Here is a 115,343-nt window from a genome sequence, read left to right on the forward strand (position 1 = left end):
TTCGCAAGTGCAGCTGCATTGGCCGTTGGCTGACCGTTTAATGTGTCAAGCGGGATTCGGTTCGCTTCAGCTTCATATGGTGTGAAATCTGGCTTATTCGTAAAAATTTCGCTCATCGGCTGTGCGGCTGCATCATTTTGGTTCATGGCAGGAAGTCCCAGGATTTGTTCAATACTGCGAACCATATTGATCACCGTCCAGTAACGGCTATTCGTTACTTCTTTTTTCACCCATGGACTGATCACATAGGCGGGTTCGCGGTGCCCGTCCACATGGTCCAAACCATTTTGAGCGTCATCTTCGGTAATAAAAATGACAGAGTCTTTCCAGTAAGGACTATGGGAGATTAAATCCACAATTTTACCTACAGCAAGGTCATTGTCCACAACCATGGCCTGAGGAGTTGGATTTCCTGAAGCCGTTCCGGCCGTATGGTCATTGGTTACCCACAACGTATTTAATTGCGGCAAGTCTTTATTCTTTACATGCTTTTCAAACTGCCTTTTAAAAATCTCATATCGGTATTGATCCGGTATGTTCATATCAAATGTAGGATACGGTTTGTGCGTAATCGGCCCAAGAGACGGAATGTCATAGGTTGCCTGATAATGACCCACCGGAACGTGAAGATCACCTTTTTGTTTTCCGGACAGTTTCAAGTAATCATTGTACCAGTCTGTCCAAGTGCCGAATTCCTCAGGACCTGTAAATCCAGTCGTATCTTCTCCGAAGTTTTCCACAGAAACATCGTATTTGAGGGCTTGGTCCCAAAGATGTCCCGTTGGGGCATAAGCCATCGGGTGGACGTTCCAAGAACAATCGCTTCATTTAACATAAGACCCTCGGCTCGTTTTCTCTCGATCTTATCAACAAGAACAATGCCATTTGTAACTACAATGCCTGTGAGCATTAATAAACCTACCAAGGCTGCTAGATTCCATTCCAATCGAAAGATAAACATAGTAGCCACTAATCCAGAATACAGACGAGTACGGATATCGGTGCTTTCCAGCCTCGGAAAAGTTTTTTCTCCTGAACCGGTGAGGACAATTGCCCCGATACTATCATTAAGGGTGGTTTTCCTTAATACGGATACGGACTGGTATTATCAGTTTATAAAATCGGCAAACTACCGATCTTATAGTGATAGATATACCTATGCACCGTTTGATAAAGTAATACAGCAAAGCGGCGGTACGCTTTGCTGCGAACTTTTCCAACGGTTTGGCTACACCGACAGAATCAATAAAAGGTTGTTTTTGAGACTCGAGCAGTCTCGACAATTTCAAGAACTGAGGTTTCCTTGAACCCTTTCGATGTAAAAAGATGAAGTGCAGCGTAAAGCATCATGTCCCGAGCTTTTGCCGAACAAGAAGCTCATCGTTTAGAAGGCAGCAAAACAGATAAGCTGTCTGAAGCTTTTCAATTTACCAGATCGATTTATGTGGCTCGTTCAGAGCTCTATCAAGTGCCCTATTCCGAAATGGATAGGTTTATTATTTTTAATTCCATAGATACTTTTTAATATAGATAGTAAAATCAAGTAAAAGGAATTTCTAAGAGAAAAGGATATTAATTTTTATATTCACATATAAATCGTTCTAGACCTGGTACCCTCTCTCCCTTTCATTTTTATCTTGAAACTATAATTTATAAAATTCTACTGGTTAAATTTCAAATACATAAGGAGCATAATATGACGATTTTTGATAAACTAAAACTTAAAAAATATCAAAAGATGGCCGTTGTCAATCAACCAAGTGAGTATCATATCTTTACAGATGAACCGACTACTGTTTCTAAAGATCATGATGCGATTTTTATTTTTGTGGAAACATTGGATGAGATGGTGATGCATATTCAATCCATTGTGAAAAATGAGCAGCTTTTGCTAGAGAACGGATATCTCTTTATTGCGTATCCGAAAAAAGGAAATAAACGATTTAAAACCTTTATCCATAGAGATGAAATGTTTCCTGCATTGAATGTGGGAGAGGATGGATATGTGGGCGATAGTGATATCAAATTTGCGCGCATGGTGAGTATGGATGATGTTTTTACTGTTGTTGGGTTAAAACGCGAGAAAAAGAAAATCAATAAATCTTCTTTAGCAGCAAGCCAGTGTGTTGCGGATTATGAAGATCATATCAAAGACGTTGAACGGTTACTAGCTAACCATCCAAATGAAAAGATATTCTATCAAAAGTTAACACCAGGCTATCAAAAAGACTGGGCACGATATATTTACTCAGCTAAACAACAGCAGACACGCGATAAGCGTTATCTGCAGATGGTGGATATTCTTTCGCAAGGATATAAATCGATGGACTTATTCCGCCAGAAAAAGAAATAATCAACATGTAACATGTCCTGTAACCAATCTTTATTATTTGTTAAGTTTCTGTTGATTTCATTTTTCCATCAAAATTATGAGATAGAATGGTAGTGAAATTAAGTGGGGAGGAAAAATAATTATGAAAAAATTGAGATTAATGATGTCTCTAGCCGTTACAGCAGTTACGATGTCCATTTCAACAATATCAGTTTTCGCAGAACCTGAGCCAAATGATTCAAATACTGTACCGCTTGCTAGAGCCCATGCGCACAACGACTATGAACATGAAAGACCGCTTTACGACGCACTCGACCATGGCTTTACTAGTGTTGAAGCTGATGTGTGGCTGGAAGATGGAAAATTGCTTGTTGCCCATGATGAGGTTGATGTAAAACCAGATCGAACGTTAAAGTCTTTATATTTAGAACCACTTAAACGTAAAATTACCCAGAACCAAGGGTCGGTTTACAAAGATTCGGATCAGGATTTCTTGCTATGGATTGATGTTAAATCAAAAGATGTAGCCACTTATAAAAAAATTCACGAGCAGCTCGCTGACTATCAAAAGATGTTGACGAAATTTTCAAAAGTTGGAGTAGACCAAAGATCTGTAACCGTTATTATTTCAGGAAATCGCCCTAGAGAATTGATGGAGAACCAAGTTGTTCGTTATGCAGCTTATGATGGCAGAATGAGTGATTTGGAAACAAATGCTCCAAATGATTTCATGCCGGTAATCAGCGATAACTGGACGAAACAGTTTACATGGCAAGGTATTGGTGAAATGCCTTCAGAAGAACGAGAAAAGCTGAAGTATATCGTAAAAACTGCACACAACAACGGACAGATGGTCCGATTTTGGGCTACACCTGATCTCGCAGCTCCTAATCGTAAAGCTGTTTGGGATGAACTTATGAAGGCAGATGTAGACTTAATTAACACAGATGATCTTCCAGGACTACAGAAGTATCTACTCGAAAACGACCCAAATCCGACCCAACAGCATATAAAATGGTAAACAAATAAAAACACTTTCTAGAGTTTCGAGAAAGGCTTTTATCCAACCAGAGGATGCCTGATGCATCCTTTTTTAGTTTGTATCGCTATAAATACGAGGGATTTAATAGTTATTGTAACTAGTAAATCCTATACTGGAAGCCTTTTTTTAAGAAAAATAAAAGGGGGGCATCTCTTGTTTAAGAAACGCCGCCTGGGCATACCCGTTATTTTTTTATCTGATTCACTTTGTTACTATACTTCTCATGCCACGTTTCCCATTCACCTTTTGGAAAGTCTATGTTATGACCATGAAGTAAGGTACATAACAAATCGAGGCATACATGCCATCCTGCCAAATCCTTCGAGGATGCTCCTGAAACTGCAATCGCAGATTTCGAAACTCGCACCCTACCCAATTCGAATAAGTAAAATACCTGTTTTAGTTCTACGTGTTCGATAATCTAGTAACACATAATACAATTATGTAAACAAAGTTTCGTAAAAATTGAATTTTACGCATAGATTTCATTAAGAAAGAGTTTTGACATTGGCTAATACAAGAGAATCCTTAAACGTTAATAGTGAAGTATTTGTCTTGTAAACTCTTTAAAATCACCAAGGTGTTTCTCTACAATTTCTTTTAAGATCTCAATGTTTAAAGACTGATAATCGTGAATAGCTATGTTTCTAAAGCCCACCATCGCTACAAGCCTTGGCTTCGTCAAAATCATCGAATTCCTTTTAGCCTTTTTTATTTAAGTAGAACTCTCCTTTTTGCAAAATAAAAAAGACCGGCGTATGCCAGTCTTATTTTTGTTTTTCTTTTTCTTTTTCTTCCAACTTTTGAACAAGATCCTCAATAAAGTCATGAAACTTTTCAACCGTAACCCAATTTTGCCTTGCATCATATGTAGATGGTTTTTCCCATCTACCAAACCAAATACTTGAGTTTTTTCGAAAGAAGCTGCTATTTCATTCGATAGACTACCAAAGGCTATCACCACTTCATTTGACTGATCGTCCTTATTTTCTGTAACCAATTTATTAGTGATCACCTACTAGTTTAATAATATATTAATTTGATGATGACTTTCCCATTTTTGTCGATGAACCCTGCTTTTCCGTTCTTTTTTACATAGAGCAGGCCTTCATGGAAGTCACCTAATTCGTCGTATTGAGGAGAAATCACGACCTTTCCCGTTTTATCGATGAATCCATATTTCCCTTTGTAGTCGATATAGAAATAATCATATTGATTGGAAAAGGAGTTAATTTCACTATATTTGGGTTCGACTAGCATTTTCCCTGTTTCGGTTACGATTCCGTATTTTGAACCCATCCTCACTCTTATTAACCCTTTACCTTCCATTGGATCAATCCGGTCATATTTAGGTGTGATGATCACTTTTCCTTTGCTGTTTATAGCACCTTCTTTGTTTTTTTGCTTAAAAATCAAATAATCACGATTTATTAAGCCTTCGCCATAGGTTGCCATCCTTAAATAGTCATAGGTTGGCTCAACTATCACTTTGCCTGTTTCGTTAATAAAACCGTATTTATTATTCTGCCGGATAATAGCTAACCCAATCTGGTTAAAGTAACTAATTGAATCATAGTTGAAATCGAGAACGACTTCGCCTTTTCGATTAATGACCCCATACTTGCCGTCCTTTGAGGCCACCGCTGCATCTTTGCGAAATACATAAAGTGCGGTTTCATCACCGTCTTCTGCTTTCTCAAACTGTGGTTTAATCACCATCGATCCAGTTGTATCGATGAATCCAATCTTTCCATCAATAACAACGGAAGCCAGGCCTTCTGAGAAATGACTCGTTTCGTCAGAAATTGGCTCAACAATTACTTTTCCTTTTGAACTAACGAAACCGTACTTTCCACCCAATTTTGTTTGAGCAAATCCCTTGTTAAATGGCCAAATCTGATCATATTTAGGTTCAACCATGATTTTCCCACTTAAGCTCATCAGTCCATATTTTCCTGCGTTTCGAATCTTTGCCAAGCCATTTTGAATTGAACCGATGCTATCAAAAGTTGGGGCAACGATGACGTTTCCTTGCTTATCGATAAGGCCGAACTTTTTGTTAAGAATGGCAGTGAATACACCATTTGTGTTCATTGTAATTTCATCATATGTGGGGACTAAAACGATTTTTCCGCTTGTGTTTATAAGTCCGTATTTTCCCTTACTCTTGTAAAATGCAACTCCGTTGTGAAAATCATCGATTTTTTCATACTTGGGTGACACGATTGTTTTTCCACTTGTATTGATAAGCCCGTACTTTCCCTTACTCTTGTAAAAAGCGACTCCGTTGTGAAAATCACCGATTTTTTCATACTTGGGTGAAACAATTGTTTTTCCGCATGTATTGATGAGTCCGTATTTGTTGTCCTTTTCTACTAGAATTGGGCTCTTATAACCATCCGCTGCATACTGGTATTTAGGTGACACAATTACTATGCCCTTTTGGTTGATGAACCCATATTTATTATTCTGTTTGACTCTCAATAAGTTAGTTCGCTTTGATTGGGTAATCTCTTCATACAGCGGCTTAATGACAACTCTTCCTTTTTTGTCCATCATTCCATATTTCCCATTTTGCACGAATGAAACGAGGCCATTTGTAAATTGAGTACCTAGAACTCTTTTACTTGTTGCTGCATGTGTTGTGGACTGAGTTGTACCTAGTAACAAGCTCATTAATAAAAACATGAATACCCAAATCTTCAAATGATTCTTCATAAAATCTCCCTCCTTGTTCTTGAATGATGACATTTTTTCACAATCTGAATTATCGCTTGAACTTCTTTACTTTTTCATTATTTCCTACACCATTCCTCCTTTATAATTTAGACGAAATGTATATTAGGAAGTTACAAACTTATGTCTAAAGGGGGTCCATATTTTCATCTTGTCGGTCAGCATGTCCACTGGCTGCAATGATTGATGTATCCGAAATAAATAAATAACAAAGACCGTTCAGTTTCATACTGAACGGTCTTCTACAAGCTTCACTCTAAACTATTAATCATTGTCTGCCGGCGATGGAGCCTTGCTTTCCGGCTGCTGGGCAACTTCATTTGGTGAGAGCGGCTTTTTGTCACCTGGATACGGTGTATCAAAACCTTTTGTTGCGTACCAAACCGCGTGATTCAGCATGTTTGCATTAACTTCGTCAGGTGATGCATTTTTACCCGAGATGAATGGCTTGTTTTTGTTGGACCATTCCGTCCATTGCTGTACCAAAGCCTTAGACTCTGAGGTATTCTCTTGTGTATTCGCAAGTGCAGCTGCATTGGCCGTTGGCTGACCGTTTAATGTGTCAAGCGGGATTCGGTTCGCTTCAGCTTCATATGGTGTGAAATCTGGCTTATTCGTAAAAATTTCGCTCATCGGCTGTGCGGCTGCATCATTTTGGTTCATGGCAGGAAGTCCCAGGATTTGTTCAATACTGCGAACCATATTGATCACCGTCCAGTAACGGCTATTCGTTACTTCTTTTTTCACCCATGGACTGATCACATAGGCGGGTTCGCGGTGCCCGTCCACATGGTCCAAACCATTTTGAGCGTCATCTTCGGTAATAAAAATGACAGAGTCTTTCCAGTAAGGACTATGGGAGATTAAATCCACAATTTTACCTACAGCAAGGTCATTGTCCACAACCATGGCCTGAGGAGTTGGATTTCCTGAAGCCGTTCCGGCCGTATGGTCATTGGTTACCCACAACGTATTTAATTGCGGCAAGTCTTTATTCTTTACATGCTTTTCAAACTGCCTTTTAAAAATCTCATATCGGTATTGATCCGGTATGTTCATATCGAAGGTAGGATACGGTTTGTGCGTAATCGGCCCAAGAGACGGAATGTCATAGGTTGCCTGATAATGACCCACCGGAACGTGAAGATCACCTTCTTGTTGTCCGGACAGTTTCAAGTAATCATTGTACCAGTCCGTCCAAGTGCCGAATTCCTCAGGACCTGTAAATCCAGTCGTATCTTCTCCGAAGTTTTCCACAGAAACATCGTATTTGAGGGCTTGGTCCCAAAGATGTCCAGTTGGGGCATAAGCCATCGGATCTCCGGCTCCTCCTGGATAGCTTCGGACGTTGGCTGTGTTTGTTTCTTTATCTTCATAATCTGTATTGGTCCCTTGCATGACCCATTGGTGGCCGCTTGCAGATTGGATCCCTGAAACATAGAAATTATCCAACAGCGGGTAGGCATTGGCAAGCTTATGGAAGTTTGGTGTTACCTCTTTACCAAATTGTGTGATAGCCGGTTCGCCATTTCCTTTGCCTAAATCGCCAAGAACTTGGTCATAGGTTCTGTTCTCTTTAATGATATAGAAAACATGTTTGATGGTTGATGGCTCGCCAACCCGCTCTGGCATGGCAACCGGCTTTATGTCGCGTCGAGGATCCGCATTCTGGTCCTTTAGGCCAAACCAGTTATTATTGGCGTAAACCTTTTTTGTTCCTTCCATTAAATCATTTGCCGATGGAAAAGGAATCATAGACAAAGATCCAACTTGCGCATAAGAGGAATGTCCAGAAACAGTCACTCCTTGAATGGTTGATGTACGTGCAGGTCCAAGTGAGCCTACACCATCAGCATTTGCCACAAGCAAGCGTTTATTTTCGGCATCCATAGCCATGTCTACAGGAAACCATGCTGTTGGCATCAGTCCTAATAGTTCTGGTGTCTTGTTCGGACCTTGCCAGTCATATACTGCTACTGCGTTAACTCGTCCTAAACTGACTAGCAATCGATGATTGTCCAGCATCCTGACCGCATTGGGTGCTGCACCTTTTTTCGACTTCGAATATGGTTTAATGTCGATGGTTTGGACTACTTTATCTGTTTCAGAATCAATAACAGAAACCGTATCACTGTTTGTGTTCGCAACAAAAATATTCCGGCCTGATTGAGTCATTCGTTCTGGCTGGACACCAACTGGGATCGTTTTTGTCACCTTATTAGTTTTAAGGTCTACCACAGAGACCGTTCCAGTCGAAGTGGCACCAGTCTTCGGATTAACAACCACCTGCGTACCGGAAGAATCAACGGTTGTGTCTCCGGGCTTCGGTTTTCTGCCGCCTTGGTTGGTGACATATGCTTTATCTCCATCCACTAACACACTGGTTGGGGCATTTTCAACTGGAATCTTGCTCGATACAGTACCCGTCTTCGGATCGATGACGGCAAGGCTGTTATCCCTGTTCAGTGCGACGAGCAACTGCCCTTGAGGCCCGACTTTAATATCCAGCGGGTTGATGTTTCCTCCAACACTCGCTTCTGGGAGGTCATATGTCGTTTTGACGGTTGGCGTGCCGTCGTCGGCAATCGTCATTACAACTACCTTTCCAGTTTTACCTGCCGATCCTGTAGCATACAATTCTTTGCCGTCCTGTGAATAAGCAACGCCCCACATATGTGAGAGTTTTAATTTAAAGCTTGTTGCCATTAATTTTCCGGTTGTGAGATCGACGATGTTTAGACCGTTTCCGCCATAATCTGTTCTTCCATTCAACACGGCCGCTGTTTTACCATTTGGGTGAACCGCAATGGAAATAGGATTGCCCCCAAACTCAATTTGTTTACCGGCTGGAGTGACGAGCTGATTTACAGGCGTTAACACCGAACCGTCTTGCTGGCGGCCCACAAACTTGGTGCCAAAGGGATCATCAATGGATGCGTATACACTTGCCGAACCAAGAAGCGCTGTACTAATTGCAATACCAGCAATCAGTTTCTTCTTGTGAATGATCTTTTTCACTTTCCTCTCTCCATTCTAATTGGTATGTTTTACTAGATTAGGATACTGCTATATTTTTAACGTTTGTTTACATCAAGGTAAAGTTAATTGTTTAACTATGTAAAATATTCAATCTCTTCTCTTCACAATTAGTATCTTAATAAAAAGAAAAAGCAGCCTTTGCCCAGGCTGCTCACGATGGTTTGGGTATTATGCATATATTTTTTCTTCAGGGATATTTTTTTGAGAAATGTTTGGTGAACCTTTATGCAACCATTTATAGACAATGGGAATGACAATCAAACTGATAAACGTTGAACTGATCAAACCGCCTATTACGACAATGCCAAGAGTTTGTGAGATTACAGAATCGGTGCGGGAGGATAGAGCTAACGGAAGTACGGTTAAAACAGTCGTTAAAGCTGTCGTTAATATCGGACGCACTCGAGTGGACGTTCCAAGAACAATCGCTTCATTTAACATAAGACCCTCGGCTCGTTTTCTCTCGATCTTATCAACAAGAACAATGCCATTTGTAACTACAATGCCTGTGAGCATTAATAGACCGACCAGGGCTGCTAGATTCCATTCCAATCGAAAGATAAACATAGCCGCCACTGATCCAATAAACGCTAAAGGGATACAGATGAAAACTGATAAAGGTGCTTTCCAACCTCTAAAGACTGTACCTATGATGAAGAGAACGAGCAATAAAGAGAAAGAAAAAGCAATTGCAATCTCATAAATCATTTCATTTACTTGTTCTGGTATTCCAGCAAAGGAGTAGCTGATATTCTGCGGCAACGGAAGTTTCTCTAAAATCGATTTTACTTGTTTAGTCACCCCGCCAATATCTGATGAAGTGATATTGGCCGTAACCTCGGCGAATGGCTGTCCGTCCTTTTCCTGAATTTCTGATGAATCGGCATCGGCTTCCAGTGTGGCAAGCTCATCTAATCTTACATTCTGTCCCTGGTCATTCTTAAATGTTTCTGACCCCAGGGCAGAAAAAACATCTGGAGGATTGTCTTTGCTTTTCAACACGACCGGAAAAACATGTTGATTAATGGATATTAGCCCCTTTGTACCTTCCGCTGTATAAAATTGAATCCGATTTAAAAGGTCCTCCACTTTAATACCATTTCTTTCAATGGCTTTTTGATCAAGATGGATATGATACTTTTTCGTACCGGCCTCATCGTCAGCTATATCCTCTACTGCCAGCCCGGGAACTCTCGTAAGCTTTTGCCCAATTGTATATGCCATGGATTCCAGCGTTTCATGATCCGATCCAGTGAAGTTAATCTTTAATTGGGAGTCATCTCCCGCAATCCGCTGATCCGTAACCGTGTATATGGCTTGTCCCTTTATGGAATCAAGCTGTTTTTGAAAATTTTCTATAAAAGAAGCAAGGTTTGTATCTGGGTTAACCGCAACAAATAAGTTGGCAACATTCGGTTTTTGAATCCAACCGCCGCCTGCATCAAAAACATCATCCGATTGAGCAGTAAAAGACGACCCAAGGACTGAAGAATATGTACCCACATGTTGATCCTTTTTAATAAGCCCTTCTACTCTTTTAACTTCTGCATCCATTTCTCTTAACGATGCAGACTGAGGAAGTTCGATCCGAACACCTGCTTGTCCTTTTTTATAACTTATGGGTAAAAAGTTCACTGGTAAAAATGCTGCTCCAATGCCCGTCATTAGAAACAATAGAAGAGTTAGGGCGATAATTTTTTTCTCCTTGTGCAACATCCGCTTAAAAGCTTTATGCATGAGAGGTTCTAACGGATCATGAATACTTAGGGGTTTTCCCTTCCAAAACAGGTTGTAGAGAGTCGGCACCACCAGCATGGCAACCAATAAGGAAACGAAAAGCGCAATAACTACCGACCAGGCAAACCCTGAGAAAGCAGAACTTACGATGCCGCCGATCAGGGCAATGGGAACATACACCGCAATCGTCGTTGCTGTTGAAGAAACAATGGCAGGGATCATTTCTAAGACCGCGTGTGATAACTGATGAAGTGTTATTTTCCCCTCCCTTTCCTGCACTTTCCGGTTTAAATTATCCAAAATAACAATGGAGTCATCGACCACTCGTCCCATGGCCACAATCAAACCTGAAACCGTCAGTATGTTCAAGCTGATTCCCAACGTTTTAAGTACACCGATGGTTGCTAAAAGACATATGGGAAGCGACAGAACAATCAATAAGGTGGAACGAACTTGACGGAAAAACAAGAACACACAGATCATGGCGAAAAGACACCCTAACAACCCTTCTTTAACTAGTCCTTTTAAAGATGAATTCACTTGTTCACTTTGATCAAACAGAATGGACGATTTCACATCATTATTTTTTAGCGCAGGTATGGTTTTCAGCTTGCTTCTTATTTTTTCTCCTACATCTGTAATATTTGAAGTGGATGTTTTTAACACATCAAGCCGAACACTCGGCAGCCCATCGGTCCGGGAGATCGTTTGAAGATTGACCACTGAATTTGAAATGTCAGCTACCTTAGAGAGAGGAATGGATCGGCCATCCTGCCTTTGAACAGGCAAGTTTAATAACTCCTGCTTATTTAATGACCAACCGGAGACCTGGACAGGAATAGAAGCTTGATTACTTGAGACATTGCCCTGCAGTTCTGTTGTATATTTTTTCCCCATTGAATTTTGAAGATCGTTTACGGTTAATCCAGCCTTTTTTAGTTTTTCCTTATCAATGGTCAAAGCATATCCAGCCGTTCCACCACCCGTTACATTGATTTCCTTTACCCCTGGAACAGTTTTCAACCCACTTACGATATCTTCTTGGACCATCGTTCGTAAGGTGTTCTCGGTTACATTTGGAGAGGCACTGGTTAAATTGATGCTCATAATCGGAAACGAATTTGTACTAAGGCGTGTCACAACAGGCTTTTTCACACTAGCTGGCAGGGAAATCGTATCAATGGCATGGTTGACCTCCGCCTCAGCTTTTTCCATATCGTAGCTCATAGGAAAGTTGAGACGTACAAGAGTGCTGCCATTTGAGGAACTGGTTTCGATACCTTGAAGACCATCCACTACCCGAACGGCTTGTTCAATCGGTTTTGTAACGTTCAGTTTCATTTGATCTGCTTGGTAATTTTCAGACTGTGCAGACACAGTAAGAGTTGAATTATTGATTTCAGGCAAATAATCTCGTTGAATTTGCCGGGCAGCCATCGCCCCCCAAGCAATAATCAGTACCATCAGAGTGATAATAAGAACACACCGCTTCATCGATCCATCAATGAGTGATTTCATCATGTTTCTTTTACGCCCCCAAACTTTTTATACAAACTGTTCTTCAAACAAGATGATTATTTTAATATAATGGACAGTTGTAAAAATTCGATTAACGAAGCGTAAAAGAATTATAGAATTGTAGATAATTTACATAACCGGATTTATATTATTCATTTAAAGTAAATAAATACGGTACATGAAATTTAATTGCGACACCTTCTTCTGCTCTCAGTGGGCGTATCAAATTCGTTTACATTCATTTTCATTAAAAAAAGGCCATTATCTTTGGCATTAAGGATCGGAAGGACTCATTTCGGCTAGTTGGAGCCTCTGGTATGACTAACGAGTAAAACAACCGATACTCGATTAGCAGATAGATACAGGTTATAAGAGCAATGCTCCCCAAAAAACGGACATTCCATTTTCGTTTTACGATTGCGTGATGAAGCCAAAGAAGCCCCATTGAAGTAAGAAAAAAGAAAAAACCGAGAACGAAACTGGAATACAAGGGCAAAAGTATGATTGTCAGCCATTCTTTCCATGAATCACTTCTTTCCCTGATCGTCAAAAATGCCCAAAGCGCAAGCGGCATCCCTAGCGTACTAAGCATACCCGATGGCCAAAAGGGTGTAAGTACAAATGCAAGAGAGACCCAAACCCGTATAGGGTATGCAGCTTTATCTTTTACAAAATGTCTCCTTAACAGTAAATACATTCCCGCAAATGCAAATATCCGGGTGATGGTTTGGCCTATTGCATAGGCCAGCATGGGCGGAAAACTATTATTAAGCCATTCTATCCCGCTAAATTCTGTACCAAGCGCATTTCTTGGCAATCCATTTATTATTTGCGGAACCGTTGAATTTATAGGACCGAATAATTCACCGCTGTTATGAAGCACTTTATACCAGGCAAAATTAGAATCCATATTATCATGAACTCTTATATGAGCATTTTCTCCCGGAATATAAAGAGGTGAAATAAATATAAGGATCAGCATTGACGCTATCCATAGATGTTTTTTCCTGACTCAATTTTTTTCCAATAATAATAATTATGCATTGTAAAGCCCCTGTTTCTAAATATGTTTCGTCATCTATTAAAAATTGATACACAAGTTAAGGACGAGGTTTTATGTTTATTACGTCCAACATGTGCTGTAAGTGCCGTATTAACGGTTCTCTCAAGTTCTCTTTTTTTAGAGCGAACTCAATTGGTGTAGTGATAAATCCTAGTTTTTCTCCCACATCGAATCGATCCCCATCGAATTCATAGGCAAAACACTTTGTTCCTTGCTAAGCCTCTGTATAGCATCGGTAAGTTGAACTTCTCCCCCAGCCCCTGTTTCTTGAGTCTCTAAATAGTTAAATATTTCAGGTGTTAAAATATAACGTCCCATAATGGCAAGATTAGAAGGTGCAGTTCCAGATAACGTTTTTTCAACCAAATTTTGAACCTCGTATAACTTCCCATTTTGATAGATAGGATCTATAATTCCATATCTGTTCGTTTCATCTTCATTTACTGGTTTAACTCCAATAATGGAAGAACCTGTTAACTCATATTGATCCATCAGCTGCTTAATTCACATTAAATTTAATGATAATTGAGAAACGGAAACGTTTTTATCCTATCATTACCGTAAACTTATAAATGTAAAAAGCTAAGGATACTAGTCCTTAGCTTTTTTTACGAAATAGGAATTTCAATGTGCACTTCTGTACCTTTTCTTTCTCTTCTCCTAATTTTAGTAATTCCCCATGCTGGGCCGTAGCCGTGTTTCAGCCGTTTGTTTACGTTCTCCAACCCAATCCCCGTCGTTTGGACAAGCTTTTTTGACGGTAAAGATAGATTTTCTTCCCTAATCCCGATTCCATCATCAAATATAGTGATCATCATTTTATTTCCTTCTTGATAGGCATGAAGTGATATATGAATGGGCTCACCTGATGGCTCAAAGCCATGGACAATAGAATTTTCTATAATCGGCTGGATGCAAAAAATAGGGATTTGTTTGAGATGCAAGTCTTGCTCAACCTCCAGCTGAAAATTTATCTTATGGCGAAACCGCGTCTGCTGAATTAAAAGATAGTTTCTAACATGCTCAATTTCTTCTTCAAGCGTGACATATTGTTCGTTGTTTTTAAGGCTGTACCTGAGAATTTTAGCCAGAAGATACGTGACTTGCTGCGTTTCCTGGGCATTTTCCATATAAGCAATCCGGGAGATGGTATTTAAGGTGTTAAATAAAAAGTGGGGATTGATCTGAGATTGCAAGAATTTAAGTTCTGTTTCTTTTAGGTCCTTTTCCAGCCGGGACCGCCTTTGAAGTTCTTTGATGAGTTTTTCGCTCTTTTTGGAAAGCTCTTTTTTGGTCAAATAGGCATCACAAATTTTAACAATATGATTAGCCGTTACAAAAAGAAGTTCGGCAATGGCTTCTATCTGTTTTTTTTTCTTAAAAGATAGCTGTTTAAAATAGTTTTCCAGTTCCTCTGTATCCAAGCTTAATTCTGTGATATCCATCTGCATGTCTACAATACTGCTTAACTCCTCATCGGTCATCAAAATTTGACCGCATAGAATCGCTCCTATATAACGGCCACGCAGAATGATAGGTGCAGCAAAATCGACCAAACCTGCATGGCAGCGGTGAAGAACAGGACGTTGCTGGCCTGCCGCCAGCTTTCCGACGTTTTCGTCTGAAAGGATACAGCGGCGTAAGCCTTCAACCGAGGACCGGACATATGTACAAAAGCTCGTAAAGTTGCTTGCTTTGGTGATTGGAACCCCTGTCTCATCACAGATCAGCACGGCAACACAGGTAGCATCCGCAAACTTGTTCTGTATCTCCTGCAACACGCTGACATCAACCAAATCTAGCAGTTTTTTCATTGAAATCACCTTCTTTATTTTTCTAATATTCTGTCTTTTTTCTAAATCATTTTATTAAAGTAAGGTTGATTAAGCTTTTCTTTTCTTAAGTCTTCCTGATAGTCTCTGTATTTTTTAGGAGGAACGCCCTCCATCTTACTGAACACCCGGGAAAAATAGTTGATATCTGTAAAACCGCATTGCTGGCTTATATCTGTGATCGACGTCTTGGAATTCACCAAAAGTTCCTTTGATTTCTCAATTCTTTTTAAGGTAATGTACTCCGTTATTGTTCTTCCTGTTTCTTGTTTAAACAAGCGGCTTAAATATTGGGGATGAAAATAAACTCTTTCTGCTAGCTGTTTTAACGTGAGCTTGTCCTGCAGATGATGCTGAATAAACCTTGTTACCGAAAGAATCGTTTCGTTCGAATTTTCTTCTTTATGTTCATTCAAAGAAGAAACATCCATTGTTTTTATCGCTTTTTGCAATGATGCAAGAAATTCTTCAGGACTGACCGGCTTTAACAAAAAATCTTCTACCCCTATCTTTATGGTTTTAAGCGCATAGTCAAAATCGTTATATGCCGTTAAAATGATAATTTTCACTTGAGGAAACTGGTCTTTAATGAGGGAAGCAGCATGAATACCGTTCATCACCGGCATCTTTAAGTCCATGACGACAATATCAATCCACTCATGATGCAGGTGTTCCAATGCTTCAGATCCGTTTTCTGCTTCTAGGCAGCGGTAGAACTCGATAGAACTTTTCGAAAGCACATCAAGCAAGACTTCTCTTTCAAGAGGTTCATCATCAACAATCATGACATTCAATCCTTCACACCTCCGCATTCTTTTAATGTTTTCAGTATGTATGAAAGCGGATTCAAACACAAGTAAGGATAGCGCGAAAAAACCTTCCTCATGAAGGAGGAAGGTTTTAGGGGATGTTGCCCTTTATGCCATGATCAATGCGTCAACCACTGCCTCAGCCACCTCAATGTCTTGATTTACTGATCCCCCGCTGACACCGACAGCTCCAACGATATCACCATCTACAACAAGTGGGATGCCTCCCCCAAAAATGACAACCCGGCCATTGTTTGTCGTATTTATTCCATAAAGTTCTCCCCCGGATGCTCCAATTTCAGCGAGTTGTGAGGTTGGCAGTTTAAAAGCAACCGACGTCCAAGCTTTATTTAAAGAAATGTCCACACTAACCAGCAAAGCATCGTCCATCCGGTGTGCTGCTATTAAATTCCCTCCATTGTCCACCACTGTAATTACCATGGGTACCCCAATCTCCTGGGCTTTTCTTTCACCATGATCAACCATTAATTTGACTAACGACAGATTTAACTTTTGCATAACCATCCTCCTTGACCGTTTTTATTCCCTGGAGACAAGTGGTAGCCCCTTAACCATCCTTGCCGCGTTTTTACCGGCCCGTCGTTCATGGCCTCTTTTTTCGTTAAGATAGGCTTGTTTATTTGGCAGCTTATCGTGGTAAAGTAAAATGTCCTCTCCGTCAATCACAATTTTGATCTGGAGTGAAGTAGACCATTCTTGAATTGTATCCACCACTTTATAGGGAACGCCTTCTTCTTCCAAACCTGCACAAATTTCTTTTAAAGAAACACAATGTGAAGCTTCACTGCAAATGACCGGAACAAAAACCTCCTTTTTATCCATTCATGACTCCATCTTTCACTTGTGAAGAAAGAATTAATCCAGTTGCCACAGCATTTCTGGGCCCTTCACTTCCCCTCGTATTTGCAAAACCGGCCACTATAGTATATTTGGCAAGTTCTTCGCTGATCATCTGAGGAATCTCAAAGTCTAACGCCGATCCACCTAACATCACGACAAAAGAGAGGTGTCTAAGATTTCGAGTGGGAGAAACCATTTCCAGGGCTCGCAACGCATTCGTAACAAAAACCTTCCGCTTGGCATCACGGCGAACCGAACGGACTTTTTCCATTGTGGCCCGGATAGGAAGGGGTGTCAGATCGCTTTCCTCACGAATGACCACCTTACCAAACGTATCCGAGGCATATGGAGTATCGGTAAACGAAATCGTTCCATCTTCCAATTGCATATGAAATAAACTGATGACTTTACCTAAAGGAAATTTCTTAATCTTTTCAGCCAATTCAATATCTTCAAGTGCGAGTTCGGACTGAATGATTAAAGTCACCATATCTCCCGCTCCAGCAAGATGAGTACTGGTGATATTACCTTTTAGATCGATGGCGGCAGCATCCGTAGAACCGCCTCCGATATCCAAAATGACGATCGGCTTTTCAGTTCCTGGAGTAGTTAAGGCTCCTCTCATCGCCATCTCTGCTTCAATTCCTCCAACCTCTACCGCAATGTTTAACTCTTTTTGCAGTATGTCGGAAACCTTATGGATGGACAGTTTTTCTGTTTTTACCATGGAAGCAAGCGCCACGCCTTGTTCCATCGCGATCTCTCCAGCCATGGCACCGCTTATTGAAGTTGGAATACCGGCATTGACGGCCAACATATCTGTAATATGGATCTCATCCGAAGTCTGGCCGGTTAAATTGGCGAGATCTTGCCGTAAGCCATTCAGCATGCCGCCCACATTAGTTCCCATCTCACCTTGAACATCCTTTAGATTTCCGATCTTTTGATACGCATCCATAATGGCTTCTGCTCCATCATTAATACTGACTGAAACAGAATCTTTTTCTCCAATCAACGTAATTCTACCAGCTTCAATCTTTCGCTCTACGATTTCACCTTGAGGTGTCCGGATCACCACCGCAGATCGAATGCCTACGAGAGATTTGGCTACAGGAGCAATTTGTCTGGTCTCGCTCGAGGATAGCTGGAACACCGTCGCTAAGCCATATGGATTGCTCAGCATACGGATGACGTGGCCAGACAGTGCTACTTCTACAGCTGCCAACTTCTGCAAAGGCACTTTTTCAATGTAGGCGACCTCATCCACAATGGGAATCTTCTGTTCCAATCGATTATGAACAAGGACGCCATCATCTTTTTGAATGATAGCTCCTTTCACGGAGATTCCTTTTTTCACACTCTGATTGATCACATGAGCTACCCATTCATAATCAAAGATCTTTGGGACGACAGCGATATAATCTTTGTTAACGCCTTGTTGATCCAGCTGATCTATCATGATAGTTTCACCGACGCCGATTCCGCCTCCTCCTGGAGTGTCTGGGTTATGGCCGATCATTGAGGATTCTGTAATAATGGTCTCACTGATCAGATCCATCGCAAGGTCACCAATGACAGGGACGGCGTCATTCAATCTTATTCGATGGATATCAGATAAATTAATTCCCGCTTTCTCAACCGCTCTTTCCAAACAGGCCACGATTCCTTTTATATTATCAACGGTACCTTTCACACCTGTAGTAGCTACGAGGTGTTGTGCTAAAAATTTCGGTTCTTTGCCGCTCATGTCGGCAATCGCGATTTCTGTTGTCGAGTTACCAATATCAATTCCGGCAAGTATCATGTTTTCCATGATCACTCACCTTCTTGCCGCAGGATTCCCCGTCTTTCATATACTTCTGCAGCTTCAAGCACTAGCTTTGCATTTTCACCCGCCTGATATTGGTTCTCCAATTCGTCTGCAATCTGATGCAGTTCTTTTTTCGTCGAACGGTTGGGCCTTAATGCATTATAGATTTCCAGAATCCGTTTATCCGAAATGTTGATCAGTTCAGCTGCCCGCCGGAAATTTTGGGCCAGCTGGTCCCGCTGTAAACTATCCGCGATCTCTGCATGCATGGATAACGTATTAGGGCTGATCCTCATGTCATTGCTGGAGATTTCTCCTTTTAATGCGGCTTCAAGGGTTAACTGATCAAACCTTTTTTGTGATGGTGTATGAATCAAATCCGTTCTTTTTTGGCCTAAAGGGTAGTCTTCTTTTGTTAAAGTACCCATTACCTCGCCTCCTCTTTGATCGAAAAGTTCCATTCTACTTCCACCGGCTTTTTATTTTTTATCACCTGTTCTGCTTCCCGTAAATGGAGAATGGCTGCAATCGCTTGATACCTTGGCCGTGCCATCTGATCATTCACTGATGGTACAGGATCAACACTCTCCCCCAGCGCATAGAGTGCTGCATTTTTCCCGATGGCCCGGTAGGTTTCCAACGTCATCGAAGGAGATTGAGGAAACAGTTCCAGGTTGCTTAGAGGATCCAAATCTTTCTGATGAATAACCGTGGTTCCTCTGGATTGCAGTCCAATCCCAATACCTGATCCGCTCAGCTTTGCGCCTTGATGGCCCATAAACGCCAGATCTGCTGTATGGTAACATCGGATGATCCGTGGAAATGCGCCTTGCTCTTCTATTCCGGAAATGATCTCCCTAAGCACCTGACCATGCTCCACTTTGACAATAGTTTTGCTAAGATCTTTACCAAAGCCCGGAGAGATGGCAATCACCACCTCATTGGCGTTCGTTCCCTTTTGTGCCGTTTCCCCGTCCGCTAAGCTCATGAAAATTTCAATGGTACCAATCATGTTCTTCCCTCCTCAATAATCGCTAGGACTGATTGCCTGCCGAATATTCTTTATTTCCTCCCACCGCTTGCCGCCGAGACGATAACCTGTACCTGGTCCTTTGTAATCGTTTTCATCATTCACCGCACTGAGGACTACATTTTTGGCATTAATGATTGCAGAAGTATGCAAATAATCACCCGCCACTTTTTGCTTTAGCATATCAAAAATCCTTTCAGCCGTTTCTCTATAGCCCCTTCTTGCTAGAATAACAGCAATATTAAAGCCAGTGATCCCTTCTTTTAATATCCGCTCAGCCGCTTTTAAATCTTCCACTACATTCCGCTTGGGCATATCCTCGCTGCTATTGGCGTATGTAGCCGCCTCAATTTCTTCCTCAGTGATTTGCGGAAAACCAAGCTCTTCGAATATTGCTTGCATTGCTTTAGCAGCTTTATAACGAACATTAATAACTTCAGATTCCTCAACAGGTTTCAATCCGCCATCAACCATCATGTCGCGCTGAATAATTAAGTAATCATCCATATCCGAGGAATCCATATTGGAACCAGCGAACATGTCATCGCTGTTAGGAACAGCACTAAAACCAGAGAATATAAAATCAGTACCCGGCAGCATCTGACACAGCATTTTGGCACTGCGCCGAATTTCCGAGTGTGAAAAGGTTTGATCATTACCGGAAGCAACCTCAAGATCGAACATTGTGGTCGCTAAATTTTCTGCAAGAACGGCTCGCAGCCCGCTTGGAACCGAGGCAGGAATTCCAATACAGCTAATTGAACCATTTTGCAGCCCTTGAACGCCTGCTCCCTTTGCCATCATGACACATCTAACTTCCAGATAAAGCATGGATTTGCCTTCTGCTCCGGCCATCTGAACTTCTGACCCCGTACCTGATGTAAAACGCATCTTTGCACCTCGTGAAGCATAGGCAGAGGCAAGGAAAGATTTGGACCATGGAGTATCATCTCCGTCCTTAAAAACAGATTCGGTGCCATAGATAGAAATGGTTTCAGCATAGGTTGTAAGTCCTAACATCGCAAGACGCAGTTCTGTGGCTTCTTCAAGAGCATCTTGGGTCAAAATCCCGCCTCTTGCTGTTTGGGAACCTACAAGAAGAGCAAGGGCATTAAAAGGGGCATAACGCACAATACCAACTGTAGTCTCCTGCTCGTCAAAGCCCAGAATACCCGCTTCCGCTGCATCTGCTGCCATTAGAACAGGATTGTCCCTTACATTGGTAACATGACATTGATTAGCTGGTGTTTTTCTAGCTCTCATTTTTTGAAGAGCCATCATCATTTCTACCACATTTAACTGATTGAGTACGTCTACAACCTTAGCAGGTGTCATTCCCTTAACGATACGGAGCATCTCTGAACGGGACACATGAATGTCGACTAATTTCCTTGCAATGTCCACACTGTCCATCTTCATTACGGCTTCGGCAGTGGCCACATCGATTGTGTAATCTGCAATAAATTGATCAAGCATATCAAAGTCTTCGCGGCGTCTCCCATCTAATTCTATGATTTTTCCATCTTCAATTTTAATAGAAGGGGCAGGATCATGAGGACTGGACATCGCAACAAACCCTTGCTCGGGCCACTCCTGAACAAAACCGTCTTTGTTAACCGGACGGTCTTCAAGCACTTTAAAGCGTTTGGAACGTTTTGCCGTAACAGTACGATTCACAATAACAACTCCCTTAAGAATGTTTTTTGAATTTTCTGTTTCTAATTTTAAACTTATTCTTTACTTCGGTCTTTGAAGAAAATCTACTTGATTCTGGATTATTACAACCTTCAAGTGGTTTTTTAGGAGAATTCTAACTTTCTAGCGTTAAATGTTTAAAAAAATAGCCTGATGACTGATTTTCCAGTCATCAGGCTGGTGAGGAGATCCTCTCCCATTACAAAGAGGATGAACGATTTGGCACACACATACCTCCTTCGCTTCCAATCAAAACTAATGATAAATACATAAAAAGAGGGGTCTATAACTTAATCAGCAACGCACAAACGGCCTTCCTTATAACGTTGAGCGTTTCTATCGGGTGGACAAGGCAAACAAAGGAAGTACATTTCCTATTAATCTTCCTCTTGCCCATATAAAAAGCATGTAGACGAAAGTTCTGTCTACATGCTTTTTATCAAGATTAGCAGGCATAAATATCTATTGAGAAATCAAGTCTGCACCGTAGGAATTATCGATGGAACAAAGCCATTCGTCCTTGGAATTTTTCTTGAACACATAGGTTGCCCTTCGTTCCATAGAATATTGAGAATCTTTTTTATCTGCAGAAAGCACGTTTGTGAAATAACTAGCGCCGTATCTCCAGCTTCTAATATCACCATTTCTCATTGTGTTGGTACGATACTGTTGTTGAAGTATGCTGCAATTTTAATGAAGGCTTTCTTTATCTCCTCTTTCCCCTTCGCAATCATTCCTTGCTTTACAACGAGAATGGTATCATCTGTATAGTAGTTCAGCAGCGTATCAAATTCCTCCTGTTTGATTGCCAGGTCACACTTTTTGATTATTTCATTTAATTCGTGTTCCATCCTATTTCCCTTCAAACTGAATTTTAACAAACATCAATAAATTCTTAATTCCATTAAATAAACCCGCTATATATTTTATTTCAATTTCCAATAAATACAATATACTTCACAAGATAAAAGAGCATGCAGGCAAACCTTTCGACTGTATGCTTTTTTATGCATAAGAGGCACTTCGAAATATTTAGTAATTTTTTAACCTGTTCAAATGAATCAACATTAACGAATCAACAAAAATAATCAGAATAATTAAAAATTAACTATTGAAAGCCTTTCCACTTGATGGTATTATTCAATCAACCAGTAAAATATTTAGTAATTTATAGTAAATTTTATAAAATATATAACTAAAAGTTGAGAGGTTTTTCATGATGGCAACCATTAAGGATATAGCAAAAAAATCTAATGTCTCAACAGCAACTGTATCACGAGTGCTCAATAACGACGACTCCATAACCGTCTTAGAAGAAACACGCCAGCGCATACTTCTAGCTGCAAAAGAGCTAGGTTATCAAACCATCCACGAGAGACGAAAGCAGCAATCAGAATCCCAAAAAAATAATCCTAGCATTGGTATTATTTCATGTCAGACGGTGGAGGAAGAATTAAATGATCCCTACTTCATATCAATACGTCAAGGAATTGAAGAAGAACTTAATAAACAAGGGATTAATAAGGTTGGGAGCTACCGCTTGAATGACATGCTGACGGTCCCCCATGACCTCCTCAAAATGGACGGTCTTCTGATCATTGGCCGCTTGGGTGAAGACGTTTTAAAACAAGTAACCAAACACATTATGAATATCGTCTATATCAATTATGTTCCTGATGAGGAGCTTTACGATTCAGTGACGATTGATTTTGAAAAATCCACAAAAAAAGCCCTACAGCATTTCATTGGTTTGGGTTATAAACGAATCGGTTACATCGGAGGGGTTGAACGAGAACATCTTAAGCAACAGAAAGTGATTTCAGAAGATAAACGGCTTACAACATTTGAAAACATGATAAAAAATGGAGAGTTTGAAGGTTCAGAGGATATATACATTGGTGAATATACGATGTCTCATGGCTATGAACTAATGAAGAAAGCTATCAAGAAGAAGAATGTTCCAAAAGCATTTTTTGTTGCGAGTGATCCCATGGCAATAGGGGCTTTACGTGCTTTACAGGAAGCTGGACTGTCCGTTCCCTCAGATGTTGCCCTTGTCGCGTTTGACGACATTGAAGCTGCAAGATTTAGCAGTCCCCCCCTTTCGACGGTGAAAGTTTATACCAAGGAGATGGGACAAACCGGGGTCAAGCTATTAATGGATCGAATGAATGGAAGGAAGCTCCCTGTTAAGGTTACGATTCCAACCTCTTTGGTCATTCGCCAAAGCTGCGGATCATCTATAACAAAGCAACCTTTCAAGGAGGTGATTCAATAGATTAAGAGGAGATTTAAAATAAAAAAGGCTTATTCGCCCAGAAACCTACCAATCTAGCCCATTGGTATGAGTGACTGCCAATCACTAGTTTCTAGCGAATAACCCAGAACTCCCATTTACCAAGGAGCAACTATAAATTATATAGGAGCCCCGGTCATTGTGCAAACATTCTTAGGATCGTTTGTTTTGGTTTTAAAACCATTAATTACTAGGGGGAATTACGTTGAAAAAGCTAGGTAAAACATTACTAATAACATCAGCCATTGCTTTAGCTTTGACGGGCTGTAATAAACAGTCCAGTTCTGGAAGCGGAGGCACCGTACAATTAACCTTATTCTCTACCGTAACCAACGAATCGGACAAGGCTGCTTTAGCTGATGCCATTAAAGAATTTGAAAAGAAAAATCCAAAGATTGATATTAAAGAAAACTTTCCCGCTGATAAATATGAAGGAATGCTTCGGGTAAAAATGGCAGCTAATGATATGCCCGACTTGTTTGACACCCACGGTTGGTCAAAAGACCGATACGGTGAATATGTTGAAAATTTACAAAAAATGAATTGGGTAAAAGACTTGGATCCTGCGATGAATGACATTCTTAAAGACAAAGCAGGCAAAGTTTATGCTTACCCTTTAAATCAGGCGAAAGACGGTATTACATATAACGCTACCCTATTAAAAAAATACGGAATCCAACCGCCTGCTACGTTTGATGAATGGATGAGCGCCATGGAAACCATTAAAAAGAAGAGCAAAGGTGAGGTCACTCCTCTTTGGTTTGCAGGATCAGATAAAAGCTCCTTTGGACAATATTTTGATCAGTTCGCCACTCCTTTACTTGTAACCGATACCAAACATGACTTTAAAAAAGAGCTCTTATCTGGAACGTTTGACTGGTCGAAATTTACCTTCCTTCCTGAAAAACTGCAAGAAATGCAGAAGAAAGGATACCTGAACAAAGACATATTAACAGCACAAAACCAGCAAATGACGGACTTGATGGCACAAAACAAAATAGGGTTCATTATTGGCGGAGGGTTGCTTGGCCCAGCTGTAAAGGAACTAAATCCCAAGGTCCAATTAGGCGTTATTCCGATGCCTGTCATCCATAAAGGCGACCAGCCAAGCTGGATTGGCGGAGAACGTCACACGCTTGCCGTCTGGAAGGATTCAGAACATAAAAAAGAAGCGAAAAAGTTTATTGATTTTATTTCACAGCCCGAAATGGTTAAAAAGATTGCTGAAGCAACTTCTTTGCCTGCTGGTCTAACCAACACTGAAGCTGATAACTACTTCGCTAAAGACTATGAAAAATACAAAGATGTGAAGGTCGAACCTTACTTTGATCGTGTCTACCTCCCTAGCGGAATGTGGGATGTTCTCGGTGCCTCTGGCCAGGAACTACTGTCCAAATCCATGACACCAGAACGAGTGTCCAAGAAAATGGGAGCAGAATATAAACGCCTTTATAAGCCTAAAAAATAAAGCACGCTTGTTTAATCCATGAATCCATAACCGCAAAGGAGTTGAAATTCATGAATACCATGATTGGTGTTAAAAATGAAAAAGCGGTGCTTGCTAAAGAAAGAAAACCTCCGAAACATTCCACTCAGTCCTCACTATGGTGGATGTATTTACCCGCACTAGCCGCTGTCTGCTTTTTCATTTTATACCCGTTTCTCAACGGCTTGAAAATCTCACTTACGAACTGGAATGGTTTTTCTCAAATCTATGATTATATTGGCTTTCATCAATATAGCCGCTTACTAAAAGATCCTGACACATGGCTTGTTGTTAAAAATACGTTGCTTTACGGACTGGGAAGTACGTTGTTTCAAAATATTATCGGCTTGCTGTATGCTCTGCTGCTGAATCAAAGTATTAAAGTTCGGGGCCTTACACGGACGATCATCTACTTGCCTGTCATCATCAGCCCCCTCATCATGGGTTACATTTGGTATTTTTTCTTTGCTTACCAAGGCGGTGCACTGAATGATGTATTGATTCTTATGGGATTTGATAAGATCAATGCATTGGCCAACCCAAGTATGAATACCTGGATTATTGTTTTTGTAAACACCTATCAGTTCGTTGGAATTGCCATGATCATTTATCTCGCCGGACTTCAAAGCATCTCAAAAGATTATTATGAGGCTGCTCAGCTCGATGGAGCCTCCCCTTTTAATCAGTTTAAAAATATAACGCTGCCTCTTTTGATGCCCTCCATTACCATCAACATTGTCTTGAATGTCATCGGCGGCCTAAAACTGTTTGATGTGATTGTCTCATTAACAGGAGGCGGACCTGGAAATGCTTCTCAATCCATGTCCACTTTCATGTATGACTTATATTTTAATCGGCAAGATGCCGGATATGCCGCCACGGAAGGTGTGTTAATGGCCGTCATTATACTCATAATCAGTCTTTCTGCCCTGCTTTTCTTTAAACGCAAGGAGGTAGAAGCGTGATGGGAATCTTGAATCGAAAACATAAAACGCTGCTGACGATTGTTGCTTTGTTGATAGCGCTCTATCATCTGGTTCCCTTTTATATCTTGCTTACCACTGCTTTCAAAGCGAAGGGCGACTTCAGTTCGAAATGGATCTTCCCCCATCAATTTTCATTGGATAATTTTAGAGAAGCCTGGGAAATGGCGAACTTAGGACAATCCTTATTGAATACGGTGATTATCACGTTCTTTTCAGCTCTGCTTCTCATCTTTTTTGGTTCGCTGGCCGCTTACCCACTGGCAAGAAGAGATACCAGATTGAACAAGTTTGTGTATGTCTTTTTTATTGCGATTATGGTCATTCCCCCATTGACCGCTCTGGTACCTTTATATCAGTTGGTCGTGGATATCGGAATGATGAATACCCGTACCATTGCCGTTTTAAATAACGTAGCAGCTTATATGCCGCTTACTATCTTTTTGTATGCAGGATTTATCCGTTCCACCATCCCAAAGGAATTGGAAGAAGCAGCTAAAATGGATGGAGCCAGCACACTTTCAATCTTTTTTAAAGTCGTGTTTCCGCTTTTAAAACCGGTTACCGCATCCATCCTTATCATTTCTTGTGTGTATATTTGGAATGATTATCAATTTGCGATCTTCTTCCTGCAAGCTGAAGAAGTAAAAACCATTACTGTTGCACTGTCCAGCTTCTTTGGACAAAATACGAACAATTTGAACCTCGTAGCGGCAGCGGCCATCATGGCAGTAGCTCCTATGGTCATTTTATTCTTGTTCTTGCAAAAGCACTTTATAGAAGGTCTGGCTTCAGGTTCTGTAAAAGGATAAAAAAAACAAGTGGAGGGTTAACGATGAAGGTTACAATTATTGGAGCAGGAAGTGTAGTTTTTGCCAAGCGTTTAATTACAGACATTTTAAGTTTTCCAGAGTTGCGGGATACTACCTTTTCTTTAACCGATATTCATGCGGTACGGCTGCAAACCGCAGAAAAAATGACAAAATCTATCATCGCTCAGTTCGGAAACAATGCTCAGGTAGAAGCGCACATCGATCGAAAGCAGGCATTGACCAATGCTGATTATGTACTTAACTTAATCCAAGTGGGAATGCATGAAGCAACTTTAGTTGATTTTGAAATTCCAAAACGGTATGGGTTAAAACAAACCATTGCCGACACACTAGGTGTTGGAGGCGTATTCCGTGCATTACGGACCATACCGGTTCTCCTCGACATCTGCAGAGATATGGAAGAAGTTTGTCCAGAGGCGTATTTCCTTAATTATACAAATCCGATGGCCATGCTCATGCTGGCCATTCAGAAAGCATCTTCTATAAAATCAGTCGGATTGTGCCATAGTGTTCAAAACACTGCGGATGAATTGTCCTCTTACTTAAACATTCCCGTGGAAGAACTGGAGTACAAAGTTGCGGGGATCAATCATATGGCCTGGTTCTTGGAGTTAAAAAGAAATGGTCAGGATCTTTATCCTTCTCTCTTAAAAGCTATGAAAGACCCAAACATTTATGCCAAAGATAAAGTTCGGTTTGAAATGATGAAAAGATTGAATTTCTTTATCACAGAATCCAGTGAACATATGTCCGAATACACACCGTATTTTATTAAACGGGATCAGTTAATTCAGGACTTTGATATTCCAATTGATGAATATGTGAGAAGAAGCGAAGACAATTTAAAGCAATTTGCCGAAACACAAAAGATGATAGACCAAGGGAAGGCCTTTCCAATGGAAAAAAGCCATGAATTTGGAGCCCCTATCATTCATTCTCTAGAAACGGGGATCAACCGAGAGATTTGGGGAAATGTGTTAAATACACAACTTATTACGAACCTGCCGAATAATTCCTGCGTGGAAGTTCCTTGCCTGGTCAATAAACGAGGGATTCAGCCTATCCATGTAGGCGATCTCCCACCTCATTTGGCTGCGATGAACATGACCAATATCAATGTTCAGCAACTGGTGGTAGAAGCCGTACTTACAAGCAATGTGGATTATGTGTATCAGGCGGTCATGCTCGACCCCCATACGTCTTCCGTTCTATCACTGGACGAAATGTGGAACATGACGAAGGAACTATTGGATGCTCATGCAGATTACTTGCCTGCATTTACTAAAGGGAGGCACTTAACCTATCAGGGCAAAGCAGTAACCTTATAAATGTAAAAAGCTAAGGATCCTCGTCCTTAGCTTTTTTTTTAAATCATATTACTTAATTTGCCGGATAATTGATAAGTAGTAAACTCGTTGGAACAAGGCTGGCCATTTGTAATTTGTACTATACTCAGAGAATTCTACTACACTATAAAAAGGAAAATAGTACTGCGTAATTGAATAATAAGCTATATCAATTAAAGGAGGAATTGTGAATGAAACACATCTCCAGATGACTTTACCGCTGAAACTCCTTCACTCGAAGAATTGAAGCCGTTACTTAAAGAACAAATTGCTAATATTAAGGGAACATATGGTGATCGATTAGAAGAAGTATTTGAACCAACGCAGGGGATGGATACCCTTGAGCAAGTCCTTCTTTGGACGACTTTTCACGAGGGCATGCATCTGCAAACCATCTTGGATATAAAAAAAGTGTATGAATGCTTAATAGAAAATTAGGTGAGGACCAATAGTAAATGATCTTCCTTATATAAGCCCCTCCATTCTTCCCAATTGTCCCCTCTCAGGCAGTTTATTCCCTATTTACTCTTCCTTCCCTTCATCAGCAAATTATCACTTTTTGTTGCAATTAATAGCTGATTTTGGACATATTTGGTGAACACTTTTCATGGAATTAAATGGATTGGACCATTAAAATAGGTTCAGTAGGAAAGTCTTATTTTAAGGGGAGATGCTGGTGAAAAGGAAGGGTTTGTATTCATTGCTTTGTGCAAGTATCATTGCCTCAACTTGTGCTGCACAAACGGCCTATGCTGCACCCATTCAGTTTGAAAAGGCGACCAAGGTGATTAAACAGGAGTACAATCTTAACTCGTTGTATGATAAAAACTTTAACAAATATTCCATTCAAAGAAGCCCATTGGAGCAAAGACTAAAGGATATACCCCTTCACCCGGAGAGTTTCGGCAATCTAAAGACTACTAATGATGAAGATCCTTTATATGAGATGGAATACAATGATGATTTTGATGCAGCCAATACAGCAAAATTTGAAAAAGCCATGGTCGGCCAATTGCTGCCTCTATATGATGTTGATATGTTTAAACTGACAGTTCCCGATAAAGGTGTCGTTTTAATCGGCGGCACAACCAACTCTACTGCCATACAGCTGTTGTTCGGGCTGTTTCAGAAGGATTATGCAGAAAACAACAACCTGGTTTATTTAGGGTACGATGATTCTGATCCGGAGGTTTTTGTAGAGGCATTTCGAGTGAACAAACCCGGCACTTATTACATAAATGCCATTGACTATGACAATCAAGACGACATTGATAACAATACAGAAGATGACCTTTACGCGGTAATCCCTGTATTTGTTGATGATGTAGCTCCATCAAAACCTGTCATTAATAAAGTAGATAACAATGATAAGGCAGTAACAGGAAAGGCAGAAGCCAATTCTACGATTTCGATCAAAAATGGTTCAAAAACGTTGGGTACCGGAAAAACAACGTCAAAAGGGACTTTCTCAGTCAAAATAAGTGTTCAAAAAGCGAATACCAAATTAACAGTCACAGCAAAAGATAAAAGCGGGAATATCAGTTCACCAGCCACCGTTATCGTAGCTGATGTCATCCCGCCGACTAAGCCTACCATTAATAAGATTGATGACAATGATAAAGTGGTAAAAGGAAAAGCTGAAGCCAACTCTACCGTAACAGTACGCGCAAACAGCAAAACACTGGGGTCCAAAAAAGCGGACAGTAAAGGTAATTACAGTGTCATCATTAAACCGCAAAAAGCGGGTACAAATGTTTATGTTTACGCTACAGATAAAGCAGGCAACAAAAGTTCCAATGCGGTCAAAAAAGTAGTTAAGCATTAGTCTATAAATCTGTAAAGGGACTGGCAATAAATTTTGTCAGTTCCTTTTGATTTCATTTTATTTATTCATCATTCTTCTCATCTTTCAACCTTAGGATTTAGTATTGTTTAAAAGAGAATCGTGGTGTATTTAGGTAAAAAACAGGTTTTTCAACAGGTTGAATCAGTTCCTTCTCACCAGTTTGCTGAGCTTTTAAACAGGCGTCCGAGGTTATAGCAGCAATGTAACCATCCCATGATGAAGGACCGTTGGGTTTTCCTGTTATTCTGATAGAATCCATAAAGTCTTGAAGCTCTTTATCATACGCATCTTGAAAACGAAGTTTCCAATCTACTAATATTTCTGTGCTTCTTTTACCTTCTTTTCGTGTAACAACACTCGATACGTCCGGAAGATATGCGACTCCGTCTTCCCCAATTACTTCACACTGAATATCGTAACCATAATTGCAATTTACAAAAACCTCTGCCTGAATGACAATTCCAGCTTTAGTTTCCAGTATAAAAATCTGTGGGTCAATTAAATGCCCTAAAGCATGTTTGGTCTTTTTGGGAAAGAACACTTGAACCGATTGATATTCATCATTGACCAGCCAGTGAAGAACATCTATTTCATGGATGAGAGTGTCTGATACTGCCATATCTGAGGTGTAATTTTCATTTGAACTTGCATTACGATGCACACAGCGAATCATTAATGGCTCCCCAATATCATGGCTGTCCAGTACACGCTTTAATTGTACGTACCCTGAATCATAACGGCGCATAAAGCCTACTTGAACCAATCGTTTCCCTTGTTTCATTTCTGCTTCTATAATTCTACGACACCCTTCGGCTGTCGTAGCTAATGGCTTTTCACAAAAGACGTACTTTCCTGCCTCAATAGCCGCCAGTACACTTTGCTCATGAGCCGGTCCCCAGCTTGTTACAAGCACTGCATCTACATTAGGATCCTTGATCAATGAATGATCATCTGGAAAGATGGCGGCATCCAATTGAAACTCGTCTATAACACTTTTTACGGCTTCCGAATTCACATCAGTTACTGCCACAATCTTACCGCCAGATAATGTATTGGTGATTCGATTGATATGTTCCCTGCCAATTGCACCGGTCCCAATTACGCCAAATTTCAACGTCATGATTAACCCTCCTTGAATCCAAGTTCATTTAGAATCTTGTTATACCTTTTAGGTTCATACCATCTTTTCTTCCTTTTTGAATAGAAGCTTTTCATCAATGTACTTACGACTTATTAAGGCATACTCCAATGGATGAGCAATGGAAGGGTCTTGTTCAGCCTCAATGACAATCCACCCTTGATAACCATGTTCTACTAGCGTCTGATAGGGTTCTGTAAAATCAATGCATCCATCGCCAGGTACCGTAAACAGACCATGTAAAAACGACTGTTGGAATGACTTCCCTCGTTCCTTGCATTCCTGTAAAGTATCTTTCCTTACATCTTTAAAATGAACATGTTTTATCCGGTCAATATGTTTGTGAAGCAATGTGAGGTAATCTCCATCGGAAACAAAGATATGGCCGGAGTCGTATAGTAAATGTACAAAATGTGGATCTGTATGTTCTAAAAGTCGGTCAATATCAGCTAAAGTTTGTACTCCGGTACCCATGTGATGATGGTAAGCCAGGCGTAATCCATACGTTGTCGCTATCTCCCCTAGAATATTAAGTCCCTCACATAATACGTTCCATTCTTGATCCGTAAAAGCTGGCTTATTCAAAAAGATATTTGTATCTTCTCCTTGAACGCTGTAGGTTTGCTCCGATACAACCGCCACATCCGCATGAACCTCCTGCAGATATTGGCAGTGAATACGAAATGCTGCAACGACACTAGAAAGTCCATTACGGATGATATAACTACTAAACCACTTCCCTGCTATCTTTAAATTACGAAGTGCAAGTTCTTTATTTAATACTTCGGGTTCAGGAAAAAAACCTCCGACCTCTGTTCCTTCAAATCCTGCTACAACAATGTCGCTCAGCAGGTGCTGCAAGGTGTTTTCTGCACCAATTTCCGGCAGATCATCATTCCGCCAGCCTATAGGGGCAATCCCCCAAAAGATACCTTGATTCTCCATCTTGGGTCTCCTTTTTTAGTATTGTTTTGCCTCCTGGAGTTTCTTCTGTTTTGCATCATAGACTTGTTGCACACTTTCTTTATTGGATACCTCAGCAACTCCTACATTCCACCAGGCCTCATATCCAGCAGTCATGGTTTTCGGCAATACTTTAATTTCAATCAGCGTCGAACAGGTTTGCTGCTTTGCATCTTCAAGGGCATGGATTAGATCCTCTTTATTGTTCACCTGATAGGCTCTCGCACCATATCCTTCCGCGACTTTCGCGTAATTAATGTTTAAGATCTGGTTGTCTGACGTTCTAAATTCGCAAAAGTAACTTCCGCCCCCGTTTTCCATCTGTAGATTGTTAATACAGCCAAACCCAGAGTTATCAAAGAGAAGCAGATTAATTTTTTGATTGTATTGAATAGCTGTAATTAATTCAGAGTGGAGCATTAAAAAACTCCCATCCCCAACCATGGCATAGACTTCTTGATCGGGATGTGCCAACTTGATGCCCAGCGCACCAGATACTTCGTATCCCATACATGAGTAACCATATTCCAGATGATAAGTATTGGGCACTTCCGATCGCCATAGGCGTTGCAAATCTCCTGGGAGGGAGCCTGCAGAACCAATTACATAACTGGCAGGATCAATGGTGTCATTGATGGTTACTAATGCAGTCGTTTGAGCAAACTCCGTTTCAAGCTCAGCCGCATATTCGTTAAGTATCTCTTGAGAGAAATGATTTTTAATTTCCGGATCAAATTCTGTTCGATTGAAACTTACTTGGCTTAAGCGTTGACGTTCTGCCAGCCATTCTTCTTTTAGGCAGGGGATGTCCTCACCAAAATTACTACGGTAACCTTCTAACATAGGCATCAACTGCTCTAACGTTGTTTTCGCATCAGCCACCACCTGAAATGCATCTAGTTTATATGCTTGAAAACGGTTCACATTAATGTTAAGGAAATTCGTTTGATCAAAACTGAACGCCGTTTTGGAAGACGTCACAAAATCGGTATATCGTGTCCCTATCCCAATAATGAGATCCGCCTGTTGTGCCGCTTTATTCGCCGACAAGGTACCGGTAACGCCCATTCCACCGAGGTTGTTGACAAAGGTAGATTCTACAGTCGATTTTCCAGCTTGGGTTTCCACCAGCGGAATGGCATGTTTTTCAGAAAGAGCGATTAAGACATCACGGGCTTGAGAATATTTAGCTCCTCCACCTACAATGATTAGGGGTTTTTCGCTCATCTTAATTAACTCTGCCGCACCTGTCAGCTCACGTTCAGTCGGTAACTGGCGGTCGAGGTAGTGGATTCGTTTTTCAAAAAAAGCTTCTTGAAAGTCATAAGCCTCTCCTTCAACATCTTGAGAGATACAAATGGTGGCTGGACCTGCCTTACCAGGGTCTGTCATCACTTCAAATGCTCGGAGTAAACTACTCATTAATTGTTCAGGACGGGTAATTCGATCCCAATATCTTGAGACCGGCTTGAGGGCATCATTGGTAGTGACTGCTGCGCTGTACTCTTGTTCAACCTGCTGAAGAACAGGATCGGGTTGACGGGTGGCAAACGTATCAGCAGGCAGGAAAAGCACCGGAATATTATTGGATAGTGCCGTTCCTGCTGCAGCCACCAAATTGGCGGATCCAGGCCCGACGGAAGTGGTAACAGCATAGATTTTCTGTCTTAACATTTCTTTGCTGTAAGCAATTGCTGCATGTGCCATTCCTTGTTCATTTTTACCTTGAATCACTTTTAAGTGTCCTGCGTCTTGTTCTAAAGCTTGCCCAATCCCAAGGACGTTTCCATGGCCAAATACACTAAAAATTCCTTCAACAAAATGAAATTCCTTGCCATCAACATGGAGATACTGTTGATTTAAGAATTTAATTAGTGCTTGTGCTGTTGTTAACCTTATGGTTCTCATTTTCATTCACCCCTTTACATGGATTGATTCATTTAAGGGACTTTCCTTTTCTCTAATGAACTGTTCGATTTCTTGTACGGTTGGCATGGCCTCTGAAGAACTGTGTTTGCTAACTACAATGGAAGCAGAGGCACTTCCATATTTTAAAGCGCTTTCAATTCCTTTGCCTTTGATGAGAGCATATAAGAAAGCGGAAGCATAAGAATCCCCTGCACCAAATGTTTTTAACACTTCGGTTGGATAAGCTTTCCCCTCATAGGTTTCTCCTTCTCTGGTATAAGCAAACGATCCCTCAACCCCTTGCTTAATCACAATTAATCTAGGCGAGTGTTGAAATAGATATTGGATCGTGTCTTCATTTTTGCCGTTTGGCTTGTTTTCAAGTATGTTGTACTCATCTCTTGTACCAAGAATTACATCGGACTGTTCAGCCACCAATGAGTAATATACGGATGTCTCTTCACGTGATTTCCAAGTGTATGGCCGATAATCCAATTCAAAAATAACCAAAACATGATTTCTTTTTGCTAATTGAATGGCGTTTAATACGGCCTCTCTTGAAGGGCTTTTTGATAGAGCGGTTCCTGAGACCAAAAGAATACTTGATCGTTTTAAGTAACTTTCACTAATTTCAGAGGGTGCTAAGTATAAATCGGCTACATCCTCACGATACATGAGGATGCTGCACTCTTCTGGACTTTTAATCTCTGTAAAAGCCAGACCTGTTTTATGTCCTTCTTTATCAATGATCAGATTGGATGTATCCACGTCCATTCGGTTCATGTATTGCAGAATGAAGCGTCCATGCTGATCATCTGAAATTTTACCAATAAAACCAGCGTTCAGGCCTAATTTCGAGCTGCCAATGGCAATATTAGCAGGCGATCCCCCTACATATTTCGTAAAGGTCATGGTTTCTTCCATCGGGCGGTTGTACTCCGTAGCATTTAAATCAATGCAGGCTCGGCCAATGGCGATAATATCAAATTCTCTGTTTTTACTAAACTCAACTTTCATTTTCCCACTCCTTTCTAGCTATCTAGCGTTCTAATATCCATTTGTGGTTCGGATCATTATGAAATTTCCAAATACGGTTTGGTCCTGCCATAACATTTAAATAATAAGAGGTATATCCCTCGGGAACCCCTACTGGATGATACCCTTCCGGCACCAAAACAACATCGCCGTTTTCAACGGTCATGGTTTCATCGAGCGAACGATCATCGGTGTAAACACGCTGAAACACGAAGCCTTGTGGTGGATTAATTTCGTGGTAATACGTTTCTTCTAATAGAGATTCCTCTGGCAGGTTATCTTGATCATGTTTATGAGGAGGATAACTTGACCAATTGCCGCTCTCTGTATAAACCTCGACTACCAACAAACGATGAGCTGCTGAGTTGGAATCAGGTAATATATTATGAACCAAACGCTGATTATTACGGCTGCCTCGATTCTCTACTTCATTTTCCTCAGCTTTAATTAATTTTGCAGGTAGAATCTTATCCGTAGGCGAATAACATAAAGCCACGCGCGCAGGCTTCACTCCTTCTACTTCTAACCGCTGCTGATTGGATATATACACACTGTCCGTAGGAATCTTGTCAAAGACACTCTCACGGGTACCAAGTTTAGTGAATGTATTCTTCTGATCCTTAACATTAATGGTCCCTTTCAAAGCAACGATGCAGCATTCTTTATCGTTTAAGGTTTCAGTATATTTAGCACCTGGCGCTAATTCAATAATTTTAAGTTCAACATACTGCAAAGGAGAAACCTCATTTTTTACTTCATGAACAATGGTCACTCCTGAAGCGATCTCCCTTTTTTCTGGTTTGCATAACAATTGCGTCATATGTACCTCCTCCTTTAGTTGTTTTGCACTATCACTTCTTTAGCAGCTGGATTAAATAGATAACTTAAATCGTTTTACTTTCTGAGAAAAATAGAGGTAAGTAGTCTTTGTTTTCTTCCAAAATATCTCGAAGGATCTTTTCAGCAACCGAAGCACTCTTAACCAGTGGATGGGTGGTCAGGGCCATCAGTGCCGAAGAGTAATCCCCATGAACAGCAGCCTCAATAGCCAATTCTTCGTAGGCTTTTACCACCTGAAGCAAGCCGCGTATCCTTGCATCAATCTCCGTTGAAAGCTGAATAGGATGGGCTCCTTGGTGATCAATCACACAATTTACTTCAATGGAGGCCGTAGAAGGAAGACAGGCGAGGATGCCATTGTTCTGGACATTGACCGTTTGAATGTCCTTTTTATTGTTGTAGATGGAAGACATGATATTTACCGCGGCCTCTGAGTAATACGCGCCGCCTCTTTGAGCAAGTTCAGGCGGCTTGATGGAAAGGTTAGGATCTTTATACCTTTCAAATAAGGCTGCCTCCACCTTTTTCACCTCATCCGCTCTAGTACCTTCATCCTTTAATTGCTGAATTTGCTGCTGAAGAATCTCGTCTTTTTTATAATAGTAACGGTGATACCCACAAGGAAAGGACCCTAAGGATAGTAGAAAATCACGGCCCCACTCTATGTCGGGGATATTTTTCATGGTAAACCCCTGATTACCAGGTATCTCTTCCAGAAAAGATTGTGTCACATCTTTGTTTCTTACCATAATTTTAGTGGTCCAATTCAAGTGATTGATGCCAGCCATCTCAATTTCCACCTCAGATGCATCGACATCAAAAAATGCAGCGAACTGCTTTCTTGTGTTAATCGGGAGGTTGCAAAGCCCAATCGTTTTAATGTTGGCATATTTATTGACCGCTTCCGTTACCATGCCGGCGGGATTTGTAAAGTTAATGAGAAACGCTTCTGGAGAGAATTTTTCGATATCTTTACAGATATCGAGGATAACCGGTATGGTGCGAAGTGCTTTGGCAAACCCGCCTGCACCTGTAGTTTCTTGGCCGATACACTGATATCGTAAAGGAATCCTTTCATCTCTGGATCTCGCTTCTAACATTCCCACTCGAAGTTGAGTAATGACAAAATCGGCATTGGTTATGGCTTCCTCTCGATTGAGTGTTAACTCAAGATTGATGGGTACACCCGCCTTTTCAATCATTCTTCTAGCAAGGTTTCCAACAATCTCTAATTTTTCCCGCCCCTCTTTAATATCCACTAAATAAAGATCCTGAATAGGAAACTCCTCATACCGCTCGATACATCCTTCAATCAGTTCGGGCGTATACGACGATCCCCCTCCAATTACTGCCACTTTAAGCCCGTTCTTCATGATATTTCCACCCTTTCTCCAATTGGTTTAAAACATCAGTTGTTGTCGGTAATCCTAATTGATCCCTTGCGAGTAGAACAGCTCCAAATACCGGTTCCATTTCGGGTATAACGAGCTGAATGGAATGCCCTTCACTCTCGATGGTCTGTTTTAAAGAATCCAATACATAAAGGTTTTTCCCCTTTTGCAGCACACTGCCGGTCAAAATGATGGGAATGGGTGCAGGTAAACTGCCCAGTCTTTTAATGACGGAACTTGCGGCTAATCCTAATTCTTTTCCCATCTGTTTTAATATCCTTATCGAGAGCTGATCTCCGTCCATTGCGGCTTCATGAAGTACAATAGCCAAATCACCGGTTACTTTGGTCACACCATCATCTAAGAATTGATTCCACATCTCTTCCATGCTGCTAAAGCCAAAATAACGTGGAACTCGATGTGTTAGAATAGTAGGTATTTCTCGGAGTTCCCAGGAACGGATGGCCGATCGAAAGACTTCAATTGCGAGCGCGTTTCCACCTGCTCCAGCTCCATCTCCATAGAGATATCCAAAACCACCGGTTTGGACAACTTTTCCTTGTTGATTTCGGCCAGATGCGTTGGTGCCACTCCCACACACCAGAACCACTCCTGTATTCGAAGAGCTTCCTAGCCGTAATCCTTCCATCGTGTCGCACACCAAGTTCCATTTAGCAAAGGGCAATGTTGCGAGTGCTGATTCAAGCAATCGAATATCTTTTTCACGGTCTGCACCGGCTAATCCATACTGTACAAAAGAGATTTCACTATAACTGATTTCAGCTTCCTCCATCGCTTGTGAAATCGCTTCTTGCAGATTAGTTAACGCTTTTTTGATTCCATTGACTTGATAATTGGAACAACCAGAATACCCCTTCCCAATGATTTGTCCATGCTGATCCACGATGACGGCCTGGGTTTTGCTTCCACCCCCATCAACACCCATCACAATCGTTCCCATTATTCTTTCACACCCCCACCTGCAAGGCCTCCAACAATGTATTTGTAGAGGAATACCGAGACTAAAACCGGAGGTAAGGAGGCAATAAAACCGCCAGCCGTCATTAGTCCCCAATCAATGCTGTGCTTACCGATAAATTCTCGGATGGCGATCGGAAGCGTCTTCGATGCAAAGGTTTGTGTGAAGGCACTTGCGAACATGAACTCATCCCATGCTAATAACAACGTAAAGATTGCCGTTGCGGCTATTCCTGGCATCGCTAAAGGGACGATAATTCTAAACAAAGTACCGATACGAGAACACCCATCAATAATTGCGGCTTCCTCCAAGGCTTTCGGAATGGTTTGGAAGTAACCTGTCATGATCCAAATGGCAAACGGAAGGGAAAAGGTAGTGTAGGAAATAATTAAAGCCCACACGGTATCCAGTAGCGGTGGCGTTTGAAACAATATAAAACTAGTAAAAGGAATAGTAATGGATATACCGTTTCTCATCATGACATAGAGAGGCGCAATGATAGAGATTGAAGGTAAAAGCTGCATAGCAAGTACAGTAAACAAAGCTGAATTCCGAAACGGAAACTTGACCTTGGAAAAAGCAAATGACGCAAAGATGGCCAAAAACAAGGTTAGCATAGTTGTACCTAATGAAACGATCACACTGTTTTTCATGGCAGCTATAAATTCGCCCGCCCCATTCCCCGTAAAAAGTTTGTAATAGTTTTCTAATGTCGGAGAATGAGGAATTAAATGTCCGCTAAGGAGCTCTTCGGTTTTACTGATTGAAGACGTAAAAAGATAAATAAAAGGCGCCAATGTGAAAATAGCCAGCAAGATTAAGCCACTCCACAAATAGAAGGGAGGAATAAGGTCCGTGCTTTTTGTCTTAAATAACTTAGACTTAACTTTGACGGCTGGTTTCACTTCATTCCTGACTGTGCTTTGTTCTAGCGTTGGTTCGAACATCGTAGCCCCTCCTTTTAAAACTCATGAGAATTTTTCTTTAACAATCGTATATACCAAACAATAAATACTAAGATGATCGCTGTAGAGACCCAAGCCATGGCGGAAGCTTCTCCAAGGTAAAAATAACGGAAGGCTTTATTGAACGTCAGGTACGAGATCGACGTAGTCGGATCGCCTGTAAAAACTGTTAAAATATCGTACACCCGAAAAGCAGCTATCGTACGAAGGACTACCGCAATCATCAATATCGGAAACAACTGAGGAATGGTCACATACCAAAGCTTTTTCCAAAAACCCGCTCCATCCATCATCGCTGCTTCATACAGAGATGATGGAATTGCTTGTAAACCTGCCAATAATAATAACGTCATAAAGGGTGTCATTTTCCAAACGTCAGCTACTACAACGGAATTGATAATATTATGGGCATCTGCCAGCCAGAGTGGATTTTCACTCGCACTCAGAACATGTATTTTTTTAAGAATAATCGTAAACGACCCGTTCCCTGGCTGGAAAATCCATTTCCATAGCAAGCCGTTAACTAAAGTCAGCATCGCCCAAGGAATAATAATTATCATTCGAAAAAATACTCTTCCCCTGAACATTTGATTTAACAATAAAGCACTAAATAAGCCCAATACTAATTCGGCAACGGTTGAAATCACCGTAAAGTAACCGGTAAAATACGTCGCGGTCCAAAAATCATGATTTTTAAATAGCGCAATAAAATTACCAAATCCAACAAATACAACGTCAGAACCATCCAGCATATGATACTTGTACATACTCCAGACAAGCGATTGGTAAATGGGGAACAAAAAGGTCTTAAAGAGTATGTAGAAGGTTGGAAACAATAAGACAAAAGCAAAAAGTATTTCTTTTCTCTGTTTCCTGTCCATTAACCTCGGATTCACTAACTTTCCAGTAGATTTTCCCATCGCCAGCCTCCTGCGAAAGAAGAAGCGGTTAGTATCTAACCGCTTCTCGTTTTTTATTTTGCATCTTCAATGGCTTTTTCGATATTTTTTGCTGCGGTGTTTAAAGCATCTTCTGGTGATTTTTTGCCTAAGAGAGCTTCATGGATTTCTGCGGATAAAATGTCAGCCCATTCCACGTAACCCGGAGCGTTCGGACGATTTTGCCCATATTGATATTGCTTCATAATCTTATCCACTGTTTTGGTTTTGTCTGCTGCTTTGAGATCGGGATCGTCATACAACCCTTCTAATGTTGGATACATCCCATCTTGCTCAAACATCGGAAGTTGGAATTGTTTTGTACTCATCCATTTTAAGAATTGAAGCGCTGCTTGTTTATGTTTACTATCTCTCATTAATGAGATGCCTTCCGATCCCGTTACTGCGGCTGACTCTACGTCTCCGTTTCCTGGCATTAGCCCTACATCCGTTTTATTCACCACTTTGGATTTGGATGGATCATTCAAATCCGGATACATTCCTTCCCAGTTCGTCATCATAGCAATTTTTCCAGCAGCAAACGCGTTTTTCACATCATCTTCACTCCACTGCATACTCGCAGGGTCCACCGTTTTATCTTTTTGAACAAGGTCAACCATAAATTGAAGCGCTTTCAATCCTCCGCTTTTATTAAAAACGGGGGTTCCATTTTCATCAAAGAACTTACCGCCAAAGCCATATACTAAGCTGACAAAGTCACAATTCAATCCTTCTGCTTGTTTCCAAGACCATGCGGAACCATAAACCCCATTCTTTGTGAGTTTTTTAGACATTTCTCTAAATTCATCCCATGTTTTAGGAGGCGCATTATATCCTGCTTTCGCAAGAAGCTCTTTGTTCCAATAGAAGTGTTTGGTACTTGAAAAAAATGGTACAGCGGCAAGTTGATCTTTATACATGACAGAACCTAAAGACGATTGAGTGTATTTCTTTTGAACATCTTTTGGTACCGAATCGGCTAAATCATACGCTATCTTACCTTCCATAAATTGACCTGCCCAAATGGTATCCATCTCAGCTAAATCTATATCTGCAGAGTTGGAAAGTACCGCTGTTGTAATTTTGTTATAAAGTGAATTATAATCAACCGCAATCTCTTTAACTTTGATACCTGTGTCTTTTGTAAATTCTTTCAATATTTTTCCTCGAGGACCATTTTCACCGTCAGTATTCACCCATAATAAGGTGATCTCTTCCCCCTTTAGATCTTTCTTGTTGTTCCAGCTCAGCTTTTCATCTTTCGCTTCACCTTTCTCTCCACTCGTTGGTGGTGCTGCATTACATCCGGTCAGCAAGATAAAAATCAATGATAAAAGAAAAAGAACTTCGCCTCTTTTCAACATAGACCCTCCCTTTAAATAAATGTTTAATCCTTACTCTTTCGTTGTCACTTTTGATAAAAGTGTGGCTTGGCCGAGAAACAAACCTTTTTTCTGGCTGAGGGCTGCGGTTGCCATTTGAACCACATAGGCATAAATCAAAGGGCTCACAAAATCATCAATTGAATTCAGTTGGATCGACAGCACATTTGGATGAGTCAATGCCTGATCTGAAACGTAAACTACCTTGCCCCCTAACTCAGCAATTTCAATCGCAAAATTATGATTTAGCGACTCTGTAGTTCCTTTTGGATTAAACAGAATGCATTGAAAAGAATCCGCCAGCAATTCAAACGGTCCGTGGCGAAATTGTCCTAGCGATAATGACTCAGTTTGCATTCTAGCCGCTTCTTTTAATAAAAGGGCACCTAGATCAGAGGTGATGACACTCGGACCACGGCCAAGCAAAAACAGTGGTCGATCTTCGGATAGAAAATTTCCTATTCGGCTGCTAATCTCCTCTTCTTTAATGGCTGTCTCTAATTTAGAAACCGCTTGGAATAACGCTTGTTCTAACGGTGCATTCACCCACTGAGAGCACAATTGAAGCAATAAACCAGCTGTTGAGGTAAATGTTTTTGTCGCAGTGATTGATTCTTCCTTTCCAGCTGCGGTATAAAAAACTTGAGACGCACCTTGAGCCAGGGTACTTTGTGGTGTGTTCGTAATCGCGGTATATTCTGAAAGTTGAGCGGCTAACCGGCAGGCTTCATACGATTCTCCGCTTTGTGAAACAATGATGGGTTGATAGTGTTTCAGCATTGGTATTTGATAGTGAAGGAGCTCAGAGGTGTCCACTGCTGCTGCAGGATAACCCTTTGCGTTCAAATAAAGGGCTGCCAACTGGCCAGCTGCTAATGAGCTGCCCATGCCCGTAAAAAGCAACGGGCGATTGAGATCCAGGGACAAATAATTGCCCCTGTTGGCTTCAAGGGTATCTTTTAAAGCTTGAGGCTGTTCAGCTACCTCTTTTATAAACACATTCAATGATTTCTCCTCCTGCCATTAAACCGTTATATTTTTGCCCCTAAATTGTGGGAGGTGTTCTTTATGGGCTTCAAGGTAGTCATCCATCATCGCCTTGGCCGATGTGAACGATGGAACAAGAGGATGAACAGTTAAAGCATTAACACCCGCTTGATAATCCCCCTTCACGGCAGATTCAACGGCTAACCGTTCATACGTTTTCACCGGATGGATCAAGGAAAGAGCAAAGTCCGGTACCTCCCCAATACTTAATGGGAAATATCCATTTTTATTAACAAGACATGGGACCTCTACTACATCATCTTTATGAAGCTGAGCAATGGTACCATCGTTGGGGACATTTAACGTTAAGACTTGCTGCTTGTTATTTGCAATACTTCGGATAATGTTTAATGCCAGTCCTTCATATCCTTCTTCTTCAAAGGAAAGTTCAACGGTTTCCTCTTGCTCGTGAACATCGTGAACTTGTCCTGTTGTCTCCCTGGACATGTAGGTGCTCCCCCGTGCATCTAAAGTTTGTTGATAATCACTCCAAGCTTCTTCCATTCGTCCTTGATGGACGAGTTCTGAAATTCTCTGGAGGAGAGGCCGATTTAACTGTACGATTTGCTGTCCCCTTGTCTGATAGGATTGCTTAATATTGTTCACTGCCTGATCAGAGTAGTAAAAGTAATACAGGTATTCGTTCGGCAGCATGCCCATGTTTTGAATTAATTCGGGTTCGAAAAAGCGGAAGGTATGTGAAATGCGGGAAAGGTGATCATAATTGTCAAGGATCTCTGGGAGACGATCCACTCCCTTGTCATAAACAGAAGGTACCCATCCGAGATGGTTTAATCCAAAGTAGTTGACTTGAAGGTCGGTGTGCGGTACCTTCAAAAATTTACATAGTGAGTTTTTAATTCCAGCATGCGCATCGCAAATTCCTATCACTTTTTTGTGAGCTCCATATGTAGTAAGTGCCTGTGCCATTAACCCTGCAGGATTGGTAAAGTTCAGCAGCCAGGCATCTGGTGCTTCCTCACTGATAATCTTGGAATATTCCAGCATTACCGGGATCGTCCGTAATCCCATGGCAAATCCGCCAGGTCCCGTCGTTTCCTGCCCTAAAACACCATATTTAAGGGCAATTTGTTCATCAAGAACCCTTCCTTCCTCTTGCCCCACACGGATGGCAGAAAAGATGAAATCTGCCCCTTGTACCGCTTTACGGATATCCGTTGTAAACGATAATTTAAAAGTACCCTGATGTTTCTCTACCAAATGTCGAGAGATGTTCCCCATGATCGAAAGCCGCTCTTCATCGACATCAAAGAGGGTCACTTCTTTAAACGCAAGGTCTGTATGGTTAAACAACCCTTCAATCAATAACGGTGTTCTCATACCGGCACCGCCTAAAATGGTCAGTTTCATTATTCATTCCTCCTATATTATTTACTGGGTTCAAAAAAATCCTGCTGTACTTGTTGCCAGGTCGGGCTACTGGTCGTTCCTCCTAGACTTTGCACCGAACAGCTTCCACAGTAATTGCCTAGCTTTACTGAATCATCTAATGACCATCCCTTTAGAATTCCAGTTAACAGTCCGGCAGAGAAAACATCGCCTGCGCCTGTTGTATCAACTGCACTGCATTTATATCCTAAAATCTTTTTCGTAGCGTTTTTATATCTTACAATTGCCCCCTCTTCCCCCAATTTAATGACTACAGGGGCAGCATATTTGTTTAATTTCTCAATGGCCTCTAGAGGATTCAATAAACCCGTTATCGTTTCTGCCTCTTTTTGATTGGGGGTAAAGATATCTGCCATTTTAATTAGTTCATCTAATTGAGGGTTCGTAAGCCATTCCTCATCCCAACCGACATCCAAAGAGATATACATGCCTTTTTTCTTAGCGGTTTCAATGACGGATATATTCTCCCTTACCGCGCCGGTATGCAATACTTTCGAATCAGTCTTTTGAATCACCGTCTTCGCGTAATCTGCCAGGTTCAATTTCTCCACGTTATCCTGATAGGAAAGAAACGACCGGTCTCCCCCATAATTAATGGCCACCGATAAACAACGCAACGGCTGATCTACTTCTAGCATTAGTGAAGTAGATACACCCTCAGCCTCTAAACTTTCTTTCATAAAACGGCTTAAAAAATCATTACCGATAGGAGAGATAACAGCTACTTTCATTCCTAATCTTGATAGTGCAACCGCTGTGTTGTAAGCAGCTCCACACGTAAATTCAAAAGACCCGCAATATACTTCCTCTCCTGGTTTTGGGAGTTTAGGAATGGATGAAAAAATGATATCGGTTGAAATGATTCCTTGAACCAGAACATCATAGGTCATAAAAATACCCCCTTCCTTTTATTTGTTATGTTGTTACTACAAATCTATTTCATTTCATGATTCTTGTCAATTGAATATTCTAAATTTTTAGATTATATAAAAAGGTGTCTGAATAATACTGGTTTTGCTCATTTTTGATTAGAACTAAGCCATATAGTATTCTTTGGTGTGGTCATCTTTGGCTCCAAAATACCCCTGTAAATTATTTTAACTATTAAATAAATTTGTAAATGGCAATAAATTTGTTGTAACATATGTATACATCTATTTTGTATGAGATTAATCGGAGTGAGAATATGATAAATAAAAACCCTGGAACTGCCTTGTATTACGTGATCAAAGAGAAACTTTTAGAGCTTATTAAAAATGAAACCTATCCGGTAGGCAGTCAGCTGCCCACGGAATCCGAATTATGCCAGATGTTTGATGTTAGCCGAACAACCATCAGGCTGGCTTTGCAGCAGCTTGAGATTGACGGTAAAATTCATCGGGTCCAAGGAAAAGGGACCTTTGTATCCAAGCCTAAGATAAATGAGGCTCTCTCCCAGAGCATTAAGAGCTTTTCCGAACAAATGAAAGACGCCGGACTCGTTTCTTATTCAAAAGTGCTGACCTTAGATGTCATTCCGGCATATTTCTCTCTGGCTCAAGCTCTTGAGATTAAAGAAGATGACCCTGTCATCAAGCTGGTACGCTTGCGATATGGGGGAACAGAACCTCTTCAGCATTCCACATCGTTCATCCCTTGGAAGATTGCTCCTAGCCTGATCCAGGAAGATTGTTCAGGTTCATTATTCCAATTGTTGAGAACCAAATTTGAGGTTGATATCTACCGATCTATGGAATCAATTGAGCCTATCTTAACCAATCAAACAATGAGTGAATTACTAAACATTCCTGTAGGATCCCCTTCGTTTTTATTGGAGTCCATAACATATTCAACCAAACAATCCCCCATCGAACTCTCCTCTAGCATTGTCCGTGGAGATCGTTCAAAGTTTGTGATGGAAAGGTATTATGAAAAGTAACCAAAAGTATATTTTTAATAGTGATTAAGGATTTCTTAATAATTTTACTCACACTCAAAGATACAAAAGGCATGCAGACGATATTAAACGCCTGCATGCCTTTTCTCATTTAACTAACATCATTCTTCTCATCGTCCGATATAGCAGCTCCGTCCCCTTCGCAAGATCCTCCGGTGCAGAAAATTCCGCAGGATTATGGCTGATGCCGTCTTTGCAGCGGACAAAAATCATTCCGTAATCACACGCATAAGAGAGCATCAATGCATCATGGAAAGGCCCGCTCATGAGCTCTGGTGTTTCCAGTCCCATCTGTTTGCTTTCGTCGTGCATAATCTCCTTGATCCAGTCGGCACAATAACGCGGCTCACTGTTCGTATCTTCCTGAATCTCGTAGTTCAGCTGATACTTTTGACAGATCTCCTCAATTTCCTGCCGCAGCTGTTTCTCATATCGGTCACGGCGGTTTTGGTCAATGTCCCGCAGGTCGACGGTAAACGTTACTTCTTCAGCAATGATGTTTCTTGAATTCGGAAAGACCTGTACATGGCCGACCGTTCCAACCGTTGGTGCTCCCGGTTCCTGCTGGACGATCCGGTTGAGAGCGAGTGTGATTTCTGAAGCTCCCAGCATAGCGTCCTGCCGCATCCCCATAGGAACGGAACCCGCATGCCCCGCAAATCCCTTCAGCTTGACCGTCCACCATAAAGGGCCAGAGATGCCAGTTACAACTCCAATAGGAAGATTAGACTTATCCAGCACTGGGCCTTGCTCAATATGAAGCTCCAAGAAAGCATGGATGCTTCCCGGCTGATATTGTGATTCATGAAACTTGGCTGGATCACAGCCGAAATCACGCAAAGCCTGTTCTCTTGTAACTCCATCCTGGTCCTTACGCATTAAATCTCCTTCATCCAGCTTGCCCAGTATACCCCTGGACCCAAACAAGCCTCGGTTAAACCTCCATCCTTCTTCATCACAAAACGATACAACTTCGATCGGCCGGTCTGGTGTAATCCCCTGTTCCTTTAAGGTGGCTACAGCTTCAATGCCGGCAAGAACCCCAGCAGGCCCGTCAAAACGGCCTCCGTAAGGCTGAGAATCCAGATGTGAACCTATCATGAGCACCGGAGCCTTCCTATCCTTGCCTTCGATTCTGCCGATCAAGTTTCCAAAATGATCAATCCTGACAGACATCCCTGCTTCTTCCATCCAAGTACTTACAAGTTTAAAGGCTTCTTTTTCCACAGGTGAAAGGGCTGGCCTGCATACACCTGTTTCCCCAATCTTTCCTATCTTGGCCAACTCTTGCAAATGGGCATTCAGCCGTTCACTATTGATCTGAATCTGTTCAACTTTCACAGTCATTCCTCCTTTTTCAACGTACAAAAAGGCTGCTGAAAATGACTCAACAACCTCTTTGTCTATTATTCTGCCGGTGTAAGATTTTTTTGCTGATGAAACATGATAGACGAAAAATACTTTCTGGCATCTGCCGTTTGAAGAAGAAGAACTTCCCTTTCTTGATTCGTAGTACCTGTACGTTCAAACTCTACTGCGGCACCATCAAGATTCTCTGACACTCTCGTAATCTGATATCCCTGATACAGGAGAAAATCTATTTTTTCCTTTTCCTCAAAATATTCCTGTGATGCTGACATACCCCATCCTCCTTTTCAAGAGTGTGACTACCGATTATTTGGAAAGCGCCGCCAGCTGTTTCTGCCCTTCGGCATTGAACCGTTTTCTTTTAATATAACGGCCTTTTCCCAATTCGCCGACAAACGTTTTATCTTTAATAACAAACTCGCCTCTGGATAAAACAGATACCGGCTCACCAGTGATCTTTATTCCTTCAAACGCATTATAGTCAACGGCCATGTGATGCGTTTGCGCAGAAATAGTTCGTTCCTTTGTCGGATCAAAGATTACAAGGTCTGCATCACTGCCAACAGCGATCGTTCCTTTTTCAGGAAACAAACCAAACAGTTTTGCTGATCGGGTAGAAACAATGTCAACAAACTGGTTGAGCGTGATTCGGCCTTTTTTTACTCCTTCTGAAAAAAGTACAGAAAACCGGTCTTCGATGAACGGGCCGCCGTTAGGTATCTTGGTGAAATCTCCCTTGCCAAGATCTTTCTGGCCGTTAAAATCAAACGAACATTGATCCGAACCCAGCGTCTGAAGCTGGCCGCTTTTTAAAGCATTCCATAACGGTTCCTGGTGTTTCTTTTCCCGAAGCGGCGGGGACCAGACATATTTGGCTCCTTCAAAATCAGGCCTTTCCAATTCGGATTGATCAAGCACTAGGTATTGAGGGCAAGTTTCTCCATAAACCTGGTAGCCTTTGCTTCTTGCTTCTGCAATTTTTTCGGCTGCTTCCTGACAGGATACATGAACCACGTACAGCTGAGAATCAGCCAGCCCTGTCATCATGCAGGCACGGCCAGTTGCTTCACCTTCCAGTTCCGGCGGCCTCGTCAATCCATGATATATGGGATCCGTCTTCCCTTCTTCGAGCGCTTTTTTAGTCAGAAAATCGATGACATCCCCGTTTTCGGCATGTACCATAACGAGGGCTCCCTGTTCTTTTGCCATAACGAGCGTCTTAAACAAGGTTTCATCATCTGCCTGAAGCACGTTCTTATACGCCATAAATACTTTAAATGAAGTGATGCCTTCTTCCTCTATTACCTGTGGAATCTCCTTCATGACTTCTTCGTTTATTTCCCCAATCATAAGGTGGAACGAATAGTCGATGACGGCTTTATCCTTTGATTTGTTATGCCACGTTTCGATGGAATTTTTCAGTGGAACCCCTTTGTCAGTTAAGCAGAAATCGATAACCGTCGTTGTTCCTCCGAAGGCTGCAGCAATCGTACCGGTCTCAAAATCATCTCTGCTTACCGTACCGCCAAACGGCATCTCCAGATGGGTATGGGGATCGATGCCTCCCGGAAAGATATAGCATCCTTCAGCATCGATCACCTCCATGCCTTCACTTGGAAGGTTCTTTGCGATCATTGCTATCTTCCCGTTTTCAACGAGAACATCTGCCACAAACGTGTCAGATGCGGTTACGATTGTACCGTTTTTTATCACTTTTTTCATTTTGCTGCCTCCCGTTCATTATCTTTGTATCCAGCCAAAACCGTCTGGCGTTCGTTCCAAGTCATCGGAGGCTGCTCATGAGGAAGTTCAATCATGTCGATCGCACCTTCTTCAGGACATACAATCGAACAGAGGTTACAGCCTACACAGTCTTCTTCTCGGACTTCCAAATATTTTTGCCCGTTAGGATCTGTAAGCATATCAATGCATTGATGAGAAGTATCTTCACATGCAATATGGCATTTGTTGCAATTGATGCAGACATCATTGTTGATGCGGGCGACAATCCTGTAGTTTAGATCCAGGTTGCCCCAGTCAGAATAACGTTCCACTGATTTTCCGATAATCTCCTGAACCGATGAGATTCCTTTGTCATCTAAGTAGTTGCTTAAGCCATCAATCATATCTTCTACAATGCTGAAGCCGTGATGCATGGCTGCTGTACAGACTTGTACGCCTCCTGCCCCCATCAGCATAAATTCCACTGCATCCCGCCATGTTGATATCCCGCCGATTCCTGAGATCGGAACATTGATGTAAGGATTCCTTGCACATTCGGCCACCATGTTCAAGGCGATCGGTTTAACCGCAGGTCCGCAATAGCCTCCATGTGCTCCCTTGCCTGCAACATGAGGAATCGTATTCCAGGTGTCGATGTCCACACCGGCTAAACTGTTGATCGTATTGATCATACTGATTGCGTCCGCTCCGCCTTGAACGGCTGCTTTAGCGGTAACCGTAATATCCGTGATGTTTGGTGTCAGTTTCACAATGACAGGCGTTCTCGCAGCTTCCTTCGCCCACATCGTCTGTGCCTGGACCAGATCAGGCTGCTGTCCTGAAGCTGCACCCATTCCACGTTCAGCCATACCATGAGGACAGCCGAAATTCAGTTCCAGTCCATCAACGCCCACATCCTCTACCCGCTTGACGATTTCGTGCCATTTTTCCCTTTTCGGTTCTACCATTAAAGAGGCGATAATGGCATGGTTCGGAAACCTTTTCTTCGTTTCATAGATTTCCTTAAGGTTTACTTCGAGGGGGCGGTCTGTGATCAGTTCTATATTATTGAATCCTGCTACTTTTTTCCCGTTAAAACTAACAGCTGCAAAACGGGCGGTTGTATTGATGATTGGTTCACCCAGCGTTTTCCATACTGCTCCTCCCCAGCCAGCTTCAAAAGCACGCTGAACCTGATACCCCGAATTGGTTGGCGGTGCAGAGGCAAGCCAAAATGGATTTGGTGATTCAATTCCTGCAAGGTTAATACGCAAATCTGCCATATAAAGACCCTCCTAAGTGATTTGATTGAAAAACAAATGGTTACGCGGTCTCAATTATGGAATTCTTTAACGTCTGATGAATCGCATAAGCTGCTCTTTTCCCTTGCTGTGCAGCTGTAACGACCATCGCTTCTCCCTGCCCGTCACCAAAAATAACATCACCAGCAGCAAACACTTTTTCATTGGAAGTTTGATAGGTTTCAAGGTTGACCTTAACCGTTCCCCACTGATGTTCGAGCCCAAAGGATTCAATCAGATTGGTATACCTTGTCTGCCCGATCGCCTTAATGACTGCGTCAACCTCCAGAATAAATTCAGATCCTTCGACCGGAACCGGCCTTCTTCGCCCGTCTGTTCCTGGCTCGCCAAGCTGCATGCGGATGCATTCCAGCTGCTTCACCTTGCCTTTTTCATCTCCAATGATTCGTTTTGGAGCGGTCAGCCACCGAAATTCCACATTTTCCTGTTTTGCGAATTCAAACTCAAAATCGTATGCGGTCATTTCCTCCTGAGTCCGGCGGTAAAGGATTTTTACATTCTCCGCTCCCAAGCGAACGGAACACGTTGCCGCATCAATAGCTGTGTTGCCTGCCCCGATGACGGCTATCCTTTTGCCGATGTAAGCTTCAGAAAGTTCTTTTGTTTTAGTGTCTTCCACAAACTGAATAGCATCGTGGACACCGTCAAGATTTTCTCCTTCAATTCGGAGCATCGGTACCTTCGACATTCCCACAGCAAGTACTACAGCATCATATTCAGTAAGAACATCCGCTGCCTGAACATCTCTTCCGATCATCGTATTCGTTTTTATTTCTACACCGAGTTTTTCAACTTGCTGTACTTCCCATAATGAAACTTTTTGCGGCAGGCGGAAGGAGACGATGCCATACGTATTTAACCCTCCAGCCTGTTCTTTTGCTTCAAAAATAGTGACTTCATAGCCGAGCAGAGCAAGCTCTCGGGCTGATGACAAACCTGCAGGCCCGCCGCCGATCACAGCAACTTTTAAGCCGTTTTTCTCACCAGCCTTAAACAATGTCTGTTCGTTCTTGATCGCCCAATCTGTGGCATAGCGCTGAAGATCACCGATCATGATGGGTTTAGTGGAGTCGTTGAGTACACATGCTCCTTCACAGAGCTCCTCGGTCGGACAAACCCTTGCACAGCTTGCTCCTACAGGGTTCGATTCCATGATGATCCTTGCTGAACCCTTTAAGTTCCCAGATGCGATCTTTTTAATAAATGACGGGATGTTGATCCCGGTCGGACAGGCTTGAATGCATGGAGCATCATAACAATACAGGCACCTGTTCGATTCGTCCCTGGCTTCCGCTGGAGTCAATCCTGACCTTACCTCGTCAAAGTTTCGCTGAAGTTCTTGCAGTGAAATAAACGCTTGGCTTCCGTTACTCATTTTGTATGCCCCCTCTATTCTTTGGAATTAAGGCAAAAGCGTAGTCATTTCCTGATAGGTTTCAGGACGTCGGTCTCTAAAGAACTGCCAGGTATTTCTTACTTCACGGATCAATTCCTTGTCCATCTCACCAATGACCACTTCATCCTGATCACGGCTGCCCATGGCTACAAAATTCCCACGCGGATCGCAAAGGTATGATTGACCATAAAACTCCCCAAGGTTCCATGGACCTTCCGTTCCTACACGGTTGATCGCTCCGATATAATATCCGTTGGCAACCGCATGAGCCGGCTGTTCGAGCTTCCATAAGTATTCCGAAAGGCCAGCGACCGTGGCAGAAGGGTTAAACACGATTTCAGCACCGTTTAACCCTAGAAGTCTAGCTCCCTCCGGAAAATGGCGGTCGTAGCATATATAAACCCCTACCTTGGCAAACGCCGTGTCAAAAACCGGATATCCAAGATTACCGGGCTTAAAGTAATATTTCTCCCAGAAACCGTTGCCTTCATGGCCAACGTTCACTTGTGGAATATGATGTTTTCGGTACTTGCCAAGGTAGGAGCCGTCTGCATCAATCACTGCAGCTGTATTGTAATAGGTTGCAATCCCTTCTCTTTCATAGATTGGAAGCACAATCACGGTGCCCAATTCACGTGCCAATGCCTGAAATCTGCTGGTAGTAGGGCCGTTCGGAATTTCTTCCGCCGCATCATACCATTTGGCATTTTGTTCCGTACAAAAATAAGGACCATAAAAAATCTCCTGCAAACAGATGATTTGAGCTCCTTTTTCTGCGGCTTCCCTTACGAGTTTGATATGCTTTTCAATCGCCTGTTCCTTGTGAACCGACACGGATTCATTGCCATCTGCTTCATTGGAAGCTTGAATGAGACCAATCTTAACCATGTTTGACATCATATCTCCCCTTTTATTTAGTTGGTTAAAGTATCTAAAAAACAATAAGATGGATGTTGAACAACGATGAGGCATGAAACAGATTTTCATGTTAGCGGAAGGGTACAATTTGGTCTTACGTAATAACATTCTCCATGAACACTATGTAATCATTCTAAAATTCTGAATATTTTTACTATACATGCTTTCAAACAAATTTTCATTATACATTCCGTCAAATGTTGGAGCTGCTTTTCGTTACACTATGTTAAATTCACCTTTGAAGGAAACACCATGGCTCCTTTAGCTGGGAGCCATGATGAAAATTTAAGGCTCATTTCTAAAAGATTGTTGCTTTGGGAACCTTTTTGTAATAGAGCTTCATTGACAAGTTGATTGGAGTGGAAGGTGCGAGACTCCTCGAAAATGAATTTCACATTTTCTTCATGCGATATAACGCTGCCGAAGCCTTCCTTGTCCTGCGGGACGAGCGTGACAGGTGAAACCCGCAGGCGCTTGCGCCGAGGGGTTCAGCGCACGCCCCGCGGAAAGGGAGCAGCCTGAAACGGAAATCAACCACTCCCAAGGGCAACAAGGTTACGAAAACAGCCAAATTTAAAGGGAAAAGATGGCTTCTTTCAGTCTTTTTACAAGAAAGGCTGCATCCTCATCCGTAATATTCAGAGGGGGAGCAAGAGTAAGCACATTATTAAAGCCCGCAACCGTGTCTCCGTTTTTGCCGATCAGGAGTCCTTTCGCCTTGCACGCACTGATGACTCCGTTAACCTGGTCTACTGACAGCGGTACTTTCGTTCTTTTATCCTGAACAAGCTCTATGCCGAAAAGCAGTCCCTTCCCTCGGACGTTTCCAACATAAGGATGTGCTTCAAGTTCAGACAGCTCCTTTAATAGCTCTGCCCCCTTCTCTCTGGAGCGTTCGATCAGATTTTCGTTTTCCATGATCTCCAGGTTTTTCAGGGCGACTGCACAGCAAGCCGGATTTCCTCCAAACGTATTGACGTGGCGGAAATGATCATACTCTCCGTCTCCTTTAAATGCCTCGTAGATCTCACGTTTTACAGCTGTTGCAGACAGCGGCAAGTAAGAACTTGTAATCCCTTTTGCCATGGTCACAATATCAGGCTGCACGCCGTAATTCATGAAACCGAACGCCTTACCCGTCCGTCCAAAACCGTTGATGACTTCATCAGAGATGAGCAGGGCACCGTGTTTTTCACAGATTTCTTTTACTTTTTTCATATAGGTCTCATGCGGGATGAGGACACCGCCTCCAGTAATGATCGGTTCCATAATGACACCCGCAATGGTTTCCGAAAGCTCCCATGTCATCACCCGGTCAATCTCAGAAGCACATTCTTCACTGTAGGACTCGACATTATGATAATCAGGGAACCGGTAACTATCAGGTGGAGCAACATGGAGAAAGCCCTGTCCGAGCGGTTCGTATTTGTACTTACGCTGCGCCTGCCCGGTTGCCGCAAGAGCACCCATGGAGTTGCCATGATATCCTCGGTAGCGGGCAATGAATTTATAGCGTCCTTGCTCGCCCTTCTGCTGATGGTACTGCCTTGCGATCTTAAAGGCTGTCTCATTTGCTTCTGATCCGCTGTTTGAGAAAAAAATAACATAGTCACCGCCAAGCCATTGATTCAGTTTTTCACCTAATTCTATGGCTGGCTGGTGGCTTTGTGTCAGGGGGTAATAAGGCAGCTCTTTTAATTGGCTGTAAGCGGCTTCGGCCAGCTCTTTTCTCCCGTATCCCACATTGACTGACCACAGACCTGCCATTCCATCCAGATATTTTTTGCCTTCATTGTCTGTAATCCATGATCCGTCTGCTGATTTCACGACCATGGTAGAAGGGTTATACCGTTTCATAGAATGCCAGATGTACTGTTGATCTTTTTGCTGAAGAAGATCCCTTTGCTCGGTTTGCATCACAGTCTCTCCTCTCAAATTAAACAAAACGGGAAGTGATCATTTTTTTCTTTGTAAAAAAGTTTAGGCCGTCCTTACCGTTCGCATGCAGATCTCCATAGAACGAATCCTTTGCCCCGGAAAACGGAAAGAATGCCATTGGAGCTGGCACACCAACATTAACGCCAAGCATGCCAGGCTCAGCTTCTTCACGGAATTGGCGCACAGCTTTTGCATCCTGTGAATAGAGGGTAGCTGAGTTTCCAAACCTTGATGTGTTGACAATTTCCAGCGCTTCATCCAAATCGGCAGCCCTAAGAATACTGAGAACCGGAGCAAACAACTCTTCCCGAGCAATCATCATATCAGGTGTTACCTGGTCAAAAATCGTTGCCCCAAGAAATGTTCCGTCAGCATGGTTGCCCATATCTTCTCTTCCGTCCCGTACTAATACAGCGCCTTCTTCCTTGCCTTTTTCGATTAAGCCCAATACTTTTTCACGGTGGCTCTGACGGATGATCGGTGTCAGCAGAACATCCTCATCCATGCCATATCCCATTTTCATTTCATCCGCTTTATCCTTTAATGCTTGAACAAAGGTATCCTGATGGCCGACTAATACAACAGCGCTGCACGCCATACAACGCTGGCCAGCACTTCCGAACGAGGAACTTAGGACGTTCTGGACCGCTTTATCCAGATCAGCATCCGGCAAGACGATATGATGATTCTTTGCCCCTGATAATGCCTGAACTCTTTTTCCTTTAGCTGCTGCTTTTTCATAGACGTACTTCGCCACTGGCTGAGAGCCGACAAACGAAACCGCTTTCACATCTTCGTGCTCAATCAGTCCGTTAACGACATCGTGGGCACCATGGACAATATTGAAGACTCCTTCTGGCAATCCTGCTTCTGCCAATAGCTCTGCAAGACGGTTAGCAAGAATTGGTGTTCTTTCAGAAGGCTTAAGTACAAACGTGTTTCCGCATGCGATCGCCAGCGGAAACATCCAGCATGGCACCATCATCGGGAAGTTAAAAGGTGTTATGCCTCCTACAACACCGAGCGGATATCTAAACATTTCTGAATCAATGTCTTCAGCGATACTGCCAAGGGACTCACCCATCAAAAGGGATGGAGCTCCACAGGCAAACTCAACACATTCAATGCCGCGAAGTACTTCCCCATAGGCTTCTTTATAGCTTTTGCCGTTTTCCATAACGACAAGCTGTGCGAGCTTTTCGTGGTTTTCTGTTAACAGCTGCTGGTATTTAAATAATACTCGGGCACGCTTTGGCACGGGAACCTTCTTCCAAGTTTTAAACGCTTCTTTCGCTGCCTGCACTGCCTGTCCTACCTCTTCCTTCGTCGAGATTGGCACGCTCGCAAGAACTTCACCCGTAGCCGGGTTGGGCACATCGAGAAATTCAGAGGCCGATGAATCCACCCACTGGCCTTTTACGAAATTTTTAAGCGTTTGAGCTTTATTTGTCAACACTGTCATAAAATTACCTCCCGTAACAATTTTTAAAATATTCTAAACTTTCCAATTCTATTATATCTGTATAATACACAACTTTCATTAGACATAACGTAAAATGGTTTCCCTTAATTGGTATACATAATGGTAAATAAAAAGAGACTGATATAGGTTCAGCCTCTACAGTTCCATATATTCATGAGCCATCGCGGCAAATTCAAGGGCTTGGCGCTTTCCGGGTTCCATAAAATCTTTGCCAAGCAATTCTTCCAGCTGCTTAATCCTGTGGTACAAGGTCTGCCTGACAATAAAAAGATGGCCGGCTGTTTCTTGCTTGGAACCGTTGCACATTAAAAATACCTTCAGTGTGTTCAGAAGTCTTGTATTATTCTTTGTGTCGTATTCAATCACAGGCTTGAGATAATCTTGAATAAAATCATCGAGCTCTTGCTTGTCCTGAATCATGGAAATCAGGCGGTACATGTGGAGATCGTCATAAAGCGGACTGATTTTTCCTTTTGCAAGTTTGGTTTGAAGCATTAACGCCTTCTGAGCTGTATCATAGCTTTTATCCAGTGCACTTAGTCTGCTTATCCATTTACCGACCGCCATAAAGAGCAAAGGAAGTTTCTGATTTTCCCTTGCCAGATGGATTCCTTTGCGCACCCTTTCTTTGTATGAAGCAGCATCCCTAAGATTAATGAGGATAAAGATGAGATGGTCGCTTTTTGCATAGGGCAGGATATAAAAACCGAGTGGTTCGAAAATGGACCGGAAAACAATCTGTATGTACGGATATTGTGTTTCAGTAAAACCGGCCTCTCCGTTTTCAAATTCAACACAAAAAACAGACGCCCCTTGATGTCGGCCTTTCATTCCCAAATATACGAGATGCTTTTCGATCTCCTCGTCACGGTGGCGTCCCTCCAGCCACTCTTGCATCCAGCTGTTTTCTTCCGCTTTCTTTTTTTCAGCGGTATACATCTCCCGGAGCAGCTGGTTGGCAATGGCTGTAGCCGTCCGGTCTGCCAGGAGGACGTGCAGATCAGTAATCGGCTGGTCTTTCGAACAGAGAATCAGCTCTGCGAATTGATGGTCAAGCGCCTGGATGGGCTGCCTTACCACCGAGGAGCTTTCCTTGTTTTTTTCAATAAAATCCAGCCATTCTTCCTGCTCTGGAGAATCCACGGCAGGGAACAGTGCCACGTTTTTCTGGCTTTGTATAAAAACCACCTGCATCTTGACGGAATGGTGGAGAAGTTTAAGTATATTTTCCTGTGGATTTGAGCTTAGCAGCAGCTGATTCAGCGCTTGTGAAAAACTCTCAAGCTCTGTGATCATCTTATAATGCTGCTGGATAAGATAAGTATGCAAGTCCTGGGTAATATCGATGAAACGGACTTCTTCTTCAAACAATATGATGGGAAGCCCGTGATTTTCAGCAGCTTCAAGAACCGATGCCGGCACAGCCGACAGTTGAGTTCCAAGCTCGATGCATAAACCAGAAACATTCAGCTCAATAAGTTCCAGCACAAAGGAAAGAAAGGCTTGTTCGTTGTCTTTCCATGCCATACCTGTCGAAAGAATTAGCTCGTTTCCGTTGAGGAGATTTCCGATCTGAGCGACCTCCATCACATGAACCCATTTGACGAGACGGTTCAGCCCTTTGCTGCCGGCGGCTACTTTCGCTTTGGAAAAAGTACTCCTCTTCAGTACATCATTTATGGTCAATTTCAGATGAAGAACGATACCGGCACCCACTTTCCGTCAGAATATTTTTCTCTTTTATTTTACAACACCCGCTCCCTTTGGGCTAATTATTATCAATATTTGAATTATCTTCCGAGTCGCTATCGTAAGTATGAGTGAAACTGAAATCCGTGTGGGTTGAAACAGTGCTTCCGGTGTTGCCAAAACCAGAACCCGCATAAAATTTCTCATTTCTTTTCGGATTAATAACCAGGCTATTACCAATGGTAAATACGCCGCTTTCCCGAACGGTATTGATATTAACAGCTCCGACAGTCGCAGGCATCCATAACTCCTCCTTACCTTTTTAACCTATCCTATGTAATATTCTTTGAAAGGGTCTTTTCTTTTCAAAAAGAAAAGACCTCCTATAAGAGGCCTTCACTGTTTTCTTAAGGAATGGCATAGATATCAACGTTAAATTCTTGATCGTTTGTTTGTTCCGGGTTGGCGATGTAGATGTCTTTCACAGTTTTAATATCTGTTACTGATCCGTCTTTCAGGTCATTAAAAATGGTTTCATCAATACCCAGGTTGTCATCATGCATCACATCAAACTGAGCAGTTTTTGGACCTGAGGTGACTTTCCATTTCAGTTTGCTAGTATAAGCAGGTATGTTTTTTAGGGAAAAGTTATCGCTGGATCTATGGTCCTGTCCTGGCTTGGGAGTACCATATGATGAAATGGTCCCCACTTTTACAGGAGCCTTTACTTGTACGTAAAACGGATCATCATCCAATATACGGTCATAGGCATACCAGGCAGCAAGCCATCTTCCTGCCGCATTATTGGATTCCTTTGGTATGAGTTTGACCGAAAACCAATCCTGGCCATTTGTTGATGACCCTTCCCAAGTGGAAGCAAATGGGAATTCATCGCACTCTTTACCTGTCCGGTCTTCATCCTTAAATTCCTTGTTGCATACGGATCTAGTCTTAGCCCTGTTTTTTGCATATTCTTCGGGATGCCTTTTCGTATACATACGTGTAAGAGGACGGTCTCCCAATGCTCCAGGTATTTTTTTCCCTAACTTATAAGGTTTGGTCTTCTCCGGATGATCCATCGCAAACTTCCAATGTTCACCTGCTTCTTTTAGAGGAGCGAATTCTGCCTTGGTAATCGGTACATTTAAAACGGCATCCGTTTTACTAAATATCGCTCCCTGCCAAAAATGCTGGTCTGGAAAAGCAAACATGTATTTTGCTGAATCAAAACGAACTCTCTGTTTAATACCATCAATGGTTTTAGTAAACTTCTTAGGTGCATGCTTAATGGTGAGTTTGGGCCAGAAATCCATATACCCGATCTGATCAGGGTTATATTCACTGGCAGGAGGAGCATCTGAAAGGAATGTTTTCAAACCAAAGTTTGTGTTTTTCCACTGGGCAATGGTACGTTCTATGGCAGGAGTCTTAGAATCGGGTTTGCAGTCACCTGCATTGATTTTAGCCTGACAAACTAGATCAATTTTCAGTTTGGCACCGTTTAACGAAGGATTGGTAACAAGAATATCATCAATGCTGTAATATACTCTCATTTTCCGGCTCTGATTGGATCCGTATCCGATTTCTGTAAACTGAATTTGCACACCGTCATATGAGCAGAAACCAAAGCGGCATGACCTTGGTATCTGGTAAGTAGCCACATGGGACCAACAGAAAGAATAATGATTTTTTATATAGCCTGTTTTTGAGCTGCTGGATGAGTTGTCTCGGCACTCTTCCACAGTACTGATATGATCATAATCAAATGCCGGCGGCTCCCAGCCCAACGCAGTAAACGTTGGCGGTCCCATCTTTGATTCATATGCCGAGTTGCTTTGCTTGTCTTCTTTTCTTAGCTCTTCCAGGGTCTGAACTCTTTTTAGAGTTTTTTCCTGAATCGTTTCCTCGCTATACCTTTCTACAGATTTCCCTTCCTTCATGAGCATTGTTGCCTGTTTCATCTTCTCTTTACCGCTTTGAAGCCAATAACCTCCTCCGTTTGGATTTGATTGTGCCTCTGCTGGTGTAACTATCCCAATGATCAAAAATAACAAGAGTGCAGCGGAAACGATCAGCCTGTACGACCTGGACATTTCATTACCTCCTCTTTTATTTTGATTTGGAAACCAGGGCTTTAAAAAAAGGGAAGGGCTTTGTTCCCCGCATATCGACCTAGTACTCCCCTTTTACATCCTCCAAATCGGAGTCATATTACTATACAAACATATCATTTACAATACATTCCATAGAAAATACTTCCAAAATACTAATCAACTTTTTTCAATTGAAATGAACTAGGTAAATAGGTTAACTGCAAAGGTCATAGTAAAAAGCATCCTCCTATGAATCGGAGAATGCTTTTTCCTCAAAATATTATTTTACCCAAGAACCAACTATCGGATATTGGTAAGGCCGGTCATTTAATGCACGGAAAATCCCCACTAAAGGGGCGATGATTGCCATTAATCCAAAAACAATCAAGAATGGCAAACCGATGAGTACCCATGAGAAGAATGCCGAGATAGCGATTAACACCCCAATTACAATATGGAAGAGCGCAGCTTGAAGCGCCAGGCTTTTCACTTCCCGATCAGATATCAAAAGGTAAACGATCAGCGGTACGAGTATAGGTGCAAACCACGTACTGGCGTGAATAAGAATTCGAAGTCCTTTATGTTCCAATTATCATAAACTCCTTTTTCTGCTGTAATAAACTATATGTTTAGTTTATTTGATTTCCCCCCATTTTGTAACTCGCCTTGAGTCTAATTTTACATACGCCTCAAGTCTTATGAGTATAAGCGGAATGTGCTTGATGCTGCCAGCGCTGAAGCTGCTCCATTCCTTTACGGCCATTCAGCAGCTGTTCTGCCAGTGCCGTTCCTTCGGCCATGGAAGAGGTATGCCCAAGTATATAGAAGCGCAGCCCTGCGTTTAGAACCACTTGATTCCGATAAGGGGCAATCTCTCCTGATTTTTCTCCTGCTAGCACTCTTTGAATAGTTGTACATTGCACATCAGGAGTCAGGTTCTCTTTGTTTACTTCCTTTGCATGCTTTAATCCATAGTCCTCCGGATTAATAATGATAGATTCACTTTTCTCTTGGGTTACTTCATAAATAAAGCTGCTTCGGTGTACAGGAAGATCTTCTGAACCTTCCACCCCCTGCACGATAAATGCTTTTTCATAGGTTAGCCGCTGAAGGCTGGGTATGATCTTATTGACTGCCGATCGATGAAAAACACCAAGGATAATGTATTTGGCACTCGAAATATCAAGCAGCTTCTCAACCGTGTTCATGATTGTCCGCACACCGATTTCTTTGCGTATTCTTCTTAATGAACCAAGCGGTGGACAAAGCTTTTCCGTCCACCCAAACCCGATCTCTGTCTGATTAAGAGAAGATTCCACTTCTTCCAAGCTATGCGCGATCGGAACCTTTAAGTGTTCCAATATTGTTTTTAATGAAATTCCGTGTTTAGGAGGCAGCGATTCATCCGCATGCAAAAACACTGGCAATCCTTGCTGTGATAACAGGATACTTACAGGAATCGTGGCGGCAAATGAGTTTCTGCCATTGTAAGGGCCACCGCAGTCTAGTATCTTTCGAGTGGTCTGCTGCGTCAAGTGCTCGGTATGGTTTCGGAATTCATGAATAAAAGCGAGAAGTTCATCCGGAGTTTCCATCTTGATGCGTTCGGCCATAAAAAATGCGGCGATTTGGGCATCCGTTGCCTCCCCTGAAGCAATGCACGCAGCAGCTTTAAGCGCCTCTTCATACGTGAGGTCTTTGGCACCCCGTTTTCCTCGTCCTACTTCTTTAATCCATTGCTGCATATCCGTCACCTCTCATATCTGTTAATTTTAGAATTATCTCATTTTTTAGCCTGAAAGAAAATAAAAAAAGAGATTCAGTATAAGAATCTCTTTTCCTGTTTCTCTATTAAAGCATTCCCAGCCTTTTTTTGGTTGCCGGTCCCACAATTCCGTCGACTTTCAGTTTGTTTGCCTTTTGGTACTTGCGTACAGCCGAATCTGTATTTTTCCCGAAAATGCCGTCGATTCCTTTCGTACTGTAACCTTTATTGGTAAGTGTTCTTTGCAGCTCTTTCACTTCGGTTCCTTTGCTCCCAAGCTTCAGGTTCCCAGAGGAGTTCGCAGGAAGTGAGGATGGTTTCAGACCGTTTGCCGCTGCTATGGAATCATAAGATTTGCTCGAACTCGCTATCACCACAGGTGTATTCACTTTCACCTTGCTGAAGAGCCACTGTACTTCGTTGTTGTACATGCGGATACAGCCGGCACTGGCATAGGTGCCAATGGTATTCGGGTTGTTGTTTCCGTGAATAGCGTAAGTGGTACCCCATGTCCCTCTGGCATTTAATCCCAGCCAGCGGTTTCCAAGCGGGTTCCTCGGATCTCCTCCAGGAATATGGCCAGAGTAGTACGGCCGGTTAACGATTTTGTTTACAATTTTGAACTTTCCTTCAGGCGTAAAAGACTTTTCTCGGCCAGTGGCCACTTTGAACACACTGTTCAGCCTGCTGTTTTCATAGTAGGCCAGTTCATTCTTTGATTTGTTGATGATAATGAATTGGCTTACTCCAGCTGCACCGGCAGGCTGAGCAAAAAACAACACAAAACTGAACGTTAAGAGGAGCGCTAAAAATTTTTTCATCTGTTCCCTTCCTTACTTTAAATTTACGTTTGTTGCCAAACAATAAATCATATGCTCCTCCACAGGATTAAGATTACAATCTTTACAAATTTATTTCATTTCAATGACAACCGCTTCTTCGGTATCTTGTTAAAGTTACCAACCCTCTTTCTTTTGGAAAGAAGTCATTGATAATCTGGTGATTTGATCTTATCCTTAGATAAACAAGAGGATGAAAGGAGTAAACCATGAGCACCTTCAAGAATCAGCAGAATGGCATCTTCCCCTCGGTCTGCCCTCTGGATTGTCCGGATCAATGCGGTCTGCTTCTACATAAAACAGATGGGAAAATAACGAAAGTTCAGGGAGATCCAAATCATCCCGTTACAAAAGGGAACATCTGCAACAAGGTAAGAAATATGCCGGAACGAATCTATGATTCGAAGCGGCTGACCTCCCCTTTAAAACGGACAGGCCCTAAAGGGTCGGGGCAATTTGAACCAATTACATGGGACGAGGCAATAGAATCAATCGCCTCCAAATGGAAAAATCTAATAGCATCTGAGGGTCCTGAGAGCATTCTTCCCTACAGTTTTTATGGAAACATGGGGATATTGAGCGCTGAAGGCATGGACAGGCGTTTTTTTCACCGTCTCGGTGCCAGCCGCCTGGACCAGACTATCTGTTCAGTGGCAGGATCGGTTGGCTATAAATACACAATGGGAGGAAGCTTTGGAATCGATCCTGAAGACACCATCCATTCAAAATTAATCATTTTTTGGGGGATAAATGCAGTCAGCACCAACATGCATCAAGTCGCACTGGCGCAAAAAGCACGAAAAAACGGAGCAAAAATCGTCGTTATTGATGTCCATAAGAACCGGACAGGTATTCTAGCAGACTGGTTTATTCCTATTCTTCCGGGAACAGACAGTGCTCTTGCTCTCGGCTTGATGAACCTTCTTTTTGAAGAAGGCCTGGCGGATCTGAAGTTCTTGCAAGAATACTCCATCGGCTATCAAGAACTCCGGGAACATGTAAAACAATATGATCCCCATACCGTAGCAGCGATTACCGGAATTCCGGTTGACGATTTAAAGGAACTTGCAGCGCTATACGGTACCGTCTCACCTTCTTTTATCCGCATCGGAAACGGTCTGCAGCATCATGACAATGGCGGTATGGCTGTCCGTACCATCGCATGCCTTCCAGCCATAACAGGGCAATGGCTTGTAAAAGGCGGTGGCGCGATAAAAGGAAACTCCGGCTACCTTGCCCACAATACAGCAGCGGTTCAACGGCCAGATCTGCTTAAGAATAAAGGGACACGCGTCATTAACATGAACCAGATCGGAAGTGCTTTGCTTGACTTAAAGCCGCCCATCTCATCGATGTTTGTATACAATTGCAATCCAGCTGTAGTAGCTCCGGAAGGGAATAAAGTACGCAAAGGGCTGGAACGGGAAGATCTGTTCATTGTCGTTCACGATCTGTTCCTGACCGAAACAGCATCCTATGCGGACATCGTGCTGCCCGCTACCTCATCGTTTGAAAACACGGATTTTTATACGTCCTACTGGCACAAATACACTCAGATACAGGAACCTGTAATCGAGCCATATGGGGAAAGCAAGTCCAATCCCGATGTTTTCCGCCTACTGGCCGAAGCGATGGGGTTCCAGGATGATGTGTTTACAGATTCTGATGAAGAAATGATTGAACAGGCGTTCCATTACCCGGCCAATTCATATATTGAAGACATTGATTTGCAGGCGTTAAAAGAAAATCAGTTTGTCAAAGCAAAAAACACACCATTGTTTTCAGGAAGACTGCCGACACCAAGCGGGAAAATCGAGCTGTATTCCAAAAAGATGGAGGAAGACGGCTACCCAGCACTGCCGACGTATATTCCACTTCCTGCTGACGGTGATCATCCATTTTTATTCGTACCGGGACCCAATCATAATTTCTTAAACTCGACGTTCAGTAATAACGATAAACATATCCAGTTGGAAAAAACACCTCAGCTGCATATCAATTCCAGAGATGCAGCTGAACTGGACATTGAAAACGGAGAAATGGTAAGAATATGGAACAAACGTGGAGAATGCTTGCTGCAGGCATCCATCGGTGAAAACGTTCTGTCTGGAGTAGCGGTTACACAGGGGCTTTGGGCAGACCTTCCTGGTACAAAACAGTTAGTCAACGTTCTAACGCCTGACCGGGTCGCCGATATGGGCGGCGGTGCGACTTTTTTCTCCGGAAGGATCAGTATTGAAAAAATACAATAAATAACCAATAGGAGGAAACGATGTATCAGAGCAGCATCCGGCCAAAAAATGATGACCGAAAGAACGTGAATACGACTTTGAGCCAGTCATTGTATAAGGAATTAAAAGCATTGGCAGCAAAGCTTGACAGACCTGCAAACGACCTTCTAGAAGAAGGCATGAGGCACGTACTAGAAAAATATAAAAATAAGAGGACTTCAAAATAAGCAAAAAAATAAAGGATGTACGCCCCGCTCATGAGGTGTACATCCTTTTGCTTGTTTCAGGCTGATGCAAGTACAATTGAAGATTGATCCTGCCATCTGATGAAACAGATATCCCTTCACTCTCGAGAGAAAACCGTTGCACAGCGTGCATTTCTTCGTCTGTAAACCCGATTTCTCCCTTTGCATTGATGACCCGATGCCAAGGAAGGCGATGCTTTTTACTCATCGAATGAAGAATTCTCACAACCTGTCTTGCACCGCGGGGACTTCCAGCGAGGCGGGCGATCTGTCCATAAGTCATGACTTTTCCTTCAGGTATTTGTTTTATGATAAGAAGTGCCCGGTCAGTAAACGTCATAGATACACCCCTTTCAACGAGAGGATTACTGTTAGTGTACAACAAAAATTCGGTACAACCCAGTGAGAGCTGTACCTAAAAAACTAAATCTGCCGTTCTTTGATAAATCCACGCTTACTCATAAAAGTAAACAATCTCTTCTCGATAACATTCAGGATTGTCAAAATAGACTGCATGGCCAGCTTCAATACTAACAAGCTCTGTGTTCGGTCTTTTTGACACCATTTCCTGAGCATGCTCAGATGATAGCACGCTGCTTCAATAAGGCCGGAACGCTTGAGGCGGTCCATTCTTTCCAATAGTCCCCGTTTAGTTCACGTTGTGAGCGGAGGATGTCCCCCACGTCGAATGGAAGCCCCCACCTTTTCAATGTTGAGATGATTCAGCAGAGCAATCGCGTCTTCAACATACAAGTCATTTTCATAGCTTGACGGACGGCTGGATTCACCGTGCCCCCTCTGATCAAGCGCAAGGCTTCCTGAATATTTTCGGCTAATCCTTCTGCAAAGCGCCCCTCATTCATGTGTCCGTGCAATGCGAGAATAGTCGTTCCTTCCCCGCCAAAGTCCAAATATGAAAGCCTTGTGTCCGGTCCATCAAAAAACAATCCTTTCTCATTTGTTTTCTTTTTCATCATAAGTGATCTCCCTCTTTCCTAATGTTTAATCAGTAAAGATTAAACATGTTTACGTCATAGCCCTGTTCCTTCAAATAATTAAAGAGCTGCGCCCGGTGATGCTGAGCATGAGTGACGATTTCAATCAGCCATTTGGCCTGCACCGTCCCATGATCTAAATAAAACGGCTTCGTTTTCTTTTGAAGAAATTCTTCATCCGGCATCTGTTCCATATAGCTCCTTACATCCTGCAGCCCATTTTTCATCCTCACGATCCATTGTTCTGGCTCGTGATCAGAGGCAACCTCCGCTTCGAGTTCCCGAACCTCTTCTTCGCTTTTCTCCTGCAGGATCAGAAGGTCAGTAGAAGGCACGGAAACGAGGTGCAACACCAGTTCATGCAAAGATCTCATGTTTTCTCTTGGGCGGTAATCCAAGTGGTTCGGTGATATTTTACCGATTAAATTTGTTGAAGTTCTTACAATCAGCTCCAATTCTTCCAGAAGCATCTCTTTCAATTCGTTTATTCCCTGCATCTTGCTCACTCCATTTCACTTATTTGATTTCTTTAAGTGCTAATGTACCTGTTGTGGTTTCATTGTAGCTTATAATAGTGACAGGGAATGTCATAAATAAAAAATGGAGAAAATTAAAATGTCAAAATCGAAACGTATCCTGGAATTAATGATGACTGTAAACCGAAAAAGAAAGTTTACCGTAAAAGAACTGGCTCAGGAATTTGACGTATCACAACGCACGATACTCCGTGATCTTCAAGAGCTAAGCGAGCTGGGCATCCCTCTGTATTCAGAAGTGGGCCCTCATGGAGGCTACCGGCTACCAGGTGCTGAATGAACGGATACTACCCCCCATCGCTTTTACGGAAGAAGAGGCCGTCTCCATTTTTTTACAGGCCACGCTCTGCGCCATTTCTCATCATTGCCGTTTGAAACGGAATACTCTTCAGCGCTAAACAAATTTTATTTTTATATGTCCGGTGAAGTCAGGGACAGTATTGATGAAATGAAAAATCGTGTAGACATCATCACCCCTCATCGGAGCTCAAAATCTCCCTATCTGTCTGCTCTTCTGAAGGCGTCCATCCAGCAAAAAGTCATTGTGGTGGAATATGCATCTAAGGGTTTAACCACAAAAAGGGAGATCCAGCCGATTGGAATTTATGCAAGCAATGGTTTATGGTACTGTCCTGCTTATTGTTTTCACCGGGAAGATTTTCGGAACTTCCGCTGCGATCGTATCCAAAATGTTGGCTATCCTTCGAAAAAAACTGAACCAATGGACTTTTCCTCGCTTCACCTGGGAAACAGAAGATCCCACAACCAGCCAACAGAAAAACTGGTCAGACTCAAAGTTGAACTGAACAAAGAAGGCGTCAAGCAGTGTGAATCAGAAATTTGGGCCGCACCCTAGCTAAAGACACGAAAAGATGGCACAGGATGGCTAGAGTGTCCAATTCCTATAACCGATTTGGACTATTTTGCGGAATTTTTTATTGGAATGGGTAAAAAAGCGAGGGTAAAGCAGCCTCAAGAATTGCTTGAACTCATGAGGATACGGCTGACGGAATTATTGGACCTTTATAAATAAAAAGGAAAAAACCGGGGTCACAAATGGGCCCGGTTGGTGTTTACGTAAAATATTCAATTTTCGCATTAGGAAAGTATTTGTCAATTTCTGACTCCAGGCTCTCCCGCAGCTCGTGTTCTTCCTCCTTACTGTAGATATACTTTCCAATCCCATAGCGGCCCCACTTATAGCGCCGCTCTTCTTCATTCATCTCAAGTTTCGTTTTTGGATAGTTTTTCTCGATTACCCGTTTGGCTGGTTTTGTAAATCGATGCTGAATCATTTCGAACGTAATATCATCCCTGGCACTTTGGGGAAGTGCGGCATCCAGCTTCTCAAACAATTGACGGTATCCCTCCTGCCAGCCTTCATGGATATAGATAGGCGCTACGATGAAGCCCAGCGGGTATTCCGCATTGACAACCTTTTTTGCAGCCTCTATCCGCATGTCGAGGGGCGATGTTCCCGGTTCAAAATATTTAATCACATAGTCAGCATTCACACTGAAACGGAATCGCGTGCGTCCGTTATGTTTTGCGTCCAGCAGATGATCGACATGATGAAATTTGGTTACAAATCGAAGGCGTCCAAGGTCAGACTGGCCAAAATATTCAATGGCATGCTTCAATGTATGTGTCAAATGATCGATTCCAACAATATCGGACGTACAGGAAGCTTCAAACCGTGTGATCTGCGGAGCTCGTTCTTCCATATATTTTTGAGCCTGGTCCAATATTTCTTCCACGTTCACATAAGTGCGGATATAAGGCTTGCTTCCCATCGTAGTTTGAAGGTAACAGTAATGGCAATGTCCCATGCATCCGGTGGCAAATGGTATGGCATACTCAGCTGACGGTTTCGAGGAATCAAAATTCAAGGTCTTCCGGACGCCGACAACGAGTGTTGATTTGGCATTCCTGTATTTTTGCAGATCGTTATCTCCTGGGATATTTCGTACTTGATTATGTGAGGTTGTTTCCCGGATCTCGAGGCCCATATCTTCAAATTTCTTTTTCAGCTGAACCCCAAGAGGGTACTCCAGCGCTCTCGGTTCAATGTATACCAGCTGCGGTACAAAAGGTTTAATCAAAAATTACACTCCCTTTACTGATACTGTTCATAATCAAAGATTTCTTTATATTGCTGCTCTGCTTCTTCAAAGGTGTCATATACAGCATCATCTTCGGCCAGAAGATGATAGGACTCGTGCAAAAACAGCGCCACTTCATTCTCATGTTCAGGATGCTGGACAATTTCACCCTGCGTAATGTTTGCAACATTCGGCGTATGCGGGTTTCTATAGATGACAAAGACTTGATCGCCGGCTTGATATTCCCTTTTTTGCATGTTGATCCATTCCTTCCTGATAAATTGCTTTCCGTTTCTATCCTTGCCCCTAGCTCCTCTTTTTATGTTAGGCTTCGTTAAAGCATATTGTTGATTTTCAATCATATTGGGCATCGCATACTGATGCTAAAAGAGTCCCTCAAGTCTTTTTCTCCAATAATAAGGGGTGATCGCTGGCGATGATAAGAGCCGGCTGATTTGTGAAACAAATGAAGCGCCCGAAAAGCAGATGGGAAAAGCTTGCTTATACCTTTCTGCTTTTCAGAAGGCGGTTCAATAACACCCCACTAAAAATCAACAACATGGACTAACAGAACTTTATGTTAAAAAAGTATAGAAAAAAGACTTTCCTTATCGGAAAGCCTTCGTTTATTCATCATATGGATTAATGCTGGCCAAGACTTGATGATCCTCCCATTTTCCATTGATCTTTACATTCTTAACAGCCAGGCCTTCTTTATGAAAACCCGCCTTCTCTAAAACCCTGATCGATCCGACGTTATGCGGCATAACACCGGCTTCAATGCGGTGAAGTTTCAGTTCTTCAAATGCATACTGTACGATAAGCTTGGCTGCTTCTGTCGTGTACCCTTTACCATTATGCTCCTGATCCAGGAAATATCCGATGAACGCACTCTGAAGGGAGCCGCGCAGTACTTGAAAAAGATTGATCGTGCCAATTAGCGCATGCTTGTTCTTTGTAAATATACCAAACTGATAATCCGAATCATTTTTTTGAGATTGTTCATATTCTTTTATCCTTTTCCGCTGGCCTTCTATACTGTAAAAATCGTCGGGACGTCCCATGGAAAATCGCTCAAAAAAACAACGATTTTTCTTTTGCAATTCAAGCAGCGCCTCCGCATCTTCCAACGCGAACGGCTTTATGTATATTCTTGCCCCTAACAACAGATTCCCCCCTCTCTTATAAGCGCACCTCATTTGAAACTTCAAACATGTAGCTGACGGTCTGTTTTATTATTTTACTTCATTAATAACCAGTTAAATATTACCATAAAAGGACAAAATTTTCACGTGGTAACTTGTTTTTTCATTCTTTTTACTGTAGCGATGCCTATGATAAAAATACAGAAAACCGCAATAGCCGACACCTGATACCTGCCCAAACTCCAAAGGGAGGAATGGTGTGAAGCGATTTATATAAAAGCAGTGCACAAAATGACAAAATAAATAAGGTCACTGAAAAAAGAAAGAGCAAAACATAATGCACAATATAAAGGATCATGAACCGGCTTAAGGGCATATGCTGAAGCGTTAGCCCCTCCCAAACAAAATCTATTAATCTTTTCATTGCGGCCTCCTTTATAACCATAATAGACATTCGGAGGAAAAGTTATTCGTATATTCTTACTTTCAGCACGTTTTACTTAACACCCTCATTGGCTTCGGCTATAATGTGTATATTCCAATCAGAAAGGTCGGATATTAAAATGCGCCAGCCTCCAGTCTCTATTCCACGTCCCTTAGTACGGCTTAATCAGTGGTTTATTGTCCTTTCTGTTGCGGCAGTTTGGTTGACAGGCTTTGAATGGGTCCTTCTTCTCCCGCTCGCTGCAGGTGTCTCTGGACTTTTGTTCCGGTTTAATCCGGTCATGCAGTTTGGAAAGCTGTTTCTGCAAAAACCACCTTCTTCCTATGTTCCGGAAGAATGGAATCAGCAGCAGTTTAACCAGAAGATTGCAGTGGCATGCCTTTTCTTCGCTTATCTTTCTTATATCCTTCATTACACGATCGCTGCCTATGTATTTACGATTTTGGTTTTCTTTGCCGCTTTTATCGCGATCCTCGGATTTTGCATCGGGTGCTTTATCCGTTTTCAATGGCAGCAGTATCAATTCCGCAGATCATCCAGCCATTAAAAAAGCAGCGTTCCTGAATATATGGAACGCTGCTTTTTTGTTATACGTTTAATATATGCTGTTTTGCTAGAAGAATAAGAGCAGCGATCATTAAGATTCCTGAAACAGCTGCTTCCGTATTGGAGCCCGTCTTGGTATATAGCGGAGACCGAAACCGTAAAGGAATCGGATACAAAAATTGAATGCCTCTGGATGTGCAGGCATCCAGAATGAGATGGCTGATCACACCAGCGAGTAACCCATATTTCAGATTCAGACTGTAGGTTGAATGGAGGTCATCAGCAAGCAGGATGACTGCTGCAATGAACAGCCAGCTATGTGTAATCGTTCGATGACCAAACGTTTTGCTGACAAACTTTGAAAATAGCTTTGTTTTTCGCCCAGCCCATGAATTAGGATGGCATAGGTCTGGAAGCAGACTGCCGAGAAGCCCTGCTCCATAAAAGACAAGCTGATGGTCTAAGGAAGCTGGTCCATCTATCCATTCGTTTACAAGTGCTGCCGCTGCCAAACCTCCCATTAAATGTGTGTTCCCTTTCATCGTTCACCTTTTTTCTTGTTGTTAGTTTACATAATCCTATGCAGGTTAACTAGTAGAGAGAAATAACAAAAGAGCAGCAATTGCTACTCTTTGTTTTCTTCCGTACGGACATGCTCCCATACTTCTGTCACTTCACCTGAATCACTGATATCCACGACATATGAACCGTTATTATACCGATCTGCATTTTTAAGTTTTGCCGGTTCAACCAGTACGATACTGTTGTTCTTTGTTTTTACTTCATAACTGGCATTTGCATTTGCCAGCTCCAGACCGATGACACGGTGTGGATTGCTTTTCAGTTCCCGCAGCATGACAAGCCCGCGTTTTGCTCTTGATGATTTATCAAATTCCGTAATCTTCATTTTTTTAACAGATCCGCGATGTGTAATTAAGACAAGCTGGCTGGCTTCTTTTTCAGGCAGCGCTTTTCCGCTCACAACAAAATCGCCATCTTTAAGGTTTATTCCTTTGACTCCAGCAGCCCGCTGTCCGACCACATTGATCTCTTCCTCACCAAACCAGAGACCGTATCCATAATGTGTAGCAATAAAGACATCCTCACTGCCGTTCGTCAGGTGTACATCGATCAATTCATCGTCGCCTTTAAGCTTGAGAGCCATCAACATCTTGTTATACCGCTGTGCCTTATACTGCATTAACTCTGTTTTCTTTGCCATCCCTTCTTTCGTGAAGAAGACCAGGAATTGATTCTCCTGAAATTCCTTGACAGGTATGACTTTAATCAGCTGTTCATCACGGTCGAATCCAACCATGTTGGCCAAATGCTGGCCTGTATCCTTCCATCGTGCTTCCGGAAGCTCATAGACCGGCATAAAAATGTAATTTCCTTTGCTTGTGAAAATCAATATAGTATCGGTTGTGTTCAGCTGAGAAGCCATCAGAAGCCGGTCAGTCTCTTTCATCCCAGGCGCTTCTCCGTTTGAAGCGGAATAAGAACGAAGGGACGAACGCTTGGAGTAGCCGTCTTTCGTTACGGTGACCATCACTTCTTCTGAAGGAATCATGACCTCCATATTGATTTTGATTTCTTGAATTTCATCTTCAATCTTCGTTCGGCGTTCATCACTATATTTCTTTTTGATTTCAGCCAATTCTTTTTTGATTACATTGAACAATTTAGCTTCACTGTTTAAGATGCCTGTTAAATAAGCAATTTTCTTTTCAAGTTCTGAAGCTTCATTTTCAAGGGTTGTTACGTCCGTATTCGTCAGTCTGTAAAGCTGTAATGTAACGATCGCTTCAGCCTGAGCCTCTGTGAAGGAATATTTTTGAATAAGATTGTCTTTCGCATTCCGCTTATCTTTTGAACCGCGGATGATCGCGATGACTTCATCAAGAATTGAGATCGCTTTAATCAAGCCTTCAACGACATGCTGGCGTTCTTTCGCTTTGTTAAGATCATACTGGGAGCGCTTAGTAACAACTTCTTTCTGGTGCTCGATATAAGCTGAAATGATTTGTTTGAGCCCCATCAACTTCGGCGTCTTATTATGGATGGCGACCATGTTGTAGTTGAACGAGATCTGAAGGTCCGTATTCTTAAACAGAAAAGCTAGTACGCCTTCAGCATTACCGTCTTTTTTCAGTTCAATAACGATACGCATTCCAGTACGGTCGGTTTCATCCCTTACTTCGGAAATTCCCTCAACCTTCTTGTCCAGCCGTAGCTCGTCAATCCGTTTTACCAGGTTGGCTTTGTTTACTTCAAAAGGAATCTCGGTAATAACGATCTGCTGCCTTCCGACCTTTAGATCTTCAATCCGAGTCTTCGCGCGTACGATCACACGGCCTTTACCTGTTTCAAACGCTTTTCTTATGCCTTCTTTTCCTTGTGCGATTCCTCCTGTAGGAAAATCTGGCCCTTTGATTACCGTCATCAGCTCATCGAGAGTCACGTCGGGATTAGCGATCTGCATCGTTACAGCGTCAATAACTTCTCCAAGGTGATGTGGCGGAATGTCTGTAGCATATCCAGCAGATATACCGGTTGATCCGTTGACAAGCAAGTTCGGATATCTTGCAGGAAGTACGACAGGCTCATCAATCGTATCATCAAAGTTTGGTGCGAATTCCACCGTGTTTTTTTCAATATCCCTTAACAGTTCCGAAGAGATTGAAGCGAGCCTTGCTTCGGTATAACGCATGGCCGCTGCCGGGTCTCCGTCGACACTTCCGTTGTTGCCATGCATTTGGATCAGCACGTTTCTAACTTTCCAGTCCTGGCTCATCCGTACCATCGCCTCATAAACGGAAGAATCTCCATGGGGATGATAGTTCCCGATTACGTTACCGACGGTTTTTGCTGATTTTCGGTACGGTTTATCGGCGGTGTTGCCTTCCTGAAACATCGCGTACAGAATACGTCGCTGTACTGGCTTCAGGCCATCCCTGGCATCAGGCAATGCACGGTCCTGAATAATGTATTTACTGTACCTCCCAAAACGGTCTCCGATGACCTCTTCGAGCGGTAAATCCATAAATCGTTCTACTAATGACAAAATCTAAACCTCCTCAGGATACTGCTGATCTGATATGTTTTCATTATCCAGAATGTTGGTATCCTCGTTTAACCCGAACTGAACATGTTCTTCAATCCATTTTCTTCGCGGCTCTACCTTGTCTCCCATCAGCACGGAAACCCTTTTTTCCGCTCTGGCAGCATCGTCGATCTTCACACGGATCAATGTTCTCGTTTCAGGGTCCATCGTTGTTTCCCAGAGCTGATCAGCGTTCATCTCACCAAGTCCTTTATAGCGTTGAATGATATAGCCTTTTCCGACCTTTTTTATCGCCGTTTTTAATTCATCATCATCCCATGCATATTCGATGATTTCTTTTTTTCCGCTTCCTTTGCTCACCTTGTATAGCGGCGGCAGGGCGATGTATACTTTTCCGTTCTCAATCAGCGGTTTCATATAACGGTAAAAGAAAGTCAGCAGCAGGACTTGGATATGCGCGCCATCCGTATCCGCATCGGTCATGATGATGACTTTTTCATAATTAAGGTCTTTCACTGTAAAATCAGAACCTACTCCTGCTCCAAGTGCATGGATGATCGTATTGATTTCTTCATTCTTAAAGATATCCGCAAGTTTTGCTTTTTCTGTATTGATGACCTTACCCCTTAGAGGCAGAATCGCTTGAAAACGCCGGTCACGCCCCTGCTTGGCTGAACCTCCGGCAGAATCACCCTCTACAAGATACAGTTCGTTCTTGGCAGGGTTCTTTGAGGTTGCCGGAGTCAGTTTTCCGCTTAGCATCGTGTCTTTCCGTTTGTTCTTCTTGCCGTTACGCGCATCTTCTCTCGCCTTGCGTGCTGCTTCCCGTGCCTGGGCGGCTTTAACGGCTTTCCTGATCAGCATTTCACTGATCTGAGGGTTTTCCTCAAGGAAGTACGAAAGATTGCCTGAAACGACGCTGTCGACGCTTGATCTGGCATCACTGCTGCCAAGCTTGCTCTTCGTTTGGCCTTCAAATTGAAGCTTTTCTTCCGGAATGCGGACCGAGATAATAGCGGTCAAGCCTTCACGAATGTCGGATCCGTCCAGGTTCTTATCGCGTTCTTTTAAAAGAGATACCTTTCGGGCGTAATCATTCATGATCCGTGTGATAGCGGTTCTAGCACCTGATTCGTGCGTTCCTCCGTCCTTCGTGCGAACGTTGTTAACGAACGAAAGGACGTTTTCTGCGTACCCGTCATTAAACTGAAACGCAAAGTCGACTTCGATGTCATTTTGAGACCCTTCGAAACTGACTACAGGGTGCAGCACATCTTTATCCTCGTTCAAGTACGTGACGAAGGCTTCAATGCCTGACTCATACTGATACGTATCACTCTGTCCGGTCCGTTTGTCCGTCAGTTCAATCTTTACGCCTTTCAATAAGAATGCCGCTTCTCTTAACCGCTCACTAAGCGTTTCATAGTTATAATTGGTCGTGCTGAAGATCGAGGCATCCGGTTTAAAATGAATGATCGTCCCCGTCTTTCTTGTCGTACCGATTTCCTCGAGCGTTGTAACCGGCTTGCCGCCGAATTCAAATCGCTGCTGAAAGATCGTACCGTTCCTGTGAATCGTCACTTCGAGCCATTCAGACAAAGCGTTAACGACTGAGGCGCCTACACCATGGAGACCGCCGGACGTTTTGTATCCGCCCTGGCCAAATTTACCCCCTGCATGCAGAATGGTCAGGATTACTTCCGGTGTCGGCTTGCCCATTCTATGCATACCAGTCGGCATACCCCGGCCTTCGTCTCTGACGCTTACACTGTTGTCTTTATGTATCGTGACATATATATTATTGCCGTGCCCCGCGAGTGCTTCATCGACGGCATTATCTACGATTTCATAAACAAGATGATGCAATCCTCGGCTATCGGTGCTCCCGATATACATACCAGGACGTTTTCTGACCGCTTCAAGGCCTTCTAATACCTGTATGGCATCATCGTTATATTCTAAATGTGGTTTACTAGCCAAAACACTTTCTCCCTTCAAAAAACTTGCAGTATAACTAATCATACCAGAACATTTGTTTCTATTCCAGATAAGAAAAGCGTAAGCGACCTGCTTAGGTTCGACAAGCGCTGGAACTCTTACCAAGCAACACGTTTTTTGTGTTGTGGGGGAAGAGTGAAGCGACCTGGGACGAAATGTGTTTATATTTCGTCTTCAGAGGACCTAAACTGAAGCCAGACATTCCTTCTCTGCCAGCTAATTTTATATTTTCCTGCATCTTAAAAAATGATAGACCGCTTTCTATTTTAACTTTTCTGCTTCAATCGTGCAAAAACCTTTTGAGTTTACACAAAAAACCACCCCATCAAATCGGGTGGTTCAAGCTTATCTGACTAATCTGGCGTACTCGATTTTGATGCATTTATCCATGATGGAAACCGTTTGATGTTCCTTCAAATAGTCATATGCTTCATCGTTCGCAAGTCCTAGCTGTGCCCAAAAAACATCTGCCCCGATGGCAACGGCATCCTTCGCAACCTCAAGCAGATATTCACTTCTGCGGAAAACATTCACGATATCAACATGACCTTCAATCTCCTGCAATGTTTTTACCGCTTTTACCCCAAGTACTTCATCAACTGCCGGATTTACCGGAATGATTTCATAGCCGGCATCCTGCATGACCGAAGATACCATGTAAGAAGTTTTCATGGGATTGTCCGAAAGGCCTACAACAGCGATCCTCTTTTTTGATGTGAGAATATCCCTGATTTCATGATCAGCCGGATTTTTAAAATGCATACCGTTTCCCCCTTAAGATTTCGACTAATACTCTATATATGAACCTAAAATCCGATTTTCAAACACATGAAAATGCCAGCCGTTATGGGGCTGGCACGTTTTAAGACTAATTCAGCTGATAGATCGAGGAATACTTCTCTTCAAAATATCGGATCAAATAGTCAGGATTTAAGCCCTCACCTGTAACATCTTGAAGGATTTCCATCGGTTTTTTCATTTTCCCGTATTGGTGGATATTTTTGCTCAGCCACTCCTGAACTGGTTTAAGATCCCCTTTTTCAACAAGCTGATCAAAGTCAGGGAGATCACGGATTAGGGCTTCTTTTAATTGTGCTGCATAGATATAGCCCAATGCGTAAGAAGGGAAATAGCCAAAGCTGCCTCCTGACCAATGAACATCCTGAAGGACACCCTCACTGTCATTCTCGGGCTTCACTCCGAGATATTCCTGCATTTTTTCATTCCAGATACGAGGAAGATCTTTCACTTCAATTTCATCGTTAAATAAACCTTTTTCAATCTCATACCGAACAATGACATGAAGAGGATAAGTCATCTCATCTGCTTCAATACGAATCAGTGAAGGTTCTACTACATTTATCGCTTTATAAAAACTCTCCAGATTTACATTATCGAACTGGCTTCCTGCATATTGCTTGAGCGAAGCATAATGATGATTCCAGAACCCTTGATGGCGGCCAACGAAGTTTTCCCAGAACAGCGACTGTGACTCATGGATACCCATGGATGTACCCGTGCTGAGCGGTGTTCCTACGAGTGCTTCTGATAGGTTTTGCTCATATAGGGCATGTCCGCCTTCATGAATCGTACCAAAAATCGCTGTACGGAAATCTTTTTCCACATAGCGGGTCGTTACACGGACATCTCCAGGGTTCAATCCAATAGCAAACGGATGGACCGTTTCATCCAGACGTCCTGATTCAAAATCGTATCCCATCTCTTTTAGGACGTGAAGACTGAATTCCTTTTGTTTCTCTTTAGGGAATGCCTCAAACAAGAAAGACGTCTCAGGCTTCCCAGCTTTGGTCACCTTCTGCAAGAGCGGAACGATGCGATCGCGCAGTTTAGCAAACGTCTCATCCAAAATTTCTACAGTGACACCAGGCTCATACATATCCAAAAGGGTATTGTACTTATTGCCTTCATAGCCCCAATATCCGATAAAGCGTTTATTAAATTCAACAAGCTTTTCCAAATAAGGCTGGAACATAGCAAAATCAGATTTGGCCCTCGCTTCTTCCCAAATGCTTTCTGCTTTTGACTGCAGAATCACATATTCCTTAAACTCATCTGCGGGAATTTTTGTATTGCGGCCATAATCTTTTTTGACCTCATCCAGCGTTTTTTTTGTTACTTCCGAGAGCGAATCATAAACGGAGCTTACAGAAAGTTCTTCTATGTATTTTTTCATTTCATCTGATATGGACATAGCAAATACATCCGCAGAAAGCGTACCTATGACTTCTGAACGCTGGCTGACTCCTTTTTTTGGCGCACCTGTACGCAGATCCCAGTACATCAAACCAATGGCTTCATTCATATGCGTCATTTTTTTTACGTAATTAAGAAATTCCTTTTCTACCGATTGCAAGGTCTGTGACATTATGTTCTTCCTCTCTAAACTTAAGTAAATTAACCATACATCTAACCATTCGGCAGAAAACATAAAACTCCTGCAAGAAAGAAAAGCAAAAGCACCCTGATAAGTCCGACAAGCGCTGGAGATCTTACACTGCAACACGTTTTTTTGTGTTGTGGGGTAAGAGTGAAGCGACCTAAGACGAATTGTGATTTATCAATTCGTCCTCCCGAGGACTTAAGGTGAAAACTGAAATTCGTTTTCAGCCCTGGGCGCTGGAGCTAGACATCACACCTATGCCTTTTTAAGGCTGTCTTGGAAACATAATTAATGTAAACGTTCTAAAAATGAGGAGGTTCCATGTTCTCCTCTGATGCCAAATTCGTAAGATAACGCCTGTTTTAATGCATGATCAGCTTCTATAAAAGCCTGATGATATTGATCACCGTATTGTTCTTTTAATGCTTTTATCGTTTCATATGCGCGCTTCAGCTGCAGGATATATTCCGCATTCTGTTCCAATGCCCATCACCTCTGATCACAGTATGGCCGGTTCCTGTGTTAAGCATTACTCATCCAACAAAAAAGATCTCCCTGAAGGAGATCGTTTCTGTTAGCTGCGGGGTGGTCTTTTTCCGAAGTACTGGTAATAATCGGTCTTAATATGCCCATTATATAATTTTCTCTTTTTCGTAGCTGCTTTGCCATAGAGCTGCTCAAACTGCTCATTGGAGGTAATGACATAAACCGACCAAGTTTCAAGTGGACGGAAGACCTCACCCATGTCTCTATAGAGCTGTTTCACTTCTTCCTTCTCACCCAGACGTTCCCCATAAGGCGGGTTGCTGATCACATATCCGTACTCTTTTCTTGTCGTAAAATCTCTGACCTGCATCTGTTTAAACGTAATGAAATCGCCAAACCCAGCTTCTTCAGCGTTATTGATCGAGAGGTCGATCATTTTATGGTCGATATCCGATCCTTGAATATCAAGCGGTGTATCATACTTGGCGAGATCATGCGCTTCTTCAACCGCACGATACCATACTTTTTTATCAATCCAATTCCAATTTTCAGAAGCAAATTCTCGATTAAGCCCTGGCGCCACATTCTGCCCGATCATGGCTGCCTCGATCGGAATGGTTCCTGATCCGCAGAATGGGTCTACAAACGGCTTGTCCGGTGTCCAGTTCGTTAATTTGATGAGAGCTGAAGCTATTGTCTCTTTTAGCGGCGCTTCACTGTGAAGGGCACGGTAACCCCGTTTATGGAGGCCCGTCCCGCTCGTATCAATCGTAAGAGTAGCCACGTCTTTTAATAGTGCGACTTCAATTCGATAAAGAGCGCCATCTTCCGGAAACCATGTTTCTCTTTGATAAGCATTCTTCATTTGATCGACTACAGCTTTTTTAACGATGGCCTGACAGTCAGAAACACTGAATAATTTTGATTTAACGGACTTTCCGATAACAGGAAATTCTCCATCCTCAGGGATAAAATCAGACCAAGGCAACGCTTTCGTCTGTTCAAACAGTTCATCGAATGTTTCCGCTTTAAATTCTCCGACAAGAAGCTTAACACGGTCTGCGGTCCTCAGCCATAGATTGGAGCGGCAGAGGGCAGACTCGTCTCCTTTAAAAATAATCTTGCCGTTTTCAACTTTTACGTCCTCAAACCCAAGGTCACGGATTTCCTGTGCAACAATGGATTCCAGGCCCATGGCTGCGGTAGCAATATACGTCAGATTCATAAGAGATCTCCTCATGGTTGTTTTTCCAGTCTTAATATACCCAAAATTGCTTATGTAAATAGAAAAAAGGCCACTAGGGCCCTCTTACATTCTCAAGTGTCACCAATAACGTTCTGTAAGCCATGTTCTGTTCCATCGTACTGCATTCGGCTTCCGCCTCGTACTCCGGTGGTAATCATCTATCTCCAGATGAATAGTCATCTGTTCTTCTTCGCGTTCAATTCCGCTCAGAAAACTCCCCTACCATAATTTGGGTTTCTCGCTCGTGGGGTTTACCGCGTTCCACTCTTGCCGTTTCCGGAAAGACTACGTCACTGTGGCACTTTAAAGGTAGTGTCACCATATCCGAAGACTTAGGTGAGTTCCCTGCCGTTAATCCAGTCAAAACCAGAATACCCTGGCTTATCTTTTCGCCAGGCACGAACACTACGGCCATCGCAGACCGTGCGAGCATGGACTTTCCTCAACATCTTTAAAAAGATGCCGCGATTACCCGAACGTTATTAGTTTTAAATTGTCAAAGCAAAATATAGTATAGCAGGAAGCTGTTTAAAAATCAAATGGATAATAATTACTGAATCAATCGTAAAGTTTGCTTCCGAATACGTGCTTTTCCAGATTTGACAGACGCTGAAGAATGTCGGAATTAATGTTCATGGATGATGTTGGAACTCTTCTTGTCTGTTCAGATGTATTTTGCACTTCTTTGCGAAGCCTGTTGTTTTCCTGAATGACTTTGTCAAATTCCTTTTGGAAGTTCTCATAGTCTTTAATGATCAAATCAAGAAATTTATCTACTTCATCTTGATCATAACCTCGAAAACCCTGTTTAAAATCTTTTTCGAGAATTTCTTTTGCAGTCAGATTCAATCGTTTTTCTCCATTCATCGGGCTCACCTCAATGTTTAACTTCATTTTTCCTGCGTTCGCAGCATAATTCAAACAAATACACCGTTCTTTATTTATACATGATGACTTTTTATTAAATCTAGCCTATATTTTTTCAAATTCAATAGAAAAAGTCAATTTCTATCCAAAATCATTCCCAAAATTCCCCTTTGGCGTCCTGTTCATCCTGATAGATCAGTTCAAGGTCAGACGGTGTGATATATAGTACTTCGTATGCCGGATCTTTTTCTTGCCTCCGTCTGGCAGGTTCAAGATAAAAACGCGGTGTTCCCGGAGTATCTTCATCATATAAAATGAGCATCCCATCGGTTTTCTGCACAAGAAACCCATTTTTTGCGGCCAGCTGCTTCGGACTGAAGTACGGTTTATTGGAGATCGATTCTACAAAATCCGCCTGCGCCAGCAGTTCATGATACTGCTCCTGCCGGGCTTCGTTCCAATTCGCTTCCTGATCCAGGAATGGGGTAAGCACTGCAAGTTTGAGATCCGGAAATCTTTGATCCCGAAGCTCAACAGCGACTTCCCCCGCCCATATTTCAACACCCGGCTGGCCGCTGATGATCACCCATTCCAGTCCTTCTTCCAAGAGCACTGTCAGCTGTTTCTCAATGGCTTTTTTTATATAGTGTACCCCCGGATCTTTCTCTTTAAAAATCCCGAGTTCATGGGATTTATACCCAGTTATCAGCAAGTTTTTCACCATGAACCTCTCTCCCATCACTTCATTTACTTTGAAAAAAGGAACCAATCAAAATGATCAGTTCCCTCACGTAACATGACTAAATTCATTTGCAATAAAAAACGTCAGTCCCAAAACAAGAAAAAATGCAAATACTACCCATTGCCTCACGGATCCATCTCTCCATCGCTTAATATACTAGCATATTTTTACAGGAAAATGGCCGATTCCCCAAATTTCTACATCACGTGTAACGTTTTAGCGATTATCGTCAAAGCGGCGCACATTTTGCGCTTGCCTGGGGAATAATTATTATTTTCCTATGAAAAATCTCTTTTTTTATTCTACACAAAAAGTGTCCAAATTTAAATACATTTATCGGCCAAAATTTATATTTTTTTAGGAGTTTTCACATTTTTTTCTTAATCTCTGAATTCTGTTGTCCAAAGCTGCTTTTTCTTTCTCTTCCGTCCGTTTTAACAACCTCTTTTTGCTCTTCCAGATCCCGTACGCAGCTTCTGCATAATAGAGCGCTTTTTCATAGTCTTTTCCCTGATGTTCATGCCATTTCGCCAATTCGACATACGGTTCTTCATCATTTCCCAGCGAACCATTGGTGCAAAGTTCCTGCCAGAGCGGAACTGCCAGATGATCTTGCTTTGTTTTTTTATAAAGAGCCGCTGCTGCCTTTTTGGCCATTTTACTTTGGCTTCCTTCCCCGTTCATCATCTCCGTATATTTTTGCAGAGCAATGCCAAACTGGCCGGCAGATTCGTACCACCTTGCCGATTCATACTGTTCAATGCTCGTCACTGCAGATCCGCCCTGCAGGAGTTTGGAGATATGGATATAGAGGGTAATCAGCGATAAAACATCCCATTCATTATGGGTCATGACCCCTTTTACGAGTTCGGGATCGTTTTCTTTTAAATATTGAAAATAGAGCATGGGCGCCAGATAACCTGGAGTGTCATGCTCCCGCTTCACACCGAGGATCTCCTTTTCAACGACAGAGAGCCTTACGGATTCAAGGCTCTGTTTCCACAGCCTTCTGGATCCATGGAGAAGATCAAAATGTCCGAACGCAGGCAGAGAAGGTACAAAATCCCGAATCAGTGTATGTCTCGTTTTAACTTGAGGCCAGTCAAAGGATTTCCCATTGTACGTAACCAAGTTTTTCAGTTCCTTGACTTGAGTTAAAAATAGATGGTACATCGCAATTTCCGATCCAGGGCCTGGAAGGAAAAACTGTTTCACTTTTACCTGATCTTCTTCCACTTGGCTGTAGCCGAGGAGAAAGATGGTATTTCCTGCTCCTCCGCTTAATCCAGTCGTTTCCGTATCAAAGAAAACAAGATCGGATGGATATAGGTCATGAGAGGATAGCGGATGAACGGCACCTGCCTTCCTCCAGTCTTCCATCACTTCTTCCAGTTCCCCGAATGAATAATTTCCCCAGCGCTGATCCAATGGATAGCTGACTTCCCTGACGAGGCAATACTCTTCTTCATAAAAATAAGGCGTCGTTTGAAAACTGTTCCAAGCTTCATGATGCTGAATGACTGGCTGAGGAGGCGGCGTCTGGATGCTCGTCCGGGCTTCCTTCTTCTCAGAGACGAGGTGCTTCTTAAAACGATTCAGTTTCGACTGCATCGACATTTTCATCTCTCCTGACTGCATCCAGCAGCTTCAGTGCCAGAACTTTCGCATTTTCCCCTTCAAGCATTGTTCCCGTACAAGAAGGGCATCCTGCTTCACAAGGGCATGTTTGGATAACCTGGTGAGCTTCCTGTATCACCGTATCCCATATCTTATATACATTCTCACTCAACCCGATTCCGCCTGGATACCGGTCATAAAGGAAAATAGTCGGCTTTCCGGAATGAACCGCTTTGATCTGCGGAACGACATGCAGATCGCTAGGATCGCACATAACAAAAAGCGGAGCTACATGCCGGAACACATTTGCAATCCCGATCAGCCCCTGTTCGATGGAGCTTTCACGTAGATTTGGAAGCTGATCCCGGTCAAATTCAAGCCAGGTAGCTGACGTGTGAAGCTCCTCTTCCGGAAGATGGATGGGGCCAGATCCGATATTCTCATGGGTTTCAAATTTTATTTTCTTAAAAATGGTAGCCATCGCATTGACGGTTACTTCCCCAAATGCCCTCTCCTGATCTTTCAGCTTCGTATTCTTGTCGATTTCGAGCACTTTTAAGGAAACGGCAAGATTGGCATCTGTAAAATAATCAACATCTACTTCCCGGACGAATGCTTTCTTTTCTTCATAATCCAGTTTTTCAACCTGATATTGAACACCCTGATGAAGATAAATGGCTTCTTCATGCAAAAGAGTCATTGAGCTGAAACGGTCCATCTCGCCGATGATTCTTACGTTTGCCACATTACTTTGATCCACGATCACCACATTTTCCTGAGAGGCGGACCGTAACGAAATGTTGTGGGCCGGAAAGGAATCGTTCATCCAGAAGTATCGTTTTCCCTGATGATGAAGGACTTGTTCTTCCGTTAAAAACTCAAGTATCTCTTCAATCTCTACTCCCCCAAATGCATCCCCTTCTTTAAAGGGAAGCTCATATGCCGCACATTTGACATGATCCACAAGGATGATCAGATTTTCCGGGTTGATACGAGCAGATTCAGGCGACCGGTCAAAAAAGTATTCCGGCTGCTGAATGATATACTGATCCATCGGACTGGAGCTTGCGACCATGATCACGACAGATTCATCCTGACGGCGGCCCGCTCTTCCCGCCTGCTGCCACGCACTGGCGATCGAACCGGGATACCCTGTTAAAATGCAAGCGTGGAGCTGTCCGATATCGACACCAAGCTCAAGGGCGTTTGTACTGACGACACCCATAATCTCCCCGTTTCGCAGGCCCTTCTCGATGGCCCTCCGCTGGGTCGGAAGATAGCCGCCTCGATACCCTTGAATGGACTTCATGCCGAATTCCTTTTTGGCTAGTTCCTGAAGGTACGTCAGCAGAATTTCCACTCTCACGCGGCTTCTGGCAAAAACGATGGTTTGGATCTTGTTTTTAAGAAACTGGCCTGCAAGATCTCTCGCCTCCAGGGTGGCTGATTTCCGAACGTTCAGCGGCTTGTTCACAATCGGCGGGTTATAGAAGATGAAGTGTTTCTTACCGCTGGGCGCGCCGTTGTTGTTGATGAGTTCCATTCCTGTTCCCGTGAGATTTTCCGCCAGTTCTTTCGGATTGGCAATCGTAGCTGAAGTACAGATGAAGATCGGATCGCTTCCATAGAATGAGCAAATTCTCTTCAAACGGCGGATGACATTTGCGACATGGCTGCCAAACACCCCTCTGTATGTATGGAGCTCGTCGATGACGATATACTTCAGGTTCTCAAACAGTGAGACCCACTTCGTATGATGAGGCAGAATCGCTGAATGCAGCATGTCCGGATTTGTCATAACGACATTTCCGGCTTTTCTTACCACCTGCCTGATGTTGGCCGGTGTATCGCCATCATACGTATAGCTCTTGATATCAAGACCGATCGCATCAATAAACTCGTTGATCTCAGCCTTTTGGTCCTGTGCGAGCGCTTTGGTCGGAAATAAGTACAAGGCTCTGCTGTCCGGGTTCCCCGCGATTTCTTGCAGGACCGGCAAGTTATAGCACAGGGTTTTCCCTGAAGCTGTCGGCGTGACCGCGACAAAACTCTTTTGGTTCTGTGCGGTTTGGAAGGCAGTCAGCTGGTGGGAATATAGTGAAGTTACTCCCCTGTCTTGTAATGCTTGTTTTATATGTGGATGAAGTGTTTCAGGTATCTGCCCTGTCAACGCTTCTTTTTCTTCTATTATTTTCCAGTGAACAATCTGTTCATTAATGGAAGGCTCCGTTCTTAATAATGCAAGCAGTTCCTGCATCGTTTTTTTCGTTTCCATATCGTCACCTCATCCTCTATTTTATCGAATAAACGTTCGTAAGAAAACTAATATCTCATTTAGCGGGGATTGGTGTATGTAAATTGTTGCGACGGAACCGGGAAAATAAACAAATCAACTTAAAATCCCTCTCAAAATCAGATGAAAGGAGCTTTAATTGTATGAATACCTCTAATTCCCTGCTTAAAACGGCTTAAGAAGAAAGAAAGTTTAATATTTAGGGGGAATGGACTCTGATTTTATCTTTTAGGAGCTGTACGCAGGCTTTATTATCGAAAAAAATTTTTTATTATCGAAAATCCAGATATATTATCGAAATTCTAATTTTATTATCGAAACGCACACTTTTATTATCGAACTGCTCGCGGTGCCAGGCACCACACAACAAAAAAACAGCAAACCCGCGGGCTTGCTGTTCCTATTATTAAAGATTTTGTAAAACTTGTTCTAGATCGGTGGTCGGCTGACGACAGCTGAATTTTTCGCAGACGAAAACCGTCGGCTTGCCGTTTTTCAATTGAAACTCTTTTGCATATGGTGCCATTGAAGCAAACTCATAAGTGGTCCTTGAGGTAAAAGGGCCACTTACCCACTGCTTTTAATTATTCTGCTCCCTCTTTCCTGCGGCCGTTATATGCGACACCGCAAGAACAGCGATTTTCCCCAAATAATAAATTATAAGAAGCCGGGAATTCCTGATTGACTCGCTGTACCTCTCTTGCAAATTCTTTGCTGTCAGCAGGTACTTTTGAAAGGGCATCAGCTTTTTCTTGGGTATCAATATTAGCGCCCGGTGGGACGAACCTGTTCTTTGGAATATGAACACCATTGGTGACGACTGCATTATTGGAAATGAACACTCCACTTTGTACAATCGCGTTATATACAATGGATTTAAATCCAACAAATACCTTATTTCCAATATAACAGGGGCCATGAACGAGAGCTCCATGAGCAATGGTGACTTCCTTGCTTATGAAGATGGAATACCCCTTTCCACCTACAGATATGAGTTTATTTAATAAACCATGTAAAATGACTCCATCCTGAAGATTTGTATTAGACCCTATATAAAATGGGGTCCCTTCATCCGCACGTATACTAACATTAGGTGCTACATAAACATTTTTTCTTATGACTACATCACCAATTACACTGGAGAAAGGACTAATGAATGATCTTTTGTCAATTTTGGGGGAGATTTGAACGGGATTAAATGAAGTAATTGGATTGGGACTGATAAATGGTCTAAAACAATCGTCGCGTTTCAAACTGATCACCTCTTTGATCACTTTATCTCATCAGGTTATGCAGGTTGGTGAACATACGCAACAGGATCGTTATATTAAAATTGAATACGATCATCGTAACTGAGTGAAAAAATAGTTCACTCTGCCTTTGTCGGAAGGAGAAATGATTTCTGATATAGAATACCTGATAAAACCCTATATTTTAACAAAATTTCAAACCTTGGCTAAGGAGTTGCACCGTATGAATATCGTAGATCTCGTTCAGTCACAAGTCATTGCTGCTATTAAAAATGAAGAAGAAATCGAAAAAGCGATAACAAGCAATGCAAATATTGTATTTCTCTTAACAGGAAACTTGTTGAATATAACAGAATATCTTGATCGATTAAAAGAAGCTCAAAAGAGTATCTTTATTCATATCGATTTTATAGAAGGCCTTTCCAATACGAAGAGCGCCATAAAATATATTGCTCAAAAATGGAAGCCCTTAGGCATCATTACAACAAAAAGCACCTTGATTAAATTTGCCAAAGAAGAAGGGTTAATGGTCATTCAACGAATGTTTCTTATTGACCATAGTGCCATTTCAAAGGGAATCAGCATATGCGAGATGTATCATCCGGATGCCATTGAGGTGCTGCCAGGACTTATGCCAAACGTGATCGATCATCTGACAAGACAGGTTAACCTGCCCATCATTGCGGGAGGCTTAATCAGTTCAAAAGAAGATATCATCAAAGGACTGGAAGCGGGTGCTCTGGCCATGTCTACCGGAGATTCCTCCCTATGGAATTTTGATATCTAAAAAGCACACAAAATGGGAACTAGAGAGAATTGTTCCCTTTTTATGTGCCTGATTAACCGCTGATATCTGTCCGATGAACATTGTTAATCTCTGTTATGCCTCTGTAAATGTCATAAATGGTATTTTTGTTTAATACCGCTACTTTTAACTCCAGAAGAAGTGAATGATCTTCCATATCCTGGATATGAACATGGTCGATTCTAAGCCCTTGCTTCTGTACTTCAGCAATCACCTCACCCATTTCATCCCTGTATTTCAAGTTAAGTTTAAGGGAGATTTCTTTTGCTTGAATCTTTCGCCAAAAACCGAGTTTATTAATAAAAAGAGGAAGAATCTCAACACTGATCATAAGCAGGATGACACCTGCAACAGCTTCGATAAAAAAACCCGCACCGGTTGCGATACCAATCCCAGCCGCTCCCCATATCATGGCAGCCGTCGTTAAACCCGTGATGGTATCGTCCTCTTTTCTTAAAATCACTCCCGCTCCTAAAAACCCAATTCCCGAAACAATCTGCGCGGCTAATCGAAGCGGATCCATTTGTATTTTTACGAGAGCAGATGACGGAAAGGAATAGGAAGATTGTATGGAAACAATGGTTAACAGACAGCTAATAATGGATATAACCAAGCTTGTTTTTAACCCCAATGGTTTCCTCTTTAATTGTCTTTCTAAACCGATAGCCAGCCCCAATATGGCAGATATGAATAGTTTCACCAGCATCTCTGCATCAAAGTTTGCTGCCAATTCCTTCAATCCTATCGACCTCCTTATCCTAATGACTCGTTATTGGCAAAGAGCGGTGCAATGGCAACTGGTGGATATCTTTAATGCTTTGAAGGATATAGGAAGGTTTTAGTACAGAATCCTTTACCATTTCTTTTGTTGTAATTCCAGACAGCACGAGCACGGTTTGGATCCCATTATCATTTCCCATTCGGATATCCGTCTCTAAACGGTCTCCGATGATATAGCATTCTTCAGGCTTTAAATGTAAAACATCCCTTATGACAATATCCGCCGCGAATTTCGAAGGTTTCCCCATGATATAATCAATGGGCTTGCCAATCGTTCCTTCCATTGCACCAATAATGGACCCACAATCAGGAATCTCACCATCCACAACCGGACACGTGCGATCCGGGTTGGTTGCCAGAATCACCGCCCCGTTTTTCGCCCATGCTTGGTAGGCATCGTTCAGTTTTTGATAATTAAATTGGCGATCCCAGCCTAAAACGACATAGGTAGCTTGGTTAGGATCCTCTGTAATTCTTATTCCTTCATGGATCAACTCTTCGAATAAAGCGTCCTCCCCGATGACATAAACAGCATCGCTGCGATTCATATGTTGTTTTAAAAACTTGGCTGTAATGTAATTGGAGTTGATAACTTCATCTATTGACGCCTCGATTCCCAGTCCCTTCAGCTTTTTTACATAGTCATGACGCGTCGAGATGGATTTATTCGTGAAAAAGACGACCTTGTGCCCGCCATTCCGCAAATATTCTATCGCTTCCTTCCCCCCCTCAATCATCTGGTTTTCTACATATACGGTTCCATCCAAATCAAATATAAAACCTTTTGCCATATGAATACCTCCATTTAAACTGCACTAAAATGAATAAAACCCCCAGCTATAGAAGCCTTATAAGCAAAGGCTAAAATAGCTAGGGGTTTCTCTTATTCTCTTCCCGCTGTTATTCAGTTGTAAGTTTCAGAGATGTCTGTTATCGTACGATAGAATTAACGTTTGATACATGATTGATAATATCCTGGATCGAGTATTGATACGGATTAATTTCATAGATAACCGGTCCATCAAAGAATTGCTTCTCTAAAAAGCCCTCCAGCCCCTCCGTGAAATGATTTCCCTCCCCAGGAAGCAGATGAAGATCCGATTTCCCATCATTCTCTGATAAATGGATGCCGCCTAATGATCCAGCCAGCTGATCAATCGTTGTTTCCAAAGCATCCCCCATCAAATCCAAATGGCCGATATCCAAGCACGCCTTTACATTTGCAGCAGTGATTAAATCGATCCATTCTTCTACATTAGAAGCAATTTGATGGCAATAGTTTAATTTATCCGGAATGAGGTTTTCCAACAGTAATTCTACCCCATGCTGCATGGCGACTTCATTTAGCTTTAAAATTCGCTCTTTTACCCTTATTAAGGACTCATTTCGTTCTTCAGAAAACCAGGCATATCCTCCATGGAAGGTCGCATGCTTCCCTCCATATTCAGCAAGCTTTGCCAGCCATTGTGATAAAACATTAAATGTTCTTTCGTATACAATCGAATCAGGAGTAGCCAGATTGAGATCGTGGAAAGGCAAATGCAATCCAACTTTAAAACCTAAATCACTGGCAAACTTTAAATAGTGATGAGCATTGTTCTGTTCTGCCAGTATTTCAATGCCTTCGAACCCTGCTTTTTTAATCCTGGTAAAGTCATTTACATTTGCATTTAGCCCCAAGGACCAGCTATTAAGCCATTTTTCCATGATTTTCTCCGTTTGTTGAATTAAAATTAGAGGTTCGGTCGTTATTCAGTTCTTCTAATTTTTTGCCTTTAGTTTCAGGGGCTAATAATACCGATACAATTAAGCCTAATAAACTGATAACGGCAAAGAACCAGAGGGCTTTGCTGCTTCCCCACGCCGCAATCAAATTAGGAAATACCAATATCCCCATAATGGAACCAATTCGGCTGAATCCCGTGGCCAAACCGGAAGCACTCGCTCGGATACTTGTTGGGAATAATTCTGTCGGATAGACAAAGTTAAGGATTCCTCCACCCATATTGGCAAACAGCACAGCCAAACTGAACAGAATGACCAGAAATGCAAACGTAGGACTTGGATTAAGAGCCAGAATAATCAGTGCTATCGATAAACCGATGAATGAAGTAATAATAAGAGGCCTTCTTCCAATCCTTTCTACAAGATTCATTCCGACAATGGCTCCCAATAAACCTAATAAACTAACCGTTCCGGATCCCATATAAACCATCATTTGTGAACCATTGGTAAAGGGTTTTAATATCGTTGGTGTATACATGGAAATTCCATAATAGGCGACAGCATAGCAGAACCAAAATCCGCAAACAAAGAACGTACGTTTAAAAAGAGTCTTTGAAAATAAATGGCTGACTTTTGTTTTCGGAGTAGAATCCGCTGGAATGATGACTTTTTGCCCTGTGATTTTCAGCATGATTTCCTCTGCTTCTTTCTCCCGTCCTCTTGAAGCCAGCCATCTAGGAGATTCCGGAAGGGTGACTCTAAAAAAGAAAACGATTAATGCAAAAACAGCTCCTACCAGAAGCATGTATCTCCAGGCACTCGGCCCCGCCGGCACTAACAAGATCCCGACGAGATAGGCCGTAACAGCGCCTACAAACCACATGGCCCCCAGAGATGTACTATGTTTTCCCCGGCTTTTGGTTGAACTGAATTCCGATACAAGAGTAGCAGAAATCGGATAGTCTGCACCGATTCCAATTCCTAACAAGAAACGGAATAAAATGAGCTCCCATGGAGCCTGTGCGAATGCGGTTAAGGCGGCAAACACAACAAAAGCCATTAAATCAACAACATACATCGCTTTTCGGCCGAATTTATCGGTTAAGTTACCAAGCCACAACGCACCGATCAATGAACCAATAACAGCCGAAGATGTGATCAAAGCCTGAATCCCGGGAGTAATTTCCCACTGGCTTAAAATTAACGGCATGGCAACAGCAATAACCGTTAAATCAAAGCCATCAAGAAAAGTACCGGCAGCTGATAAGAGGGTGACTTTTCTTTGAAAGCGCTTTAATTTTGGAGAATCCAAATGCTCAAAACTCATAATCTGACCCCTTTCCTTTTTCATTATGTAAAATTATAGAAGAAGAAAAATAAAAGCCATAGTCAAAAAAACATGTAACATGTTTTTAATGACTATGGCTTCTCTTCATCTCCGGCCATAAATCTACACAATGCATTATTTTTTTATTTGCTAAACAATTTATACAATATTCAAACGAGTCTGTCAACTATTATTTGGAAATGCTCTTTTCTAAAAGATTGTTGCTTTGGGAACATTGTTGTAAAGAAACTTCATTGACAAGTTGATTGTAGTGCAAGGTGCGAGACTCCTGCGGGACGAGCGTGACAGGTGAGACCATGAAGGCGCTAGCGCCGACGGGCTCAGCACACGCCCCGCGGAAAGCGAGCATCCTGTAACGGAAATCAACCACTCCCAAGAGCAACAGAGCTTACGAAAACAGCTTTTGATCATGTACTATAGATGACCGACTGAAAATATTGATGAACCATTTAGCAGGTTAATATAAACTATTCTGGATCGTCCCGGTTTATGTTGCTATCTCTTCTAATTTATGTATAATTAAAAATAATCAGATAACTTAAACTAGTTAGTGTTTCGGGTAGAGATACGGAGAACCCTGTGAACATGCATTCGTACGGCATTTATTGCCGCACATGCTATGTCATGGGGTTTTTTTGTGTGTTTATCCTCTCTAAATGTTATCTGGAAAGAATAGGATCAACAAAATATTACCGGGGAGGGGAAAGAATGAAAGGTTTGAAGTATAGGAAGTGGCTCGTCTATGCTGCAACGCTTGTTCTGGCAATGGGAAATGATTGGGGACTGCATGCGTTTAAAGCAAATGCTGCTGAAAATGCAGTACCCGATCTATTGATTACAGAGGTCATTCCAGATACGGATAACTTTGCGGGTTATGATGCATTTGAGTATATCGAAATCTATAATAACAGCAATCAGGAGATCAATCTGCAAGACTATCACATTCAAACAGGAGGCTGGAACAAGACAATTGATAACGCAGCCAAAATCGGCCCGTGGGATACGATGCTGTTCTGGACGAGAAGGCAGGAAACTCAGCCGATGACATTGGAAGGCTTCAATCACTTTTATTTTTCGTCTTATTCTAGTAAATACATTGAGGAAGATCACTTGCAAAGAATAGAAGATGTTGGCGGCCTGATGAATAGCAAAAACCAGACGGTATCTGTTTTTGATTCGAGCGGAAAGGAAGTCGTTAAAGCGAATTACACCGGTGACCAAGTAGCCGCAAATAAGTCCATTATGTTCGGTTATCCAACCAATGGAAGCATCACGATGAAAACGTTATCCGGCAATCAAAATCCGACACCTGGCTGGGTCGAATCGGACCAAGGTCCTCCAAGACCAAAACAAGACGATGCGGCACCTTCCATTCCTGCCAATATCAAAGGAGAGGCAGGAAACGGTGAAGTGCAGCTAAGCTGGGATTCAAATCCGGATTCCGACCTCTATCGCTATAATATCTACAAGAATGGAAATTTAGAGTTTTTCGTCTCTCCATCCAAGCATGAATTTACGATATCTTCGCTGATTGGCAATCTTGATTATACCGTGCAAATGACTGCCGTTGATACTTCAGGAAATGAATCGGCGAAATCAGCCCCCCTAACGGTTAGACCCGGACATCAGCTCATTACACAGGTAGAAAGATCATCCAATGACAGAAACCCAAAATATCAAACACTGTGGGATATCAGCAAGGATGGCCCGATCATCCCTGGATTAGTACAGGATCTTGTCCCGCAAGGACTCGGTTATTACAAGAAAAAAGATTGGTTATTTACCATTAATTATTTGGATAATGGAAGGCCCGGAACGCTATCCGTGATTGATGCCACAACTGAAAAACTGGTGAAATCCATTGTATTGTATAACCAAGACGGCACACCATACACCGGCCACGCGGGAGGCGTTACCGTAAGCATGGACCATGTTTGGATCTCTTCCGAACAATTTCTCTATACGTTAAATATCAGTGATATCGTTGCGGCGCAAAATAATGATGAGCTTACGTTCACGAACCAGATTCCTGTTCCCGTAGAAGCGGCTTATGATGTCTATGACGATGATAAAAAAATTCTATGGGTTGGTGAATTTTATGAGCCAAGCAGCTACCCGACGGATCCAGCACACCACCAGGTGAACCCTGCCGGAGAATTGCAATATGCCTGGATGGTCGGTTATAAGCTCACACCAAGTACAGACATGCTGACAAGTGAACAATGGAATCAAACATCGAATGAACCTGCAACTCCGGATTATGTCTTTTCCACCATCGGAAAGGTTCAGGGCGCAATTGTTCAAAAGAAGGGGATCTCTTTAGTTACTTCCTATGGACGGGCAAACGATAGTGTTCTCTATCGATACGAAGATCCGCTTAAAGAGGAGCCTAATCAATACGTTACGATCGGGGAAAAGCAAGTCCCTCTTTGGTTCCTTGATGGACAAACCGCCAAACCGATAGAAAGTATCACCGCGATTCCCATGAATGAAGGAGCAGTGCTAGTAAAAAGTGATCTCTATGTCTCCTTTGAATCAGGAGCGAACAAATATCGGTATACCGGGACCTATCCAAGGGATCGGATGCTCAAAATTGATATGAAGACATTAATGAAGGATGATCGGAATACAGAGAAAGAAGAACGTAAATAGAGTAACTGGCCGGTAAGCATTGCACCCATCCGTTCAATCTCCTTTGATACCGCCAAAAAGGCTGCAGATACCCCTGCAGCCTTTTTCGGTATAATTTATTGAAGTATTTTATTTGTTTTGACAGACTTGTCTAGATCTTTCTCTTCTTCGTCGAAATAAACCGCCTTGCCAGATTTGGCAGATTCGTAGATTGCTTCAAGAATCTCCGTAACCACCAAAGCCTGTTCCGGTTTAACTACCGGCTCCTTGTCGTTCAGAATAGAATCGATCCACAGTCTTGCTTCATGCTCGGCATCGCTTTCTTCATCCGCATCATAAAATGCGACTCCTTTTCCATCAACCTGAACCTCATTCGTGTATAGCTTGCCGAAGTCTTCTCCGTTTATCCTGAGTCCGTCCATCATGTCGGCTCCGCCTTCTGTTCCACATAGGGTACACATGGCTTCACCTGTCTGTAAGGTATTCAGTGCCCAGCTCGTTTCCAGCGAGATGGTTGCTCCGTTTTTCATGGTGATCATGCCAAAGGCTGAATCTTCTACGGTAAACTTTTCAGGATCCCAGGAACCCCAGGCATTTGCTGCGTCTTTCTTTTTGCCGAGTTTGTGATAGGTCGTTCCGAGTACTGCCTTCGGTTCGTAATTGTTCATCATCCATAGGGTCATATCGAGTGAATGTGTACCGATATCGATCAGTGATCCCCCACCCTGCTTTTCTTCATCCAGGAACACGCCCCATGTTGGTACAGCACGACGGCGGACCGCGTGTGCTTTCGCATAGTAGATATCTCCAAAATCTCCGCGCTCACACAGCTTATGTAAATGCCAGCTGTCTGCACGGAAGCGATATTGATAGCCGATGGTCAGTTTTTTCCCTGTTCGTTTGGCGGCCTCGACCATTCGGCGGGCATCAGCTGCTGTTTTGGCCATTGGTTTTTCGCACATTACATGTTTGTCCGCTTCAAGAGAATCGATCGTGATTTCTGCATGGGAATGGTTCGGTGTACAAACATGAACGACGTCAACGCGTTCATCCTCAAGAAGTTCTTTGTAATCGAGATACACTTTGGCATCCTCGGTTCCAAACTCCTGAGCCGCTTTTCTTGCTTTTTCTTCTTCCAGGTCACAAAAGGCAACCAGTTCTGCTTCGTCAATCTTTGAAAGGCTTGGCATATGCTTTCCGTTGGCGATTCCGCCGCATCCAATAATTCCGATCCGTATTTTCTTAGACACGATAGCTTCCTCCTTGATTATTGATTTAAGAGAACTTCTTTTACTTCAGAAATTGAAACCTTTCTTCCTTCAGAGTTTGATCGTGCTGCTGCTTCGTTGATTAAGGTAAGACTGCAAACATCTTCTTTCGTAATCGTCGTTTCTCCTCCATTCAGTATGGACTCCGCCCATTGTTCCATCGGCATCGGAAGTGCTTCGGGCAACTGCTGTGGTGTGGCCCAGCCCTCTTGATCAAGCTGTCTGCTAGTTAGACGAATTTCGTTTTCTTCAATCAGTAAGGCTCCTTTTGTACCGTAAACCTCTAACTGAAAAGGACTTCCATACGATAAAAATCCGGTTTCCACCGTTCCGAGCGCACCTGATTCATATTCGACAAGGACCATCGCACTCTCCTCCACATTTCTTTCATTACTTTGTTGAAAAATAGACGTTACCGCTTTTGCAGGCCCTGCCAGCCGGTTGGTTAAATAGATGGGATGAGCGCCAAGGTCGATTAACGCTCCACCTCCGCATTGTTCTTTGTTATAAAAATGTGGAGGAAGCCAGCCATTTACATTGCCGCTCTCAGGAACAGCACCATTATGTGCCAGCCGGCAGCGAATCGATGTCAGCTCCCCTAGCCACCCCTGATCTAACGCGTGCTGTGTATACAAATAGTAATTGGTTGTCAGCCTCGGCAAGGAGACGGTTAACTTAACACCTGCTTTTGCCACAGCCTCATAGATTTCTTCACAGTCAGCTGTTGTTAACGCAAGGACCTTCTCTGTAAAAACATGTTTTTTGTGTGCGACGGCTGCCATGATCACTTCTTTGTGCAAATTCGTGGGTGTGTTGACGATAACCGCATCAATTCCAGGGTCTTGCAGCACTGCTTCAAGTTCTTTTTCAAAACGTACTCCCAGTTCTTGGGCCCATTTTTCTCCCCTCGAAGGATCTTCATCCCAAACTCGTTGAATAGAAAGGGATGGATTGCTTTTTGCCTCTCTCGCATAATCATCAGCATGAACATGCCATTTGCTTAATAACGCTACGGAAACCACTTTTCATCACTCCTCCTCTTTATCATGAAATTCTTAAATTTTTGAAAAGGTTTTCAATGGAGTGGACGGGTAGAATCTCCTTCTATTAATTCCACGTCCAAAAATTCTTTTTTAATAGAAGAGCTGCCGTTCATCATCTCCAGCAATCGGTTAAGAGCAAGCCTTCCCATCTCTTTTTCGTTTTGGCGAAGGTGAGTAAACTCCCAGCCGCTTAAATTGTTGTCGTACGCATCAAAACATAAGATTGAGAGATTTCCAGGAACACGAAGACCCATCTCTTCGGCTGCACGTTTGGCAAGAACCGCAATGTTGTATTCCAGGGCAAATATCGCTGTGATCTCTGGGTGCTTTTGAAGGTGTTTCTTGATGATCTCGACATCATGTTCTGGTTTAATATCTTTGCTGATAGAGGAAGGCAAAGATTTTTTCAGATCAGAACACCATAACTGCCGGTTAACGATTCGGTTCTTTTCTTCATACGCGCGCAGTATACCGTTAAAACGGTCTACGACGGTCGTCGTTTCTGCAGTGGCTGGTCCCAGAACACCGACGTATTCATGTCCCAATTCGAACAAATAGTTTATTCCCTGTTGAGCAGCCTTAATATTGTCAGTCGAAACGAACGCCGCGGCCACTCCCTTAAAGGTTCGGTCAATCAGCACAAACGGATATTCTGTGATCACCATTTTAAGAATCTCAGATCCATAATGTTCAGCGTGTGCAGGATAAAGGATTAACCCGTCTACTCCAAAGTCGATCAGCTGTCTGATAGCATCTGCCTCTTTATCGATTGATCCATTTGTACGCTTTAATATCACGAAACAGCGATGATTGGCTGCTTCTTCAATACTTGCAACCACTTTTGAAACATAACTGTCATCCAAGTCAGGCACAATCAATCCGACTAAAAACTTGTTGGTTTCTTTTACGTCATTTTCTGGGTTGTTTGTTGAATCTTCAGACACGAAGGTCCCTTTTCCGCGCTGGCGAAACACGAGGCCTTCACTGACTAGTAACTCCAACGCCTTCTTGCTGGTTATACGGCTAACTTGAAAGGAGTCTGATAGTTCTTTTTCAGAAGGTACCCGATCTCCTGCTGCATACTGGCCATTGATAATATTTTTTTTGATTGATTGATAAACTTGCTTGTATAAAGGTTCCATGTTACCACTCCAAAAACAGAAATATGCATACTATATCTGGAAAACAGTGTATACATATTGATTATACCTGAAAGGTCTGACAATTCTAACAGTTAACTCCTTCTTCGATCCGGCCTGCTTCCACTCACAGTCACCCTTTGGAAGCCCCGCCCAGGCTGAAGCCTTGAGACATAAAGCGCTGCGAAAAGATGTACAAAACAATCGCCGGGAAGGTATACAGAATGGAAAATGCGGCGAGTTTACCGTACTCTACCATTCCAAAGTTACCAAAAAACTGATAAATGGTAACTGAAGCAGGAAGCTTCTCTGGAGACTGAATGAGAATATACGGTACAAAGAAATTGCCCCAGCTGCCTGAAAAGGTAAAAATGCCGACCGTACAGATACCTGGAATCATCAATGGCGCGACAATTCTTTTCAGTCCCTGCCATACCGAGGCACCATCAATCCAAGCGGATTCCTCAAGCTCCAGTGGAACGGCATCCATGAAGTTTTTCAGCATCCAGATTGCATAAGGGAGTCCGGCCGCTGTTAAAAAGAACATCGTCCCCCATAGCGAGTCTTGAAGTTTCATATAAATAAACAACTGATATACTGGCACCATAACAGCCGTAATCGGCAGCGAAGTCATAAAGAGAATCGTAAACATAAAATGCTTTTTATATTTCATCTGATAACGAGAAAGTGGATAAGCAGCCAGCCCTGCCACCAGCACCACGAGCAGGCCTTGCCCCAAAGAAAGAAGCAATCCAATGATAAAGGCCCAAATGTTTACCGGATCGGTTAGGATGCTTTTAAAATTATCCACCGTAAAGGCAGTTGGAACCTTAATGGAGGAGTTGGCATTGGGATCGACGGATGCGATAAGCACCCAAAGAAGCGGAAGGAGAAACAGAACACCTATGACCGTTAAAATGACGTATGGCAACGTTCTTTCCAGCTTTATGAATTTTCTTTTCATCGATCTCCCTCCTAAACTTTGACTTTCATCGATTTTAAATACAGAAGGCTTACCAGCACACCGATTAATAAAAGAATAAGTGAAATGGCAGTACCGTAACCAAGCTGATAGTTGACAAAGGCTTGATTGTACATAAAGATCGGCAATGTTTGTGTTGATGTGCCCGGCCCTCCGCCCGTCATTGCATAAATTAATGTGAATACGCCTAAGGTTTGAAGCGTAACTAGGATCATGTTTGTAACAACAGAGCCTTTGATCATCGGCAGGACGATCTTATAAAGAACCTGGAACCGTGAAGCACCATCCACGACCGCTGCCTCTTCAATACTTTTTGGCACATCATCCAGTGCGGCCTGAAAAACAAGCATGGAAAACGCGGTGCCGTGCCAAATGTTAGCGATGATCACACTCGTCATCGGAAAGGTAAAAAGCCAGGCAACCGGTTTCAAACCAATTTGCTGCAGAATCATGTTTAACGTCCCGCTGTCATTTAGAAACGCTACCCAGCAGAAAGCCACGACAATTTCAGGAGTCACCCAGCCGGCAATTACTATAATACCTATCACCCGGCGGAATGCCGGATTTTTCTCTTTCATGAGCAGTGCCAGAATAAATCCAAGAACTTGCTGGCCCATGATGGCTGAGAACAATAAATACACAATCGTTTTGATCACGCTGATCCGAAAGTTAGGATCCTGAAACATGTTCACAAAGTTACTGAAGCCCACGAATTGGGTCGCTTGCGCCTCACTCCCTGTCAGAGACAGGTTGGTGAAGGCAAAATAAAAGGTTAAAAGGATCGGCCCGATAAAAAAGATGAGCAGCAAGATCCAGGAAGGAAGTAAAAAAAGAAGCGATGTTACTAACTTTTTATGGTTGCTTTTATGAGGTGATGATGTTCTTCCAACAGATGTTGAAGGAGAAACCACAGGGTTTGCATCCAAAGAAAACACTCCTTTTCATAAAAAGACGTTACCTTTCGATCACTTTGTCTTTGCCTACAACACGTGTTACATTTTTCTGATAGTTTTCAACTGCCTGTTTTGGCGATGATTTTCCGGTAACCACATCTTCCACCGTAGATTGGATAACTGTGGAAACAGAAGGATACTTATCGACAGACGGTCTGAAATGGGTATGTTCCAGAAATTCAGAAGCCTCTTTAAACATCGGCAGATTTAAGTATTCCGATTCTTTTGATACGTCTTCCCGCGGAGAAAGGTTGTTTTCTTTTAACAATAATTTGAGATTATTTTCTTTAGTAGAAATGAATTTAATAAATTCCCAAGATAGATCTTTGTTATCTGATTTTTTTGGAATGGAAAACGCCCATCCTCCTGACATTGAGGTTTGTCCAGGCTCTTCACCATTTTGGGTTGGCATGGCTGCATAACCCAGTGTTTTAAATGCATCCGGCCATGGTGCAGGTCCGTCTTTTCGGTAGTTTCCTGCCTGCCATATCCCGTCTAAACCTATCGCAAGCTTTCCTTTTGGCATCAATTGAGTATAGGCAATGGTGCCTCCCTGGCCGTTTAGTACTTGTGACAAGTTTGGACCCAGTTTTTCTTTATAAATGGTATCGATGAATGTATACGTATCAAGCAGTCCCTGACTATTCACGATCCATTTTCCCTTGTCCTCATCGTATAACGGATCTTTTGTACCATACAGCAGCATCTCGAACGTTTGCATGGAAGTGCCTTCACCCGTGGCTTTGCCAGAGTTCATCCACAATGGAATAACACCTGGATCTTTCTTCTTAATGGTTCTAGCAGCCGTTAAGATATCTTCCCATGATTTTGGTTCCCATGGTACCGGCAGCCCTGCTTTCTTAAAAAGTTCTTTGTTGTACCACAGGCCTCGCGAATCTGTATTAAAAGGGACACCATACGTTTTGCCGTCCTGGGCTTTAACACCATTCTTAACATTGTCGATATATTGATTCCACTCATCCCAGCCTTTCAGCTTATCGTCCAGCGGTTCAAGATAGCCCGCACTCGCATCCGAATTCACCATAAAAGTATCTTCCGTGACGATATCTGGCGCTGACTGATCAGACTTGAGCATTAGAGCAACTTTGGCAAAATAATCGCCTTCCGATGCGCTGATTGGAGAGAGCTTGATATTCGCTTTTGGATGCTCTTTTTTAAACTCTGGAATAATGTCATTGTTTAGCCAATCGGTCAGTCCTTTGTTCGTTCCTCCCCCATCTCGGAACGTAATGCTAATCGTGTTGCTGTCTCCCGACTTTTTATTCCCCGAAGTAGAATTGGCATCTGAACAAGCCGAGCTAAAAAGAACACTCCCAGTAATAACCGAAATTGCGGCCAGCTTTTTGTAGCTTTTTACTTTCATTTTCAACACCCTCCTCTAATTTTTAAAAATATTCGTATGTAGGATCTTAGAGGTAAAGATGACAGCGCTTTCAATAGAAGCTAAAAAAATCTCCTTTCTGAATTTTCAGTAAATTGGTTACACTTTTAACTTAATTGATATACCTGATATATGTCAATATATTATTTGATATATCTAAAAAAAGTTCTGTTAGTCAATGTTGTTGATTTATGAGGGGGTGTGCTTGAACCGCCTTCAGAAAAGAAATAAAAAAGAGACATCTCTGCCTCTCAGTCGTACACTTCTAATTCTCAATATTTTAAGGATTGCCTTGATTCTAAACCTGACAGTTAGGGCAGAAGAACGATTTTCGCGAAGAAATTTCCATTTTCCTGATTTCTGTTCCGCATCGTAGACACGGTTGATGCTCCCGTTCATAGACAAGCAAATGGTTGTTATATCCTCCTGTTTTCGAATCGCCAGCATACAGCGGATTTTCCATATATCCTCCAAATTGAATTCCATTTTGCAAAACCGGCCCAATCGCTTGATACAGTTCAATAACTTGGTCTGCATTAAGTTCGCTGGCTTTTCTTTCCGGCTGCAGTCTGGCCTGCCAGCATATTTCGTCTGAATAACAGTTACCAATTCCTGCCAGAAATTTTTGATCAATCAAGATGGATTTCAATGTCCCTCTCTTCGTACCTAGGCGTTCCTGTAACGTTTCAAGGGTAAAATCGGGATTAAGAGGCTCTGGACCCAGCTCTTCCAATTTTTCTTTAAGTTCAATCCACTTCAGCAAATGAAGATAACCTAACCGTAACCCAATAAAATAAAGCCTTTTATCGCCGAAGGATAAAATGACTTGCTTTGTCCGATCAGGGTTATCTTGATCATTTCCAATATACATCCACCCGCCGAGCATGAGATGGAGCAGCAGTGCGTTCCCGGTGCTCAATTGAAAAATCAGATACTTAGCCCGCCTTCTTATATCAGTAACCACCGCTCCATGCAATTCTGCTGCAAAGATCTCCGATTTTTTATTAATGGATTTTTTACGGTTGATCTCCACCTGTGTAATTGGCTTTGCTTTCAACTGGCGGGATAACGCCATCCTGTAATTCTCCATCTCTGGAAGTTCTGGCATGTCCTCCACTCCTGTCTTTTTTCAGCTGATGTTTAGTATGCTTCATTTTTGCTGAATTGAGACAAAAGATCGTGGTTACAATATCAGCAGACAGGAGGTTAAATATGACCAGTTTGATCATAAAACTTATTGCGATTCCCATTGTTTTATTCGTCGCTGCTTTTTTCTTTCCAGGTGTACATTTCGAGAGTTATTGGCAAATCATTGTGGTGGGAATGACGCTTGCAATTCTTGGAGTCGCAGTCGAATACTTTGTCCTTCGCAAAGGGGCTCTTTGGATCAGTGTATTCATTGATGTGGCGGTATCCTGTATCATTCTCTATTATGCCTCAAACTTTCAATGGGAAGCTTCTGTTACTTGGTTTGGCGCTCTTTTAACAAGTGTCTTTCTGGGAATCCTCGAATTTTTTACGCACCGTTATTTATTGGCTTCTCATAAAGCTCATAGCGAACCTATATAAAGAAAGCCTCAATTCCTTAAAGGAATTGAGGCTTTCTTTACAATTTTATTTGTTATTAGATCACACGCGTTGTAATGATGCCGTCAATTTCTTTGATCTTATCTTCTAAACCAGGGATTACCTCGCCGTTTACCTTATTGTCAATGTCAATCATCGTATAGGCGTATCCTCCTCGGCTTCTGTTAACCATGTCAGCGATGTTCAAATTATAGCTTGATACAGCCAGTGTGATCTGGCCCACCATATTCGGTACGTTTTCGTGGAAAGCTGCCACTCGCAGCTTTCCTGTATAAGGAAGGGAAGCGTTTGGAAAGTTTACGGAGTTTCTGATGTTTCCGGTTTCTAAAAATTCCTTCACCTGGCGGGTCGCCATAATGGCACAATTTTCCTCTGATTCTTTCGTGGAAGCTCCAAGGTGTGGGACCGGAACAGTATTTTTCATTTTCAGCACATTTTCATTCGGAAAGTCAGTAATATATTGGCCGACGATTCCATTTTCGAGTGCGATTTCCATATCCTTTTCGTTCACAAGCTCTCCGCGAGAGAAATTTAATATATGGACTCCCGGTTTCATAACATTGAACGCTTTCTGATTAAACATCTCTTTTGTATCAGGCGTTAAAGGAACATGTACTGTAAGATAATCTGATTCGGCAAATAACTGTTCAAGCGTCATCGCGCGCTGTACATTGCGGGACAGGTTCCAGGCTGTATCCACGGAGATGAACGGATCAAACCCAATTACATCCATGTCTAAATCAAGCGCATCATTCGCTACAAGTGCACCGATTGCACCTAAACCTATTACACCCAACGTTTTTCCCTTGATTTCTTTTCCAAGAAATTGTTTCTTTCCTGCTTCTACAAGTTTTGGTATTTGTTCACCTTCGCCTTCCAAAGTCTTTGTCCATTCCACACCGGCAAAAAGGTTCCTGGATGAAGCCATTAATGATGTCAGTACCATTTCTTTTACCGCGTTCGCATTAGCTCCAGGAGTGTTAAAAACAACAATTCCTTGCTCAGTACATAGTTCAACCGGAATATTATTAACTCCCGCCCCAGCCCGCGCAATGGCTTTGAGTTCATCTCCAAATGTTAAAGAGTGCATGTTAAAGCTGCGAACAACGATCGCTTCAGGATTGTCACTGTCGTTGTCTATAATATAGTTGCCTTTGTTGAATACCTTCAGACCGCTTTCCGCTATATTATTTAAGGTTTTGATTGTTTTTCCTTTTTCTAACGTGATTGTCGTCATTTTGTTCTCTCCTCTTTTTTATGATGGTTTCCTCTTTAATCAAATTACCAAAAGTAAAGCAGGAAACTTACGAATTACCCTATACTTCCTCAAATAAACAGAAAAGAGGTAAGGGAAAAAATCTCCTTACCTCTGCCCAGGCGAACGGCTGCGACACTATGTGCTCCCTCGCGGTTATCCGCGTTTCGCCAGTTACACATAGCCTTTTAATTTGTTTTATACTAACAAACTTTCAGGCAGCTATCAACACCTGTATATTAAAAATTCAAACATTTTATTTAGAGACTATCGAATTCTCTTAATCCCTACCAATGTTAAGGCTTTTCCGTTAACCCTCTTGAGCGGAAAAGGTGCCAACATTTAATGTTGGCTTTTTTATATGATCGGAACTATTTTAAGGTTTTACGGTTCAGTTCTAGGCGTTCAATCCCAATATTTGAATTTCGGCGAGAATAGGAATAAACTGCTTATTAGTTAATAATGTTAAATTTTATCTCTATAAAAGATATGCTTACCTTTTAGTTCCTGATCAATTGTAAGGATGCCGTGAGAAAAATATTTTTCTCTACGTTTATCAGTTGGTGAACCTGGGTTGAACATAAGAATCTCATTGAACATATAGTTCTTAGGAATATGGGAGTGGCCAAAGATGATGCAGTCCACTTTTTCATCCTGAAAAGCAGTGATTGCTCTTTTCTCTGTCGTCTGTTTCTTTCCATGTCCATGAACGATGCCTATTTTGTATCCATGGATTTCAAGGATGAGTTTCTCACTTAGAAGTTCTTTCATTTCCAGTCCATCCACATTTCCTGTCACTCCTTTGACAGGTGCATAGGATTGCAGCTCATTGTATAAATCTAACGTCTGCCAGTCGCCAGCATGGATAATGAGGTCGGCAGTTTCCAGGTCACACAGGAGCCTTTCAGGCAGCTTTTTGGACTTTTTGGGCATATGGGTGTCAGCTATCACGACAATTTTCATAAAAAATTTCTCCTTCTTTTTCACACTTGGTCATTTTTTCATAGGCCGTAATCCTTAGTGATATCAAGGAAAGCGCTTTTTTGTGAAAATATTCATTATTTTCACAATTGAATTATAATAGCTTTTCCATTTAATTGTTATTGACTACTAAATATTTAGTAAATTAAAATATTTATAGATTAAACAAATTGGAGGCATCATGATGGAAGCAACTGTAAAAGTGGAGCAGGACATTCAGCTCCAAACAAAAAAGAAACATCCACCTGGATTATACTTGCTCTTCTTCACTGAAATGTGGGAGAGGTTCAGCTATTATGGCATGAGAGCCATTCTTGTCCTTTACTTGACTAAATCGCTGATCAGCGGCGGTCTAGGCATGAGTGATAGCGTGGCCATGAGTATTTATGGATTCTTCACCGGTGCTGTATACTTCACACCAATGATAGGCGGATATTTAACAGACAGATTCCTGGGCAAAAGACTTGCGATTACCATAGGCGGTGTCACAATGGCGCTTGGTAACCTTGTATTATTTGCCAATCAGAGTAAACCTGCATTCTTCGCGGGACTTGCATTGTTGATCATCGGAAACGGCTTCTTTAAACCAAACATTTCTACGCTTGTTGGTGATCTATACTCTAAAAATGATGCCCGTAAAGATGCTGCGTTCACTATTTTCTATATGGGAATCAACATTGGTGCATTCTTCTCTCCACTCATTGTAGGATTCCTTGCTGAAGACTTCTTTAAAACAACAGTTAATGGTGTTGAGCATTTCGGATTTAAATTTGGATTCTTAGCGGCGGCCATCGGAATGATTATCGGCCAGCTCCTATTCAACTTTCTTGGAAACAAATTCTTAGGCGACATCGGCAAAAAGCCGGTTGGAGCTGCTCAAAATACTGTCAGCGATAATGTGAAAAAGAAACCTCTTACTAAAGTGGAGAAAAACAGAGTGAAAGTTATCGTAATTCTGACGTTCTTTGTTATCTTCTTCATGGCAGGTTTTGAACAAGCCGGAAGCTCGTTAACCCTTTATACGGACAAGTTCATTGACCGTACAGTATTTGGATGGACGGTTCCGACTTCTTGGTTCCAGTCACTTAACCCATTGTTTATCGTAATCTTTGCTCCAATCATCTCTATCTTATGGGTTAAATTATCAAAATCAAAACGCGGAGACCTGCCAACTCCTACGAAAATGGCAATTGGTATGATGCTGCTTGGTGCTGGTTTTGCTGTTCTTGTTCCTGCTCTTATTCAAACAGGAACCGGCGATTCTTCAGCAGTTAAAGCAAACATGATCTTCATGGTACTGACTTATTTCCTCCATACGATCGGTGAGCTTTGCTTACAGCCGGTTGGTTTGTCCATGACCAGTAAACTCGCTCCAGTTAAATTGGCTTCCCTTATGATGGGTGTCTGGCTTGCTGGATCAGGTTTTGCCAACATCCTTGCCGGACAATTGGCTTCTACTACTGAATCATTAGGATACTTTGAAGTATTCATGATCATCGGGGGAGTTACTATCTTCCTTGGTCTTATACTCCTAAGCCTTTCTAAAAAACTTGTGAAAATGGCAGCTGAATAAAACATGTAAATACGCATTAAAAACAGGCAGCCTGTCCGGCTGCCTGTTTTTAATGCGTACTAATGCTTATTTTGAAGTTCAAATTCTTTCATTCTAGCTTTTGCTGCTTCAGCTTTTTTCAGTTCCTTTGTATGTAACTGTTTAAGAAATTTAACCGTCATCCACGCCAGAATCACAAAAATGATGAAGATGAAGACAGCTGGCAGAAGTTCAAGCTTATTTTCCGGGAATTCCACATCAATCATTGAATACACACCTTTCTTGATGTCTCTGCCTATATTATACACCTATTGAAAACGCCTTCCAGTATAAAAAAAGTACCCTCTCTAAATTAAAGGGTACCCGGTACTCAATTAGGCTTCAATCGAACGGTTTTCTTTTACATAGCGGTTGTCCTTATGGTCCCGGCAATGAGTGCTGCATGCCCGCTTATGCTCGTGCTCACATTCTTCACACATGAGCAGGTGTTTGTTGCATTCCGGATTGCCGCACTTCACATAGCGTTCCTCGGGCTTGCCGCAATGATAGCATGTGCCTACTACCTTTTCTGTTCCTGCTCTGTTGACCGGTACTGAGATGCGCTCATCAAAAACATAGCATTTTCCGTCCCAAAGGTCTCCCTTCACTTCTTCATCATAGCCATAGGAAATGATTCCGCCCTCTAATTGGGAGACATCCTGAAACCCTTCTTTTAATAAGAAGCCCGAAAACTTTTCACACCGTATGCCTCCCGTACAGTACGTCAGCACTTTCTTGTCCTTGTACTGGCTGAAATTTCGCCTGATCCAGTCTGGCAAATCTCTGAACGTTTCAACATCAGGCCGGATGGCGCCTTTAAAATGACCAAGGTCATATTCATAGGTGTTTCTGGCATCGAGTATAACCACATCCTCCTGCTGCATTGCTGCATAAAAATCTTTTGGCGCAAGATGATAGCCTGTCAGCTCATTCGGGTTAACATCGTCATCCAAGTTTAGGTTTACAATCTCTCTTTTCAATTTAACTTTCATCTTTTTAAATGCGTGGGTTTCAGACTGCTCGATCTTAAATACGATATCGTGAAACCGGCTGTCATTTTTCATATGCTCTATATATAAGCCCGTTTGATCGGTCGTTCCAGATACCGTTCCGTTGATCCCTTCATTTGCGACAAGGATCCTTCCCATTAATCCTATCGATTTACAGAATTCAAGATGCTCAGCAGCGAATTGCTCTGGATCTTGAATCGTGATGTATTTATAAAACAGCAACACTTGGTAACTCATTAATTTTCACTCCATTAGCTTAATTTCAACTCAACTATCATAACAAATTTTACTGCAAAAAGGCAGATTGTATCATGAAAACGATTTCCCTTTGATTCCCAGTTGTTTTCATTTACTGGATGTGTGAATATTTGAATTGTGAGAATCATTTAATAAGGAGGAACTATGTTTTTTAAAACGGCCGCATTAAGTCTTACCGCTTTTCTGAGTATGACGACTGCCGCTTTTGCAGCAAGTCCATATACTGCAAAGCCGGGAGACTCCATCTATAGAATTGCTCAAACCCATCAGACAAGCGTTAAAACAATAATGAATATGAATCTATTGCACCAAACGATGATCTATCCTGGACAAGTCATTTATATTCCTGATCATTCAGCATTATATACCGTCCGCTTCGGAGACACTCTCTATACCATCTCAAAAAAATATGGACAAAGCATCCAATCTTTGATTCTGGAAAATCCGCAAGTCAAGAATCCCAGCTTGCTATATCCCGGGCAAACGATTGAGCTTCCAGCAAGCAACAAAACAGAAAGTCAGACTGTCAGCCAGTCGGCTCCAAGCCAGCAGGTTAATGTAAGCGCTAACGCCAAAGAAGTGGCCAGCCTCGTTAACCAGGAACGGAACAAACAAGAGCTCACTCCGCTTACTCTCAGCCAGAAACTAAGTAATGTCGCCCAGATCAAAGCAAAAGATATGGTGGAACGGAATTATTTCTCCCACACCTCACCAACTTACGGCTCGCCTTTTGACATGATGAAAACATTCGGCATCTCATATACAGCGCCGGTGAGAACATCGCTGAAGGGCAACGCTCTCCCCAGCAGGTGATGCAGGACTGGATGAACAGTACAGGTCACCGTGAAAACATTTTAAGCAGCAAGTATAGCCAGATTGGCGTCGGGTACTACAATGGTGCCTGGGTCCAAATGTTCATTCGATAAAAAACGTTAGATTCTCACAAAAAAAGTCCAGTACTGTTTGATCAGCACTGGACCTTTTATATATGAGCTTTAAGCGACACCCGCATCATCCATGCGAACAGAAACCGCTTTATAATGATGTTCCAAGGAAATCCTTTTTATTTTGTTGAAGAGTCCATCTGGCACATCCCTGACGAGGGCCTTCGCAATCTTCCAGGCCTGAACTTCAACTATCAGTTCAATCTTTCTTTTTTTCAGTTCATCTTCTGTATCATCGTACAGTTCCACTAGCTTTTGCAAATAGGGATCTGTGGCATGGCCCGCTTCATGAGCAAAGATGACCAGGGCATACTCCAGCATGACATCCTGTTCAGGAAACATCCACTGACACTGAGATTGAATTTCTTCCAGATACAATGTTATCGAATGATCTCCGGCATTATATTTCCCGCCGATATTTCGGTCGAGCGGATATTTGGCCTCGATCTGAACATCAACTGATAAGTTAAAACGTTCCACCATTTTATTGATTTTATAAATTAGTTTTTCATTCTCCAGCAATTATTTCCCCTTCTTTTTTGTAAAATTATGAGTTCGCTGTGGCGCTGACTTTTTGGGCGGCCTTTTTTTGTCCGTTTTTTGCTGTGTACTATGCGACTGCGGGACGAGCTGATCTCTTTTAAAGACCATTTTTTGAGGGTGGGTGTTCATCTTCTTCGCCCATTTTACGAGCACGTTCTCTTCTCTTTCGGTCACTAGAGAAATGATGGTTCCCTCTTGGCCCATCCTGCCTGTTCTTCCTGAACGGTGAATGTATTGTTTTTCTGAATCTGCTAGGTCAAAATGTATGACGTGTGTAAGTCCGCTAATATCCAGTCCGCGCGCAGCTAGATCTGTTGAAAGAAGCAATGCATGATCACTTGCACGGAATTCTCTCATCACTTTTTGCCGCTCTTGTTTGGACGCTTGTCCAGAGATCACCCCTACGGTTATACCTCTGTAAGCCATTTTTGCAGCAATCTCTTCAAGATGCATGCTATCACCAAAAAACACGATAGCCTTCATGTTCGAATGGTGTCGAATAATGCGCCTGAGATTATCTATTTTATCACGTCTTTCAGAAATCAGGTAAAGATTCTGTACTTTTTTTGCGGCAGATGAATCCCTTTCAACCTTTATGAAAAGAGGCTCATTCATCCATTCCTTTGCGAGCTCTTCTGATTTTTTTGAAATGGTCGCTGACACAAAAACAAGCTGGCGGTCTTTCATCGTCCCTTTAACAATATTCTGAACCTCGTCCATTAATTCCATATCATAAACAACATCTGCTTCATCCACTACAATCGTCTTCACCTCATGAAGCTTGAGCTTTTTATTTTTGTAAAGCTCAAGAATCCTTCCCGGTGTCCCGATGATGTACTGTGGCTTCTTCTTTAGCTTATCGATCTGCCGCTGTACGTTTACTCCGCCGATCAGTGTTGTTCCTGAGATTCCGCTTCCTTGAGCATATTCCTGAAAAACGGTATGAATCTGCATGACCAATTCTTTTGTTGGCGCAATGACCACTGCCTGTACAGAAGATGAACTGCTGTCTATGTTTTGCAATACCGGCAGACAGTAAGCCAGTGTCTTGCCTGTTCCAGTCGGAGATTCAACGATTAAGTCTTTTCTTCCAAGCATACTCGGCAGCATCTGCTCCTGTACTGGAGTCAATGTTTCAAACGCCGCATTTTCCCAGTTCTCTTGCAGGAAAGGATGCAACTCCTTTAATTGTGTAGTCATACTCATTTATTTTCCCCTTTATGAAAAATTTGTTTACATGAAGCCATCATGCGTTCCAAGTAATCCTCAAGCTGTTCGCTGTTTTCTTCATGCATTTTGCTGTCTATATTTATTAAAATTTCATTATGGTAGCTGCCTCTTGGCAACCCATAGATATATGAAACCTTTTGAGAGACTTCACCGTAAGGCTTCCATATCCTTCTTAAGGTTTCACCGAGCTCTGAACACTCTGCTTCAATATCCTGCACCGTTAAATAATAGGTCACAGAAAACCGGCATCCAGTATTCGCTGTCTCTCTTTCCATTATTTCATCTGCAAGGTCTTCTAAACCTGCTGCAAGTTCAATTTTTACCTTTACTCCCTGTCCTGTTTTTTCTTTTATAAATACTTCTAAATTGTATTTTCTGCTGAGAGATGCAAGATCGACCAGATCACGGCGGTTCGTAACCTTTAAGCGCCCGTCAAAATCAAGGTCATAGACCATCCCTTCCAGTATAATTTTTAAATTTTCATAGATCGTGGGATCAATCATGTAAGTACCTTCTTTGTTTTATAGTCTTAAAATACGGTACGTGAAATTATATTTGGCTCTGGATGAATACATTCATTTTACCCTCATACATCTCCGTACGCTACTCTTTCTCTTTTTTGAAACAGACAAAATAAAAAAGACGGCTTAGTTTTCCGTCTTTTACGAATGCAGCTGATCCAGCATGGTACTCAGGACGTAATCGATGGATTTGACCATCTCGGTGAACCGTTTCTCCCTCGTATCCGGCTGAAATGCAAATACCGCAATAAACTGTAAGTTATCAAACGTGTCATTAATCTGGTTAACGTGAATATATTTGGGCTGGTTAGCCGCTACCCATGGCAAGGAAAGGTTCTTCCACTCTTCCGCCATCGTGCGGATCCGGTCGGTAAAGGGCTTGACCTCTCCATAAAAGTCTACTTCATAGCCTTCTTTTTTTGTTTTTTCGATATACTGATCAAAAGCTTCCCGATTGGCATCTAAAAGCTCTCTTGTTAATTGATTTAAGCGATCCATAATTCACCCCTGACTCTTCTATCCTACCAAAATAAAGAATAGAATGCACGAGGTTCATTAAAGTTAAAGGGTAAAAAGACTGACGAGCCAATTCCTCCGGGGTTTTTTATATCCAGCGGTCTCTTCTGTGCCCTGCGGCATCTTCAGCAGCTTCACTTCGATATCTTCAATCTTCTCTTCAATTTTGATCAGACGCTTCATCATGTCATCCATCTCTGTAGCATGCTGAAGAACTTGATAGGACAATACGTCGTCTGCCTTTTCCTCGATCTTTTTTTCCAGCTTTTCGATCTGTGCCATCAGACTCTCGAACCGTTCATCAAACCTCTCGGCCTTCACCGGAGCCACTGGAGATTTCACCTGAGCTGCGATCTGGATATCGTTCATGAGAAGCCCGGCGTCCAGCTGCTTTTTTATCTCACGCAAATCTTCTATGTCTTGCTCAGAGAACAGATAATGACCATGGTCATTTTTTTGGCAAGTAAGATTGAAATGTTTGACCCAGCGCTGAATGGTAGTGGGGTTGACACCAAGTTCTTCCGAAACCGTTTTTGTTTTAAACACCATTTCCATTTCTAATTCCCTCCCCGTTTTCTTATATGGTAGTAATTCCGTACCTTTTTTTGATTCCCTTCATAGGTGACAAAACTAGAAGCGATTCGGCAAAGAAAGTGATATTCCTTAAAAATATCCTCCTTTCGACACTGTTCACTCCGTATGAAACAGGTCCTCCTGCCTAACACTACAATCAGGAGGTGAACGATTATGGAAAAACACGAAAACAGCCTGGAGCAGGAGCAGGAAAAAATGACAAACGCACCTGAACAGGAAAAAGAAACAGGACACGGCGACAAAAAGCTGGAAGGCCCCAACTATCCGGCTACATAATACGAAATGCTGAAACGGCCTTTCAGACCCCGCAAGCGCTGGAGTTCTTGAGCATAAAACGCATTTTGTTTTCTGCTCAAGAGCGAAGCGACTCGAGAGTCTGGCCGTTGAAGCTGGATCAAGAAAGGCTGAAGCGCCTGGTCAGAGACGAAAGTTGGTGGAACTTTTACAAATCAGCACGCTCTTAGTGTTGAGATGTAAAAGTGAAGCGGCCGAGTCTCTAGGCGCTGAAGCTGGATCAAGAAAGGCTGAAACGTCCATTGAAGCTGGATTAAAAGGCTGAACCACTCGTTCAGACTTTCGGCTATCAATCCATCCTTAATAAAAGCAAAAAAGGTGATCCTGCCCGCTTTAACAGCGGAAGCCAGATCACCTTTTTTTATTTCAAATTCCTATCTTTAAACAGCAGTTCTTCCAATAGGATCCCGATCTGCAGCTCCAGCTCTTTTTTGTGGTACCACTCCGTCAGGTTGATTTGCCGAGGAATAGAAAATTCTCGATAATAGGTATCTATGTTCTTTACTCGTTTACTCCAGTCCGGCAGGGACGGCCGGCCGTGATCAACGAGCGGATAGATCAGCCGGAGCAGCTGCGGCAGCCTTTCGCGGTTCGGATAGACGTACTGTTCATAATCGTGGCGTGAGCCTGTATGGGGAGTCATCTGTGCAAAATCAAAAAACAATGTCTGGTAGGGAGATTGGAACAGCAGCCATGCAAGCCTTCTTCCGAGCAGAATGCGATTTTTAATCGTACGGAAACCGTGTACAGAAAAGCCGAACACATCTCCCTCTAATGTCGGAAACAAAACTGTACTGAAATGGAGCCAATTCTGGAGCCGATACGGCATGGAAAGAAAAACTCTCCGGCGATAAACAGGATGATCGATGACCGGGCGCTGGATCAGATGCTGTTCATTGATGATCAACGATGTCCATAGCCTCTCTTCGTCTCCCACAGACCAAAACCGAAGCCACTCTCTCTGCATATACTTAGAAACATTGAGCATCGGAAGCAGTGAGAACAACGGACGGCCGGCCTCTTTGCTTTTTTCATAAAGAAGGAGCTGCGGATAGGCATCCGAGAAAATCAGCCAGTTCGCCCGCTCATACGTAAAAAAAAGCAGATGGCGGTATTTTTGGGGAATGGATCTCCTCATCCATTCCCCCTCAAGGTCACACATGTTGTAACCAGCATTTCTTGATACGATGGAAGCCAGAAAAGACCATTTGATCTCTGGGTGTTTTTCATAAAACTGCTGATAAAATACGGTACGTGAAATATTATCTCGGTTCCCTTTTTCTGTTTTTAGCTGAATCTCTCGGGTCAGCTCTGATTCTATCCATTTTTGTTCCTGGCTCAACTTTTCCCCTCCTTTTATCCTTATCGTTCTACAGCGCTGCCTAAAATATTTGTAAGCTCTATAGAAAAACGGTAAAATAAGAAGATAAACATAAGGTTTGGAGGCATGAACATGGAGCAAAAGGTGATCATCTATACACAGGAAACCTGCCCGCCATGCTTTGCAGAGAAAGAATGGCTAAAATCAAATAACATTTCATTCGAGGAAAGAGATATCCGGAAGAATCCCCAATATATGAATGAAGTCATCGGTTTTGGAGCAAGTGCGACTCCTGTTACCGTGATTATAAAGGACGGTTCCCAGGAAGTTGTGATGGGCTTCAAGCAGGAGGAACTGCAGTCCATTCTTGCGATCGATTAAACAAATACGGCCTATCTCTAAAAAGCTATGCCAGCACTTGCCGCTCGCATAGTTTTTCTTATGTATTCATTATAAGGATGTGAAATGATGGCACCCATCAATTATCCGAATGGAAAAAAGCAGGAGCCTACCCTGCCGCATGGCGCTTCTAAAGCCCAAAGCACCATTTCCTACGGCAACAGAGGCATGACCCTGGAAGAAGACTTGAATAAAAGCAATGAGTATTATCTGGAAACCGGCAGAGCCGTCATCCATAAAAAACCGACCCCTGTTCAGATTGTCAATGTTGAATATCCAAAACGTTCGGCAGCGGTCATAAAAGAAGCTTATTTTAAACTCGCTTCCACGACAGATTACAACGGCGTATACCGGGGAAAGTATATTGATTTTGAAGCGAAGGAATCGAAAAACAAGACCTCCTTCCCGCTCCGTAACTTCCATGAACATCAGATTCATCACATGGAAGCGATCACGGCGCACGGCGGCATTGCATTCGTCATCCTGCGCTTCTCTACACTGAACGAAATCTATCTGCTTGACGCTTCACACTTGATCTCATTCTGGAACGATCAAAAGAACGGAAGGAAATCGATACCGAAAACTGACATAGAAACCCTCGGATTCCTTGTTTCCCCAGGCTTTATCCCCAGAATTGACTATTTAAAAATTATTGATAAAATATACTTCAATCACTAGCGGACAAGTCAAGTTCATAAATAATAAACTATTGACGAATAATCATAATGTATAATGCAGTAAGTGAAAGGTTGGTACAAATACATGTCTAATGAATACCGCAGCAGGCAGGAACGCAGACAGGTTTCCGGCGGAGGCAATAATCAGCCCAAGAAGAAAAAGAGGTTCCCGCTCTTTAAAGCTATCATCTCGTTCTTGATCATCATGTTTCTCATTGGAACAGCAACTGTCGGGGTCATCATGGCGAAATCCCCAAAACTCGACCCTGAAAAACTGAAGACCCCTTTATCTTCCCAGATCTACGATAAAGACGGAAAGAAAGTCAGCTCCCTCTTTTCTGAAGAGAATCGGGTAAAAGCAGGAATCGCAGATATTCCGCCTAATGTAAGAGATGCATTCGTATCCGTTGAGGATGTGCGCTTCTATAAGCATCCGGGTGTCGACGTGCGCCGGATTTTCGGAGCAGCATTCGCCAACCTGACAGGCGGTTTTGGTTCTGAAGGGGGAAGCACAATCACCCAGCAGGTCGTAAAAAACACGATCCTCACCAATCAAAAATCGCTGACGCGTAAAATTC

The 115,343-nt window shown here is 42.4% G+C and carries 101 protein-coding genes, 1 other RNA gene, 7 pseudogenes and 1 riboswitch (1 of these 110 running past the window's edge); of the genes and pseudogenes, 23 read left to right on the forward strand and 86 right to left on the reverse strand.

The features are described from left to right. The 3 genes and pseudogenes from M1K46_RS09490 to M1K46_RS25820 all read right to left on the reverse strand — a co-directional run. Positions 1-797: alkaline phosphatase family protein (locus M1K46_RS09490; protein WP_256225859.1), on the reverse strand; the 797-nt coding region annotated here is incomplete at its 3' end. Between the two features lie 59 nt (positions 798-856). Next, a pseudogene (locus M1K46_RS09495) lies at positions 857-961 on the reverse strand (hypothetical protein); the annotation flags it as partial. Between the two features lie 281 nt (positions 962-1,242). Then, positions 1,243-1,350 carry a TetR family transcriptional regulator gene (locus M1K46_RS25820; RefSeq protein ID WP_375162190.1) on the reverse strand — a complete coding sequence of 36 codons (108 nt, stop codon included), beginning with the start codon at positions 1,348-1,350 and terminating at the stop codon, positions 1,243-1,245. Between the two features lie 346 nt (positions 1,351-1,696). On the opposite strand from M1K46_RS25820, the gene M1K46_RS09500 reads away from it, so the two are divergent. Further along, positions 1,697-2,353: a YdeI/OmpD-associated family protein gene (locus tag M1K46_RS09500; protein ID WP_256225860.1), complete on the forward strand. Its 657-nt coding sequence runs from the start codon at positions 1,697-1,699 to the stop codon at positions 2,351-2,353. A gap of 121 nt (positions 2,354-2,474) precedes the next feature. Further along, the gene (locus tag M1K46_RS09505) at positions 2,475-3,353 is read left to right on the forward strand and encodes a phosphatidylinositol-specific phospholipase C/glycerophosphodiester phosphodiesterase family protein (protein WP_256225861.1); all 879 of its coding nucleotides are present in this window, start codon (positions 2,475-2,477) and stop codon (positions 3,351-3,353) included. Positions 3,354-3,909: 556 nt separating this feature from the next. Here the strand turns inward: M1K46_RS09505 and M1K46_RS09510 are convergent. From M1K46_RS09510 to M1K46_RS09585, 16 genes and pseudogenes are all read right to left on the reverse strand, one after another. Next, positions 3,910-4,047 (reverse strand): annotated as a pseudogene (locus M1K46_RS09510) (HepT-like ribonuclease domain-containing protein); the annotation flags it as partial. A gap of 204 nt (positions 4,048-4,251) precedes the next feature. After that, positions 4,252-4,380, reverse strand: a pseudogene (locus M1K46_RS09515) (sugar ABC transporter substrate-binding protein); the annotation flags it as partial. A 17-nt stretch (positions 4,381-4,397) separates the two neighbouring features. Beyond that, positions 4,398-6,092, reverse strand: a complete 1,695-nt coding sequence (locus tag M1K46_RS09520) for a WG repeat-containing protein (protein ID WP_256225862.1) — start codon at positions 6,090-6,092, stop codon at positions 4,398-4,400. A gap of 282 nt (positions 6,093-6,374) precedes the next feature. Beyond that, complete coding sequence (locus tag M1K46_RS09525) at positions 6,375-9,128, reverse strand: alkaline phosphatase family protein (RefSeq protein WP_256225863.1); 2,754 nt, start codon at positions 9,126-9,128, stop codon at positions 6,375-6,377. A gap of 189 nt (positions 9,129-9,317) precedes the next feature. Further along, complete coding sequence (locus M1K46_RS09530) at positions 9,318-12,407, reverse strand: efflux RND transporter permease subunit (protein ID WP_256225864.1); 3,090 nt, start codon at positions 12,405-12,407, stop codon at positions 9,318-9,320. A gap of 274 nt (positions 12,408-12,681) precedes the next feature. After that, positions 12,682-13,410, reverse strand: a pseudogene (locus M1K46_RS09535) (DUF6044 family protein); the annotation flags it as partial. 94 nt (positions 13,411-13,504) lie between these two features. Further along, positions 13,505-13,971 (reverse strand): annotated as a pseudogene (locus M1K46_RS09540) (sugar phosphate nucleotidyltransferase); the annotation flags it as partial. 104 nt (positions 13,972-14,075) lie between these two features. Continuing rightward, on the reverse strand, positions 14,076-15,281 hold the full coding sequence (locus M1K46_RS09545; protein WP_256225866.1) for a sensor histidine kinase: 1,206 nt from the start codon (positions 15,279-15,281) through the stop codon (positions 14,076-14,078). 41 nt (positions 15,282-15,322) lie between these two features. After that, positions 15,323-16,084, reverse strand: a complete 762-nt coding sequence (locus M1K46_RS09550) for a response regulator transcription factor (RefSeq protein WP_256226138.1) — start codon at positions 16,082-16,084, stop codon at positions 15,323-15,325. A 132-nt stretch (positions 16,085-16,216) separates the two neighbouring features. Continuing rightward, on the reverse strand, positions 16,217-16,627 hold the full coding sequence (locus tag M1K46_RS09555; RefSeq protein ID WP_256225867.1) for a GlcG/HbpS family heme-binding protein: 411 nt from the start codon (positions 16,625-16,627) through the stop codon (positions 16,217-16,219). Positions 16,628-16,648: 21 nt separating this feature from the next. Then, positions 16,649-16,951 carry a glycerol dehydratase reactivase beta/small subunit family protein gene (locus M1K46_RS09560; protein ID WP_256225868.1) on the reverse strand — a complete coding sequence of 101 codons (303 nt, stop codon included), beginning with the start codon at positions 16,949-16,951 and terminating at the stop codon, positions 16,649-16,651. Continuing rightward, positions 16,944-18,782 carry a diol dehydratase reactivase subunit alpha gene (locus tag M1K46_RS09565; RefSeq protein ID WP_256225869.1) on the reverse strand — a complete coding sequence of 613 codons (1,839 nt, stop codon included), beginning with the start codon at positions 18,780-18,782 and terminating at the stop codon, positions 16,944-16,946. Before M1K46_RS09565 ends, M1K46_RS09560 begins: the two co-directional genes overlap by 8 nt. Positions 18,783-18,784: 2 nt before the next feature. Beyond that, positions 18,785-19,207, reverse strand: a complete 423-nt coding sequence (locus tag M1K46_RS09570; RefSeq protein ID WP_256225870.1) for a diol dehydratase small subunit — start codon at positions 19,205-19,207, stop codon at positions 18,785-18,787. Further along, complete coding sequence (locus M1K46_RS09575; protein WP_256225871.1) at positions 19,207-19,791, reverse strand: propanediol/glycerol family dehydratase medium subunit; 585 nt, start codon at positions 19,789-19,791, stop codon at positions 19,207-19,209. Before M1K46_RS09575 ends, M1K46_RS09570 begins: the two co-directional genes overlap by 1 nt. Positions 19,792-19,803: 12 nt before the next feature. Then, positions 19,804-21,486, reverse strand: coding sequence for a propanediol/glycerol family dehydratase large subunit (locus M1K46_RS09580; RefSeq protein WP_256225872.1), 1,683 nt, complete (start codon positions 21,484-21,486; stop codon positions 19,804-19,806). Positions 21,487-21,966: 480 nt separating this feature from the next. Next, positions 21,967-22,355 (reverse strand): annotated as a pseudogene (locus tag M1K46_RS09585) (YybH family protein). Positions 22,356-22,723: 368 nt separating this feature from the next. Here M1K46_RS09585 and M1K46_RS09590 point away from each other — a divergent pair. The 6 genes from M1K46_RS09590 to M1K46_RS09620 all read left to right on the forward strand — a co-directional run bounded on the left by M1K46_RS09590 (position 22,724) and on the right by M1K46_RS09620 (position 30,273). After that, positions 22,724-23,782 carry a LacI family DNA-binding transcriptional regulator gene (locus tag M1K46_RS09590; RefSeq protein ID WP_256226139.1) on the forward strand — a complete coding sequence of 353 codons (1,059 nt, stop codon included), beginning with the start codon at positions 22,724-22,726 and terminating at the stop codon, positions 23,780-23,782. Between the two features lie 223 nt (positions 23,783-24,005). Further along, positions 24,006-25,268 (forward strand): ABC transporter substrate-binding protein, encoded by a 1,263-nt coding sequence (locus tag M1K46_RS09595; protein ID WP_256225873.1) that lies wholly within the window; start codon positions 24,006-24,008, stop codon positions 25,266-25,268. Between the two features lie 59 nt (positions 25,269-25,327). Then, positions 25,328-26,251, forward strand: a complete 924-nt coding sequence (locus M1K46_RS09600; RefSeq protein WP_369795794.1) for a carbohydrate ABC transporter permease — start codon at positions 25,328-25,330, stop codon at positions 26,249-26,251. Continuing rightward, entirely contained in the window at positions 26,251-27,081 is an 831-nt protein-coding gene (locus M1K46_RS09605; RefSeq protein ID WP_256226140.1) for a carbohydrate ABC transporter permease, read from the forward strand. The genes M1K46_RS09600 and M1K46_RS09605 overlap by 1 nt, the downstream gene beginning before the upstream one ends. A gap of 23 nt (positions 27,082-27,104) precedes the next feature. Continuing rightward, positions 27,105-28,430, forward strand: coding sequence for an alpha-glucosidase/alpha-galactosidase (locus M1K46_RS09610; RefSeq protein ID WP_256225874.1), 1,326 nt, complete (start codon positions 27,105-27,107; stop codon positions 28,428-28,430). A gap of 694 nt (positions 28,431-29,124) precedes the next feature. Continuing rightward, positions 29,125-30,273 carry an Ig-like domain-containing protein gene (locus M1K46_RS09620; protein WP_256225875.1) on the forward strand — a complete coding sequence of 383 codons (1,149 nt, stop codon included), beginning with the start codon at positions 29,125-29,127 and terminating at the stop codon, positions 30,271-30,273. A 97-nt stretch (positions 30,274-30,370) separates the two neighbouring features. Here M1K46_RS09620 and M1K46_RS09625 read toward each other — a convergent pair whose 3' ends face one another. The 13 genes from M1K46_RS09625 to M1K46_RS09685 form a co-directional block, all read right to left on the reverse strand. Then, positions 30,371-31,414 carry a Gfo/Idh/MocA family protein gene (locus M1K46_RS09625; protein WP_256225876.1) on the reverse strand — a complete coding sequence of 348 codons (1,044 nt, stop codon included), beginning with the start codon at positions 31,412-31,414 and terminating at the stop codon, positions 30,371-30,373. Between the two features lie 54 nt (positions 31,415-31,468). Next, the gene (gene iolE, locus M1K46_RS09630; RefSeq protein ID WP_256225877.1) at positions 31,469-32,377 is read right to left on the reverse strand and encodes a myo-inosose-2 dehydratase; all 909 of its coding nucleotides are present in this window, start codon (positions 32,375-32,377) and stop codon (positions 31,469-31,471) included. Between the two features lie 15 nt (positions 32,378-32,392). Further along, complete coding sequence (gene iolD, locus M1K46_RS09635) at positions 32,393-34,303, reverse strand: 3D-(3,5/4)-trihydroxycyclohexane-1,2-dione acylhydrolase (decyclizing) (RefSeq protein ID WP_256225878.1); 1,911 nt, start codon at positions 34,301-34,303, stop codon at positions 32,393-32,395. Positions 34,304-34,309: 6 nt separating this feature from the next. Then, complete coding sequence (gene iolC / locus M1K46_RS09640; RefSeq protein ID WP_256225879.1) at positions 34,310-35,320, reverse strand: 5-dehydro-2-deoxygluconokinase; 1,011 nt, start codon at positions 35,318-35,320, stop codon at positions 34,310-34,312. Positions 35,321-35,342: 22 nt separating this feature from the next. Beyond that, the gene (iolB, locus tag M1K46_RS09645) at positions 35,343-36,158 is read right to left on the reverse strand and encodes a 5-deoxy-glucuronate isomerase (protein WP_256225880.1); all 816 of its coding nucleotides are present in this window, start codon (positions 36,156-36,158) and stop codon (positions 35,343-35,345) included. Positions 36,159-36,222: 64 nt separating this feature from the next. Continuing rightward, entirely contained in the window at positions 36,223-37,551 is a 1,329-nt protein-coding gene (locus M1K46_RS09650; RefSeq protein WP_256225881.1) for a 6-phospho-beta-glucosidase, read from the reverse strand. Further along, positions 37,535-38,530 (reverse strand): N-acetylglucosamine kinase, encoded by a 996-nt coding sequence (locus M1K46_RS09655; RefSeq protein ID WP_256225882.1) that lies wholly within the window; start codon positions 38,528-38,530, stop codon positions 37,535-37,537. The genes M1K46_RS09650 and M1K46_RS09655 overlap by 17 nt, the downstream gene beginning before the upstream one ends. After that, a complete protein-coding gene (locus M1K46_RS09660; protein ID WP_256225883.1) occupies positions 38,530-39,495 on the reverse strand; it encodes a carbohydrate ABC transporter permease in 966 nt (321 codons plus the stop codon). Before M1K46_RS09660 ends, M1K46_RS09655 begins: the two co-directional genes overlap by 1 nt. Positions 39,496-39,509: 14 nt before the next feature. Then, entirely contained in the window at positions 39,510-40,433 is a 924-nt protein-coding gene (locus tag M1K46_RS09665) for a carbohydrate ABC transporter permease (protein WP_256225884.1), read from the reverse strand. A 53-nt stretch (positions 40,434-40,486) separates the two neighbouring features. Continuing rightward, entirely contained in the window at positions 40,487-41,779 is a 1,293-nt protein-coding gene (locus M1K46_RS09670) for an extracellular solute-binding protein (RefSeq protein WP_256225885.1), read from the reverse strand. A gap of 66 nt (positions 41,780-41,845) precedes the next feature. Then, a complete protein-coding gene (locus M1K46_RS09675; protein ID WP_256226141.1) occupies positions 41,846-42,832 on the reverse strand; it encodes an SIS domain-containing protein in 987 nt (328 codons plus the stop codon). 24 nt (positions 42,833-42,856) lie between these two features. Then, positions 42,857-44,251, reverse strand: coding sequence for a 6-phospho-beta-glucosidase (locus M1K46_RS09680; protein WP_256225886.1), 1,395 nt, complete (start codon positions 44,249-44,251; stop codon positions 42,857-42,859). 17 nt (positions 44,252-44,268) lie between these two features. Beyond that, positions 44,269-45,180 (reverse strand): carbohydrate kinase family protein, encoded by a 912-nt coding sequence (locus M1K46_RS09685; RefSeq protein ID WP_256225887.1) that lies wholly within the window; start codon positions 45,178-45,180, stop codon positions 44,269-44,271. A gap of 296 nt (positions 45,181-45,476) precedes the next feature. Between M1K46_RS09685 and M1K46_RS09690 the strand changes: the two genes are divergently transcribed. Further along, positions 45,477-46,208: a GntR family transcriptional regulator gene (locus M1K46_RS09690; protein ID WP_062232473.1), complete on the forward strand. Its 732-nt coding sequence runs from the start codon at positions 45,477-45,479 to the stop codon at positions 46,206-46,208. Positions 46,209-46,313: 105 nt separating this feature from the next. Here M1K46_RS09690 and M1K46_RS09695 read toward each other — a convergent pair whose 3' ends face one another. The 14 genes from M1K46_RS09695 to M1K46_RS09760 all read right to left on the reverse strand — a co-directional run bounded on the left by M1K46_RS09695 (position 46,314) and on the right by M1K46_RS09760 (position 62,741). Next, complete coding sequence (locus tag M1K46_RS09695) at positions 46,314-47,573, reverse strand: M20 family metallo-hydrolase (protein ID WP_256225888.1); 1,260 nt, start codon at positions 47,571-47,573, stop codon at positions 46,314-46,316. Positions 47,574-47,632: 59 nt separating this feature from the next. After that, positions 47,633-47,866 (reverse strand): hypothetical protein, encoded by a 234-nt coding sequence (locus tag M1K46_RS09700; protein ID WP_256225889.1) that lies wholly within the window; start codon positions 47,864-47,866, stop codon positions 47,633-47,635. A gap of 34 nt (positions 47,867-47,900) precedes the next feature. Then, positions 47,901-49,316, reverse strand: coding sequence for a dihydropyrimidinase (gene hydA, locus M1K46_RS09705; RefSeq protein ID WP_256225890.1), 1,416 nt, complete (start codon positions 49,314-49,316; stop codon positions 47,901-47,903). After that, on the reverse strand, positions 49,313-50,599 hold the full coding sequence (preA, locus tag M1K46_RS09710; protein WP_256225891.1) for an NAD-dependent dihydropyrimidine dehydrogenase subunit PreA: 1,287 nt from the start codon (positions 50,597-50,599) through the stop codon (positions 49,313-49,315). Before preA ends, hydA begins: the two co-directional genes overlap by 4 nt. 40 nt (positions 50,600-50,639) lie before the next feature. Then, positions 50,640-52,013, reverse strand: coding sequence for an NAD(P)-dependent oxidoreductase (locus M1K46_RS09715; RefSeq protein WP_256225892.1), 1,374 nt, complete (start codon positions 52,011-52,013; stop codon positions 50,640-50,642). Positions 52,014-52,040: 27 nt separating this feature from the next. Next, positions 52,041-52,931, reverse strand: a complete 891-nt coding sequence (locus M1K46_RS09720; RefSeq protein ID WP_062232482.1) for a nitrilase-related carbon-nitrogen hydrolase — start codon at positions 52,929-52,931, stop codon at positions 52,041-52,043. Positions 52,932-53,525: 594 nt separating this feature from the next. Next, positions 53,526-54,872 (reverse strand): aspartate aminotransferase family protein, encoded by a 1,347-nt coding sequence (locus tag M1K46_RS09725; RefSeq protein WP_309144582.1) that lies wholly within the window; start codon positions 54,870-54,872, stop codon positions 53,526-53,528. 16 nt (positions 54,873-54,888) lie between these two features. Continuing rightward, on the reverse strand, positions 54,889-56,352 hold the full coding sequence (locus tag M1K46_RS09730) for a CoA-acylating methylmalonate-semialdehyde dehydrogenase (protein WP_256225894.1): 1,464 nt from the start codon (positions 56,350-56,352) through the stop codon (positions 54,889-54,891). 156 nt (positions 56,353-56,508) lie between these two features. Further along, entirely contained in the window at positions 56,509-58,089 is a 1,581-nt protein-coding gene (locus tag M1K46_RS09735; RefSeq protein ID WP_256225895.1) for a PucR family transcriptional regulator, read from the reverse strand. Positions 58,090-58,141: 52 nt separating this feature from the next. Continuing rightward, positions 58,142-58,363 carry a spore germination protein gene (locus M1K46_RS09740; RefSeq protein ID WP_053358199.1) on the reverse strand — a complete coding sequence of 74 codons (222 nt, stop codon included), beginning with the start codon at positions 58,361-58,363 and terminating at the stop codon, positions 58,142-58,144. A gap of 106 nt (positions 58,364-58,469) precedes the next feature. Then, positions 58,470-60,155 (reverse strand): NucA/NucB deoxyribonuclease domain-containing protein, encoded by a 1,686-nt coding sequence (locus M1K46_RS09745; protein ID WP_256225896.1) that lies wholly within the window; start codon positions 60,153-60,155, stop codon positions 58,470-58,472. A gap of 280 nt (positions 60,156-60,435) precedes the next feature. Then, the gene (locus tag M1K46_RS09750) at positions 60,436-60,744 is read right to left on the reverse strand and encodes a DUF4870 domain-containing protein (protein ID WP_062235577.1); all 309 of its coding nucleotides are present in this window, start codon (positions 60,742-60,744) and stop codon (positions 60,436-60,438) included. Positions 60,745-60,844: 100 nt separating this feature from the next. Next, positions 60,845-61,900 carry an anthranilate phosphoribosyltransferase gene (locus tag M1K46_RS09755; protein ID WP_256225897.1) on the reverse strand — a complete coding sequence of 352 codons (1,056 nt, stop codon included), beginning with the start codon at positions 61,898-61,900 and terminating at the stop codon, positions 60,845-60,847. Positions 61,901-62,006: 106 nt separating this feature from the next. Then, positions 62,007-62,741: a L,D-transpeptidase family protein gene (locus M1K46_RS09760; protein ID WP_256225898.1), complete on the reverse strand. Its 735-nt coding sequence runs from the start codon at positions 62,739-62,741 to the stop codon at positions 62,007-62,009. 227 nt (positions 62,742-62,968) lie between these two features. Between M1K46_RS09760 and M1K46_RS09765 the strand changes: the two genes are divergently transcribed. Further along, positions 62,969-65,011: a molybdopterin oxidoreductase family protein gene (locus M1K46_RS09765; protein ID WP_256225899.1), complete on the forward strand. Its 2,043-nt coding sequence runs from the start codon at positions 62,969-62,971 to the stop codon at positions 65,009-65,011. Positions 65,012-65,031: 20 nt separating this feature from the next. After that, positions 65,032-65,217, forward strand: a complete 186-nt coding sequence (locus M1K46_RS09770) for a ribbon-helix-helix domain-containing protein (protein WP_053358194.1) — start codon at positions 65,032-65,034, stop codon at positions 65,215-65,217. Positions 65,218-65,245: 28 nt separating this feature from the next. Here the strand turns inward: M1K46_RS09770 and M1K46_RS09775 are convergent, their stop codons facing one another. The 3 genes from M1K46_RS09775 to M1K46_RS09785 form a co-directional block, all read right to left on the reverse strand. Continuing rightward, positions 65,246-65,575: an MGMT family protein gene (locus M1K46_RS09775; protein ID WP_062235567.1), complete on the reverse strand. Its 330-nt coding sequence runs from the start codon at positions 65,573-65,575 to the stop codon at positions 65,246-65,248. A 382-nt stretch (positions 65,576-65,957) separates the two neighbouring features. Further along, a complete protein-coding gene (locus M1K46_RS09780) occupies positions 65,958-66,209 on the reverse strand; it encodes a hypothetical protein (RefSeq protein WP_256225900.1) in 252 nt (83 codons plus the stop codon). Between the two features lie 32 nt (positions 66,210-66,241). Then, positions 66,242-66,727 carry a DinB family protein gene (locus M1K46_RS09785; protein WP_256225901.1) on the reverse strand — a complete coding sequence of 162 codons (486 nt, stop codon included), beginning with the start codon at positions 66,725-66,727 and terminating at the stop codon, positions 66,242-66,244. Between the two features lie 118 nt (positions 66,728-66,845). Here M1K46_RS09785 and M1K46_RS09790 point away from each other — a divergent pair. Further along, positions 66,846-67,799, forward strand: a pseudogene (locus M1K46_RS09790) (helix-turn-helix transcriptional regulator). A gap of 40 nt (positions 67,800-67,839) precedes the next feature. Here M1K46_RS09790 and splB read toward each other — a convergent pair. The 3 genes from splB to M1K46_RS09805 form a co-directional block, all read right to left on the reverse strand. Next, a complete protein-coding gene (gene splB / locus M1K46_RS09795) occupies positions 67,840-68,868 on the reverse strand; it encodes a spore photoproduct lyase (protein WP_256225902.1) in 1,029 nt (342 codons plus the stop codon). A gap of 14 nt (positions 68,869-68,882) precedes the next feature. After that, positions 68,883-69,125, reverse strand: a complete 243-nt coding sequence (locus M1K46_RS09800) for a transcriptional regulator SplA domain-containing protein (protein ID WP_256225903.1) — start codon at positions 69,123-69,125, stop codon at positions 68,883-68,885. Between the two features lie 369 nt (positions 69,126-69,494). After that, positions 69,495-70,037, reverse strand: coding sequence for a GNAT family N-acetyltransferase (locus tag M1K46_RS09805; RefSeq protein ID WP_091005286.1), 543 nt, complete (start codon positions 70,035-70,037; stop codon positions 69,495-69,497). Between the two features lie 539 nt (positions 70,038-70,576). Between M1K46_RS09805 and M1K46_RS09810 the strand changes: the two genes are divergently transcribed. Continuing rightward, a complete protein-coding gene (locus tag M1K46_RS09810; protein WP_256225904.1) occupies positions 70,577-71,005 on the forward strand; it encodes a DUF4395 domain-containing protein in 429 nt (142 codons plus the stop codon). A gap of 40 nt (positions 71,006-71,045) precedes the next feature. On the opposite strand, the gene M1K46_RS09815 is transcribed toward M1K46_RS09810, so the two are convergent. From M1K46_RS09815 to M1K46_RS09875, 13 genes are all read right to left on the reverse strand, one after another. Then, a complete protein-coding gene (locus M1K46_RS09815; protein ID WP_053358185.1) occupies positions 71,046-71,546 on the reverse strand; it encodes a metal-dependent hydrolase in 501 nt (166 codons plus the stop codon). A gap of 83 nt (positions 71,547-71,629) precedes the next feature. Next, a complete protein-coding gene (parC, locus tag M1K46_RS09820) occupies positions 71,630-74,068 on the reverse strand; it encodes a DNA topoisomerase IV subunit A (RefSeq protein ID WP_256225905.1) in 2,439 nt (812 codons plus the stop codon). Positions 74,069-74,071: 3 nt separating this feature from the next. Next, positions 74,072-76,048, reverse strand: a complete 1,977-nt coding sequence (gene parE, locus M1K46_RS09825) for a DNA topoisomerase IV subunit B (RefSeq protein WP_256225906.1) — start codon at positions 76,046-76,048, stop codon at positions 74,072-74,074. A 363-nt stretch (positions 76,049-76,411) separates the two neighbouring features. Next, positions 76,412-76,828 (reverse strand): CoA-binding protein, encoded by a 417-nt coding sequence (locus tag M1K46_RS09830; protein ID WP_256225907.1) that lies wholly within the window; start codon positions 76,826-76,828, stop codon positions 76,412-76,414. A 106-nt stretch (positions 76,829-76,934) separates the two neighbouring features. Then, the gene (locus M1K46_RS09835; RefSeq protein WP_256225908.1) at positions 76,935-78,452 is read right to left on the reverse strand and encodes a carboxypeptidase M32; all 1,518 of its coding nucleotides are present in this window, start codon (positions 78,450-78,452) and stop codon (positions 76,935-76,937) included. Between the two features lie 303 nt (positions 78,453-78,755). Beyond that, positions 78,756-78,950, reverse strand: coding sequence for a hypothetical protein (locus tag M1K46_RS09840; protein WP_256225909.1), 195 nt, complete (start codon positions 78,948-78,950; stop codon positions 78,756-78,758). Positions 78,951-79,041: 91 nt separating this feature from the next. After that, positions 79,042-80,178 (reverse strand): class I SAM-dependent RNA methyltransferase, encoded by a 1,137-nt coding sequence (locus M1K46_RS09845; protein ID WP_375162191.1) that lies wholly within the window; start codon positions 80,176-80,178, stop codon positions 79,042-79,044. 111 nt (positions 80,179-80,289) lie between these two features. Further along, positions 80,290-80,679, reverse strand: an RNA gene (rnpB, locus tag M1K46_RS09850) — RNase P RNA component class B. A 78-nt stretch (positions 80,680-80,757) separates the two neighbouring features. Then, positions 80,758-81,066: a cell division regulator GpsB gene (gene gpsB / locus M1K46_RS09855; protein WP_053358547.1), complete on the reverse strand. Its 309-nt coding sequence runs from the start codon at positions 81,064-81,066 to the stop codon at positions 80,758-80,760. A 151-nt stretch (positions 81,067-81,217) separates the two neighbouring features. Continuing rightward, complete coding sequence (locus tag M1K46_RS09860; RefSeq protein WP_272885609.1) at positions 81,218-81,790, reverse strand: DUF1273 domain-containing protein; 573 nt, start codon at positions 81,788-81,790, stop codon at positions 81,218-81,220. 375 nt (positions 81,791-82,165) lie between these two features. Continuing rightward, a complete protein-coding gene (locus M1K46_RS09865; RefSeq protein ID WP_256225911.1) occupies positions 82,166-83,425 on the reverse strand; it encodes a ribonuclease H-like domain-containing protein in 1,260 nt (419 codons plus the stop codon). After that, positions 83,394-85,700, reverse strand: coding sequence for a DEAD/DEAH box helicase (locus tag M1K46_RS09870; RefSeq protein WP_256225912.1), 2,307 nt, complete (start codon positions 85,698-85,700; stop codon positions 83,394-83,396). The genes M1K46_RS09865 and M1K46_RS09870 overlap by 32 nt, the downstream gene beginning before the upstream one ends. A 602-nt stretch (positions 85,701-86,302) precedes the next feature. Beyond that, positions 86,303-86,971 (reverse strand): carbonate dehydratase, encoded by a 669-nt coding sequence (locus M1K46_RS09875; RefSeq protein WP_256225913.1) that lies wholly within the window; start codon positions 86,969-86,971, stop codon positions 86,303-86,305. A gap of 220 nt (positions 86,972-87,191) precedes the next feature. Here M1K46_RS09875 and M1K46_RS09880 point away from each other — a divergent pair, with 220 nt between their 5' ends. Next, positions 87,192-87,755 carry a glycerol-3-phosphate responsive antiterminator gene (locus M1K46_RS09880; protein ID WP_256225914.1) on the forward strand — a complete coding sequence of 188 codons (564 nt, stop codon included), beginning with the start codon at positions 87,192-87,194 and terminating at the stop codon, positions 87,753-87,755. Between the two features lie 52 nt (positions 87,756-87,807). Here M1K46_RS09880 and M1K46_RS09885 read toward each other — a convergent pair whose 3' ends face one another. The 4 genes from M1K46_RS09885 to M1K46_RS09900 all read right to left on the reverse strand — a co-directional run bounded on the left by M1K46_RS09885 (position 87,808) and on the right by M1K46_RS09900 (position 91,605). Further along, positions 87,808-88,479: an MgtC/SapB family protein gene (locus M1K46_RS09885; protein WP_256226142.1), complete on the reverse strand. Its 672-nt coding sequence runs from the start codon at positions 88,477-88,479 to the stop codon at positions 87,808-87,810. Between the two features lie 52 nt (positions 88,480-88,531). Further along, complete coding sequence (locus tag M1K46_RS09890; protein WP_256225915.1) at positions 88,532-89,344, reverse strand: HAD-IIA family hydrolase; 813 nt, start codon at positions 89,342-89,344, stop codon at positions 88,532-88,534. A gap of 139 nt (positions 89,345-89,483) precedes the next feature. Beyond that, complete coding sequence (locus tag M1K46_RS09895) at positions 89,484-90,260, reverse strand: sugar phosphate isomerase/epimerase family protein (protein ID WP_062235517.1); 777 nt, start codon at positions 90,258-90,260, stop codon at positions 89,484-89,486. After that, complete coding sequence (locus tag M1K46_RS09900) at positions 90,244-91,605, reverse strand: MFS transporter (RefSeq protein WP_062235514.1); 1,362 nt, start codon at positions 91,603-91,605, stop codon at positions 90,244-90,246. The genes M1K46_RS09895 and M1K46_RS09900 overlap by 17 nt, the downstream gene beginning before the upstream one ends. Positions 91,606-92,334: 729 nt before the next feature. Between M1K46_RS09900 and M1K46_RS09905 the strand changes: the two genes are divergently transcribed. Continuing rightward, on the forward strand, positions 92,335-94,278 hold the full coding sequence (locus M1K46_RS09905; RefSeq protein WP_256225916.1) for a lamin tail domain-containing protein: 1,944 nt from the start codon (positions 92,335-92,337) through the stop codon (positions 94,276-94,278). 95 nt (positions 94,279-94,373) lie between these two features. Here M1K46_RS09905 and M1K46_RS09910 read toward each other — a convergent pair whose 3' ends face one another. The 7 genes from M1K46_RS09910 to mutM form a co-directional block, all read right to left on the reverse strand. Continuing rightward, the gene (locus tag M1K46_RS09910; RefSeq protein ID WP_256225918.1) at positions 94,374-95,507 is read right to left on the reverse strand and encodes a Gfo/Idh/MocA family protein; all 1,134 of its coding nucleotides are present in this window, start codon (positions 95,505-95,507) and stop codon (positions 94,374-94,376) included. 17 nt (positions 95,508-95,524) lie between these two features. Beyond that, a complete protein-coding gene (locus tag M1K46_RS09915; protein ID WP_256225919.1) occupies positions 95,525-96,547 on the reverse strand; it encodes a Gfo/Idh/MocA family protein in 1,023 nt (340 codons plus the stop codon). 53 nt (positions 96,548-96,600) lie between these two features. After that, positions 96,601-97,710 (reverse strand): GntR family transcriptional regulator, encoded by a 1,110-nt coding sequence (locus M1K46_RS09920; RefSeq protein WP_256225920.1) that lies wholly within the window; start codon positions 97,708-97,710, stop codon positions 96,601-96,603. Positions 97,711-97,840: 130 nt separating this feature from the next. Beyond that, positions 97,841-98,671, reverse strand: coding sequence for a carbohydrate ABC transporter permease (locus M1K46_RS09925; RefSeq protein WP_256225921.1), 831 nt, complete (start codon positions 98,669-98,671; stop codon positions 97,841-97,843). 11 nt (positions 98,672-98,682) lie between these two features. Further along, entirely contained in the window at positions 98,683-99,600 is a 918-nt protein-coding gene (locus tag M1K46_RS09930; protein ID WP_053358541.1) for a carbohydrate ABC transporter permease, read from the reverse strand. A gap of 43 nt (positions 99,601-99,643) precedes the next feature. Further along, positions 99,644-101,026, reverse strand: coding sequence for an extracellular solute-binding protein (locus M1K46_RS09935; protein ID WP_062235494.1), 1,383 nt, complete (start codon positions 101,024-101,026; stop codon positions 99,644-99,646). Positions 101,027-101,342: 316 nt separating this feature from the next. Further along, on the reverse strand, positions 101,343-102,152 hold the full coding sequence (gene mutM / locus M1K46_RS09940) for a bifunctional DNA-formamidopyrimidine glycosylase/DNA-(apurinic or apyrimidinic site) lyase (RefSeq protein WP_256225922.1): 810 nt from the start codon (positions 102,150-102,152) through the stop codon (positions 101,343-101,345). 104 nt (positions 102,153-102,256) lie between these two features. On the opposite strand from mutM, the gene M1K46_RS09945 reads away from it, so the two are divergent. Beyond that, positions 102,257-102,613 carry a DUF2512 family protein gene (locus M1K46_RS09945; RefSeq protein ID WP_256225923.1) on the forward strand — a complete coding sequence of 119 codons (357 nt, stop codon included), beginning with the start codon at positions 102,257-102,259 and terminating at the stop codon, positions 102,611-102,613. A gap of 55 nt (positions 102,614-102,668) precedes the next feature. Here M1K46_RS09945 and M1K46_RS09950 read toward each other — a convergent pair whose 3' ends face one another. Together M1K46_RS09950 and M1K46_RS09955 are read right to left on the reverse strand one after the other, a co-directional pair. After that, the gene (locus tag M1K46_RS09950; protein ID WP_062235486.1) at positions 102,669-103,868 is read right to left on the reverse strand and encodes a phosphoglycerate dehydrogenase; all 1,200 of its coding nucleotides are present in this window, start codon (positions 103,866-103,868) and stop codon (positions 102,669-102,671) included. Between the two features lie 127 nt (positions 103,869-103,995). Next, a riboswitch (ZMP/ZTP riboswitch) is annotated at positions 103,996-104,074 on the reverse strand. Positions 104,075-104,351: 277 nt separating this feature from the next. Beyond that, positions 104,352-104,849, reverse strand: a complete 498-nt coding sequence (locus M1K46_RS09955; RefSeq protein ID WP_256225924.1) for a metallophosphoesterase family protein — start codon at positions 104,847-104,849, stop codon at positions 104,352-104,354. Positions 104,850-105,051: 202 nt separating this feature from the next. Here M1K46_RS09955 and M1K46_RS09960 point away from each other — a divergent pair, with 202 nt between their 5' ends. Continuing rightward, on the forward strand, positions 105,052-106,440 hold the full coding sequence (locus tag M1K46_RS09960) for a peptide MFS transporter (RefSeq protein ID WP_053358101.1): 1,389 nt from the start codon (positions 105,052-105,054) through the stop codon (positions 106,438-106,440). 59 nt (positions 106,441-106,499) lie between these two features. On the opposite strand, the gene M1K46_RS09965 is transcribed toward M1K46_RS09960, so the two are convergent. Together M1K46_RS09965 and M1K46_RS09970 are read right to left on the reverse strand one after the other, a co-directional pair. Further along, positions 106,500-106,685: a hypothetical protein gene (locus M1K46_RS09965; RefSeq protein ID WP_256225925.1), complete on the reverse strand. Its 186-nt coding sequence runs from the start codon at positions 106,683-106,685 to the stop codon at positions 106,500-106,502. Positions 106,686-106,793: 108 nt separating this feature from the next. Next, positions 106,794-107,705 carry a rhodanese-related sulfurtransferase gene (locus tag M1K46_RS09970; RefSeq protein WP_256225926.1) on the reverse strand — a complete coding sequence of 304 codons (912 nt, stop codon included), beginning with the start codon at positions 107,703-107,705 and terminating at the stop codon, positions 106,794-106,796. 165 nt (positions 107,706-107,870) lie between these two features. Between M1K46_RS09970 and M1K46_RS09975 the strand changes: the two genes are divergently transcribed. Continuing rightward, positions 107,871-108,539: a LysM peptidoglycan-binding domain-containing protein gene (locus M1K46_RS09975; RefSeq protein WP_375162192.1), complete on the forward strand. Its 669-nt coding sequence runs from the start codon at positions 107,871-107,873 to the stop codon at positions 108,537-108,539. Continuing rightward, the gene (locus tag M1K46_RS25825) at positions 108,506-108,652 is read left to right on the forward strand and encodes a CAP domain-containing protein (RefSeq protein ID WP_375162194.1); all 147 of its coding nucleotides are present in this window, start codon (positions 108,506-108,508) and stop codon (positions 108,650-108,652) included. Before M1K46_RS09975 ends, M1K46_RS25825 begins: the two co-directional genes overlap by 34 nt. Before the next feature lie 69 nt (positions 108,653-108,721). Here M1K46_RS25825 and M1K46_RS09980 read toward each other — a convergent pair whose 3' ends face one another. The 5 genes from M1K46_RS09980 to M1K46_RS10000 form a co-directional block, all read right to left on the reverse strand. After that, the gene (locus tag M1K46_RS09980; protein ID WP_062235467.1) at positions 108,722-109,192 is read right to left on the reverse strand and encodes a hypothetical protein; all 471 of its coding nucleotides are present in this window, start codon (positions 109,190-109,192) and stop codon (positions 108,722-108,724) included. After that, entirely contained in the window at positions 109,193-110,413 is a 1,221-nt protein-coding gene (locus tag M1K46_RS09985; protein ID WP_375162195.1) for a DEAD/DEAH box helicase, read from the reverse strand. A 2-nt stretch (positions 110,414-110,415) separates the two neighbouring features. Next, positions 110,416-110,946: a hypothetical protein gene (locus M1K46_RS09990; protein WP_256225928.1), complete on the reverse strand. Its 531-nt coding sequence runs from the start codon at positions 110,944-110,946 to the stop codon at positions 110,416-110,418. 159 nt (positions 110,947-111,105) lie between these two features. Beyond that, positions 111,106-111,462 (reverse strand): YppE family protein, encoded by a 357-nt coding sequence (locus M1K46_RS09995; RefSeq protein WP_256225929.1) that lies wholly within the window; start codon positions 111,460-111,462, stop codon positions 111,106-111,108. A 63-nt stretch (positions 111,463-111,525) separates the two neighbouring features. Further along, positions 111,526-112,035 carry a MerR family transcriptional regulator gene (locus M1K46_RS10000; RefSeq protein WP_091004945.1) on the reverse strand — a complete coding sequence of 170 codons (510 nt, stop codon included), beginning with the start codon at positions 112,033-112,035 and terminating at the stop codon, positions 111,526-111,528. A 192-nt stretch (positions 112,036-112,227) separates the two neighbouring features. Between M1K46_RS10000 and M1K46_RS10005 the strand changes: the two genes are divergently transcribed. Further along, positions 112,228-112,350 carry a hypothetical protein gene (locus tag M1K46_RS10005; protein ID WP_255357569.1) on the forward strand — a complete coding sequence of 41 codons (123 nt, stop codon included), beginning with the start codon at positions 112,228-112,230 and terminating at the stop codon, positions 112,348-112,350. A gap of 379 nt (positions 112,351-112,729) precedes the next feature. Here M1K46_RS10005 and M1K46_RS10010 read toward each other — a convergent pair whose 3' ends face one another. Beyond that, a complete protein-coding gene (locus M1K46_RS10010) occupies positions 112,730-113,710 on the reverse strand; it encodes a DUF2515 family protein (protein WP_256225930.1) in 981 nt (326 codons plus the stop codon). A gap of 111 nt (positions 113,711-113,821) precedes the next feature. Here M1K46_RS10010 and M1K46_RS10015 point away from each other — a divergent pair, with 111 nt between their 5' ends. From M1K46_RS10015 to M1K46_RS10025, 3 genes are all read left to right on the forward strand, one after another. Continuing rightward, positions 113,822-114,070 carry a glutaredoxin family protein gene (locus M1K46_RS10015; RefSeq protein WP_062235455.1) on the forward strand — a complete coding sequence of 83 codons (249 nt, stop codon included), beginning with the start codon at positions 113,822-113,824 and terminating at the stop codon, positions 114,068-114,070. A gap of 87 nt (positions 114,071-114,157) precedes the next feature. Beyond that, the gene (gene recU / locus M1K46_RS10020) at positions 114,158-114,766 is read left to right on the forward strand and encodes a Holliday junction resolvase RecU (RefSeq protein WP_256225931.1); all 609 of its coding nucleotides are present in this window, start codon (positions 114,158-114,160) and stop codon (positions 114,764-114,766) included. A gap of 84 nt (positions 114,767-114,850) precedes the next feature. Continuing rightward, positions 114,851-115,343 carry the 5' portion of a transglycosylase domain-containing protein gene (locus M1K46_RS10025; RefSeq protein WP_256225932.1) on the forward strand. The gene runs 2,177 nt beyond the window's last position, so only the first 493 of its 2,670 coding nucleotides appear in the window; it begins with the start codon at positions 114,851-114,853; its stop codon lies off the right edge, out of view.

Source organism: Fictibacillus sp. WQ 8-8, from assembly GCF_024494405.1.
Taxonomy (GTDB): Bacteria; Bacillota; Bacilli; order Bacillales; family Fictibacillaceae; genus Fictibacillus_C; species Fictibacillus_C marinisediminis.

Coding starts and splice junctions, on each gene's coding strand:
- M1K46_RS09590 (WP_256226139.1), top strand. CDS start 22,724: ATGGCAACCATTAAGGATATAGCAAAAAAATCTAATGTCTCAACAGCA.
- M1K46_RS09755 (WP_256225897.1), bottom strand. CDS start 61,900: ATGCAGCAATGGATTAAAGAAGTAGGACGAGGAAAACGGGGTGCCAAA.
- M1K46_RS09810 (WP_256225904.1), top strand. CDS start 70,577: ATGCGCCAGCCTCCAGTCTCTATTCCACGTCCCTTAGTACGGCTTAAT.
- M1K46_RS09765 (WP_256225899.1), top strand. CDS start 62,969: ATGAGCACCTTCAAGAATCAGCAGAATGGCATCTTCCCCTCGGTCTGC.
- M1K46_RS09610 (WP_256225874.1), top strand. CDS start 27,105: ATGAAGGTTACAATTATTGGAGCAGGAAGTGTAGTTTTTGCCAAGCGT.
- M1K46_RS09575 (WP_256225871.1), bottom strand. CDS start 19,791: ATGATTGGTACCATTGAAATTTTCATGAGCTTAGCGGACGGGGAAACG.
- M1K46_RS09800 (WP_256225903.1), bottom strand. CDS start 69,125: ATGCAAAAAAGGGAATATCAAGCCGGCGATCAAGTCTTTGTCATCTAT.
- M1K46_RS09685 (WP_256225887.1), bottom strand. CDS start 45,180: ATGACCTATGATGTTCTGGTTCAAGGAATCATTTCAACCGATATCATT.
- M1K46_RS09530 (WP_256225864.1), bottom strand. CDS start 12,407: ATGATGAAATCACTCATTGATGGATCGATGAAGCGGTGTGTTCTTATT.
- M1K46_RS09660 (WP_256225883.1), bottom strand. CDS start 39,495: ATGTTCGAACCAACGCTAGAACAAAGCACAGTCAGGAATGAAGTGAAA.
- M1K46_RS09555 (WP_256225867.1), bottom strand. CDS start 16,627: ATGCAAAAGTTAAATCTGTCGTTAGTCAAATTAATGGTTGATCATGGT.
- M1K46_RS09945 (WP_256225923.1), top strand. CDS start 102,257: ATGACCAGTTTGATCATAAAACTTATTGCGATTCCCATTGTTTTATTC.
- M1K46_RS09895 (WP_062235517.1), bottom strand. CDS start 90,260: ATGGAAAAATGGCTTAATAGCTGGTCCTTGGGGCTAAATGCAAATGTA.
- M1K46_RS09625 (WP_256225876.1), bottom strand. CDS start 31,414: ATGACGTTGAAATTTGGCGTAATTGGGACCGGTGCAATTGGCAGGGAA.
- M1K46_RS09965 (WP_256225925.1), bottom strand. CDS start 106,685: ATGATTGATGTGGAATTCCCGGAAAATAAGCTTGAACTTCTGCCAGCT.
- M1K46_RS09650 (WP_256225881.1), bottom strand. CDS start 37,551: ATGAAGAACGGGCTTAAAGTGGCAGTAATTGGAGGGGGATCGTCGTAT.
- hydA (WP_256225890.1), bottom strand. CDS start 49,316: ATGAAAAAAGTGATAAAAAACGGTACAATCGTAACCGCATCTGACACG.
- M1K46_RS09860 (WP_272885609.1), bottom strand. CDS start 81,790: ATGGTGAAAAACTTGCTGATAACTGGGTATAAATCCCATGAACTCGGG.
- M1K46_RS09740 (WP_053358199.1), bottom strand. CDS start 58,363: ATGCCTGCGACTGTCGGAGCTGTTAATATCAATACCGTTCGGGAAAGC.
- M1K46_RS09960 (WP_053358101.1), top strand. CDS start 105,052: ATGGAAGCAACTGTAAAAGTGGAGCAGGACATTCAGCTCCAAACAAAA.
- M1K46_RS09970 (WP_256225926.1), bottom strand. CDS start 107,705: ATGAGTTACCAAGTGTTGCTGTTTTATAAATACATCACGATTCAAGAT.
- gpsB (WP_053358547.1), bottom strand. CDS start 81,066: ATGAATGGAGAAAAACGATTGAATCTGACTGCAAAAGAAATTCTCGAA.
- preA (WP_256225891.1), bottom strand. CDS start 50,599: ATGGCAGATTTGCGTATTAACCTTGCAGGAATTGAATCACCAAATCCA.
- M1K46_RS09815 (WP_053358185.1), bottom strand. CDS start 71,546: ATGAAAGGGAACACACATTTAATGGGAGGTTTGGCAGCGGCAGCACTT.
- M1K46_RS09845 (WP_375162191.1), bottom strand. CDS start 80,178: ATGAATCTGACGTATATTGCTACCGCAGCCATGGGCCTGGAATCCATT.
- M1K46_RS25820 (WP_375162190.1), bottom strand. CDS start 1,350: ATGATGCTTTACGCTGCACTTCATCTTTTTACATCGAAAGGGTTCAAG.
- M1K46_RS09900 (WP_062235514.1), bottom strand. CDS start 91,605: ATGAGTTTTGAGCATTTGGATTCTCCAAAATTAAAGCGCTTTCAAAGA.
- M1K46_RS09560 (WP_256225868.1), bottom strand. CDS start 16,951: ATGGATAAAAAGGAGGTTTTTGTTCCGGTCATTTGCAGTGAAGCTTCA.
- M1K46_RS10015 (WP_062235455.1), top strand. CDS start 113,822: ATGGAGCAAAAGGTGATCATCTATACACAGGAAACCTGCCCGCCATGC.
- M1K46_RS09890 (WP_256225915.1), bottom strand. CDS start 89,344: ATGGCAAAAGGTTTTATATTTGATTTGGATGGAACCGTATATGTAGAA.
- M1K46_RS09600 (WP_369795794.1), top strand. CDS start 25,328: ATGATTGGTGTTAAAAATGAAAAAGCGGTGCTTGCTAAAGAAAGAAAA.
- M1K46_RS09835 (WP_256225908.1), bottom strand. CDS start 78,452: ATGTCACAGACCTTGCAATCGGTAGAAAAGGAATTTCTTAATTACGTA.
- M1K46_RS09935 (WP_062235494.1), bottom strand. CDS start 101,026: ATGAAAGTAAAAAGCTACAAAAAGCTGGCCGCAATTTCGGTTATTACT.
- recU (WP_256225931.1), top strand. CDS start 114,158: ATGGCACCCATCAATTATCCGAATGGAAAAAAGCAGGAGCCTACCCTG.
- mutM (WP_256225922.1), bottom strand. CDS start 102,152: ATGCCAGAACTTCCAGAGATGGAGAATTACAGGATGGCGTTATCCCGC.
- M1K46_RS09950 (WP_062235486.1), bottom strand. CDS start 103,868: ATGACGACAATCACGTTAGAAAAAGGAAAAACAATCAAAACCTTAAAT.
- M1K46_RS09655 (WP_256225882.1), bottom strand. CDS start 38,530: ATGGGAACGATTGTGATGGGTGTTGATGGGGGTGGAAGCAAAACCCAG.
- M1K46_RS09785 (WP_256225901.1), bottom strand. CDS start 66,727: ATGCAGGGAATAAACGAATTGAAAGAGATGCTTCTGGAAGAATTGGAG.
- M1K46_RS10000 (WP_091004945.1), bottom strand. CDS start 112,035: ATGGAAATGGTGTTTAAAACAAAAACGGTTTCGGAAGAACTTGGTGTC.
- M1K46_RS09775 (WP_062235567.1), bottom strand. CDS start 65,575: ATGACGTTTACTGACCGGGCACTTCTTATCATAAAACAAATACCTGAA.
- M1K46_RS09545 (WP_256225866.1), bottom strand. CDS start 15,281: ATGAAAAAACTGCTAGATTTGGTTGATGTCAGCGTGTTGCAGGAGATA.
- M1K46_RS09550 (WP_256226138.1), bottom strand. CDS start 16,084: ATGATTGTTGATGATGAACCTCTTGAAAGAGAAGTCTTGCTTGATGTG.
- M1K46_RS09865 (WP_256225911.1), bottom strand. CDS start 83,425: ATGTCGATGCAGTCGAAACTGAATCGTTTTAAGAAGCACCTCGTCTCT.
- M1K46_RS09505 (WP_256225861.1), top strand. CDS start 2,475: ATGAAAAAATTGAGATTAATGATGTCTCTAGCCGTTACAGCAGTTACG.
- M1K46_RS09990 (WP_256225928.1), bottom strand. CDS start 110,946: ATGATTGATCCCACGATCTATGAAAATTTAAAAATTATACTGGAAGGG.
- M1K46_RS09720 (WP_062232482.1), bottom strand. CDS start 52,931: ATGTCAAACATGGTTAAGATTGGTCTCATTCAAGCTTCCAATGAAGCA.
- iolC (WP_256225879.1), bottom strand. CDS start 35,320: ATGAAAGTTGAGTTTAGTAAAAACAGAGAATTTGATATTATCGCCATT.
- M1K46_RS09665 (WP_256225884.1), bottom strand. CDS start 40,433: ATGGGAAAATCTACTGGAAAGTTAGTGAATCCGAGGTTAATGGACAGG.
- M1K46_RS09745 (WP_256225896.1), bottom strand. CDS start 60,155: ATGTCCAGGTCGTACAGGCTGATCGTTTCCGCTGCACTCTTGTTATTT.
- iolE (WP_256225877.1), bottom strand. CDS start 32,377: ATGGAGAATCAAGGTATCTTTTGGGGGATTGCCCCTATAGGCTGGCGG.
- M1K46_RS09690 (WP_062232473.1), top strand. CDS start 45,477: ATGATAAATAAAAACCCTGGAACTGCCTTGTATTACGTGATCAAAGAG.
- M1K46_RS09780 (WP_256225900.1), bottom strand. CDS start 66,209: ATGAAAAAGAAAACAAATGAGAAAGGATTGTTTTTTGATGGACCGGAC.
- M1K46_RS09770 (WP_053358194.1), top strand. CDS start 65,032: ATGTATCAGAGCAGCATCCGGCCAAAAAATGATGACCGAAAGAACGTG.
- M1K46_RS09955 (WP_256225924.1), bottom strand. CDS start 104,849: ATGAAAATTGTCGTGATAGCTGACACCCATATGCCCAAAAAGTCCAAA.
- M1K46_RS09880 (WP_256225914.1), top strand. CDS start 87,192: ATGAATATCGTAGATCTCGTTCAGTCACAAGTCATTGCTGCTATTAAA.
- M1K46_RS09695 (WP_256225888.1), bottom strand. CDS start 47,573: ATGACTGTGAAAGTTGAACAGATTCAGATCAATAGTGAACGGCTGAAT.
- M1K46_RS09680 (WP_256225886.1), bottom strand. CDS start 44,251: ATGAAACTGACCATTTTAGGCGGTGCCGGTATGAGAACACCGTTATTG.
- M1K46_RS09830 (WP_256225907.1), bottom strand. CDS start 76,828: ATGCATTTTAAAAATCCGGCTGATCATGAAATCAGGGATATTCTCACA.
- M1K46_RS09605 (WP_256226140.1), top strand. CDS start 26,251: ATGGGAATCTTGAATCGAAAACATAAAACGCTGCTGACGATTGTTGCT.
- M1K46_RS09925 (WP_256225921.1), bottom strand. CDS start 98,671: ATGAAAAGAAAATTCATAAAGCTGGAAAGAACGTTGCCATACGTCATT.
- M1K46_RS09975 (WP_375162192.1), top strand. CDS start 107,871: ATGTTTTTTAAAACGGCCGCATTAAGTCTTACCGCTTTTCTGAGTATG.
- M1K46_RS09885 (WP_256226142.1), bottom strand. CDS start 88,479: ATGCTGGTGAAACTATTCATATCTGCCATATTGGGGCTGGCTATCGGT.
- M1K46_RS09995 (WP_256225929.1), bottom strand. CDS start 111,462: ATGGATCGCTTAAATCAATTAACAAGAGAGCTTTTAGATGCCAATCGG.
- M1K46_RS09905 (WP_256225916.1), top strand. CDS start 92,335: ATGAAAGGTTTGAAGTATAGGAAGTGGCTCGTCTATGCTGCAACGCTT.
- iolB (WP_256225880.1), bottom strand. CDS start 36,158: ATGACGCAATTGTTATGCAAACCAGAAAAAAGGGAGATCGCTTCAGGA.
- M1K46_RS09520 (WP_256225862.1), bottom strand. CDS start 6,092: ATGAAGAATCATTTGAAGATTTGGGTATTCATGTTTTTATTAATGAGC.
- M1K46_RS09730 (WP_256225894.1), bottom strand. CDS start 56,352: ATGACAGTGTTGACAAATAAAGCTCAAACGCTTAAAAATTTCGTAAAA.
- M1K46_RS09985 (WP_375162195.1), bottom strand. CDS start 110,413: ATGACTACACAATTAAAGGAGTTGCATCCTTTCCTGCAAGAGAACTGG.
- M1K46_RS10005 (WP_255357569.1), top strand. CDS start 112,228: ATGGAAAAACACGAAAACAGCCTGGAGCAGGAGCAGGAAAAAATGACA.
- M1K46_RS09920 (WP_256225920.1), bottom strand. CDS start 97,710: ATGGAACCTTTATACAAGCAAGTTTATCAATCAATCAAAAAAAATATT.
- M1K46_RS09715 (WP_256225892.1), bottom strand. CDS start 52,013: ATGAGTAACGGAAGCCAAGCGTTTATTTCACTGCAAGAACTTCAGCGA.
- M1K46_RS09570 (WP_256225870.1), bottom strand. CDS start 19,207: ATGGGTACTTTAACAAAAGAAGACTACCCTTTAGGCCAAAAAAGAACG.
- M1K46_RS09700 (WP_256225889.1), bottom strand. CDS start 47,866: ATGTCAGCATCACAGGAATATTTTGAGGAAAAGGAAAAAATAGATTTT.
- M1K46_RS09500 (WP_256225860.1), top strand. CDS start 1,697: ATGACGATTTTTGATAAACTAAAACTTAAAAAATATCAAAAGATGGCC.
- M1K46_RS09565 (WP_256225869.1), bottom strand. CDS start 18,782: ATGGAAAACATGATACTTGCCGGAATTGATATTGGTAACTCGACAACA.
- iolD (WP_256225878.1), bottom strand. CDS start 34,303: ATGAGAACCATAAGGTTAACAACAGCACAAGCACTAATTAAATTCTTA.
- M1K46_RS09760 (WP_256225898.1), bottom strand. CDS start 62,741: ATGAAAAAATTTTTAGCGCTCCTCTTAACGTTCAGTTTTGTGTTGTTT.
- M1K46_RS09870 (WP_256225912.1), bottom strand. CDS start 85,700: ATGGAAACGAAAAAAACGATGCAGGAACTGCTTGCATTATTAAGAACG.